Origin of the sequence: Rhodocyclus gracilis, assembly GCF_009617575.1 — a bacterium.
Taxonomy (GTDB): Bacteria; Pseudomonadota; Gammaproteobacteria; order Burkholderiales; family Rhodocyclaceae; genus Rhodocyclus; species Rhodocyclus gracilis.
The window spans coordinates 1-113217 of record NZ_WIXJ01000005.1 but is presented as its reverse complement, the minus strand read 5'-3'; the positions used below and the strand labels follow the sequence as shown (position 1 = coordinate 113217).

Annotated in this window: 104 protein-coding genes, 2 pseudogenes and 2 riboswitches (1 of these 108 only partly in view); of the genes and pseudogenes, 50 read left to right on the top strand and 56 right to left on the bottom strand. The window is 65.4% G+C overall.

Features of this window, described 5'->3' with window-relative positions:
• From recA to GHK24_RS08775, 8 genes are all read left to right on the top strand, one after another.
• Positions 1-682, top strand: the 3' portion of a protein-coding gene (gene recA, locus GHK24_RS08810; RefSeq protein WP_153472206.1) for a recombinase RecA. Its footprint begins 341 nt before the window's first position; only the last 682 of its 1023 coding nucleotides appear in the window; its start codon lies beyond the left edge, outside the window; it ends in the stop codon at positions 680-682.
• A 75-nt stretch (positions 683-757) separates the two neighbouring features.
• Complete coding sequence (locus GHK24_RS08805; RefSeq protein ID WP_153472202.1) at positions 758-1567, top strand: regulatory protein RecX; 810 nt, start codon at positions 758-760, stop codon at positions 1565-1567.
• 248 nt (positions 1568-1815) lie between these two features.
• Positions 1816-2550: an LPS export ABC transporter ATP-binding protein gene (gene lptB, locus GHK24_RS08800; protein WP_153472199.1), complete on the top strand. Its 735-nt coding sequence runs from the start codon at positions 1816-1818 to the stop codon at positions 2548-2550.
• A 75-nt stretch (positions 2551-2625) separates the two neighbouring features.
• A complete protein-coding gene (locus tag GHK24_RS08795; RefSeq protein ID WP_153472196.1) occupies positions 2626-4065 on the top strand; it encodes an RNA polymerase factor sigma-54 in 1440 nt (479 codons plus the stop codon).
• 13 nt (positions 4066-4078) lie between these two features.
• Complete coding sequence (hpf, locus tag GHK24_RS08790; RefSeq protein WP_153472192.1) at positions 4079-4405, top strand: ribosome hibernation-promoting factor, HPF/YfiA family; 327 nt, start codon at positions 4079-4081, stop codon at positions 4403-4405.
• Between the two features lie 114 nt (positions 4406-4519).
• On the top strand, positions 4520-4972 hold the full coding sequence (gene ptsN / locus GHK24_RS08785; protein WP_153472188.1) for a PTS IIA-like nitrogen regulatory protein PtsN: 453 nt from the start codon (positions 4520-4522) through the stop codon (positions 4970-4972).
• Between the two features lie 2 nt (positions 4973-4974).
• Positions 4975-5910, top strand: coding sequence for an HPr(Ser) kinase/phosphatase (hprK, locus tag GHK24_RS08780; protein WP_153472185.1), 936 nt, complete (start codon positions 4975-4977; stop codon positions 5908-5910).
• A 48-nt stretch (positions 5911-5958) separates the two neighbouring features.
• A complete protein-coding gene (locus tag GHK24_RS08775) occupies positions 5959-6300 on the top strand; it encodes a PsiF family protein (protein WP_422917822.1) in 342 nt (113 codons plus the stop codon).
• A gap of 168 nt (positions 6301-6468) precedes the next feature.
• Here GHK24_RS08775 and ptsP read toward each other — a convergent pair whose 3' ends face one another.
• The 15 genes from ptsP to GHK24_RS08700 form a co-directional block, all read right to left on the bottom strand.
• A complete protein-coding gene (ptsP, locus tag GHK24_RS08770; protein ID WP_153472182.1) occupies positions 6469-8211 on the bottom strand; it encodes a phosphoenolpyruvate--protein phosphotransferase in 1743 nt (580 codons plus the stop codon).
• A 13-nt stretch (positions 8212-8224) separates the two neighbouring features.
• Complete coding sequence (locus GHK24_RS08765) at positions 8225-8494, bottom strand: HPr family phosphocarrier protein (protein ID WP_153472179.1); 270 nt, start codon at positions 8492-8494, stop codon at positions 8225-8227.
• A 145-nt stretch (positions 8495-8639) separates the two neighbouring features.
• Positions 8640-9029: a PTS sugar transporter subunit IIA gene (locus tag GHK24_RS08760; protein ID WP_153472177.1), complete on the bottom strand. Its 390-nt coding sequence runs from the start codon at positions 9027-9029 to the stop codon at positions 8640-8642.
• Between the two features lie 167 nt (positions 9030-9196).
• Positions 9197-10303 carry an FAD:protein FMN transferase gene (locus GHK24_RS08755; RefSeq protein ID WP_153472175.1) on the bottom strand — a complete coding sequence of 369 codons (1107 nt, stop codon included), beginning with the start codon at positions 10301-10303 and terminating at the stop codon, positions 9197-9199.
• Entirely contained in the window at positions 10300-11289 is a 990-nt protein-coding gene (gene gshB, locus GHK24_RS08750) for a glutathione synthase (protein WP_153472173.1), read from the bottom strand. Before gshB ends, GHK24_RS08755 begins: the two co-directional genes overlap by 4 nt.
• Positions 11290-11340: 51 nt before the next feature.
• Positions 11341-12630, bottom strand: coding sequence for a glutamate--cysteine ligase (gene gshA, locus GHK24_RS08745; RefSeq protein ID WP_153472171.1), 1290 nt, complete (start codon positions 12628-12630; stop codon positions 11341-11343).
• Between the two features lie 60 nt (positions 12631-12690).
• A complete protein-coding gene (locus GHK24_RS08740) occupies positions 12691-13929 on the bottom strand; it encodes an Eco57I restriction-modification methylase domain-containing protein (RefSeq protein ID WP_228384624.1) in 1239 nt (412 codons plus the stop codon).
• Positions 13930-13931: 2 nt separating this feature from the next.
• Complete coding sequence (locus GHK24_RS08735; RefSeq protein WP_153472169.1) at positions 13932-15131, bottom strand: class I SAM-dependent rRNA methyltransferase; 1200 nt, start codon at positions 15129-15131, stop codon at positions 13932-13934.
• 3 nt (positions 15132-15134) lie between these two features.
• Positions 15135-15617: a bacteriohemerythrin gene (locus GHK24_RS08730; RefSeq protein WP_340666149.1), complete on the bottom strand. Its 483-nt coding sequence runs from the start codon at positions 15615-15617 to the stop codon at positions 15135-15137.
• Between the two features lie 154 nt (positions 15618-15771).
• Positions 15772-16731, bottom strand: a complete 960-nt coding sequence (locus GHK24_RS08725; RefSeq protein ID WP_153472167.1) for a tyrosine-type recombinase/integrase — start codon at positions 16729-16731, stop codon at positions 15772-15774.
• A 9-nt stretch (positions 16732-16740) separates the two neighbouring features.
• Positions 16741-17397 carry a DUF484 family protein gene (locus GHK24_RS08720; RefSeq protein WP_153472165.1) on the bottom strand — a complete coding sequence of 219 codons (657 nt, stop codon included), beginning with the start codon at positions 17395-17397 and terminating at the stop codon, positions 16741-16743.
• A gap of 45 nt (positions 17398-17442) precedes the next feature.
• Positions 17443-18279 carry a diaminopimelate epimerase gene (gene dapF, locus GHK24_RS08715; protein WP_153472162.1) on the bottom strand — a complete coding sequence of 279 codons (837 nt, stop codon included), beginning with the start codon at positions 18277-18279 and terminating at the stop codon, positions 17443-17445.
• A 106-nt stretch (positions 18280-18385) separates the two neighbouring features.
• A complete protein-coding gene (locus GHK24_RS08710) occupies positions 18386-18937 on the bottom strand; it encodes a GNAT family N-acetyltransferase (RefSeq protein WP_153472159.1) in 552 nt (183 codons plus the stop codon).
• An 8-nt stretch (positions 18938-18945) separates the two neighbouring features.
• A complete protein-coding gene (locus tag GHK24_RS08705; RefSeq protein ID WP_153472154.1) occupies positions 18946-19821 on the bottom strand; it encodes a lysophospholipid acyltransferase family protein in 876 nt (291 codons plus the stop codon).
• On the bottom strand, positions 19818-20684 hold the full coding sequence (locus GHK24_RS08700) for a lysophospholipid acyltransferase family protein (RefSeq protein ID WP_153472150.1): 867 nt from the start codon (positions 20682-20684) through the stop codon (positions 19818-19820). The genes GHK24_RS08705 and GHK24_RS08700 overlap by 4 nt, the downstream gene beginning before the upstream one ends.
• Before the next feature lie 225 nt (positions 20685-20909).
• Here GHK24_RS08700 and metK point away from each other — a divergent pair, with 225 nt between their 5' ends.
• Entirely contained in the window at positions 20910-22076 is a 1167-nt protein-coding gene (metK, locus tag GHK24_RS08695) for a methionine adenosyltransferase (RefSeq protein WP_153472147.1), read from the top strand.
• Positions 22077-22174: 98 nt separating this feature from the next.
• Here metK and GHK24_RS08690 read toward each other — a convergent pair whose 3' ends face one another.
• Complete coding sequence (locus GHK24_RS08690) at positions 22175-23098, bottom strand: LysR family transcriptional regulator (protein ID WP_153472143.1); 924 nt, start codon at positions 23096-23098, stop codon at positions 22175-22177.
• Positions 23099-23252: 154 nt separating this feature from the next.
• Between GHK24_RS08690 and GHK24_RS08685 the strand changes: the two genes are divergently transcribed.
• From GHK24_RS08685 to metF, 5 genes are all read left to right on the top strand, one after another.
• On the top strand, positions 23253-23783 hold the full coding sequence (locus GHK24_RS08685) for a YceI family protein (RefSeq protein WP_153472140.1): 531 nt from the start codon (positions 23253-23255) through the stop codon (positions 23781-23783).
• A gap of 8 nt (positions 23784-23791) precedes the next feature.
• Positions 23792-24595 (top strand): dioxygenase family protein, encoded by an 804-nt coding sequence (locus GHK24_RS08680; RefSeq protein ID WP_194286402.1) that lies wholly within the window; start codon positions 23792-23794, stop codon positions 24593-24595.
• Between the two features lie 152 nt (positions 24596-24747).
• Positions 24748-25983 carry an HD-GYP domain-containing protein gene (locus GHK24_RS08675; protein WP_153472137.1) on the top strand — a complete coding sequence of 412 codons (1236 nt, stop codon included), beginning with the start codon at positions 24748-24750 and terminating at the stop codon, positions 25981-25983.
• 56 nt (positions 25984-26039) lie between these two features.
• Positions 26040-26107, top strand: a riboswitch (S-adenosyl-L-homocysteine riboswitch).
• Positions 26108-26203: 96 nt separating this feature from the next.
• Positions 26204-27601, top strand: coding sequence for an adenosylhomocysteinase (gene ahcY / locus GHK24_RS08670; RefSeq protein ID WP_340666148.1), 1398 nt, complete (start codon positions 26204-26206; stop codon positions 27599-27601).
• A gap of 158 nt (positions 27602-27759) precedes the next feature.
• Entirely contained in the window at positions 27760-28650 is an 891-nt protein-coding gene (gene metF, locus GHK24_RS08665) for a methylenetetrahydrofolate reductase [NAD(P)H] (RefSeq protein ID WP_153472133.1), read from the top strand.
• Here the strand turns inward: metF and GHK24_RS08660 are convergent.
• The 5 genes from GHK24_RS08660 to GHK24_RS08640 all read right to left on the bottom strand — a co-directional run bounded on the left by GHK24_RS08660 (position 28639) and on the right by GHK24_RS08640 (position 30967).
• A complete protein-coding gene (locus tag GHK24_RS08660; protein ID WP_194286401.1) occupies positions 28639-28932 on the bottom strand; it encodes a hypothetical protein in 294 nt (97 codons plus the stop codon). The genes metF and GHK24_RS08660 overlap by 12 nt on opposite strands.
• 20 nt (positions 28933-28952) lie before the next feature.
• Positions 28953-29267, bottom strand: a complete 315-nt coding sequence (locus GHK24_RS08655; protein ID WP_153472130.1) for a YqjK family protein — start codon at positions 29265-29267, stop codon at positions 28953-28955.
• Entirely contained in the window at positions 29264-29674 is a 411-nt protein-coding gene (locus GHK24_RS08650; protein WP_194286400.1) for a phage holin family protein, read from the bottom strand. The genes GHK24_RS08655 and GHK24_RS08650 overlap by 4 nt, the downstream gene beginning before the upstream one ends.
• A gap of 17 nt (positions 29675-29691) precedes the next feature.
• Positions 29692-30012, bottom strand: coding sequence for an ElaB/YgaM/YqjD family protein (locus tag GHK24_RS08645; RefSeq protein ID WP_153472126.1), 321 nt, complete (start codon positions 30010-30012; stop codon positions 29692-29694).
• Positions 30013-30184: 172 nt separating this feature from the next.
• Positions 30185-30967: an exodeoxyribonuclease III gene (locus GHK24_RS08640; protein ID WP_153472124.1), complete on the bottom strand. Its 783-nt coding sequence runs from the start codon at positions 30965-30967 to the stop codon at positions 30185-30187.
• Between the two features lie 43 nt (positions 30968-31010).
• On the opposite strand from GHK24_RS08640, the gene pyrE reads away from it, so the two are divergent.
• On the top strand, positions 31011-31652 hold the full coding sequence (gene pyrE, locus GHK24_RS08635) for an orotate phosphoribosyltransferase (protein ID WP_153472122.1): 642 nt from the start codon (positions 31011-31013) through the stop codon (positions 31650-31652).
• 63 nt (positions 31653-31715) lie between these two features.
• On the opposite strand, the gene gatB is transcribed toward pyrE, so the two are convergent.
• The 3 genes from gatB to gatC form a co-directional block, all read right to left on the bottom strand.
• Entirely contained in the window at positions 31716-33182 is a 1467-nt protein-coding gene (gene gatB, locus GHK24_RS08630) for an Asp-tRNA(Asn)/Glu-tRNA(Gln) amidotransferase subunit GatB (RefSeq protein ID WP_153472121.1), read from the bottom strand.
• 165 nt (positions 33183-33347) lie between these two features.
• Positions 33348-34832, bottom strand: a complete 1485-nt coding sequence (gatA, locus tag GHK24_RS08625; protein WP_153472118.1) for an Asp-tRNA(Asn)/Glu-tRNA(Gln) amidotransferase subunit GatA — start codon at positions 34830-34832, stop codon at positions 33348-33350.
• Positions 34829-35116 carry an Asp-tRNA(Asn)/Glu-tRNA(Gln) amidotransferase subunit GatC gene (gene gatC / locus GHK24_RS08620; RefSeq protein WP_153472116.1) on the bottom strand — a complete coding sequence of 96 codons (288 nt, stop codon included), beginning with the start codon at positions 35114-35116 and terminating at the stop codon, positions 34829-34831. Before gatC ends, gatA begins: the two co-directional genes overlap by 4 nt.
• A gap of 224 nt (positions 35117-35340) precedes the next feature.
• Between gatC and GHK24_RS08615 the strand changes: the two genes are divergently transcribed.
• The 7 genes from GHK24_RS08615 to GHK24_RS08585 all read left to right on the top strand — a co-directional run bounded on the left by GHK24_RS08615 (position 35341) and on the right by GHK24_RS08585 (position 45752).
• A complete protein-coding gene (locus GHK24_RS08615) occupies positions 35341-36384 on the top strand; it encodes a rod shape-determining protein (RefSeq protein ID WP_153472112.1) in 1044 nt (347 codons plus the stop codon).
• 182 nt (positions 36385-36566) lie between these two features.
• Positions 36567-37496 (top strand): rod shape-determining protein MreC, encoded by a 930-nt coding sequence (mreC, locus tag GHK24_RS08610; RefSeq protein ID WP_153472109.1) that lies wholly within the window; start codon positions 36567-36569, stop codon positions 37494-37496.
• A gap of 7 nt (positions 37497-37503) precedes the next feature.
• Complete coding sequence (gene mreD, locus GHK24_RS08605; RefSeq protein WP_153472106.1) at positions 37504-38025, top strand: rod shape-determining protein MreD; 522 nt, start codon at positions 37504-37506, stop codon at positions 38023-38025.
• Between the two features lie 10 nt (positions 38026-38035).
• The gene (gene mrdA / locus GHK24_RS08600) at positions 38036-39934 is read left to right on the top strand and encodes a penicillin-binding protein 2 (RefSeq protein WP_153472103.1); all 1899 of its coding nucleotides are present in this window, start codon (positions 38036-38038) and stop codon (positions 39932-39934) included.
• A 3-nt stretch (positions 39935-39937) separates the two neighbouring features.
• Positions 39938-41059, top strand: coding sequence for a rod shape-determining protein RodA (gene rodA, locus GHK24_RS08595; protein WP_153472100.1), 1122 nt, complete (start codon positions 39938-39940; stop codon positions 41057-41059).
• Between the two features lie 14 nt (positions 41060-41073).
• Positions 41074-42156, top strand: coding sequence for a septal ring lytic transglycosylase RlpA family protein (locus GHK24_RS08590; protein ID WP_340642755.1), 1083 nt, complete (start codon positions 41074-41076; stop codon positions 42154-42156).
• Between the two features lie 110 nt (positions 42157-42266).
• Complete coding sequence (locus GHK24_RS08585) at positions 42267-45752, top strand: EAL domain-containing protein (protein WP_153472097.1); 3486 nt, start codon at positions 42267-42269, stop codon at positions 45750-45752.
• Here the strand turns inward: GHK24_RS08585 and GHK24_RS08580 are convergent.
• Complete coding sequence (locus tag GHK24_RS08580; protein ID WP_228384622.1) at positions 45749-46435, bottom strand: 5-formyltetrahydrofolate cyclo-ligase; 687 nt, start codon at positions 46433-46435, stop codon at positions 45749-45751. The genes GHK24_RS08585 and GHK24_RS08580 overlap by 4 nt on opposite strands.
• 250 nt (positions 46436-46685) lie before the next feature.
• Here GHK24_RS08580 and GHK24_RS08575 point away from each other — a divergent pair, with 250 nt between their 5' ends.
• The 4 genes from GHK24_RS08575 (at position 46686) to GHK24_RS08560 (ending at position 51868) form a co-directional block, all read left to right on the top strand.
• Positions 46686-48638, top strand: coding sequence for a lytic transglycosylase domain-containing protein (locus GHK24_RS08575; RefSeq protein ID WP_153472094.1), 1953 nt, complete (start codon positions 46686-46688; stop codon positions 48636-48638).
• A 152-nt stretch (positions 48639-48790) separates the two neighbouring features.
• Positions 48791-49747 carry a complex I NDUFA9 subunit family protein gene (locus GHK24_RS08570; RefSeq protein ID WP_153472091.1) on the top strand — a complete coding sequence of 319 codons (957 nt, stop codon included), beginning with the start codon at positions 48791-48793 and terminating at the stop codon, positions 49745-49747.
• Positions 49748-49796: 49 nt separating this feature from the next.
• Positions 49797-51035, top strand: coding sequence for a multifunctional CCA addition/repair protein (locus GHK24_RS08565; protein ID WP_153472088.1), 1239 nt, complete (start codon positions 49797-49799; stop codon positions 51033-51035).
• On the top strand, positions 51032-51868 hold the full coding sequence (locus GHK24_RS08560) for an alpha/beta hydrolase (protein WP_340642756.1): 837 nt from the start codon (positions 51032-51034) through the stop codon (positions 51866-51868). The genes GHK24_RS08565 and GHK24_RS08560 overlap by 4 nt, the downstream gene beginning before the upstream one ends.
• 62 nt (positions 51869-51930) lie before the next feature.
• Here GHK24_RS08560 and GHK24_RS08555 read toward each other — a convergent pair whose 3' ends face one another.
• On the bottom strand, positions 51931-52122 hold the full coding sequence (locus tag GHK24_RS08555) for a YjfB family protein (protein ID WP_153472085.1): 192 nt from the start codon (positions 52120-52122) through the stop codon (positions 51931-51933).
• A gap of 232 nt (positions 52123-52354) precedes the next feature.
• On the opposite strand from GHK24_RS08555, the gene GHK24_RS08550 reads away from it, so the two are divergent.
• Positions 52355-52579, top strand: coding sequence for a hypothetical protein (locus tag GHK24_RS08550; protein WP_153472082.1), 225 nt, complete (start codon positions 52355-52357; stop codon positions 52577-52579).
• 15 nt (positions 52580-52594) lie between these two features.
• Here GHK24_RS08550 and GHK24_RS08545 read toward each other — a convergent pair whose 3' ends face one another.
• Both GHK24_RS08545 and GHK24_RS08540 read right to left on the bottom strand, forming a co-directional pair.
• Positions 52595-53464, bottom strand: a complete 870-nt coding sequence (locus GHK24_RS08545) for a type IV pili methyl-accepting chemotaxis transducer N-terminal domain-containing protein (RefSeq protein WP_194286399.1) — start codon at positions 53462-53464, stop codon at positions 52595-52597.
• Positions 53465-53568: 104 nt separating this feature from the next.
• A complete protein-coding gene (locus GHK24_RS08540; RefSeq protein WP_153472076.1) occupies positions 53569-54780 on the bottom strand; it encodes a class I SAM-dependent methyltransferase in 1212 nt (403 codons plus the stop codon).
• Positions 54781-54964: 184 nt separating this feature from the next.
• On the opposite strand from GHK24_RS08540, the gene GHK24_RS08535 reads away from it, so the two are divergent.
• From GHK24_RS08535 to GHK24_RS08510, 6 genes are all read left to right on the top strand, one after another.
• Entirely contained in the window at positions 54965-55702 is a 738-nt protein-coding gene (locus tag GHK24_RS08535) for a pteridine reductase (protein WP_340666147.1), read from the top strand.
• Positions 55703-55824: 122 nt separating this feature from the next.
• The gene (gene ttcA, locus GHK24_RS08530; RefSeq protein ID WP_153472073.1) at positions 55825-56706 is read left to right on the top strand and encodes a tRNA 2-thiocytidine(32) synthetase TtcA; all 882 of its coding nucleotides are present in this window, start codon (positions 55825-55827) and stop codon (positions 56704-56706) included.
• Positions 56707-56872: 166 nt separating this feature from the next.
• On the top strand, positions 56873-58081 hold the full coding sequence (locus GHK24_RS08525) for a pyridoxal-phosphate-dependent aminotransferase family protein (protein WP_153472070.1): 1209 nt from the start codon (positions 56873-56875) through the stop codon (positions 58079-58081).
• Positions 58082-58106: 25 nt separating this feature from the next.
• A riboswitch (SAM riboswitch) is annotated at positions 58107-58185 on the top strand.
• Positions 58186-58317: 132 nt separating this feature from the next.
• Complete coding sequence (gene metX / locus GHK24_RS08520) at positions 58318-59445, top strand: homoserine O-succinyltransferase MetX (protein WP_153472066.1); 1128 nt, start codon at positions 58318-58320, stop codon at positions 59443-59445.
• Positions 59442-60056, top strand: a complete 615-nt coding sequence (gene metW, locus GHK24_RS08515; RefSeq protein ID WP_153472063.1) for a methionine biosynthesis protein MetW — start codon at positions 59442-59444, stop codon at positions 60054-60056. Before metX ends, metW begins: the two co-directional genes overlap by 4 nt.
• Positions 60057-60127: 71 nt before the next feature.
• Positions 60128-61360, top strand: coding sequence for an AmpG family muropeptide MFS transporter (locus tag GHK24_RS08510; RefSeq protein WP_153472434.1), 1233 nt, complete (start codon positions 60128-60130; stop codon positions 61358-61360).
• A gap of 30 nt (positions 61361-61390) precedes the next feature.
• On the opposite strand, the gene GHK24_RS08505 is transcribed toward GHK24_RS08510, so the two are convergent.
• Complete coding sequence (locus GHK24_RS08505; RefSeq protein WP_153472060.1) at positions 61391-61861, bottom strand: pyridoxamine 5'-phosphate oxidase family protein; 471 nt, start codon at positions 61859-61861, stop codon at positions 61391-61393.
• A 43-nt stretch (positions 61862-61904) separates the two neighbouring features.
• Complete coding sequence (locus GHK24_RS08500; RefSeq protein WP_153472057.1) at positions 61905-62615, bottom strand: hypothetical protein; 711 nt, start codon at positions 62613-62615, stop codon at positions 61905-61907.
• Between the two features lie 160 nt (positions 62616-62775).
• On the opposite strand from GHK24_RS08500, the gene GHK24_RS08495 reads away from it, so the two are divergent.
• A complete protein-coding gene (locus tag GHK24_RS08495) occupies positions 62776-63540 on the top strand; it encodes a uracil-DNA glycosylase family protein (RefSeq protein WP_153472054.1) in 765 nt (254 codons plus the stop codon).
• A gap of 106 nt (positions 63541-63646) precedes the next feature.
• On the top strand, positions 63647-64135 hold the full coding sequence (locus GHK24_RS08490) for a DUF4405 domain-containing protein (RefSeq protein WP_167680926.1): 489 nt from the start codon (positions 63647-63649) through the stop codon (positions 64133-64135).
• Positions 64136-64310: 175 nt separating this feature from the next.
• Here GHK24_RS08490 and GHK24_RS08485 read toward each other — a convergent pair whose 3' ends face one another.
• From GHK24_RS08485 to GHK24_RS13970, 5 genes and pseudogenes are all read right to left on the bottom strand, one after another.
• Complete coding sequence (locus GHK24_RS08485) at positions 64311-65240, bottom strand: DMT family transporter (RefSeq protein WP_153472048.1); 930 nt, start codon at positions 65238-65240, stop codon at positions 64311-64313.
• Between the two features lie 389 nt (positions 65241-65629).
• Entirely contained in the window at positions 65630-66454 is an 825-nt protein-coding gene (locus GHK24_RS08480) for a dinitrogenase iron-molybdenum cofactor N-terminal domain-containing protein (protein ID WP_153472045.1), read from the bottom strand.
• Positions 66455-66526: 72 nt separating this feature from the next.
• The gene (locus GHK24_RS08475; RefSeq protein WP_153472042.1) at positions 66527-68128 is read right to left on the bottom strand and encodes a sigma-54 interaction domain-containing protein; all 1602 of its coding nucleotides are present in this window, start codon (positions 68126-68128) and stop codon (positions 66527-66529) included.
• A gap of 328 nt (positions 68129-68456) precedes the next feature.
• Positions 68457-68897, bottom strand: a pseudogene (locus GHK24_RS13975) (methyl-accepting chemotaxis protein); the annotation flags it as partial.
• A gap of 108 nt (positions 68898-69005) precedes the next feature.
• Positions 69006-69773: pseudogene (locus tag GHK24_RS13970) on the bottom strand (PAS domain-containing protein); the annotation flags it as partial.
• A gap of 197 nt (positions 69774-69970) precedes the next feature.
• Between GHK24_RS13970 and GHK24_RS08465 the strand changes: the two are divergent.
• A complete protein-coding gene (locus GHK24_RS08465) occupies positions 69971-70954 on the top strand; it encodes a LysR family transcriptional regulator (RefSeq protein ID WP_228384621.1) in 984 nt (327 codons plus the stop codon).
• 61 nt (positions 70955-71015) lie between these two features.
• On the opposite strand, the gene GHK24_RS13805 is transcribed toward GHK24_RS08465, so the two are convergent.
• From GHK24_RS13805 to GHK24_RS08450, 3 genes are read right to left on the bottom strand one after another with little or no spacing between them, the layout of a single operon-like run.
• Complete coding sequence (locus GHK24_RS13805) at positions 71016-72509, bottom strand: methyl-accepting chemotaxis protein (protein WP_153472039.1); 1494 nt, start codon at positions 72507-72509, stop codon at positions 71016-71018.
• Positions 72484-73005: a PAS domain-containing protein gene (locus tag GHK24_RS08455; RefSeq protein ID WP_153472036.1), complete on the bottom strand. Its 522-nt coding sequence runs from the start codon at positions 73003-73005 to the stop codon at positions 72484-72486. The genes GHK24_RS13805 and GHK24_RS08455 overlap by 26 nt, the downstream gene beginning before the upstream one ends.
• 51 nt (positions 73006-73056) lie before the next feature.
• A complete protein-coding gene (locus GHK24_RS08450) occupies positions 73057-74652 on the bottom strand; it encodes a helicase HerA-like domain-containing protein (RefSeq protein ID WP_153472428.1) in 1596 nt (531 codons plus the stop codon).
• A 232-nt stretch (positions 74653-74884) separates the two neighbouring features.
• Here GHK24_RS08450 and GHK24_RS08445 point away from each other — a divergent pair, with 232 nt between their 5' ends.
• From GHK24_RS08445 to GHK24_RS08430, 4 genes are all read left to right on the top strand, one after another.
• Positions 74885-75610, top strand: a complete 726-nt coding sequence (locus GHK24_RS08445; protein WP_153472033.1) for a YebC/PmpR family DNA-binding transcriptional regulator — start codon at positions 74885-74887, stop codon at positions 75608-75610.
• A 248-nt stretch (positions 75611-75858) separates the two neighbouring features.
• Entirely contained in the window at positions 75859-79548 is a 3690-nt protein-coding gene (gene metH, locus GHK24_RS08440) for a methionine synthase (RefSeq protein ID WP_153472030.1), read from the top strand.
• Between the two features lie 46 nt (positions 79549-79594).
• On the top strand, positions 79595-80665 hold the full coding sequence (gene murB, locus GHK24_RS08435) for a UDP-N-acetylmuramate dehydrogenase (protein WP_228384620.1): 1071 nt from the start codon (positions 79595-79597) through the stop codon (positions 80663-80665).
• Between the two features lie 174 nt (positions 80666-80839).
• On the top strand, positions 80840-83281 hold the full coding sequence (locus GHK24_RS08430; protein WP_153472027.1) for a bifunctional diguanylate cyclase/phosphodiesterase: 2442 nt from the start codon (positions 80840-80842) through the stop codon (positions 83279-83281).
• Here GHK24_RS08430 and GHK24_RS08425 read toward each other — a convergent pair.
• Entirely contained in the window at positions 83250-83582 is a 333-nt protein-coding gene (locus tag GHK24_RS08425) for a DUF1840 domain-containing protein (RefSeq protein WP_153472024.1), read from the bottom strand. The genes GHK24_RS08430 and GHK24_RS08425 overlap by 32 nt on opposite strands.
• Positions 83583-83882: 300 nt before the next feature.
• Here GHK24_RS08425 and can point away from each other — a divergent pair, with 300 nt between their 5' ends.
• Positions 83883-84560 carry a carbonate dehydratase gene (gene can / locus GHK24_RS08420; protein WP_153472021.1) on the top strand — a complete coding sequence of 226 codons (678 nt, stop codon included), beginning with the start codon at positions 83883-83885 and terminating at the stop codon, positions 84558-84560.
• A 9-nt stretch (positions 84561-84569) separates the two neighbouring features.
• Positions 84570-85517: an ROK family protein gene (locus tag GHK24_RS08415; protein ID WP_340666145.1), complete on the top strand. Its 948-nt coding sequence runs from the start codon at positions 84570-84572 to the stop codon at positions 85515-85517.
• A 61-nt stretch (positions 85518-85578) separates the two neighbouring features.
• Here GHK24_RS08415 and GHK24_RS08410 read toward each other — a convergent pair whose 3' ends face one another.
• From GHK24_RS08410 to rsmB, 6 genes are all read right to left on the bottom strand, one after another.
• Positions 85579-87612, bottom strand: coding sequence for a primosomal protein N' (locus GHK24_RS08410; protein ID WP_153472018.1), 2034 nt, complete (start codon positions 87610-87612; stop codon positions 85579-85581).
• Positions 87613-87946: 334 nt separating this feature from the next.
• Positions 87947-89023, bottom strand: a complete 1077-nt coding sequence (gene hemE, locus GHK24_RS08405; protein ID WP_153472015.1) for a uroporphyrinogen decarboxylase — start codon at positions 89021-89023, stop codon at positions 87947-87949.
• 125 nt (positions 89024-89148) lie between these two features.
• Positions 89149-90405 (bottom strand): sigma-54-dependent transcriptional regulator, encoded by a 1257-nt coding sequence (locus tag GHK24_RS08400; RefSeq protein ID WP_153472012.1) that lies wholly within the window; start codon positions 90403-90405, stop codon positions 89149-89151.
• 2 nt (positions 90406-90407) lie between these two features.
• Positions 90408-92564, bottom strand: a complete 2157-nt coding sequence (locus GHK24_RS08395) for a sensor histidine kinase (protein WP_153472008.1) — start codon at positions 92562-92564, stop codon at positions 90408-90410.
• A complete protein-coding gene (locus tag GHK24_RS08390) occupies positions 92561-93094 on the bottom strand; it encodes a DUF4390 domain-containing protein (protein WP_228384619.1) in 534 nt (177 codons plus the stop codon). The genes GHK24_RS08395 and GHK24_RS08390 overlap by 4 nt, the downstream gene beginning before the upstream one ends.
• A 22-nt stretch (positions 93095-93116) precedes the next feature.
• Complete coding sequence (rsmB, locus tag GHK24_RS08385; RefSeq protein ID WP_340666144.1) at positions 93117-94448, bottom strand: 16S rRNA (cytosine(967)-C(5))-methyltransferase RsmB; 1332 nt, start codon at positions 94446-94448, stop codon at positions 93117-93119.
• 193 nt (positions 94449-94641) lie between these two features.
• Here rsmB and GHK24_RS08380 point away from each other — a divergent pair, with 193 nt between their 5' ends.
• Both GHK24_RS08380 and GHK24_RS08375 read left to right on the top strand, forming a co-directional pair.
• Positions 94642-95541 carry a cation diffusion facilitator family transporter gene (locus GHK24_RS08380; protein WP_153472001.1) on the top strand — a complete coding sequence of 300 codons (900 nt, stop codon included), beginning with the start codon at positions 94642-94644 and terminating at the stop codon, positions 95539-95541.
• 67 nt (positions 95542-95608) lie between these two features.
• A complete protein-coding gene (locus tag GHK24_RS08375; RefSeq protein ID WP_153471998.1) occupies positions 95609-96529 on the top strand; it encodes a S1/P1 nuclease in 921 nt (306 codons plus the stop codon).
• Between the two features lie 20 nt (positions 96530-96549).
• On the opposite strand, the gene htpX is transcribed toward GHK24_RS08375, so the two are convergent.
• The 3 genes from htpX to def form a co-directional block, all read right to left on the bottom strand.
• Entirely contained in the window at positions 96550-97410 is an 861-nt protein-coding gene (gene htpX, locus GHK24_RS08370; protein WP_153471995.1) for a zinc metalloprotease HtpX, read from the bottom strand.
• 227 nt (positions 97411-97637) lie between these two features.
• Positions 97638-98564: a methionyl-tRNA formyltransferase gene (fmt, locus tag GHK24_RS08365; RefSeq protein ID WP_153471992.1), complete on the bottom strand. Its 927-nt coding sequence runs from the start codon at positions 98562-98564 to the stop codon at positions 97638-97640.
• A 21-nt stretch (positions 98565-98585) separates the two neighbouring features.
• Positions 98586-99098, bottom strand: coding sequence for a peptide deformylase (def, locus tag GHK24_RS08360; RefSeq protein WP_153471989.1), 513 nt, complete (start codon positions 99096-99098; stop codon positions 98586-98588).
• 240 nt (positions 99099-99338) lie between these two features.
• Between def and dprA the strand changes: the two genes are divergently transcribed.
• From dprA to GHK24_RS08345, 3 genes are all read left to right on the top strand, one after another.
• Positions 99339-100478, top strand: a complete 1140-nt coding sequence (gene dprA / locus GHK24_RS08355; protein WP_153471986.1) for a DNA-processing protein DprA — start codon at positions 99339-99341, stop codon at positions 100476-100478.
• A complete protein-coding gene (locus tag GHK24_RS08350) occupies positions 100475-100924 on the top strand; it encodes a Smg family protein (RefSeq protein WP_153471983.1) in 450 nt (149 codons plus the stop codon). The genes dprA and GHK24_RS08350 overlap by 4 nt, the downstream gene beginning before the upstream one ends.
• Positions 100925-101056: 132 nt before the next feature.
• Positions 101057-103585 (top strand): DNA topoisomerase III, encoded by a 2529-nt coding sequence (locus GHK24_RS08345; RefSeq protein WP_153471980.1) that lies wholly within the window; start codon positions 101057-101059, stop codon positions 103583-103585.
• 120 nt (positions 103586-103705) lie between these two features.
• Here the strand turns inward: GHK24_RS08345 and GHK24_RS08340 are convergent, their stop codons facing one another.
• The 6 genes from GHK24_RS08340 to GHK24_RS08315 form a co-directional block, all read right to left on the bottom strand.
• Positions 103706-104176, bottom strand: a complete 471-nt coding sequence (locus GHK24_RS08340; RefSeq protein WP_153471977.1) for a Dps family protein — start codon at positions 104174-104176, stop codon at positions 103706-103708.
• A 103-nt stretch (positions 104177-104279) separates the two neighbouring features.
• On the bottom strand, positions 104280-104453 hold the full coding sequence (locus GHK24_RS08335; protein WP_153471974.1) for a rubredoxin: 174 nt from the start codon (positions 104451-104453) through the stop codon (positions 104280-104282).
• A 128-nt stretch (positions 104454-104581) separates the two neighbouring features.
• Complete coding sequence (locus GHK24_RS08330; protein WP_167680909.1) at positions 104582-105550, bottom strand: LysR substrate-binding domain-containing protein; 969 nt, start codon at positions 105548-105550, stop codon at positions 104582-104584.
• A 39-nt stretch (positions 105551-105589) separates the two neighbouring features.
• Complete coding sequence (locus tag GHK24_RS08325; protein ID WP_153471966.1) at positions 105590-105937, bottom strand: hypothetical protein; 348 nt, start codon at positions 105935-105937, stop codon at positions 105590-105592.
• 95 nt (positions 105938-106032) lie between these two features.
• Positions 106033-106731 carry a pseudouridine synthase gene (locus GHK24_RS08320; protein WP_167680907.1) on the bottom strand — a complete coding sequence of 233 codons (699 nt, stop codon included), beginning with the start codon at positions 106729-106731 and terminating at the stop codon, positions 106033-106035.
• Positions 106732-106865: 134 nt separating this feature from the next.
• Positions 106866-108488 carry a methyl-accepting chemotaxis protein gene (locus GHK24_RS08315; RefSeq protein WP_153471963.1) on the bottom strand — a complete coding sequence of 541 codons (1623 nt, stop codon included), beginning with the start codon at positions 108486-108488 and terminating at the stop codon, positions 106866-106868.
• A 173-nt stretch (positions 108489-108661) separates the two neighbouring features.
• Between GHK24_RS08315 and tpx the strand changes: the two genes are divergently transcribed.
• Both tpx and GHK24_RS08305 read left to right on the top strand, forming a co-directional pair.
• Complete coding sequence (gene tpx / locus GHK24_RS08310) at positions 108662-109165, top strand: thiol peroxidase (protein ID WP_153471960.1); 504 nt, start codon at positions 108662-108664, stop codon at positions 109163-109165.
• A gap of 138 nt (positions 109166-109303) precedes the next feature.
• Positions 109304-110623 (top strand): MFS transporter, encoded by a 1320-nt coding sequence (locus GHK24_RS08305; protein WP_228384618.1) that lies wholly within the window; start codon positions 109304-109306, stop codon positions 110621-110623.
• 718 nt (positions 110624-111341) lie between these two features.
• Here GHK24_RS08305 and GHK24_RS08300 read toward each other — a convergent pair.
• The gene (locus tag GHK24_RS08300) at positions 111342-112205 is read right to left on the bottom strand and encodes a hypothetical protein (protein ID WP_153471957.1); all 864 of its coding nucleotides are present in this window, start codon (positions 112203-112205) and stop codon (positions 111342-111344) included.
• Positions 112206-112258: 53 nt separating this feature from the next.
• Positions 112259-112918, bottom strand: a complete 660-nt coding sequence (gmtX, locus tag GHK24_RS08295) for a gamma-mobile-trio protein GmtX (protein WP_153471954.1) — start codon at positions 112916-112918, stop codon at positions 112259-112261.
• Positions 112919-113064: 146 nt separating this feature from the next.
• On the opposite strand from gmtX, the gene GHK24_RS08290 reads away from it, so the two are divergent.
• Positions 113065-113217 (top strand): transposase (locus tag GHK24_RS08290; RefSeq protein ID WP_153468888.1); only part of this gene is annotated, 153 nt, incomplete at its 3' end.

Sequence of the window (113217 nt, the reverse complement as noted above, 5' to 3'; positions counted from 1 at the left end):
GCTCATCTCGCAGCCAGATACGGGCGAACAGGCGCTGGAAATCGCCGACATGCTCGTACGCTCCGGCGGCGTTGACGTCATCATCATCGACTCGGTCGCCGCGCTGACGCCGCGCGCCGAAATCGAAGGCGAAATGGGCGACCAGATGGTCGGCCTGCACGCCCGCCTGATGAGTCAGGCGCTGCGCAAGCTCACCGCCAACATCAAGAAAACCAACACGCTGGTGATCTTCATCAACCAGATCCGCATGAAGATCGGCGTCATGTTCGGCTCGCCGGAAACGACGACCGGCGGCAATGCACTGAAGTTCTACGCCTCCGTCCGTCTCGATATCCGCCGTATCGGCGCGATCAAGAAGAACGACGAAGTCGTCGGCAGCGAAACCAAGGTCAAGGTCGTCAAGAACAAGGTGGCGCCACCGTTCCGCGAAGCCATTTTCGACATCCTCTACGGCGAGGGCTGCTCGCGCGAAGGCGAAATCATCGAACTTGGCGTCACGCACAAGCTGGTCGAAAAATCCGGCTCCTGGTACGCCTACAAGGGCGAGAAGATCGGCCAGGGCAAGGACAACGCCCGCGAATTCCTCAAGGCCAACCCAGCCATCGCCGAGGAAATCGAAAACAACATCCGCGCCGCGGTCAAGGTTCCCGCCAGCAACCGACCGACCCCTCCCGCCGCCTGAGATGAGATTCGCCCGGTGGCAATCCCCGCTGACTGAGCCGTTCACTCAGCGGGCCACGCACCACCTAGCGCCAAGATGACGCGCCGGCGTGCCACCGACGGCGCCAGCGGCCTGCGCGACTACGCGCTGCGCCTGCTGGCCCGTCGCGATTACACACGCGCCGAACTGCACCGCAAGCTCACCGCCGCCGCGACGGCCGCCAGCGAACCCGCCCGCGCGCGTAGTCGTGGCAGCCATAGTCGCAGCGATGACCGCGACGACGAGCACGACTTTGCGAGCAAAGCGCCCGCCCGCCGTTTCGCTGGCACGGCACACGAGGAGGTGGGCGACGAACGGGGCTGGCCTGACGACGCATTCGACTGCATTGGCGAAGGCGCCCGCAAATACGCGCCGGAGTCCTGTGGCGAATCGGTCTCGGATTTTGCATCCGCCCCCCCTTGCACCGACGTAGCCCCGACGCCTCAGACGAGTGCTTTCGATACGCACGAAGCTACTGATCCTGCCGATCCCGGCGTAACCATCGCCGCGCTGCTCGACGACCTTGTCGAACGCGGGCTCGTTGCCGATACGCGCTACGCCGAGAACCGTGTACGCGCCCGTGCGGCGCGCTACGGCAACGCCCGCCTTGGCAACGAGCTACGGCAAAAAGGCGTCGACGCTGAAGCAGTTGCCGACGCCCTGCGCCTCGCGGCCGGCGACGAGTTCACGCGCGCGCAAACGCTATGGCAACGCAAATTCGGACAGGCCGCCTGCGACGCCAAGGAATACGCCCGCCAGATGCGGCATCTGCTGTCGCGCGGGTTTTCCGGCGATGTCGTGCGACGCGTCCTGCAAGCGGCCGCTAGCAGCGAAGCCATTGCGGACGATTTCGACGCGTCGTACTGAACGGACGCGGACGGAGGACAATACGCTTCGCCGACGTGCAACGCCCGCGACGACGATCAGGCGTGCTAGCATCGCCAGCCTTCGCCCGTTCCGGCACGCTTTTTGTGGCGCAGGCACGAGATCGCCAGATTTGTCCGCCCAGCGCTTGAATGGCGGCGGGCATGGCAAGAAGCGTGACGAAGCGGGACGTACCGCGCGGGTCGCGTGCGGCGTATGACGAGTTGTCCAATTTTCCGGGTTGCCTTCCGATGTCCGAGAATCGCAGCACGCTTGTCGCAAGCAAGCTGAAAAAACGTTACAAAGCGCGAACCGTCGTCAGCGACGTGTCGTTTTCGGTGGAGAGCGGCGAAGTCGTCGGTCTGCTCGGGCCGAACGGCGCGGGCAAGACGACCTGTTTTTACATGGTGGTTGGTCTGGTGGCCTGTAACGGCGGCGATGTCCTGCTTAACGACACGCGTCTGACACACCTGCCGATCCACCAGCGCGCCCGTATGGGGCTTGCCTACCTGCCGCAGGAAGCCTCGGTGTTCCGCAAGCTGTCGGTAAGCGAAAACATCCAGGCCGTACTGGAGCTGCAACAGATTCCGCGCAGCCAGATCAACGGTCGACTGGAAAACCTGCTCGACGAACTGCACATCGGGCACTTGCGCAAAAGCCCAGCGGCGGCGCTTTCCGGCGGCGAACGTCGCCGCGTGGAAATCGCCCGCGCCCTCGCGGCCAACCCGCGCTTCATCCTGCTCGATGAACCCTTCGCCGGCGTCGACCCGATCGCCGTTCTGGAAATCCAGAAGATCATCCGTTTCCTCAAGGAACGCGGCATCGGCGTGCTGATCACCGACCACAACGTGCGCGAGACGCTGGGCATCTGCGACCGCGCCTTCATCATCAACGAGGGCGCAGTGCTGGCCGACGGGCGGCCAGATGAAATCATTTACAATGAAAGCGTCCGTAAAGTCTATCTGGGCGAGAACTTCCGCCTGTAGCTCCCGCGCCGGCCCCCGGCTCCGTCGCCGGTTTCTCGGCGCACGCGAGCTCCGGCAACACCCCCGGCTCCGACCATGAAACCGACCCTCCAGCTCAAGCTGTCCCAACACCTGGCGCTGACGCCGCAGTTGCAACAGTCGATCCGGCTGCTGCAACTGTCGACGGTCGAGCTTGAGCAGGAAATCGAGAAGTACCTCGCCGAAAATCCGCTGCTTGAACGCAGCGAGGCAGACTACCCTGCCGTTCCCGCCGACACGGCGCTACGCCCGGAAGGCGGTGAAAGCGACACCTCGGCGCCCCCCGAGAAAGCCGAGAACGCCGAATCGCCGACCGAGTGCGACGCTTTCGACGACGCCTGGGGCAGCGAAGGCCTCTACCCGGCGAGTGGCAGCGGCAGCAACAACGATGACGACGATGCGGACTTCCGCGAGGTGCAGGCATGCACGACGACGCTACGCGAGCACCTTCTCTGGCAGCTTGGCCTCATGCAGCTGCCGCGACGCGATCTCACCCTCACGCAATGCCTGATCGATGCCCTCGACGAAGACGGCTACCTGACGCAATCGCTCGAAGAACTCGCCGAACTGCTACCTGCCGAGCAGGAAGTCGACGCGGATGAACTGGCCGTCGCCCTGTCGCTCCTGCACAGCCTCGAGCCGACCGGCGTCGGCGCGCGCAGCCCGCAGGAATGTCTCGCGCTGCAATTACTTGAGCTCCCCGCCGAGCCGATTCAGGCGCTGGCGCTCTGTATCGCGCGCGAGCACCTGCCGCTTCTCGCCGCACACGACTTCGCCCGCATCAAGAAGCTGACCGGCTGTGACGACGCGGCACTGCGCGACGCGCAGACGCTGATCCGCAGTCTCAACCCGCGACCGGGCGCGCAATATGCCGCCCTTGAAGCGCGCTACATCACGCCGGACATCGTCGTGCGCAAGCTGCGCGGGCAGTGGACGGTCTCCGTCAATGGCGAGGCCTATCCGCGTCTGCGCATCAACCGGCTGTACGCCGACATACTCTCGCGCCAACGCGGCTCGGGGCTCGCCGGACAGTTGCAGGAGGCACGCTGGCTGATCAAGAACGTGCAGCAGCGCTTTGACACCATCCAGCGCGTCGGCCAGGCCATCGTCGATCGACAGCGTCAGTTCTTCGAACATGGCGAAGTCGCCATGCGACCGCTGGTGCTACGCGAGATCGCCGATATTCTTGGCCTGCACGAATCGACAATCTCGCGCGTCACTACCCAAAAATACATGGCGACGCCGCGCGGCATTTTCGAACTGAAGTATTTCTTTGGCAGCCACGTCGCCACCGATACGGGCGGCGCCTGCTCGGCAACAGCCATTCGCGCCCTGATCAAGCAACTGATCAGCGCCGAAGACCCGAAGAAACCTCTTTCAGACAGCCAGCTCTCCGACGTTCTCGGTCAGCAGGGGATTGTGGTCGCGAGGCGAACGATTGCAAAATACCGCGAAGCGCTCAACATCCCGCCCGTGAATTTACGTAAGTCGTTATAAAAAGGAGCAGCACATGAATCTGCAAATCAGTGGGCGTCATCTGGAAGTTACCCCGGCCATCCGCGAATACCTCTCGGTCAAACTCGAACGCGTTGTGCGCCACTTCGACCACGTCATCGACGTCGCTGCGACGCTGAGCGTCGACAAGCTGAAGAAAAAGGCTGAAGTCACCGTTCACCTGAGCGGCAAGGACATCCATGTCGAGGCCATCGAAGAAGACCTCTACGCCGCCATGGACAGCCTCGTCGACAAGCTCGACCGGCAAGTCCAGAAGTACAAGCAGAAGGTTCAGGACCACCATCGCGGCCAGAGCATCGGCGACGCCATCGTTGGTGAGTAACTGTCCTGTGGCGGTAGCCGATGCGTACTCCCTGCATCGGCGCCGCCGCGCCGCCACGACATTTCCGCTGCTTTCGCGTATGTTTCCTTCACGTCGCCCCGCGAGCCGTGCCGAATGAGCCTGATCGCCAATCTCCTCCCGCTTGAAAACATCCTGCTCGACCTCGACGCCGGTAGCAAAAAGCGCGTTTTCGAGCACGCTGGATTGCTCTTCGAGAACAATCTGGGCATTGCCCGCAGTACCGTCTTCGATAGCCTCTTCGCCCGCGAGCGACTCGGCTCGACCGGTCTGGGGCAGGGTATCGCCATTCCACACGGGCGCATCAAGGGCCTGAAGAACGCCTGTGGTGCCTTTATCCGCCTGCAGGCGCCCGTCCCCTTCGACTCGCCCGACGGCAAGCCGGTATCGCTGCTTTTCGTCTTGCTGGTTCCCGAACAGGCGACCGAACAGCATCTGCAGATCCTCTCGGAGCTTGCCCAGCGCTTCTCCGACCGCCAGTGTCGCGAGGCGCTCGCCAGCGCGCCCGACGCCGAAGCCATCCACGCCCTCTTCAGCGCCGACGCCTGACCATGCGCCGCTTCAACGTTCTGCGCCTGTACGAAGACAATCGCGAAAAGCTGGCGCTGAACTGGGTCGCCGCCATCGGCATCGACCGCCAGATCGAACTTAAGGAGCGAGGCAACTACGGCGCTGACGTCGTCGGCCACCTCAACGTCATCCACCCGGATCGCCTGCAAGTGATCGGCGACGCCGAAGTCAGCTGGGCCCGCCGCGTCGATCCGAAGCGTCTGCTCGGCCAGTTGAACGAGCTGATGGCCGCCGAGCCACCGGCACTCATCGTCGCCGACGGCCACGACATCGACCCCGTCATCAAGCAGGTCTGCGAAGCGACGCGCACGCCACTCTTTTCCAGCCCGAAACCCTGTTCGGCAGTGATCGACCTGCTGCGCATCTACCTGTCCAGCCGACTCGCCGACACCAGCAGCATGCACGGCGTCTTCATGGACGTTTTCGGCATGGGCATCCTGATTACCGGCGACTCAGGCGTTGGCAAGAGCGAACTCGCGCTGGAGCTGATTTCGCGCGGCCACGGCCTCGTTGCCGACGACGTTGTCGAACTGGCGCGCATCGCGCCGACAACGATCGAAGGCCGCTGCCCCGGCATGTTGCGCGACTATCTCGAAGTGCGCGGTCTGGGTCTACTCAACATCCGCACCATCTTCGGCGAAACGGCGTCACGCCGGAAGATGAAGCTCAAGCTGATCGTCCACCTGCAAAAGCCCGTTGCCGCCGCCGATGCGCCACGCCTGCCGCTCGACGCGCAAACACAGGAAGTGCTCGGTGTCCCCATCCGCAAAGTGCTGATCCCGGTGGCTGCTGGCCGCAACCTCGCGGTGCTGCTCGAAGCCGCCGTGCGCAACACCATCCTGCAACTGCGCGGCATAGACAGCATGGGCGAATTCATCAACCGTCAGCAGCAGGCCCTGCTTGACGATGACATGTAAGGCCCGCCTATAATCGGCGCACCTTTTCAACCCCGCGTGGAGATAGCCGTGAATAAAGCACTGATTCTCTGTCTGAGCTTCGCCTGTAGCGTGTTCGCCGGCAACGCACTGGCCGCCGATGACGCCAAGAAAGCCCCGTCGCCCGCCCAGCAGGCGCAGCAGGAACGCATGAAGTCCTGCAACAAGGACGCCAAGGACAAGGCCCTGAAGGGTGACGAGCGCAAAGCCTTCATGAGCAATTGCCTGTCGGGCAAAACCGAGAGCGCCGCGCCAGCCGCCGAACCGGGAACGCAGCAGAACAAGATGAAGACCTGCAATAAGGAAGCCGGCGACAAGGCGCTCAAGGGCGACGAACGCAAGAAATTCATGAGCGACTGCCTGAAAGGCTAGGCAAGGCCAGCAAGCAGCGGGAATAAGTCAGCGCAACGCCCTTGGCCGCGAGGGGCTAGCCGGCGCAGCGACCACATCGAAGCCGCCCCAGCCGCCAGAGACACCGCAGCCACACCCCTCGCAACGCCCGCCCTCGTGCGGGCGTTGTTGTTTCCGCCCTGGTCGCGCCTAAAGACCGTTCAGGCGCTCGATCTGCTCGCGGATCTTCGCCGGCTCTTCGCAACGCAGCAAACGACGCGCCAGAGGCGCGGTGTCAGCGACATTGCTCATCAGCACCCGCTGCTTGACCTCCAGCAGTTGCCCCGGATGCATCGAGAACTGGCGCAGCCCCATGCCGAGCAGGAGGCGCGTCATGCTGACGTCGCCCGCCAGCTCGCCGCAGACAGAGACCGGGCAACCAGCCTTCTCGGCGCTGCTGATCGTATGCGCCAGCAGCATCAGCACGGCTGGATGCAGAGGATCGTAGAGGTGCGAGACTTCCTCGTCGGAACGGTCGATGGCGAGCGTGTACTGGATCAGGTCGTTGGTGCCGATCGACAGGAAGTCGAGCCGGCGCAGGAACAACCCGACCGCTAAGGCGGCGGCGGGAATTTCGATCATCCCTCCGACCGGCATCGACTCGTCGAAGGGAATTTTTTCGCCGCGCAGGCTCGACTTCGCCTGCTCGACAGCCGCCAGGGTCTGATCGATTTCCTGCGCGTGGGCGAGCATCGGCACCAGCAGTTTGACCTTGCCGTAGTGCGACGCCCGCAGAATCGCCCGTAGCTGCGTCTGGAACATCGCTGGCTCGGCAAGCGACAGACGGATGGCGCGCAGGCCAAGTGCCGGATTCGTCTTCACCCGATCGAACTGGTTTTCCTCCGGGCGAGGATCTTTGTCGTTGCCAAGATCGAAGGTGCGGATAGTGACCGGGCGCCCGTCCATGCCGCGCGCCACCTTGCGATACGCCTCGAACTGCTGGTCTTCCGACGGCATGTCGCCACCGCCGATGAAGAGGAATTCCGTACGGAAGAGGCCAATCCCCTCGGCTCCCGCCTCCAGCGCGCCGGCAACGTCGGCCGGCACTTCGATGTTGGCATGCAGATCGACGGAAATGCCGTCCAGCGTGCGCGAGCGCGCCGTTTTCAGGCGCTTGAGCTTGTTGCGTTCGAGCTCGATCTGGCTTTTGCGTAACTCGTACTCTTCGAGCACGTGCGCGTCGGGGCTGACGATCACAACGCCGCGCGTGCCGTCGACGATCAGCGTGTCCTTGTCGCGAATGAGCTGGCGCGCGCTGTGCAACCCGAGCACCGCCGGGATGCGCAGGCCGCGCGCGAGAATCGCCGTGTGCGAGGTCGCGCCGCCGACATCGGTGATGAAGGCAGCGAAGGGGTGCTCCTTGAAAACGATGACGTCCGCCGGCGACAGGTCGTGCGCGACGATGATCTGATTCGCCTCGCGCTGCCCCCGCGCCTTCAGCACACTGCGCCCGTCCTTGCCGGACAGCGCCTTGATCACGCGCTCCACCGCCTGCCGCACATCGTCGGCGCGCTCACGCAGGTACGGGTCTTCGATCTTCTCGAACTGCGCGACGAGATGCTCCATCTGCTGCACCAGCGCCCATTCGGCGTTGCAGGCGCGCTCACGGATGAGCACCTTCGGCATTTCCGACAACTCCGGGTCGGAAAGAATCATCGCATGCAGATCGATGAACGCGCCGAAGTCGCCCGGCGCCGCGCCCATGCCTTTCTTGATCGCCTCGAACTCGCCGCGCACGCTGGCGATGGCGGCTTCGAAGCGGGCAATTTCCTTGTCGATCTGACGCGCTGACAGGGTCAGGTGAGCCACTTCCAGCGTCGCGTGCGAAAGCAGGCACGCCTGACCGATCGCAATGCCGCCAGAAACCCCCAAGCCTTGCAGCGTGTAGCTCATAATTGGCGCCCGCTTATTCGTGTTCGCCGAAACGGTCGGCGATAAGCGCCAGAATCGCTGCCAGCGCCGCGTCGTCGTTATCGCCCTGCGTGTCGATGACGACGGTCGATCCGCGACCGGCGGCGAGCATCATCACGCCCATGATGCTTTTGGCGTTAACGCGTCGCGCGCCTTTTTCCATCCACACCTCGCAAGGGAAGCTCCCGGCGAGCTGCGTGAGTTTGGCTGACGCACGAGCATGCAGCCCAAGTTTGTTGATGATTTCGACTTCCGCGCGTGCCATACCCGGTTTCCCGTCCCCTGTTTGCCTGCATCAATTCTTCGGCGCGACCGCTGCGTCGCTCCCCGGCACTTCCGCCTACCCCTCTACGGGCCGTTGCGCCCCCAAACGGCGTCGTTCACGACGCCGCGCAGCCCCTTCATGCTTCTCACACACCACTCATGTCGCACACGCCATCACGACCGCCGCTGATGGCCTTCTGCAGCATCGTTTCCAGGCCCTTCTCGCGGTAAGTCAGGACGCGCAGGAGCATCGGCAGATTGACTCCCGCCACCCCTTCGACCCGCCCCGGCTCCAGCAGCTTGAGCGCCAGATTGGCGGGCGACGCGCCGAAAATGTCGGTCAGTATCAGCACGCCATCGCCGGCATCGACGCTGGCCAGCATGCGTTGCGCCGTCGGCAGCAAATCCAGCGGATCGTCCTGCGCGGCCAAACCCAGCTGTGCCAGCAACGGCGGGCGGCGATTGAGAACGTGATAGACGTTCTGTAACAGCGCTTCACCGAAACTGCCATGCGTAATCAGAAAGACACCGATCATCGCCGCACCGCCCTATCGTCCTGTCATTCTAAGGGAATTCCCCGGCGCGCACGTCGCCGCGCGAGCACCGAGCGTCGCCATACGCGAGTTACCGCCAAAGCCCGCCGACGCACGCCGAGGCAGGGGGTCGATGACCATGCCCTTGCCACCGTCGCGCGTACTCTCGCTCACGGCAACACCTCAAGATCGGCCGGCGCATCGCCCACCCAGGTGAGGCGGCGATTGAGCGCCGCCGTCACTTGCACATGCCCGGCGCCGTCGACGCGCAGCACCTCGTCGATCCCCATTTTTTTCGCCAGTCGCGGCCAGTCGGCGGTGCCAGCGACGAACAAAGGCTTCGAACTCGCATCCGAACGCGTCCCCGCATCGGCCACGCGCGGAATGACGATGGTCACCGCCTCGGTAGCCGACGCCGGCTCGCCCGTGCGCGGATCAAGCAGGTGGCAGTAGCGCCGGCCGTTCAGTTCGAAATACCGCTGATAGTCGCCGGACGTGCCAATCGCCTCGCCATCGGCAAGAGCCAGCGTTGCCATCGGGCCGGGTTTGCGCGGGTGCTGAATGCCGACACGCCAGGCCCGCCCGTAGCGATCACCCAAAGCCATTACGTTGCCGCCAATATTGATCAGCGCGTTATTCACGCCGTGCGCCCGCAGGATCGCCGCGCCACGGTCGAGCGCCACGCCTTTCAGATAACCGCCGAAATCGAGCGCCACACCTCGCGAACGGCTGCTGACACGTCCTTCCTTCAGCACCACTTCGGCAATGCCGGGGCGCTCCGCCCGCCAGGCAGCGAGGGCCGCCGCGTCCGGCAGGGTGGCGACGAACTCGTCCGCCTGAAAGCCCCAGAGATGGATCAGCCGGCCAATGCCCGGATCGAAGAGCCCCTCACCCACCGCCGAACGCTGCTGTGCGTCGGCGATGAAGCCGGCCATTTCCGGGCTGACCGACACCGACTGGCCAGCGGCCAGCGCGGCGTTCAGCGCCGACAGCTCCGAAGGCTGCCAGGCGTGATAGGTGCGGTGCAAACGGTCGAACTCGCGCAGCACCGCATCGGCCGCCGCCACTGCGACCGCCTCGTCGACGCCGGCGATGATCACTTCTACGCGCGTGCCGAAAACGAAGGATTCCTGCTGATACACCGATTCGCGCGCGCAACCGCTCAACAGCAGCGAGCTCAACCCGAGCAACGCCGCCGCCCGCAGCAGCCATCCACCCAGCCAGCCGCCAAGTTGCGCCAGCGACGGGCACGACCTTACCCCGCCATGCTCACTCATGCGTCCGCCACCCCTGCGCCGCGCGAGGTGAGGGGGGCCGCGCGCACGGCTCGTTCGAGCGCGGTGATGAACATCGCTGCCACATCAAAACCCGTCTGTGCCTGTATCTCGACCATGCAGGTCGGGCTGGTGACGTTGATCTCGGTCAGGCAGTCGCCAATGACGTCGATGCCAACGAGAAAGAGACCGCGCGCCGCCAGCACGGGTGCCAGCGCCGTAGCGATCTCGCGATCGCGCGGGGAGAGGGGGCGCGCCACCCCGCGCCCGCCCGCCGCCAGATTGCCGCGCGTCTCGCCGCTGCGGGGAATGCGCGCGAGGCAATAGGGGACGACCTCACCATCGATGATGAGGATGCGCTTGTCGCCGTCGCTGATCGCTGGCAGATAGCGCTGCGCCATGATCGTGCGCCCCCCCAGATCGGTCAGCGCCTCGATGATCGCATTGCGATTCGGGTCGTCGCGGCGCACCCGGAAAACGCCAGCGCCGCCCATGCCGTCGAGCGGCTTGAGGATCACATCGGCGTGCTCGTCGATGAACGCGTCAATGGCCTCGGCGCGGCGGGCCACGCGCGTCGGCGCGGCAAAGCGGGCGAACTCGGCAATCGAGAGTTTTTCGGAGTGATCGCGCAGGGCACGCGGGCGGTTGAAGACACGCGCGCCATCGTGCTCGGCACGTTCGAGCAGCCAGGTCGCCGTGACGTATTCGAGATCAAAGGGCGGATCCTTGCGCATGACGATCGCGTCGACGTCGCGCAAGGCCAGCGTGCGCCGCTCACCGGGCACGTACCAGGACTCCGCCGACGCCGTCAGGGTGATCGACAGCGCCTCGGCGGCCACCGCGTCCGCCTGCGAATCCCAGAAGAGATCGGGCGCTTCGATGATCGACACGCCATGGCCCGCCGCCTGCGCGGCACGCATCATGGCGATGCTCGAATCCTTCGCCGGCTTGAGCGAGTCCGGCGGATCAACGATGAAGGCGAAATGCATGCGGGCGGACCTTTCAGACCTTGCGAACGAGGCAGTCGGGGCGGCGGCCGCCTAAGCGACGCCGGCGGGCAGGGACGTGCGCTCGAGTTCCAGCGACGCGGCCAGCAAGGCCAGCCGGGCGACGACACCATAGGCGTAAAAGCGATTCGGCGCCGCATCGGGATCGCAGCGCTGATCGGGCAGCGTACAGCAGGTTTCGAAGGCCAGCGGCTCGAAGTGCATGCCCGGCGCGTTAAGGTTCTCGTCACGCCCGCGCGCCGTGTGCACACGGTAGAACCCCCCGACGACGTAGCGGTCGATCATGTACACCACCGGCTCGGCGACACCGCCGGCGACTTCCTCGAAGGTCTGCACGCCTTCCTGGATGATCACCTGCGACACGGCGAGGCCTTCCTTCACCACCGACATCTTGTTGCGCTGGCGGCGGTTGAGACCGCGCACTTCGGCCGCGTCGCGCACGGTCATCACGCCCATGCCATAGGTTCCGGCGTCGGCCTTGACGACGACGTAGGGCGTCTCGTCGATGCCATGCTCGCGATACTTCTCGCGAATCATCGTCAGGAGGCCGTCGACCTTGGCGGCGAGACAGTCTTCGCCTTGCCGGTCGTGAAAGTCGATCTCGTCGCAGCTGGCGAAGTAGGGATTGATGCGCCAGGGATCGATGCCGATCAGCTTGGCAAAATCACTGGCCACATCGTCGTACGCGGCGAAGTGCTGCGACTTGCGCCGCACCGCCCAGCCGGCATGCAACGGCGGCAGGAGATGCTGGCTGTCGAGACCACGCAGGATGTCGGGAATGCCCGCCGACAGATCGTTGTTGAGCAGGATCATGCACGGATCGAAGCCGTCGACGCCGAGCCGGTCACCGCGTCGCACCAGCGGCTCAAGCAGGAGGGACGCGCCGTCGTCGAGTTCGACCGTCGTCGGCGCCGTGATCTCCGGCGACAGCGAACCCAGGCGAACGTCGAGACCGGTGCGCCGCAGGATGGCGGCGATCTGCGCGACGTTTTGCAGGTAGAAGCGGTTGCGTGTGTGGTTCTCGGGGATGAGCAGGAGATTGCGCGCGTCGGGGCAGATTTTCTCTACCGCCGACATCGCTGCCTGCACACAGAGCGGCAGGAAGGCGACGTTGAGGTTGTTGAAGCCGCCGGGAAAAAGATTCATGTCGACCGGCGCCAGCTTGAAGCCGGCATTGCGCAGGTCCACCGAGCCGTAGAACGGCGGCGTGTGTTCCTGCCACTGGCTGCGCAGCCAGCGTTCGATGGTAGCGGCGTTATCGAGAAAACGCCGCTCGAGTTCGAGCAGCGGCCCGCTGAGGGCGGTGGTAAGACGGGGAACCATGGATACCTTTCTCCACCGGCGAGTGCTCGGCGCACGCCGGATTCTGACCATTTCGGTCGTTTAGTTTACACCGGGCGCGGGCAGGAACATGCGAAACGCCGCCGGCAGCGGCGCATGCTCGAGACTGCGCTGCGTAAAGAGGAAGCGGCCATCACAGACGAAGCCCGCCGCCTGCCAATCGACGCCATTCAGTGCGCTCGCCAGTTCTGCGACATCCACCTGCGGATTGTGGGGAAAGATGGCGAGCACCGATCCGTCGTAATGCACGCAGTCGTGAACAAAAAACGGCGACGACTGACGGGTCTTGCTGTTTACGTAGACCCGCGCACGCTCGGACTGAAAGTAGCTGCGGCCCCAATGCCACCAGTTGGCCTCGTGAAAAGGCTGCACGCGTCGCGCCAGCAGGCGCGTCTTGTGCGGCAGCAGCACCGCCGGCGGCGCATCGTTCGCCCCGCCCGGCTCTACCCAGATCATGCGCCGCGTCTTGCCGGTCGCGACCGTGCTGGAACAGACAAACTCCCGGTTGCCGTGTTCCGCGTCGGCAAAAATGGCGTCAGCACCGGAGACAGCGCCCACTCGCACGCTGGCGATATCGCCCAACAACAGCGCCGGTGCCTCGCGAAGAAACCGCAAGTGCCCGCCCGCCTCGACAAAGCAACGCGTCTCCCACGCCGGAGCGGCGAGGGCAGCAACGCCGGCGGCGCTGCCGAGCGCGGCGAAACGCGTGCGCCGCGAAAAATCCCCCCGGACGAAGCGCCAGATAGCGCAGTTGGGCGTCGCGCCGTCGAAAAGATGCAAATCCCCGAGATCAATGAAATGCGTGATGCTGCCGCTCGCGTAGAGCAGCCGATTGAGACGCAGCGCGGAAGTGGCGGCGAGGAAATCGCGCGGCGTGATGAAGATCAGTTCGCCACCTTCATCGAGATGGCGCAGGCACTTCTCGATGAAGAACAGGTAGAGATTGGAGCGCCCGTCGAAGTGTTCGGCCGACAGGCGTGCGCGCGTCGCCGGCGCGATGTCCTGATAGCGCACATACGGCGGGTTGCCAATGATCGTCGCGAAGCGCTCCTCTGCCGGCAGCGCGAAGAAATCCATGACGCGCGCGCCCGCCGGCGCATGCCGCGCGTCAATCTCGATCCCGAGAGTACCGGCGGGCAAATGGCGAAAAAACGCGCCGTCGCCGCACGAGGGTTCGAGGCAGCGACCCGCATTGCGGCGCAGGGCGAGCATGGCCGCGACAACCGCCGGCGGCGTGAACACCTGCCCGAAGGTGGCGACTTCGCGCGGCACGACCATCATGCTCAATCGACCTGGCAAAGCAGTCCCTTCAGATACTCGCCTTCGGGGAAGGCGAGGCCGACCGGATGATCCGGCGCGGCGGCGAGATGCTCGACGATGCGCGCCGAGCGACCGGCGTCGATCGCCGCGTCGGCGACGACCTTGCGAAACAGTTCGGCGCTGATGCCGCCCGAACACGAATAGCTCATCAGCAGCCCCCCCGGCGCCAGCAGCCGGAAGCCCTGCAGATTGATGTCCTTGTAGGCGCGGGCGGCACGTTCGGCATGCGCCGCCGAGGGAGCGAACTTCGGCGGGTCGAGAATGATGAGGTCGAAACGCTCACCCGCCGCCTTGAGCTGCCGCAACTCGCTGAAAACGTCGGCCTCACGCCATTCAGCGCGGGCGGCCTCGAGCTGCGGATTGAGCGCCAGATTGGCCGCGGCAGTCGCCAGCGCCGGCCCGGACGAATCGATGGAAAGCACGCGACTGGCGCCCCCAGCCAGGGCTTGCAGGCTGAAGCCGCCGGTGTAGCAGAAACAGTTGAGCACCGAACGCCCATCCGACAGTGCGCGCACACGCCAGCGGTTGTCGCGCTGATCGAGATAGAAGCCGGTTTTGTGGCCACCGACCACATCGACGTGCATGCGCACACCATTTTCGTTGATGACGAGCGCGGGCGTCTCACCTTCGCCGGGGCCGCCGACACGCCAGCCCACCTCCGGCTGCAAGCCTTCGAGGCGACGCACGTCGGCGTCGGAACGCTCGTAGAGATGCGAACAGCCCGTCGCCGCCAAGAGAGCGCCGACGATGGCGCGCCGCCAGCGGTCGGCGCCAACCGCCGTCAATTGCAAAACAAGGGTATCGCCGTAACGGTCGGCGACGACGCCGGGCAGGCCGTCCGTTTCGCCATGCAGCAAACGCACACCGTCCTGTCCCTGCAACTCCGGCAGCCCGTTGCGGCGGGCGACGGCAGCAGCGACGCGGCGCTTGAAGAAGGCATCGTCGATCGTCTCGTTGGCGTCGAAGCTCCACATGCGGGCGCGAATCTGCGACTGCGGACTCCACGCGGCGCGACCCAGCGGACGCTCATCGGCGGCGAAAACCTCCACCGTATCGCCCGCGCGCGCGCGGCCCACCAGACGCTCGACGGCGCCCGCGAAAATCCACGGGTGGCGACGCAGAAGCGAACGCTCCTTGCCGGGATGCAGAATCAGTTTTGCCATGGTTCAACCAAGAAAACGGGTAAAAAATCGGCTCAGCGCGAAGCCGGGGCGGGGCGTGCCTTGCTCCAGAAAGCGCGCATAGGCGGCGTCGGCGCGCAGGATATGGCTCACCAGCCAGTCGCGCAAAAAATGCAGCATGTCGAGACTGACTACTCCTCGTTCGCCCAGATGTTCCCGCTCAAGCGCCACCCGGTGAATGAACTGCTGGTGTTCGGCCAGATGCGCGGCGATCTCCGGACAGCCTTCGCTGCGCATGAGGGCTTCTTCGGCCGCGAAATGCTCGCGCGTGTAGCGTTCCAGACGACCGATCAGCGCGTCGACCGTCGCCCTGTCGGCCCCTCGGACCTGCGCGTGCCAGATGTCGTTGATCAGCGTGAATAGGGCCTGGTGCTGCGCGTCGATTTCGTCGAAGCCGAGCGCATAGCGCTCGTCCCACGTGACGACATCGGCCACGCCGAGGCGGGCGCCGTCTTGCTCAGTCTTCACTATGGTCTCCTGCGCCGGTTGGCGCTGCGTGCGAAAGTGGAATCTGCGAAGAGTGGATTCGCGAGTGGGGAATCTACGAAGGGGAACTCTGCAAACAGCAAAGGCGCGATTTTAAGCCAGCCCCGCGCCAGCGAATGCGTCACCGACGCTGACGCTACTTGCGCCGGGCGCGCGGGTGCGCCGCGTCGTAGACCTTCGCCAGATGTTGAAAATCCAGATGGGTGTAGACCTGCGTCGAAGCGATGCTGGCGTGGCCGAGCATTTCCTGCACCGCGCGCAGATCGCCCGACGACTGCAAGACATGCGAGGCAAACGAGTGGCGCAGCATGTGCGGATGCACGCGCATCGGCAAGCCCTGTGCGACGGCGCGGCGTTCGAGCTGCTGCTCGATGATACGCACGGCAATACGCGCTCCCCGCACGCCAACGAACAGCGCCTTCTCGCCGCGGGCCGCCAGGGCTTCGCGCTGCGCCGCCCAGGCGGCAATCGCCTCGCGCGCCCGTGTGCCGACCGGCACCTGCCGCGTCTTGCTGCGTTTGCCGAGCACACGCACTTCGCCACTGGCAATGTCGGCCAGACAATCGACATCGAGCGACGCCAGCTCCGACAGGCGCAGCCCCGACGAGTAGAAAAGCTCGAACATCGCCTGATCGCGCAAGGCCACCAGCGCCGCGCGCGACGTCTCTGCATCGGCGTCCTCGGCAGAAGCCCCGGCATCCGGCGATGTGGCGCGGACGGGCGCCCGCAGCGCGTCGCCAAGCAGCCGATTGGCTTCGTCCGGCGACAACACCTTCGGCAGGGGGCGCGGACTTTTCGGGGCGCGCACGCCTTCCACCGGGTTGCGCGCCAGAACGCCGCGCCGGCCAAGCCAGCGGTAGTAGCCACGCCAGGCCGAAAGGGCACGCGCCAGCGTGCGGCCACCGAGACCGCGCGCATGCAGCACGCCGACAAAGCGGCGGATGTGCGTCGCCGTCAAGGACTCCAGCGGAGTCTCGCCGGCCAGTTCCAGCAGGCATTCAAGATCGTGCCGATAGCCGGCGACCGTATGCGGCGACTGCCGTCGCTGATCCGCCAGTTCGGCCAGCCAGACCGGAACCAGAGCCGACGGCGTCATCGCCAGAAACTACCGGAACAGCACGCGGGCGAGGGCGGCCGACGCCATCTCGCCGAGGCGTTCGAGGTATAGCGTGCCCATGCCGGCGTAGAACCGCTGCGCGTCCTCGCTGCCCAGCGCAATCATGCCGATGGTGCCGCCGGCATTGCGCAGCGCGATCAGCGCCTGCGAACGGACGTGCGCGGCACCATCGCTGAACCAGGCCGCCGTGCCGAAGCCGGTCGTCGAGCCGCAATAGGGCTGGCCGAGCGTTTCGGCAAAGACCTGCAACTCTTCGCTGACAGCGGCGAATTCCGGCAGCTCGTCGGCGTCGGCCGGGCGCTCCCAGAGACGCAGGGCGAAGTGGGGAATGGCGAAGTCGTCGCGCAGATGGAAATTGAGCGTATGCAGTACGGCGCCGAAGCTGGCGGCGGCGATGACGGCAACGCCCAGGCGATGCATCTTCTCGCTGATGGCATCGTTGTCTTCGCCAAACTGCAGCAGCTCGCGCATTTTTTCTTCGAGTTGCCGATTCTTGTCGCGCAGGGTCAGCATTTGCCGCTCGGTGATCGAGATGGCACGCCCGCCATGCGGATGCGGGATGACGAGCTGCGACATCAGATCGGCGTGTTGCTCGAAGAACTTCGGGTTTTCCTGGAGAAAGTTCGCGACTTCTTCAGCGTTCATGGGGAATGGTGTCCTGTTGGCAAGGAGTGAGGCGCGCGGGGCGCTTTAGTGATCGAGGGAGATTTCGCCCGTAAACACGGTGGTCGCCGGCCCGCTCATGAGCACCGGGTGCCCCGGACCGTCCCAGGCGATGCGCAGATCCCCGCCGCGCGTCGTCACGCGCACCGGCGAATCGAGCAGGCCGCGCCGCACCCCGGCGACAACCGCTGCGCAGGCGCCAGTGCCGCAGGCGAGCGTTTCCCCCGCACCGCGCTCATAGACGCGCAGGCGAATCGAATGACGGTCGACGCATTGCATGAAGCCCGCGTTCACCCGCTGCGGGAAACGCGGGTGTGCTTCGATCAGCGGCCCCAGCACCTCGACCGGCGCCGTGTCGACGCTGTCGACGCACTGCACCGCATGCGGGTTGCCCATGGAGACGACGGAAATGGCGAGCGCCTGCTCGCCGACGGCGAGCGTATGCAGCACGGTGTCGGCATCGGCCACGAAGGGAATCTCGGCGGGGGCGAAGCGGGGAATGCCCATATCGACGGTGACATTGCCGTCCGCCTCCAGACGCGGGCGAATCAGGCCGCGTTGCGTTTCGACGACGATCTCGCGGGCCGTGCACAGACCGCTGTCGACGACGAAACGCACGAAGCAGCGAGCGCCGTTACCGCATTGCTCGACCTCGCCACCATCGGCGTTGAAGATGCGGTAACGAAAATCGGCATCCGGCCGGGTCGGCCGTTCGACAAGCAGAATCTGGTCGCAGCCGATGCCGAAACGACGATCCGCGAGAAAGCGCAGCTGCGCCGGCGTCAAGGCGAGCGACTGACGAATGCCGTCGAGCACGACAAAGTCGTTACCGAGGCCGTGCATCTTGGTAAAGCGGAGAATCATGGGCGGACGGGCAGCAAAAGATAAAACCGGGAAAACCGGCAGGAGGGCGCCAGCGCCGATGCCGGCAGCAAGAGGCCGCTGGCAGCAAACCGCCGCGCCGCGGCGCTCATACGGATCGGGCCATTATAAAGTCGTCCATGACGAAGCCGTGGCCGATATCGACCCTGACCGATTCACGCACGGCAAAGCCGTGCTTGCCGTAGGCGGCGATAGCGGGGGCATTGCTCTTGTTCACGGCCAGAATGAGCGTATGGCAGCCGAGATCGCGCGTCCGCGCTACCGCCCGGGCGATCAAGGCGCCACCGATGCCGCGGCGTTGCTGTGCAGGATCGACATAGAGCTTGTCGAGCTTCAATTCCCCCGGCTGGCTGCTCCGTTGCGTCGCGGCAAAGGCGAGGAGCGTCCCGCCGGGTGCGCCAGCCGCATCCGGGGTCGCCGCTGCGCCCAGCGCAGGGGAAGCCTCGCGCGCCAGATCCCACCAGTGCGCGTCGCTCGCCAGTTCGGCCAGGAGACGCGGCGCGGCATAGCGTTCATCGAGCATGTAGTCGATCTGCGCTTGCGTGATGATGTCGCGGTAGGTGACCTGCCAGACGACGCGCGCGAGGCGGGCAACTGCCGCGATGTCGTCGGCGCGCATCGGCGATAGGGTGATCGACATGACAATCCTCAGTAGATTTTCGCTTCGCCGGGAGGGCGGGTCTTGAAGCGCTTGTGCAGCCAGAAATACTGTTCGGGCATGCGCAGTACCTGACTCTCGATATACGCATTCATGCGCCGGGTGTCGAGTTCGACGCTTTCGCCGGGGAAGTCTTCCCACGGCGCCTGCAACTCGACGGTATAGCCGGCGTCCGTCATGCGCGTGATGCATGGCACGACGCGCGCGTTGGCCAGACGCGCCAGACGCGACACGCCGGTAATCGTCGCCGCCGGCACACCGAAGAACGGCGTAAACAGGGCATCGCGCGCACCGTAATCCATGTCGGGCAGGTAGTAGAACGGCAGGCCGTCGCGCAAGGCGCGCAAGGCGCGACGCATGCCGTCCTGCCGCGACAGCAGCAGCGGCGCGTTGAAGCGCAGACGCCCGGCGAGCAGGACGGCGTTGAATACCGGATTCTTCTGATTGGCGTAGACGCTGACGACCGGCGTCATCATCGTCACCACCGAACCGCCGGCATCGAGACCGACGAAATGCGGCGCCAGCAGGATCGTTGCCCGCCCATCCGCCGCCAGCAGATGCTCGCTGCCCTCGACCGTGATCAGACGCTCAAGACGCTGGCGGGGCGCCCACCAGAGCAGTGTGCGGTCGAGAAAGGCACGGGCGAAGGCGACAAAGTGCCGCCGCACCAGTTGCCGGCGCGCCGGCGCGTCGAGCGACGGAAAGCAAAGACCGATATTGCGCAGCGCCACCCGCCGCCGCTCCCGGCCAACGAGATAAAGCACCTCACCGAAGAGGGCGCCGAGCGCGCGCAAGGCGGGCAAGGGGAGCCAATGCAGGAGCCACAGCACCCCCACCAGCAGTCGCGACGGTAGTTGCAGACTCATGATGCACGCTCGACGGCGAGAGGCGGCGGCTCGGCGCCCGCCGGACGTTTGTAGCGGTTGTAGCCCCACAGGTATTGCTCGGGGCACAGGCGGATCAGACGCTCGATCTCGTGGTTGATGCATTGGGCGCGTTCGTCGGTCGTCCCCTCGATCGGCGCCGCCGGCGTGTGAATATGAAAATGATAGCCGGCGCCGTGCGGCAGGCGCTCGGCCCAGACGACGAACACCGTCGAATTCGTCTCCGAAAGGCGCGCCGCCAGCGTCATCGTGTACGCCGGCCGGCCGAAGAAATCGAGCCAGCGCCCTTCGCCAACCTTCGGCGCCTGATCGGGCAACATGCCGACCGCCTCGCCACGCCGCAGCCCCTTGATCAGCGAGCGCACGCCGGCGAGGTCGGCCGTCGCCAGCTTGAGCTGCGCCCGCGCCCGGCCGGTCAGGATCATCTCCTGTAACCAGCGCTGCTTCGGCGCACGATAGAGCACCGTGATCGGTGCGAAACACGAAAAATACTGTGCCGTGATCTCGAAGCAGCCGAGATGAGGCGTCATGAAGAGGATGCCGCGCCCCTGCGCCTGCGCGGCTTCGACGAGTTCCCAGCCACTCACGCGCACCACCATCCTGGCGGCGACCGCCAGCGGGTGCAGCCAGATCGCCGGCAGTTCGAGGGCCGTCTTGCCCGCTTCGGCGATGGCCGCGTTGCGCACCCGCCGCGCCTCTGACGCCCCCAGCGCGCCCACCAGGTTTTCCTGAAGGTGGCGACGATAGGTCGGCGACAGACACCAGACCAGCCAGCCCAGAAGCGCCCCCAGGCGGTGCAGCCAGCGCAATGGCAGACGGCTGAGAATACGAAAGAGAAAGGTCAAGCAGCCACCCGCACAAAAGCAATCCACAGGAATATCGCGGCAGGCGCCGATTGACCCCCCCCGCGAAACAAACGACAATTATCCATCCGCCGAGTTACTCAGGACAACTTGCAGGGCGGGGAAGCCGGAAATCGGCTTGGTTGCATACTGCTAAATCGTCGTCTGCTCAAACCCCGGAGCCGGCAACGCAGCCGTCACGGGGTTTTTTGTTTCTGGAGCTTTTGCATGAGCCAAGATTATCTGTTTTCTTCTGAATCGGTCTCCGAAGGGCATCCGGACAAGGTAGCCGACCAGATTTCTGACGCCATTCTCGACGCCATCCTGGCGAGCGATCCGACGGGTCGTGTGGCGTGTGAGACGCTCGTCTCCACCGGCCTCGTCGTCATTTCCGGCGAAATCACGACGACGGCGCACATCAACTATCGCGAAATCGCGCAGGACACCGTTCGTCGCATCGGCTACAACGATTCCGAAATCGGCTTCGACTACAAGAGCTGCGCCATTCTGACCGCCATCAACCGTCAGTCGCCGGACATCGCGCAAGGCGTGAACGAAGGCGAAGGCCTCGATCTCGACCAGGGCGCCGGCGACCAGGGCCTGATGTTCGGCTACGCCTGCAACGAAACCGCCACGCTGATGCCGCTGCCGATCTACTACGCGCACCGCATCATGCAGCGTCAGGCCGAAGTGCGTAAGGACGGCCGTCTGCCGTGGCTGCGCCCCGACGCCAAGAGCCAGCTGACCGTCCGCTACGTCGACGGCAAGCCGGTGGCGATCGACACGGTGGTCGTGTCGACGCAGCACGGTCCGGACATCTCGCACGCCGATCTCTCGGAAGCCGTCATCGAAGAAATCGTCAAGCCGGTGCTGCCGAAAGAGCTGCTCACGGGCAATACGCGCTACCTGATCAACCCGACCGGCCGCTTCGTTGTCGGCGGCCCGCACGGCGACTGCGGCCTGACTGGCCGCAAGATCATCGTCGACACTTACGGCGGTGCTGCGCACCACGGCGGTGGCGCCTTCTCGGGCAAGGATCCGTCCAAGGTCGACCGCTCGGCCGCCTACGCTGGCCGCTATGTGGCGAAGAACATCGTCGCCGCGGGTCTGGCGGATCGCTGCGAAGTGCAAGTCGCCTACGCTATCGGAGTGGCGCGTCCGGTGTCGCTGATGGTCAACACCTTCGGCACGGGCAAGATCGCCGACGCCAAGATCGTTGAGCTGATCGGCCGTCACTTCGACTTGCGTCCGAAGGGCATCATCCAGACGCTCAACCTGCTGCGTCCGATCTACTCGAAGACCGCCGCCTACGGCCACTTCGGCCGCGACGAGCCGGAATTCACGTGGGAAGCGACCGACAAGGCCGCCGCACTGCGCGCCGACGCCGGCCTCTGATCCACCGCCTGCGCCGCCAAAAGGGGAGCGTTCATCGCTCCCCTTTTTTTTCGCCCGGCTTTCGCATCACCCGCCGGCCACCGCGCAACGCGCGGCCGTCACGAAATCCCCGAGGTGCGGGCGATATCGTCCCAGGACGGGGCGGCGGCAAGACGCTCCGCCAGCGTATCGACGAGCACGCGCACCCGCTGCGGCAGGTAGCGATTACCCGGAAACACCGCGTAGATGCCGAATTCCGGACAGGCGAAGTCGTCGAGGATGCGCAACAGCCGCCCGTCGCGCACTGCCGCCTCGGCGATGAAGGTCGGTGCACAGGTAATGCCCAGTCCTTGTATCGCCGCCGCGAGCAAGGCGTCGCCGCTGTTGGCCTCGATGCGCCCGGCGATTGGGAAGGTCTGCATCTGCCCGTCAATGATGAACGACCAGTTCGAGCGCGAGGACAGCACGTAGCCGAAGCAGTCGTGCGCGGCCAGTTCGCGCGGATGCTGCGGACACCCGCGCCGCGCGAGATACGCGGGGGAAGCGACGACGACGCTCTGGCTGTGGCCGATCTTGCGCGCGACGTCGCCCGGATCGAGACGCTCGCCAATGCGAATCGCCAGATCGAAGCCACCCTCGATCAGATTGACGCGCCGGTCGTTGAAATCGAGCTCTAGCGATATGTCGGGGTGCTCTGCACTGAACTCGCCAAAGATCGGCATCAGCCGATGCAGGCCGAACGAGAAGGGCAACGTGACCCGCAGATGCCCGCGGGCCTGCCGATCCTCGTCGTGCAGCCCGCCTTCCGCTAGCTCAAGCAGGGTCAGGATTTCCCGACATTTTTCCAGATAGCTCGCGCCGGCCGAGGTCAGACTGAGACGCCGCGTGCTGCGCGCCAGCAGCTTGACGCCAAGATGCGCCTCCAGCGCCGCCACCTGTCGCGTGACGACGGAGCGTGCCACATTCAGACGCTGCGCAACCCCGGCGAAGCTGCCGGCCTCAGCCACCTGAACGAAGATACGCATGCCATCGAGCCTGTCCATCTCGCCCCCTTAAGTTGCACAATCAGCAACAATCAATTGCGGATTGTCTCCTATTTCTGCACCACGCTTCTCCGTAAAGTGCCCCCATCGACCGCACGACGCAGCCAGCCGAGGCGGACGAAACCCAGCGATCAGCCCACAACGGAGACCTCTCATGAGCACTGCAAGCACCCCGAACGCCGCCACCTTCATCATCGACGAAACGCACACCTCGCCGCGCTTCGAGTACAGCCACTTTGGCTACTCGCGCCAGTCGCACCGTTTCGACCGGACCCAGGGTACGATCACGCTCGACCGCGCCGCCCGAACGGCATCGGTGGACGTCAGCATCGACGCGACCTCGGTCAATACCGGCTACGCGCTGTTCAACGAGCACATTCAAGGCGAGGACTTCCTCGACACCGCGCATCACCCGACGATCACCTTTCACTCGACGCACGCCCGTTTCGACGGCGACACGCCGGTTGCCGTGGCGGGGCTGCTGAGCATCAAGGGAATCACCCACCCGGTTGAGCTGACAATCACCTCGTTCCACGCCATGCCGCACCCGATGCTTGAAAAAGATGCCATCGGCGCCAACGCCCAGACGACGATCAAGCGCTCCGACTTCAAGCTCGACAAATACGCGCCCTTCGTCTCCGACGAACTGACGCTGCACATCAGCGTCGAAGCGATCAAGGAGTAAGCCGGCTCATGAGCGCTCGCATGCCCGTCGTCTTCGTTTCGCATGGCGCGCCGGATGCCCTGATCAAGGCGCCCGACACGGTGGCCTGCTGGAGTGCCATCCGCCAGCAGGTGCCGCCGCCGTCGGCCATTCTGGTCGTCTCGGCGCACTGGGAAGCCGCCCGCCCGACGCTCAGCCTGAGCGCGGCACCGACGACGGTGCACGACTTCGCCGGCTTCGACCCGCGCCTCTACCAATTGCGCTACCCGGCACCAGGAGCGCCGGCGCTCGCCGGGCGCGTGCTGGCACAACTCGCCAAAGCCGGCATCACCGCTGACACCGATCCAGAGCGCGGGCTCGACCACGGGGCCTGGGTTCCTCTGCTGGCGATGTATCCGGGGGCGGACATCCCCGTCACCCAGCTTTCGCTGATCCATGGCGGCAGCGTCGCCACGCACTACGCCCTCGGACAGGCACTGGCGCCGCTGCGTGATGAGGGCGTGCTGATCGTCGCTTCCGGCGCCATCACGCACAACTTCGCCTGGCTCGACTTTCACACCTCGGCCGGCCAGCCGCCGCTGGCGGTGGCACAGCAGTTCAGCGACTGGCTGGGCGAACGCATTCTTGCCGGCGACGACGCCGCCGTGCTGGGCTACCGTGACGCACCATACGGCGCCGACGCGCACCCCAGCGAAGAGCATTTTCATCCACTCGCCGTCGCTCTCGGCGCGAGCGCTGGCGATCGCGCGGTGCGCTTCCGCCCGGAATTCACCTACCGCGGGCTGTCGATGGACGCCTATCTCTGGCCCAGCGCTGACGCCGCAGCCACCTGAGGACGGGCGGGTACGGGCTGGTCACACGCAGTGCGGAGCAGGCGCACGATGTGGCGCGCACAGAGTCATCTGCCGCGCAAAAGATGGCGAGTCGAGTAGACTCGCAGAAACATCTCGTTCACATACGTTCCTGCTCCACTGCGCGGCCCGCCATGCTCAAAAAGATCAGCGTCAACGACCTGCGGGTCGGCATGCACATCAAGGAATTCTGCGGTTCCTGGATGGAGCATCCGTTCTGGCGAAACGCCTTCGTGATGGACGACCCGCGCGATCTGCAGCGAATTCTCGCCAGCAGCATCAAGGAGGTATGGATCGACTGTAGCAAGGGGCTTGATGTCGCCCCGGAAGTCAAAACCGTCTCGTTTGCCGAATCGGAAGCCGAAGTCGAAGCCGAGTTGGCGCGCGCCGCCTCGAGCGCCCGCCAGATCGAGCGCGTCGGCGTCTCCGCAGAGCTGGCGCGGGCTGCGCGCATCTGCGCCAAAGGCAAGCAGGCGGTCGTTTCGATGTTTCAGGAGGCGCGCATGGGCCGCGCCATCGACACAGCGGCCACGCAGCGCCTGGTCGAAGAAATTTCCGATTCCGTCACCCGCAATCCGGGCGCCCTGATCAGTCTGGCGCGCATCAAGACCGCTGACGATTACACCTATCTGCACTCCGTTGCCGTCTGTGCGCTGATGGTTGCTCTCGCCCGCCAGATGGGCCTCAGCGAGGAAGACACCCGTGCCGCAGGCCATGCAGGACTCCTGCACGACCTCGGCAAGGCCCTGATGCCGATGGATGTGCTCAACAAGCCGGGCAAGCTGACCGATGAGGAGTTCGCCATCGTCAAACAGCACCCGGTGGAAGGCCACCGCCTGCTGCTCGAAGCCAAGGGTACGCACGAAGTCACCCTCGACGTCTGCCTGCATCACCACGAGAAGATGGACGGCTCGGGCTATCCGGACCATCTGCCCGCCGAGCAGATTTCCCGCTTTGCGCGCATGGGCGCCGTTTGCGACGTGTACGACGCCATCACCTCGAACCGTCCCTACAAGGCCGGCTGGGACCCGGCCGAGTCGCTGCGCCGCATGGCGGAATGGACACAAGGCCATTTCGACCCGGCGATCTTCCAGTCCTTCGTCAAGAGTCTCGGCATCTATCCGATCGGCTCGCTGGTAAGACTAGCCTCGGGTCGACTCGCTATCGTCGTCGAGCAAAGCGCGCGCTCGCTACTCGCACCACGCGTCAAAGTGTTTTTCTCGACGCGCTCGAACGCGCGCCTGCCCCCCGAGATCGTCGATCTGTCGCGGCCGGGCAGCACAGAAAAAATCGCCGCGCGCGAAGATCCTGCCGCATGGAACTTTCCTGACCTCGACCGTCTCTGGTTAACCGGCGAAAGCGCAAGCTGATCGGGGCGACTGCCGCGTCAGCGCGTCCGGCGGAAAACTGCGTATAATCCGCCCCACTCCGAGGAGCGCTGCAAGGCTGTCGTCCGACAGTCCCAGGCTCGGACCGAAACGGCGCTCATCCGACCCCCCGCGCCGGGCGTGGGTGGCGGGTGAGTCCGGCCTTCCTCAGGTCATTGCTCCCTCGTCGCCACCTCCGGCTGCTGTTCTGAAGGAGCTTGCTGTGGCTGACAAAGACTTCATCGTTGCCGACCTGAATCTGGCCGACTGGGGCCGCAAGGAAATCCGCATCGCCGAGACCGAAATGCCCGGTCTGATGGCGATCCGCGAAGAGTACGCCGCCTCTCAACCGCTCAAGGGCGCCCGCATCACCGGCTCCCTGCACATGACCATCCAGACTGCCGTGCTGATCGAGACGCTGGTCGCGCTCGGCGCCGAAGTCCGCTGGGCCTCGTGCAACATCTTCTCGACGCAGGACCACGCCGCTGCCGCGATCGCCGCGCAAGGCATCCCGGTGTTCGCGGTCAAGGGCGAAACGCTCTCCGACTACTGGGATTACACGCACCGCATCTTTGAGTGGGCCGATGGCGGCTATTCGAACATGATCCTCGACGACGGCGGCGACGCGACGCTGCTGCTGCACCTCGGCGCGCGCGCCGAGAAGGACATTTCGGTCATCGCCAAGCCGGGCTCCGAAGAAGAAACCATCCTCTTCGCCGCCATCCGCGCCAAGCTCGCCATCGATCCGACCTGGTATTCGGTGCGTCTGGCGCAGATCAAGGGCGTCACCGAAGAAACCACCACCGGCGTCCATCGCCTGTACCAGATGCACCAGCGCGGCGAACTCAAGTTCCCGGCGATCAACGTCAATGATTCGGTGACCAAGTCGAAGTTCGATAACCTCTACGGCTGCCGCGAATCGCTGGTCGACGGCATCAAGCGCGCGACCGACGTGATGGTCGCCGGCAAGATCGCCGTCGTCGCTGGTTACGGCGACGTCGGCAAGGGTTCGGCGCAGGCGCTGCGCGCGCTGTCGGCGCAGGTGTGGGTCACCGAAATCGACCCGATCTGTGCGCTGCAGGCGGCGATGGAAGGCTATCGCGTCGTCACCATGGAGTACGCTGCCGACAAGGCCGACATCTTCGTCACCACCACCGGCAACTTCCACGTGATCACGCACGAGCACATGGTGGCGATGAAGAACAACGCCATCGTCTGCAACATCGGTCACTTCGACAACGAGATCGACGTCGCCTCGCTCGAGCAGTACCAGTGGGAAGAGATCAAGCCGCAGGTCGATCACGTCATCTTCCCCTCTGGCCGCCGCATCATCCTGCTCGCCAAGGGCCGCCTGGTGAACCTCGGCTGCGGTACCGGCCATCCGTCCTACGTGATGAGCTCCTCGTTCGCCAACCAGACGATCGCCCAGATCGAACTGTTCACGCGCACCAATGACTACCCGGTCGGCGTGTACACGCTGCCCAAGCACCTCGACGAGAAGGTCGCCCGCCTGCAGCTGAAGACGCTCAACGCGCAACTCTCCGTCCTGCGCCCGGAACAGGCGGCCTATATCGGCGTGCCGGTCGAAGGTCCGTACAAGGCGGAGCACTACCGCTACTAACCGGGAGGTCGTGCCGTCCGGGGCAGTACACCGGGCGGCGCCGCGTCGGCACACGCTGCGACGCAGCGCCGCCTGCCCGACGGCACGGCCACCGCCTTTTGCACCTCCGGTCGACGTCCGTCCGCGACGTCGACCGACCCAACAGGAATCGACACGCGATGACCGCCGATCTCCGCAACGCCAGTCGCTGCTTCAGTCTCGAGCTCTTCCCGCCGCAAACGCCGGAAGGCACGGAGAAGCTGCGCGCGGTACGCCGCCAGCTTGCCGAACTGGGGCCGAAATTCTTTTCCGTCACCTTCGGTGCCGGCGGCTCGACACGCGACCGCACGCTCGACACCGTGCTCGAAATCCAGACCGATGGACAGGAAGCCGCACCGCACCTGTCGTGTGTCGGCTCGACCGAAGAAAACATCCGCGAGATGCTGACGCTCTACCGCGGGCAAGGCATTCGCCACATCGTCGCCCTGCGCGGCGATCTGCCGTCGGGCATGGCCGAGCCGGGCGCCTTCCGCTACGCCAGCGATCTCGTGCGCTTCATCCGCGCCGAAACCGGCGACTGGTTCCACATCGAAGTCGCCGCCTATCCGGAATTCCACCCGCAAGCGGCCAGCCCGCAGGCCGATCTCGCTGCCTTCCGCAGCAAGGTCGACGCCGGTGCCGATTCGGCGATTACGCAGTATTTCTATAACAGCGACGCCTACTTTCGCTTCATCGACGATTGCGCCGCGCTCGGCGTCACGATTCCGGTGGTGCCGGGAATCATGCCGATTTCGAGCTATTCGAAGCTGGCGCGCTTTTCCGATACCTGCGGTGCGGAAATCCCGCGCTGGGTGCGCAAGAAGCTGGAAAGCTACGGCGACGACGCCGCGTCGATCCGTGCCTTCGGCCTTGATGTCGTCAGCCAGCTCTGCGAACGCCTGCTGGCGGGCGGCGCGCCCGGCTTGCACTTCTACACGCTGAATCAGGCGGGGCTGGTCAACGAGTTGTGGGAACGCCTGCACCTGCCCGCACATGCGGCGCGCGGTACCGAGCTCGCTTCAGGACTCTGATCCCGGCGGCGGCGGGAAGGCGCGCGGTTGCCGTCGCCGGTCGAGCCACCAGGCGTAGACCGGCAGCAACAGGGCAGAACCCGGCAGCAGCAGCAAGAGCAGGTAAGGCGACAAACGCGACAGGACGCGCAGCTGCGAAAGCAGCTCCGCGCGTTCGGCGGCCGTCCACGCCTCGCCGTTGCGGTTTTTCATCAACAAGGGGAGCAAGCCGCGCATCTGGACGATGCCGGTGACGACCTCCCGCGCCTGCCGTCGCTGCCCCGCCCAGAGGCGGCTGAACACGCTACTCCGCCCGCGTGCGTTCACCGCACACCGGCAACCAGGGAATCCAGACGGCTGCGCAAGGCCCGCCACGCCCGCCAGGCGAACAACGCACGACGCCCCCAGCGCCAGAGGCGCACAGGCTTGAGTACGACAAACACGGCGACCGCCGCCGCCACGACCGCCGGGTGACGACGCACACCGTCAGCGATCAGGCGCACCCACGTCAGCGCACGATCCGTCGTTCGCAAACCATCGCGAACGGGTGCCAGTTGCGCGCCCAGATCGGCGCGCTGCCGGGCAATGCGCTCCAGCAACCGGCCCCGGCGCACGCCGATATCGATCAGGTCACTCATTCGGCCGGCGGCGCGTCACGCATGGCGGCCTTAAGCTGGCGGATATCTTCCTCCAGCTCATTCAGGCTGCTCGCAAACATCGGCTGCGGCCGCAGCAGCGCGCGCTGCACCGCCGCATAAAAGAGCCCTGCCAATACGAGGAAAAGCAGCGCACCGGCCGTCAACACCAGCAGTCGTTGTTCCCAGTACAGCGTCGCCAGTGCGGCAAAGCCGAGCACCACGGCAATCCCGGCGCACAACATCAGCGCTTGCCCGAGCAGGGCAACGCGGATCAAGCGCAGCTTCTCTTCTTCGAGCTCGTTGCCAAGGAGTTCAAGGCGCGTGCGAACACTCGCCAATGCCGTCGAAGCGAGACGATGCGCCGAACCGAGCAGGCCCGATCCGGCGCTGGCGGGCGCGTCGCTCACGCCTTTACCGAAGAGGTTCAACGGCGACCAATGATGATGCCGAGGAGCAGGCCAACGCCGCCGGCGATGCCCACAGCCTTCCAGGGGTTTTCGTGCACGTAGTCGTCGGTAGCGCGAGCCGCTGCCTTCGTGCCGTCGACCAGTACTGCTTCGGCGTCGGCCAGACGCAGCTTGGCGTCACGCAGACGATCCTGAATGCGCTCACGCAGTTCGCTGACCTTTTCGCCCGCCAGACTGGCGGAGGCGCGCAGGATTTCATCAGCGTCCGACACGACAACGCGCAGGTCGGAAACGAGTTTATCTTTATTCACGGAAGACAGGCCGGTGGTCTCAGACATGGCAAACCTCATGGAAAAGAAGGGGATGGGGTGCGGAATCTATCGGGAGAAATGGCGCTGGCGCCTGCCTTGTTCCGTCGTTGCCGGCGGATAACGCAGGCTCTGCAAGCCTTTCACTGCTCAGAGTATCGATTTTACTGTCGCAGATCAACGCGGCGCGGCGGCGCAGCAATCAAAAAGCATACGCATAGTCGATGGTGAGCGGTGCGTGATCGGAAAAACGCTGCGCGCGATAGACCTGCGCGGTCTGCGCGCAAGCAGCCAGCGACGCCGTTGCCAACTGGTAATCGAGCCGCCAACCGACGTTCTTCGCCCAGGCCTGACCACGATTCGACCACCACGTATAACAGCCTTCCCCTTCATCCGGATACAGGACGCGATAGCTGTCGCGCCAGCGCCCATCGGCGAGCACACCGGCAACCCAGGCTCGCTCTTCGGGCAGGAAGCCGGAGTTTTTCTGGTTGGATTTCCAGTTCTTCAGATCAAGCTCGCGCTGCGCGATGTTCCAGTCGCCGCAGACAACGACGTCCCGCCCGCTGGCGGCCAGCGCGTCGAGCACGGGCATGAAGCGCTCCATGAAGCGGAATTTCGCCTCCTGCCGCTCCGGCGAACTGGAGCCCGATGGCAGGTAAAGCGACACCACCGAAAGATTACCGAAGTCGGCGCGTAGATATCGCCCTTCGGCGTCGAATCCGGCGTCGCCGATGCCTTCGACGACGGCGTCAGGCGCGCGCCGGCTCCAGACGCCGACGCCGCTGTAACCTTTTTTGCTGGCATGTGCGTTGACGGCGTGCAACCCGGCGGGCGCTGCCAGTTCAGCGTCGAGATCGGCCGCCTGCGCCTTGAGTTCCTGCACGCAGACGACGTCGGCCTGCTGTGCCGCCAGCCAGGGCAAAAGCCCCTTGCGGCACGCCGAGCGAACGCCGTTGAGGTTGAGGTTGATGATGCGTAACATACGGCTCCCGTGCCGCGCCGCGGCCCTTTTGGTGTGTGCTTTTATGGACTTTCGTCAGGAATTCATCGAATTCGCCGTCGGCCGCAACGCCTTGCTGTTCGGCGAATTCATTACCAAGGCGGGACGTCGTTCGCCGTACTTCTTCAACGCAGGCTTGTTCAACGACGGCGAATCGCTCGACCGGCTGGCGCAATTCTACGCGAGCACGATCCTCGCCAGCGGGCTTGCCTTCGACGGGCTCTTCGGCCCGGCCTACAAAGGCATTCCGCTTGCCGCGACGACCGCCGTCGCGCTGGCGCGCCAGGGCTGTAACCGGCCGCTGTCGTACAACCGCAAGGAAGCGAAGGACCACGGCGAAGGCGGCACCATCGTTGGCGCCAAGCTCGCCGGGCGCGTGCTGATCATCGACGACGTGATTTCTGCCGGCACCTCGGTGCGCGAATCGGTGGAGATCATCCGCGCCGCCGGCGCCACCCCCTGCGGCGTCGTCATTGCCCTCGACCGCATGGAGCGGGGGCAGGGTGAGCTGTCGGCCGTGCAGGAAGTCGAACGGGATTACGGCATCCCGGTCATGGCCGTCGCCACGCTCAATGACCTGCTGACGTATCTGGGCGACCGCGCCGATCTCGCGGCGCACCAGAGCGCGGTGGATCGTTACCGCCGCGACTACGGCATCGCCCGCTAGTCGGCGACTTGTCGGCAGCACACGGCGCCGGAGGCATCCGGCGCCGTCAATCTCTCCACAAAACTAGCCGAGCTTGCTGCGCAGCAATTGATTGACCTGCTGCGGATTGGCCTTGCCCTTGGTGGCTTTCATCGCCTGGCCGACCAGCGCGTTGAAGGCCTTCTCCTTGCCGGCGCGAAACTCGGCGACCATCGCCGCATTGTTGGCGAGGACTTCGTCGATCAAGGCCTCGATGGCGCCGGTGTCGGTGATCTGCTTCAAGCCCTGCGCCGCGATGATGCGGTCGGCCGCGTCCTCGCCGGTGCCGCCTTCGCCCGCCCAGATCGCATCAAAAATCTTCTTGGCGATGTTGTTGGAGATGGTGTTGTCGGCGACGCGCGCCAGCAGGCGTCCAAGCTGCGCCGCCGACACCGGGGCATCGCCAAAGTCGATGCCTTCGCGGTTCACGCGCGCCGCGAGATCGACCATCACCCAGTTGGCGCACGGCTTGGCGGAGGCGACGCCAGCCGCCTGTACGGCAGCTTCGTAATAGTTGGCAATCTCCAGACTGGCCGTCAGCGCCGTGGCGTCGTAGTCGGAAAGGCCGAACTCGGCAACAAAGCGGGCGCGCTTGGCGACCGGCAGTTCCGGCAGCTGCGCGCGCGTCCGCTCGACCCAGTCACGGGCGATGACCAGCGGCAGCAAGTCGGGATCGGGGAAGTAACGATAGTCGTGGGCATCTTCCTTCGAGCGCATGGAGCGCGTCTCGCCCGAATCGGGATCGAACAGCACCGTCGCCTGCTGGATGCGGCCGCCGTCTTCGAGCGTCTCGATCTGCCAGCGCACTTCGTAGTCGATCGCCTGCTGCATGAAGCGGAAGGAGTTGAGGTTCTTGATCTCGCGCCGCGTGCCGAGCGGGCCGCCGGGACGGCGCACCGAGACGTTGGCGTCGCAGCGGAAGGAGCCTTCCTGCATGTTGCCGTCGCAGATGCCGATCCAGCGCACCAGCGCATGCAGGGCGCGCGCGTAGGCGACGGCTTCCGCCGACGAGCGCAGATCCGGCTCGGACACGATCTCCAGCAACGGCGTGCCGGCACGATTGAGGTCGATCCCCGATTGGCCCTGGAAGTCCTCATGCAGGCTCTTGCCGGCGTCTTCTTCGAGGTGCGCACGCGTCAGGCGGATGATCTTCTCGCTATCGCCGACCTGGATCGCCAACTGCCCACCGATGACCACTGGCGCCTCGAACTGGCTGATCTGGTAGCCCTTCGGCAAATCGGGGTAGAAGTAGTTTTTGCGCGCGAAGACCGATCGCTCGGCGACCTCCGCCCCCACCGCCAGACCAAAGCGGATGGCGCACTCGACGGCGCCACGATTCAGGACCGGCAAAACGCCCGGCAAGGCCAGATCAACGGCGCAGGCCTGCACGTTGGGCGCCGCGCCAAAGGCGGTGGCGGCACCGGAAAAGATTTTCGATTGGGTCGCCAGCTGGGCGTGCGTCTCGATCCCGATGACGACTTCCCAGCCGCTGCTCACTTCGCCGTGCTTCATGGCTATTTCGCCTTCCCGTCAATAACGGCGACCGAGGCCGGAGTCTCCCGGCGCTGATCGCCCGATGCATATCCACAGTCTGCAAACATCCGTCGCATTGCTCGCGCCCTTTGCCGCCATCCGCTTCCGGCGCACACCGAGAACGAAAATCGACCGGCGCGCCGCCTAGTCGGCCAATGCGGTCGGCCGCTGCAGGTGCCAATCCGTCGCCCGCTGGTAGCGGTGCGCGACATCGAGCAGACGCGCCTCGCCGAAGTAGTTGCCGATCAGCTGCAAGCCAGTCGGCAGGCCATTGGCCAGACCGCAGGGAACCGACATGCCCGGCAGGCCGGCCAGATTGACAGCGATGGTGTAGATGTCGGAGAGGTACATCTGCACCGGATCGGCCGCCTTTTCGCCGATGCGGAACGCGGTGCCGGGGCTGGTCGGCCCCATGATCACGTCGCATTCCTTGAAAGCGCGCGCGAAGTCGTCGGCGATCAGGCGGCGGATGCGCTGCGCCTGCCGGTAGTAGGCGTCATAGTAGCCGTGCGAGAGCACGTAGGTGCCGATCAGGATGCGCCGCTTCACTTCAGCGCCGAAACCCTGCGCGCGCGTCTTGGAGTACATGTCGTCGAGGTCGCTGTACTCCGGCGCGCGATGGCCGTAGCGCACGCCGTCGAAGCGCGACAGGTTCGAGCTGGCCTCGGCCGGCGCGATCACGTAGTAGGCGGGCACCGACAGCTGCATCGCCGGCAGGCTGACCTCGACCGTCTCGGCGCCGAGCGCGCGATAGGCGGCGATCGCTTCATCGACGCGCGCCATCACCGCCGCGTCGCAGCCGGCGCGTTCGGCTTCGCCGAAGAATTCGCGCGGCAGACCGATCTTCAGGCCGGCCAGCGGCTTCGCCGGCGCGTCAGCGGCGAGCAGGCGCGTGTAGTCCTCGGCCGGGCGCTCGACGCTGGTCGAATCACGCGTGTCGAAACCGGCCATGGCGTTGAGCAGCAGCGCACAGTCTTCGGCCGAGCGCGCCATCGGCCCGGCTTGGTCGAGCGACGAGGCGAAGGCGATCATGCCCCAGCGCGAAACGACACCGTAGGTCGGTTTCAGTCCGGTGAGGCCGCACAGCGCCGCCGGCTGACGGATCGAGCCGCCGGTGTCAGTGCCGGTCGCCGCCGGCGCCAGTCGCGCCGCCACCGCGGCGGCGGAGCCGCCCGACGAGCCGCCGGGAACTCGCGCCGGGTCCCAGGGGTTCTTCACCGCGCCGAAGTACGAGGTTTCGTTCGACGAGCCCATGGCGAACTCGTCCATATTGGTCTTGCCGAGATTGACCGCACCGGCGGCGTCGAAGCGCTCGATCACCGTCGCGTCGTAGGGGCTGACGAAGTTCTCCAGCATGCGCGAGCCGCAGGTGGTGCGCCAGCCCTGCGCACAGAAAATGTCCTTCTGCGCCAGCGGGATGCCGAGCAGGGGGCCGGCCTCGCCGCGCGCACGCCGCAGGTCGGCGGCTTTTGCCTGCGCCAGACTCTTGTCAGGGTCGACAGTGATGAAAGCGTTGATTTCGGGGTTATGGCGGGCGATGCGCTCAAGGTAGGCCTGCGTCAGTTCGACGCTGGAAAACTCGCCTTTGGCAAGGCCTTGCGCAAGCGACTTGAGACTGCGTTCAATCATTCGATCACCTTCGGTACCAGATAGAGCCCGTCGGCCGTTTCCGGGGCAACCGCCTGGAAGGCGGCGCGCTGATCGGACTCGCTGACACGGTCGTCGCGCAGACGCTGCGCGATATCGAGCGCATGCGCCATCGGCGCAACGCCGGCGGTATCCGCCGCCTGCATGGCCTCAATGAGGCTGAAAATTCCGTTCAGTTCGCCAAGGGCGGTATCCGCCTCGGCATCGCTGATATCGATCCGCGCCAGCTGGGCAACGCGGCGCACTTGTTCAAGAGTTAGCGACATGGCTGAGTAGCGAAAAAGAGGCTGACCGGAAAGGGCGGCCATTCCAATGTGCGGGCAGACGCCGTCAAACGATGGTGCAGCAGACCGCACCCGCAAAAGCAGCGCCAACGCAACCGCGCCAACGCCGGAATGGCGGCAGCAAGGGTTTAATACGATTAGCCTTATAAGGTATCATAAAGTCCCTTCCCGCCGCAGTTGCCGGCGGACACTCAGGATTCCCCCGCATGTTCAGCTTTCTACGCAGCTACTTCTCCAACGATCTGGCCATCGACCTCGGCACCGCCAACACGCTGATTTACGTGCGTTCGAAAGGCATCGTTCTCGACGAACCTTCCGTCGTCGCCATCCGCCTTGAAGGCGGCCCGAACGCCAAGAAGACCATTCAGGCGGTCGGCAAGGAAGCCAAGGAAATGCTCGGCAAGGCACCCGGCGCGATCACCGTGATCCGGCCAATGAAAGACGGCGTGATCGCCGACTTCACCGTCACCGAACAGATGCTGAAGCAGTTCATCAAGAAGGTGCACGACTCGAAACTGCTGTCGCCGAGCCCGCGCATCATCATCTGCGTGCCGTCCGGCTCGACGCAGGTCGAACGCCGCGCCATCCGCGAATCGGCCATCGGCGCCGGCGCAAGCCAGGTGTTCCTGATCGAAGAACCGATGGCCGCTGCCATCGGCGCTGGCCTGCCAGTGGCGGATGCGACCGGCTCGATGGTCGTCGATATCGGCGGCGGCACCACGGAAGTCGGCGTCATCTCGCTCGGCGGCATGGTCTATGCCGGCTCGGTTCGCGTCGGCGGCGACAAGCTCGACGAAGCGATCATCAACTACATCAGCCGCAACTACGGCATGCTGATCGGCGAAAACACCGCCGAGAACATCAAGAAGATGATCGGCTCGGCCTTCCCCGGCGCCGAAGTGCGCGAAATGGAAGTCTCCGGCATCAACAAGGCCGAGGGCATCCCGCGCAAGTTCACGATTTCGTCGAACGAAATCCTCGAAGCACTGACCGAGCCGCTCAACCAGATCGTCTCGGCCGTCAAGTCGGCGCTGGAAAAGACGCCGCCCGAACTCGGCGCCGACATTGCCGACAAGGGCATGGTGCTCACCGGCGGCGGCGCGCTGCTGCGCGACCTCGACCGTCTGCTGATGGAAGAAACCGGCCTGCCGGTGATCGTTGCCGACGACCCGCTCACCTGCGTCGCGCGCGGCTGTGGGCTGGCGCTCGAGAAGATGGACAAGCTCGGCAGCATCTTCGCCTCCGAGTGAGGGCGCACATGAGGTCAGTTCGTCCGGAGCGCCGGGTTGGGCCGTTCCGAACGGTCGGCCTCTGCGCCTTGACGGCGCGGCACGCGCCGTCTCGTTCGCGCCTGCGTGCAGCCGCTGGCCTGCCGCTCCAGTCCGGCGACGACGCCTGTCGCGGCGCTCACTGACGCTGCCAATACGCGCCGATGGATCATCAACCGCCACCGTTTTTCAAGCGAGGACCGGCGCCGCTGGCGCTGCTCTCGTTTTACCTCGCGCTGTCGATCGCGCTGGCGGTTGTGGACGCGCGCTTCCGTACGCTGGAAATCCTGCGCCAGGGCATCGGCGCCGTGACGCAACCGTTGCAACAGATCGCCCAGGCGCCGGCGCGCTTTCTGGCAGACGCCGGGGAGCGCATCAGTACGGCAACGTCGGCGCAGGACGACAATGACCGCCTGCGCCGCGAACGCCTCGAAATGGCGCCGCAGCTCATGCGTACGCAGCAAATGGAAGCCGAGAACGCGCGTTTGCGCCGCCTTCTCGGCGTCAGCGAACGGCAAGCGGGCAACGCCCACGTCGCCGAAGTGATCCGCACCGCACGCGACCCATTCTCGCGCCGCATCGTCATCGACAAGGGCTTGCAGGACAACGTCGTCGCCGGCCAGCCGGTGATCGACGACGCCGGCATCGTCGGGCAGGTGACACGCGTTTTCCCGTTCGTTTCGGAAGTCACGCTAATCACCGACAAGGATCAGGCGGTGCCGGTGCAGATCGTGCGTAACGGACTGCGCTCGGTCGTCTTCGGCCTCGGCGACGGCCGCCTCGAGCTGCGCTTCATCCCCGCCAACGCCGATGTGCAGGAAGGCGACCAGCTCGTCACCTCGGGAATCGACGGCATCTTCCTGCCCGGCTTCCCGGTGGCCACCATTACCCGCATCGAACGCGACAGCGCGTATTCGTTTGCGCGCATCCACTGCGCGCCGACCGCCGGCGTCGAAAATTTCAGCGAAGTCATGCTGCTCGACGAACGCAAGACCAAGCCCCTGCCCGACGAGTTGAGCGAACGTAGCGACGACGACAGCCGTAGCACTGACCGCGGCAGTCGCCTCAAAAAGCGACGCGCGGGTCGCGACTAGGATCGCCATGCAACCGACTTTCTCCTCCTCACGCATCCTCCTGCCGGTCAAGGGCTGGTTCGTCGTTCTGACGCTGATCGGCGCGCTGTTCCTCAACTTCCTGCCGATCTCGGCCTGGCCGGGCATGCCTGACTGGGTGGCGCTGGTGCTCGTCTTCTGGAGCGTGCGCGAAAGCCGGCGCGTCGGCATGGGCTGGGGATTTGTCCTCGGACTGGCGATGGACGTCGCCGACGCCAGCCTACTCGGGCAGCACGCGCTGGCCTACGTACTGGTCGCACATGTCTCGTCGTCGCTGTCGAAACGCATCCTCTGGTTCCCGCTTCTCCAGCAGCAGCTGCACGTCTTGCCGCTTTTGCTGCTGGTGCAGTTCGTGCAAATCGGCGTGCGCCTGATCGCTGGCGCCAGCTTCCCCGGCTTCGCGTACTTCGTCGGCCCGCTCATTGGCGCCATCCTCTGGCTGCCGCTGACCTACGCGCTGCTGCTGCCGCAGTATCAGCCGGTCGAGCGCGACGCCAACCGGCCGATCTGAGCGGAGCCCCATGCGCCTGCGCCGTTCCCTGCAAAATTCGAGCGACAGCGACTACAGCCGCTACCGTTTCCGGCTGGCCGTTTCGATGGCGCTGGTGCTGCTCGCCTTCGGCACGCTGCTGACGCGCTTCGTCTATCTGCAGGTCATTCAGCACGACTACTACACGACACGCGCCGAAGATAACCGCATCTCCCTGGCACCAATCGCGCCGAATCGCGGCGTCATCGTCGACCGCAACGGCGTCGTCATGGCGCACAACTATTCGGCCTTCACGCTCGAAATCACGCCGTCCAAGGTGCCCGACCTCGAAGCGACCATCGAGGCGCTCGGCCAGATCATCGACATCCAGCCGAAGGACCGCAAACGCTTCCGCAAGCTGCTCGACGAGAGCAAGACCTTCGAGAGCCTGCCGATCCGCACGCGTCTCTCCGACGAGGAAGTCGCACGCTTCGCCGCCAACCGCTACCGTTTCCCCGGCGTCGAGGTGCAGGCGCGGCTGTTCCGCCAGTACCCGCTGGGGCCAATTGCATCGCACGCGCTCGGCTACATCGGCCGCATCAACACGCGCGACCTCGAAACCATCGCCGCCAGCGATCAGGAGTCGAACTACAAGGGCGCCGACCATATCGGCAAGACCGGCATCGAGCAGAAATACGAGTTCTACCTGCATGGCACCACTGGCTACGAGCAGGTCGAAGTCGACGCCGGCGGGCGCGCCGTGCGCAGCCTCTCGCGCACCTCGCCGATCCAGGGCAACGACCTGACGCTGACGCTCGACACCAAGCTGCAGGATATCGCCGAGAAGGCCTTTGGCGACCGTCGCGGCGCCCTCGTCGCCATCGACCCGGCGACCGGCGGTGTGCTGGCGCTGGTGTCGATGCCGACCTACGACCCCAACCTTTTCGTTGACGGCATCCGCACCGACGACTGGGATCAACTCAACAACTCGCCCGACAAGCCGATGGTCAACCGGGCGTTGAACGGCGCCTACCCGCCCGGCTCGACCTTCAAGCCCTTCCTCGCCCTGGCCGCGCTCGAAACCGGCAAGCGCACGGCCAGCCAGGCCATCGTCGATCCGGGCTACTTCAACTTCGGCGGCCACCAGTTCCGCGACGACAAGAAGGGCGGGCACGGCGTCGTCGACATGTACCGTTCGATCGTCCAGTCCTGCGACACCTATTACTACATGCTGGCCAACGACATGGGCATCGACTCGATTGCCCGTTTCATGAGCCAGCTCGGTTTCGGCAGCCGCACCGGCATCGACATCGAAGGCGAATCGGAAGGCGTGCTGCCGTCGCCGGAGTGGAAGAAGCGGCGCTTCAAGCGGCCGGAGCAGCAAAAATGGTTTGCCGGCGACACCGTCTCGATTGGCATCGGCCAGGGCTATAACGCGTACACGCCAGTTCAGCTGGCCATGGCGACGGCGGCGCTTGCCAACAACGGCGTGATGTACCGCCCGCACCTCGTCAATTTCATCACCGACAGCCGCTCCGGCGAGAAGACCTACATCGAGCCGCAGCCGATGCGTACCCTCGCGCTGAAGCAGGAAAACATCGACACCATCAAGCGTGCGATGGTCGGCGTGGCACGCGAAGGGACGGGCGCCCGCGCCTTTGCCGGCGCGCCCTACGAATCGGGCGGCAAGACCGGGACGGCGCAGGTCTTCAGCCTGAAGGGCGAAAAATACGAAGGCGGACGCGTCCGCGAGCATCTGCGCGACCACGCGCTCTACATCGCCTTCGCGCCGGCCGACAAGCCGAAGATCGCCCTCGCCGTGCTTGTCGAAAACGGCGGTTTCGGCGCCCAGTCGGCCGCACCGATTGCCCGGCTGGTGCTCGACTACTACCTGCTCGGCAAGGCGCCCAAAGGCCCGGCCAGCGAAGACGCGACGCCGGAAGAGGAATAGCCGATGAGCGATCCGCTACGTCTTCCCGCCGTTTTCTTCCGCCTGCGCGCGCGCCTGCTCGAGCACATCGATCTGCCGCTCTTCTTCATCGTCGCCGCGCTGATGCTGATCGGGCTGGCGACGGTGCACAGCGCCACCTACGACGCCAACAGCCGCGTCCTGTCGCAATTGCTCAACATGCTGGTCGGGCTGGCGCTGATGTGGGGCGTAGCGCAGCTGCCGCCGCAAAAGCTGATGCGCTTCGCCGTGCCGCTCTACGTCATCGGTGTCGTGCTGCTGGTGCTCGTCTTCCTCTTTGGAGTGCGCGTTAATGGCGCACAGCGCTGGCTGTCGCTCGGCTTCACGCGCATCCAGCCATCCGAGATCCTGAAGATCGCCGTGCCACTGATGGTGGCCTGGTATCTGCACAAGCACGAAGCCTCGCTCAAGGCCCGCCACTTCGCCGGCGCCGCGCTGTTGATGCTGGTGCCGTTCGCGCTGATCGCCAAACAGCCTGACCTCGGCACCGCCATCCTCGTCGGCGCGGCCGGTTTCTACGTCATCTTTTTCGCCGGGCTGCCCTGGAAAGTGATCGGTGCGATCATCGCCGCCGCCAGCGCCGCCGCGCCTTTCCTCTGGTCGCACCTGCACGACTACCAGCGCAAGCGCATCCTCACGCTGTTCGATCCCTCGGCCGATCCGCTCGGCGCCGGCTATCACATCATCCAGTCGACCATTGCCATCGGTTCGGGCGGTGTCGTCGGCAAGGGCTGGCTCGCCGGGACGCAGACGCACCTCGAGTTCATTCCCGAACGGCACACCGACTTCATCTTCGCCGTCTTCTCGGAAGAGTGGGGGCTGCTCGGCAACACCGTGCTGCTGGTGCTGTACACGCTGCTCGTCGGGCGCGGCATCCTCATCGCCGCCAACGCGTCGACGCTCTTCTCACGGGCGATGGCCGGCTCCGTCACGCTCAGCTTCTTCACCTACATCTTCGTGAACATGGGCATGGTCAGCGGCATCCTGCCGGTCGTCGGCGTGCCGCTGCCGTTCATCAGCTACGGCGGCACGGCGGTGGTCATGCTCTGCCTGGGTCTCGGCATCCTCATGAGCATCCAGACGCACCGCATGCTGGTCAAGAAATAGGCGAGGGCAGGAAGGTGTCTTGCCGTCACGCCGCAGCCAGAACCGCCGCCCGCCGCAGCCTCGCCCCAAGCACGGGACTCGGTCTCGGAGCGCTCGTCTCGCTGCTGCTCGCCGCCTGCGGCACGCAGCCCCCCGTCGTCGAGCGCAGTCCGAGCGCGACCAGCGAGACGGTCAAGACCACCCCCAAGGCGCCGCGCAAACTCGTCCCGACGCGGCGCGGCGGCGGCTATTACAAGGACGACGGGCCGGCCGACGAGATTCCCGACAACCTCGACGACATCCCCGACGCCACGCCACGCGCCGAGCCGCTGCATCGCTTCGCCAACAAACCCTACGTTGCGCTCGGCCGCAGCTACGTGCCGAACACCCGCGTCCAGCCGCTGCACGAGACCGGTATTGCCAGTTGGTACGGACGCAAATTCCACGGTCAGCGCACCTCGATCGGCGAACCCTACGACATGTTCTCGATGACTGCCGCGCACCCGACGCTGGCGATCCCCTCTTACGTGCGCGTCACCAGCGTGCGCAATGGCCGCAGCGTGATCGTCCGCGTCATTGATCGCGGCCCCTTCCACGTCGGTCGCGTCATTGACCTCTCCTACGCCGCCGCCTGGAAGCTCGGCATCATCGACGATGGCAGCGGGCAAGTTGAAGTCGACGCCATCGTTCCTGACGAGGGTGGCTTCCCGCCGCTGCGGCCGTCGCTGGCCTTGGGGGGCAGCGCGGCCAGCCACACGGACGGCGCCACCGCCAGCAGCGGTACACCGACGCTGCGCAGCGAACCGGATGAGATCGAAGCGCTTTCCCGCCAATTCGCCCTCGGCGACAGCGCCAGCACAGGCGCGGGCAACGCTGGCGTCGAACTGCGCGGCGTCTTCCTGCAACTGGGCGCTTTCAGCAGCGCCGACAACGCCGAGAGCCTGCGCGCCCACCTGACGCGTGAACTCGACTGGGTCGGCGAACCGCTGCGCGTCGTCGCCGCGAACGGCATGTACCGCGTCCACCTCGGCCCTTACGCCAGCCGCGCCGACGCCGAGCGCAACGCGGAGCGCATCCGCCAGACGCTCGGTTTCAAACCAAGTTTTGTCATCCGCTGAAAGAAGCGGCACACTAGCCGCCCTCGGGACGAGGAACGCGCCCCACGAATATCCCCTACGGCACGTCGTTCCCGTCCCCTGCCGGATCACCGGCGTTCTCACGACACCTCATGATTTCCCCGCGCCGCCCCGTCATCTCTCCGCACCAGCGACGCGTCTGGCCGATCCTCCTGCTGGTCGGTCTCGCTGCCGTGCTGATCACGCTACTCGTCGCCAAGCATCAACTGGCGAGCGACGAAGAACTGCTGCGCCAGCATTTCATCGCTGAAGCCGAAGCACGCGCCAGCAGCGTCGCGACGCGCCTGCGCAGCCCCTTGCAAACACTCGATGTCCTGCGCCGACTCTGTGGCGGTGGCGACGCGCAAGGCTTTGCGCGTTGCGTCAAAGCCGCCGGACTCCCCGCCGGCACGCAGGCGGTCGTTCTCGCGCGGCAGGACGGCGCACGTCTGATCGTTCGCCAGGAGGTCGCGGGGCCGGAGAGTGCGCGAGCCAGCGGCAGCAAATCCAGCGCTTTGAACGCCGTCGCGGCCATCGCCGAAGCCCCCCCGCTGCGCAACGCGACGGCGCGTGCGCTGAAGACCGGCACCGCCGTCGCCCTGCACGTCACCCTGCCGGGCGCAGCGGCGACCGATGCTGCGCTGTTGATCGTCGCCCCGGCCAGCGAACACAGCGGCGCTCCCGCCTCGGCCCCGCGCGAACTGATCCTGATGACGCTCGACACGGCCACGCTGTTCGCCGCCGCCAACGACAGCATGCGCCCGCGCGGTCTCGATCTTGAACTGCTTGCCGAGCCTCCGGATGCGCCGCCGATCCGTCTCGCACACTGGCTGTCGCGCCTGCTGGGTGCCGCGCCGGAGGCCGGCGACAACGATCTCGATTTCACCTCCGTCGTCGATTTTGCCGGCCTGCCGCTGCACATCCACGTCCGCCCGACGCAAGCCTGGCTCGACGCCACGCCACGCGCCACGGCGCGCGCGCCGCTCATCGCCGGTGTCATGTTCACGCTGCTGGTGCTCTTCCTCCTCCACCAGGCGCTGACCCGCCGCGCCTACGCCGAAACGCTGGTCGCCGAGCGCACCGCTGCGCTGGCGGAGCGGCAACACGCCTACGCCGCGCTCGTCGAGCAACTGCCCGACGTCGTTCTGCGCATCGATCAGGCCGGGCGTCTACGCCTCGTCAACGGCGCCTTCGAGCAGAGCTTCGGCCTGCTGCGCCAGGACGTGCTCGGTCACGGCCTGCGGCACACGTTCGAGCACTATCCTGGCCTTGATCCTGCCGTCACCGGGCTATGGCAAGGCGCGCTGGCCGGCGTTTTCGCCTCGCAGCAGGAACGCGCGCTCGAATTCGGCTTCCCGACACTCAATGGCCCGCGCTTCTTCGACGGCATGCTGATCTACGAGGAAACGCCGGAAGCGCCCGACGAGACGCCGCTGATCGGCGGCACCGGCTCGGCCCGGCGCCCGACGGTGATCGGCATCTTCCGCGAAGTCACCGAACGGCGTGCAGCGGAATCCTGGGCGCGCAAACTGTCGCTCGCCGTCGAGCAGAATCCGGCAACGATCGTCATCACCGACCCGCAGGGGCGCATCGAGTACGTCAACGACCGTTTTTGCGAAACCACCGGCTACGCCCGCGCCGACGCCATCGGGCAGAACCCGCGCCTGCTGAAATCTGGCGAGACGCCGGCCACCGTCTATCGCGAGTTGTGGCAGACGATCCTTGCCGGGCAGAGCTGGCGCGGCGAATTCATCAACCGCCGCCGCGATGGCAGCATCTACCACGAGCGCGCGCAGATCGCGCCGATCTGCGACAGCACCGGGCGCATCAGCCACTTCGTCGCGATCAAGGAAGACATCAGCGAAATGAAGGCGATGATCGACCGTCTGCACGACAGCGAGGCGCGCTTCCGCAGCGTCGTCGGCGCCATGGCAGAAGGGCTGACGGTCCTCTCGGCCGACGGCTCGGTCATCTTCGCCAACGCGGCCGCCGCCGACATCCTCGGCCAACCGCAAGCCGCGCTGCTCGGCCGCGCCCTCTTCGAGGGCAACTGGCAGATGCTGCGCGAAGATGGCGCCGTTTTCGCCATCGAGGAATTCCCGGCCCTGGTCGCCCTGCGCGAACAGAGGGAAGTACGCGCCATCACCGTCGGCATGAAATCGCCGAACGGTCGCCTGCGCTGGCTGCTGTTCAACGCCGCGCCGCTCAGCAACGCCAGCCGGCCGGCGGCGATTGCCACTTTCAGCGACATCACCGAGAGCAAGGAAGCGCACCAGCGCGTCGAATTCCTCGCCCACCACGATCCACTGACGCGCCTGCCCAACCGCCTGCTGTTGCGCGACCGCGTCGATCAGGCGCGGGCGCTGGCGAGCCGCATGAATTCGCGCTTTGCGCTCTTGTTCCTCGACCTCGACCGCTTCAAGACCATCAACGACTCGCTCGGCCACCCGGTCGGCGACGCGCTGCTGGTGGCGACCGTCGCCCGCCTGCGCAAGTGCTTACGCGAGTCGGACACGCTGGCCCGCCTGGGCGGCGACGAATTCGTCGTCGTCATCAACGACGTGCGCGACACCGAGTGCGTCGCGCGCATTGCCGACAAGATTCACGAACAGTCGAACGAACCGCTGCTCGTCGACGGCCACACCCTGTCGGCCTGTTTCTCCATCGGCATCGCCTTTTACCCCGACGACGCCAAGGATTTCGACGCGCTCATGCAAAAGGCCGACACGGCGATGTACCACGCCAAGCAATCCGGCCGGAATACCTACCGCTTCTTTGCCGAGCAGATGAACGTGCAGGCCATCGAACGGCTCGATCTCGAAACACGGCTGCGCCGGGCGTTGGAAAACAGCGAATTCGTCCTGCATTACCAGCCGCAGATCGATCTCGCCGAGCGCCGCATCATCGGCGCCGAAGCTCTCATCCGCTGGGCCGACGCCTCCGGCAACCTGACGCCGCCGTCCGCCTTCATTCCCGTCGCCGAGGAATGCGGCCTGATCGTGCCGATCGGCGCCTGGGTGCTGCGCGAAGCCTGTCGGCAGGCGAGTGAATGGCAGAGGGCCGGATTGCCGCCCTTCGTCGTCGCCGTCAATCTCTCGGCGGCGCAGTTCCGTCGCCACGATCTCGTCGAAACGGTCATCGAAGCGCTCGTCCTCGCCGATCTCGACGCGCAATGGCTCGAACTGGAACTCACCGAATCCCTGCTGCTGCAAGACGTCGACGCGACGCTGGAGACGCTGCAGCGGCTCAAAGCCATCGGCATCAAGCTGTCGGTGGACGACTTCGGCACCGGCTATTCCAGCCTCGCCTATCTGAAGCGCTTTGACGTCGACAAGCTGAAGATCGACCAATCCTTCGTCCGCGATCTGGTCAGCGACCCGGACGACGCCGCCATCGTCCGCGCCATCATCGAAATGGCGCACAGCCTGAAGCTGAAAACCATCGCCGAGGGCGTCGAGACGCAAGAACTTGCGGATCGCCTCAAGCTCTTCCACTGCGACGAAGGACAGGGCTTCTGGTTTGCGCAGCCACTGCCGGCCGACGCGCTGCAGGACTTCATCCGCGCGCACGCCGTCCCGCCGCGCAGCATCCCCGCCTAAGACGCGAAGTACGTCACGCCGGCCTCGGTGACGAGCGCATCGAGCGGCTCATCGTGCAGCTGCGGTCGCACGCTGTCGACACAGGCAAAGGCGTACGCCACACCAATCGCCAGCGGACGCGGCGAGCGCGCTGCCAGCGTCCGGTCAAAATAGCCACCGCCATAGCCCAGGCGATAACCGGCGGCATCGACTGCCGCACAGGGAATCAGCAGGGCGTCGGGGTGGACGAGGGCGCCGCTCGCCGGATAGGGAATGCCGTGGCAGTCGCGCGCGAACATCGTCTCGCCCGGCTGCCAGGCGCGAAAGAGCAGGGGTTTCGCCACCTCGGCAACGACCGGCAAGGCGGCCAGGAATCCGGGCGCCGGCGACTTTGCCCACTCTGCCAGCGCGGCGCGCACATCCGGCTCATGGTTCATCGGCCAGCAAAAGCCGACACAGCAAACGGCCAGCTGCGGAAAATGCTCGCGCAGATGCGCGCAGATCAGCGCCGAAGCGTGCGCGCAGTCGTCGGCCGACAGCGTACGGCGCTGCGCCAGCAGACTGCGCCGCAACTGGCGACGGAACGCCTCGTCGCCCGTATTTTCCTTCGCCACGTTCAACGCTTCTGCCTTCGCCGTTTCCATCGCCTCGGCCTTGACGGGCGGTTCCGGCGCGGGCGCCGACGGCTTCATGAGGTCTGCCATGTGCTATGCTTTCCGGGAAGTTTCCTTGCTGGCGTCAGGCTTTGCCGGCGTCGGCAGCGTTCTGGCTGACGGAAGACGAGGCGACGCGCCGCGCGCTGAAGGCGAAGTGACGGGCTGTCACAACGCCTAAAAATCGCGCCGACGAAATGCAAGAATGCCGGTCAAACCCCGGTACCGATGCCACGCGCTCTGCACGCTGCCCTCCGCCGACCGACGCCCCCGACCCTACCCAGACACTGCAAAGCTTAACATGAAGCCCTTTTCCGCCATTTCGTTCGCGCTGACCGCCGTGCTGGCTGCCTTGCTGGCACCGCTGCCGGCGGCGGCGGACGTCGGCGACGACCGTTTTCTCGCCGCGCGTGACGCCTACCGCCTCGGCGACCGCGCCAAGCTCGAACGCATTGCCCCCGATCTGCGCGGCTATGAACTTGAACCGTACATCGACTACTGGCTGATCTCGCCGCGCCTGAAAGACATGGACGCCGGAACGATCCGCAGCTTCCTGACGCGGCACGACAAGAGCTTCCTCGCCGAACGTCTGCGCAGCGACTGGCTGAAGCTGCTCGCTTCGCGTCAGCAATGGGCGGAATTCGACGCCGAAGTTGGCAAGCTGGCGCAGCCCGATCAGGACATCGTCTGCTATACGCTGCAAAGCCGGCGTGCCCGCGGTGATGCCACGGCCAGCGACGATGCGTTGCCGCTCTGGCTCAACCTGCTCGAGCCGCCCGACGCCTGCGTGCCGGTGATCGAATCGCTGATCGTCGACAAGCGCGTGCTGGCCGACGACGCCTGGGCGCGCATCCGTCGCCAGTTCGAAGCCAACAAGATGGCGGCGGCGCGTCTGAGCATGAACTATCTACCGCCGACGCAGACGCCCGACAGCAGCGTTGTCGACGCCGTCATCGACAAGCCGATGCCCTGGCTCGTCCGGCTGCCCGCCGATTTCGGCAACAACCGCGCGCTGCGTGAGCTCGCCGCGCTCGCCATCCAGCGCATTGCCCGCAGCGATCCGCGCGTCGCCGCCGACCAGCTGACGCGTATCGAGAGCCGTCTGCAAGCCAGCGAACGCTCCTGGGCCTGGGCGCAGATCGGCTGGCTGGCCGCGCAGCGCCACCTGCCGGAAGCGCTCGACGACTTCCGTCGCGCCGGCAACGCCTCGCTGGGCGACGAGGCCATCCAGTGGAAGGCGCGGGCGGCCCTGCGCGCTCAAGACTGGGCGGCGCTACGGGCGACCATCGAAAAAATGCCGCCGGCACTGGCCGCGCTGCCCGACTGGACCTACTGGCTCGGCCGCGCCTACCGGGCCGGCGGTCGCGTCGAAGAGGCGAACACGCTGTTTGCCCGCATCGCCGGGCAGCCCAATTTTTACGGCAATCTCGCCGACGACGAGCTCAACCGCCCGACGCAAACGCCGCCACGCGCGCGTCCGCCGACACGTGACGAGCTCAATCAGGTGGCCGCCCAGCCGGGCATTCAACGCGCGCTGACCTTCTTCCGCCTCAACCTGCGCTTTGAAGCCGTGCGCGAATGGAACTGGGCCTTGCGTGGCATGAACGACCGCGAATTACTCGCCGCCGCCGAGATCGCCCGGCGCAGCGACATCTTCGACCGCTCCATCGCCACCGCCGACCGCACCAAGAACGAACACGATTTTTCGCTGCGCTATCCCGCTCCCTTTGCCGATCAGGTGCGGCCGGCCGCGCGCAATCAGTCGCTCGACGAAGGCTGGGTCTATGGCCTGATGCGTCAGGAGAGCCGCTTCGTCACCGACGCCCGTTCGAGCGTTGGCGCCTCCGGGTTGATGCAGTTGATGCCGGCGACAGCCAAATGGGTGGCGAAGAAAATCGGCCTCAAGGATTACCAGCACGGCCGCGTCGGCGACGCCGACGTGAACGTCCTCCTTGGCACCAGCTACATGCGCATGGTCCTCGACAGCCTCGACGACCAGCCGGTGCTCGCCTCGGCCGCCTACAATGCCGGCCCGGCACGGGCGCGCAAATGGCGCGCTGACCGCCCGCTCGAAGGCGCCATCTACGCGGAGACGATCCCGTTCAGCGAAACGCGCGACTACGTCAAAAAAGTCATGAGCAACTCCGTCTATTACTCGGCGCAGTTCGACGGCCGCCCGCAATCGCTGAAGGCACGGCTCGGCGTCATCGGCCCACGCACCGGTGCCGACGGCGCTAACAGCGATCTGCCCTGAGACAAGAGACACACGCGCCAGCGGGCGTCGTCATGGCACGAACGCCCGCCGGCGGACGCAGTCGAATGGTGGCGCGCGCGGCATGGCACCGCACGGCAGTTCTGGCGCGCCGATGGCTTCCACGTCTGATTTACTGATTTCGAGAGAACTTCATGGCGAGCAACAACGTACTTCTGATCGGCGGTAGTGGCTTCGTCGGCGGCTGGATTGCCAACCGTCTGACCGAGCAGGGCGTGCGCGTGCGGATTCCCACCCGCCGCCACGAACATGCGCGCCGCCTTACCTTGTTGCCAACCATCGAAACCGTCGTCACCGACGTCTTCAATCCGCTCGCCCTGCGCGAACTGATGCGCGGACAGGATGCCGTGATCAACCTCGTCGGCATCCTGCACGACCGCGATTCACGTTCGCCCTACGGCAGCGGCTTCGCGCGGGCGCATGTCGAACTGCCACAACGCATCGTCACCGCGATGCAGGAATCCGGCGTGCGTCGCCTCGTGCACATGAGCGCCCTCGGCACGGCGAGCGACGCCCCCTCCGAGTACCTGCGTTCGAAAGCAGCCGGCGAGGCCGCCGCCTTTGCCGCCGAAGGCATCGATGTCACCGCCTTCCGGCCATCGGTGATTTTTGGTGGGGGCGACGCCTTCCTCACGCTCTTCGCCAGGTTCCTGCGCCTCGCGCCGGTGTTTCCGCTGGCCGGGGCGCGAGCGCGCTTTCAGCCGGTTTACGCGGGCGACGTCGCCTGGGCGTTCTGCGACTGCCTCGACCGCAACGACACCATCGGTCAGCGCTACGACCTTGCCGGTCCCGGTATTTATACGCTGCGCCAGCTGGTCGAATACACCGGCGAGATCAGCGGTCATCCGCGCCCCGTCATCGAACTGCCGGACGCCATCGCTGCGCTGCAAGCCAACCTCCTCAAGTGGCTGCCCAACCCGCCCATGACGCCGGATAACCTGCGCTCCATGCAGGTCGACAACGTTAGCGACGGAACGCATGACTACCCCGACTGGCGGCCGACGCCGCTGGAAGCTGTCGCGCCGGGCTACCTCTCCGCGCAAACGCCAAAAGGCCGTCTCGACGATCTGCGCCTGCGCGCAGGCCGCTAGGCGACGCCATGCCAGCATCGCGCCCTGCACATCCCAGCAGACTCCGCCGATGAGTGACTGGCAGATTTACATCGTTGGCGGCGCCGTCCGCGACGAATTGCTCGGTCTGCCCGTCGTCGACCGCGACTACGTGGTGGTCGGCGCGACGCCCGAACAATTGCTGGCACGTGGCTTTCGCCCGGTCGGGCGCGACTTCCCGGTGTTTCTGCACCCGCAGACGCATGACGAATACGCGCTTGCCCGCACCGAGCGCAAGAGTGGGCACGGCTACGCCGGCTTCACCTTCTATGCCGCCCCCGATGTCACCCTCGACGAAGACCTGGCGCGCCGCGATCTCACCATCAACGCGATGGCCCGCGCCGCCGACGGAGAGCTGATCGACCCCTTCGATGGCCGCGCCGATCTGGCGGCCCGGCGTCTGCGCCACGTTGGCCCGGCGTTCAGCGAAGACCCGGTGCGCATTCTGCGCATTGCCCGCTTTGCCGCGCGTTTCTCGCGCCCGCCCGCCGACTTCACTATCGCGCCCGAAACGCTGCAAGTGATGCGCGAAATGACGCAGGCGGGCGAAGTCGATCACCTCGTCGCCGAACGGGTCTGGCAGGAGCTGGCGCGCGCGCTCATGGAAGCAACGCCCTCGCGCTTCTTTCGCGTCCTGCGCGAATGCGGCGCGCTGGTGCGTCTCCTGCCGGAAATGGATCACCTGTTTGGCGTGCCACAGCGCGCCGACGTTCATCCGGAAATCGATACCGGCGAACACAGCCTGCTCGTCCTCGACCAGGCGGCGCGCGACAACCTGCCGCTCGCCGGGCGCTTTGCCGCCTTGCTGCACGATCTCGGCAAAGGACTGACGGCGAGCGCAGATCTGCCCAATCATCCGGAACACGAGCAGCGCGGCGAGGCGCCGCTGACCACGCTGTGCGAACGCCTCAAGCCGCCCGCCGAGTGCCGCGAACTCGCGCTGCTGGCGACGCGCCACCACGGTGAAATTCACCGTGCGGGTGAGCTATCGCCGGCGGCCCTGACCTCCTTGCTGGAACGCTGCGACGCTCTGCGCCGCCCGCAACGCTTCGCCCTGCTGCTCGATGTCTGCGCCTGCGACCATCGCGGCCGCACGGGTTTTGCCGACGCGCCCTATGCGCCCCGCGCACTGCTGCAGCGAGCGCTGAGCGCCGTCGGCGCGGTCGATGCTGCGGCTGTGGTGCGCGCTTGCGCCGATCCAGCCACCATTCGCCAGCATCTGCACGAGGCGCGCGCGCAGGCCGTGCGCCTGGCGCTGGATAGCGCGTGATTCACCGCCGCGTCGGCGCACTGGAGCTCATCTCCGCCAGCCCGACGGGCGCTGCGCCGGCAGGGCCGCCTCTCCTCTTTGTCCACGGCGCCTTTTGCGGCGCCTGGATCTGGGCCGAGCATTTCCTGCCCTGGTTCGCCGCGCGTGGTTACGCCGTGCACGCCGTATCGTTGCGCGGACATGGTGAAAGCGACGGGCATGCGCAGCTCGACCAACTGGGGATCGACGATTTCGTCAGCGATCTCGAAACTGTCGTCGCTGATCTCGGCAGCATGCCTGTGCTGGTCGGCCACTCGATGGGCGGCTTCGTCGCGCAAAAATACCTCGAGCGTCATCCGCTGGCGGCTCTTGTGCTGATGGCGTCCGTCCCTCCGCAAGGACTGGCCGCCGCGCAGATGTCCTTGCTCTTCCGTCAGCCGGGTCTGATGTCCGAACTCAACCGGCTCATCGGCGGCGCACACGTGGCGCCGGAGGCACTGCGGCAGGCGTTGTTCGCGCAGGAGATCGCGCCCGAAACGCTGACGCGTTATTACCGCCGGATGCAGAGTGAGTCAGTGCGCGCCATGTGGGATATGTCGTTCTTCAACCTGCCGCAACGCTGGCGGATGAAGGACGCACCGACCCTGGTAATGGGCGCTGGCGCCGACGCCCTGATTCCGGAATTTCTCGTCCGCCAGACGGCCGAACACTACGCGGCGCCGCTGACGATATTTAGCGCCTTGGGCCACGGCCTGATGCTGGAGCGCGACTGGGAAGAAGTAGCGCGCAGCCTGTGCGATTGGCTCATCGCCACCCGCGTGCTGCCCGCGCAGGAAAACCCGCTCCCCGCCTGACCCGCATACGCCACCACACCGTACGGCGCGATGGCGCCCGCGGCGATGCAATGCTCAGGTGCTCAGGCGAAAGCGTCGACCTTGTTGCCGAGATTGGGGGGATTGTTTGTCGGCTGGGGCAGGGCGGAGATCAGCTGTGCTGCCGTCTGCGCCTGCACATCCATCGACTTGCGCAACACCGAAAGCGCCACGGCATCGCCGGTTGACGCTTGCGCCGCCGCAGCGGGAACGCTGCCGATGCTCGAGATGTCCATAAAATACTCCTTGGGTGTTCGTCGCATTATCGGCTAACGGCGCCATGGTGCAAGAGCCAGTGAGCGGCAAGCGACGACGCTTCGCAACAACGCGCGGAGCCGGTGTTGGAACACGGCGGCGCGCAAAGATTCACGGCGTATCAACCTGACGGCGTTTCGGTCGTTAGTGGGGGAACACGCCGCCGCGAGGAGCCGGCGTTCGCTTCGTCAACGTGCTTTCGAAGGATTCACCATGGCGCTCATCATCGACTTGAACGGCAACTGTACGCAGGATACCGACGAGCAACTCCGCGATGCCCTGGGCGTCCATTACAGCGACGAGATTCTCGACGCCGGCTGGACGTCCGTGCCGCGCGAAGAGCCGGCGTTGCACGCCATCCCTGCGCCCGAAACCCCGCACGAGCCAGCGTTCGACGCCGACGGTTTTCTCGAACGCGTCTATTCCAGTCAGGAGTAGGCGAGGCGACGGCCGCTACTCGCGCCGCGCCGGCGCGCGGGCGGAGGCGGCGAACTGCGTCGCCACCTCGTTCAGCGACTCGAGAATGCGTTCGCTGGTCGTCGCCACGTGAACGGGGTTCGAGCGCTCGCCACGCGCCATGTCGCTGACCGCCTGATCGAAGAACACCCACTGCACCTTGACGAGATCGAGCGCCTCGCGCGTCGGCTCGGTGTTTTCGTGCGCGCTCGTCAATTCCTCGAAGGCCGCCGTGAATTCCTTGCGCGTCTGCTCCGCATCGACGCGCCGGCCGCGCGAGTTATCGCCGGTCAGGGCAAAGAGATAAATCCGCGCCAGACGTTGCGCCAGCATGCTCTGCCGCAGCGTCAGGTCGAGCAGGCGCGCGACGGGAGCGTCGACGCCTTCCTCGATCTCCAGCGCCAGACGGCCTGCCGTGATCGACTGCGTTTCAGCGAGCGCGTTGATCCGCTGAATGGCCGCCGGACTCCACGGCAGCGCCAGCGCCGCCTTCAGTTCCGACCACTGGCTGTCGACACGCGTCAGCGTCTTCTGCGCCACTGGATCGCGCAGGCGGCGCAGCAGTTCGGCAAGGTCGGTATCGCTTTGCCGGATCGCCTGCGCCAGCTGCCGGCGCGCGGGTTCGGCGTTAATACCGAGGCCGATCTGCAAATAGAGCTTGGCAACGCGTTGTGCCTGCAAACGCAAGCGTCCGGCGCAAAAAAGATCGATTCCTCCTTCGCTCTCGGCACGCAGGCTCGCCGAGACAGCCGCCGGCGAGCCCGCCCCGTAGGCAGCAGACGCCGGCGCGAGCTGCGCCGCTGCGGCTGAATGCACGCCAAGGGTCGCCGTTCCGAGCGCCAACATCGTCAGGACGACGCGGCCCATGCAGCGCCTGCGCCGGTCCGGCAAGGGTTCCTGGCAAGCATCCTTCGCGCGACGCCCTTTAATACGACGGCGGACGCCCGCTGTTGAGGTACAGCGATGATCGCTCATAGCCTTGCCGCCCGGTCATTCTGCCGGAAGCCGCGTAAAGGCCCGGCCAAGCCGCGCCCCAGAGCGATCACCTTGAACAACTCGCCCATTTCCGCCGGCGAGAGCAGTTGCTGGGCAGCGCCCGCCAGCTTCGGCCACGCGGCCGGATCGCTGGCTTGCGCCTGCGCCAGCCACTCGGTCAGCCCGCAATTGAGCAGGAACGACGCCTGCGTCGTGTAGCCGAGCAGCGACAAGCCAGCGGCCGAAGCAGATTCGGCAATCGCCGTGAAATCGACGTGCGCCGTGATGTCCTGCCGGCCCGGCACCTCCAACGGCGTATCGCTGGCGCGATGGCGGCGATGGCACATCAGCGTGCCGCCGTTGCGCTGGGGGTGGTAGAACTCGCCCTGCGCAAAGCCGTAGTCGATGAGAAGCAGTGCACCTCGCCCCAGGATGTCGCCCCAGGTCGCCACCCAGGCCGGCGCGGCGAGGGCGATTTCCGAGGTATAGGGTGCCGCGATGGCGCATTCCGCCTGCAACGCCTCGGCGCGTTCGCGCAGCGGCGAACTCGCCGGACGCGCCTCGAAGGCAAGGCAATCACCCGCACGCACGACGCCGCGCTCGTAGATTCCGTCCTCGCACCAATCGACGAGCGATACCGGCATCGCATCGAGCACCTCATTGCCAAGCACGACGCCGTCAAACGTCGCCGGCAGATGGTCGAGCCAGCACACTCGATCAAGCAGATGCGGCACTGTAGCGGCGAGGGTGGCGCGCTGCCGCGCACGCAAGCTCGCCGAGAGGTCGAGAATCGCGTAACGCGTCGGCAAGGCGCCAAGGCGCTCCAGTTCGCGCAGCATATCGGCGGCAAGGCGTCCGGAGCCGGCCCCTGCCTCGATGACACTCGACGCGCTGTGCGCCATCAATTCGGCGACCTGCACAGCCAAGGCCGCCGCGAAGCCACCGCCCAGTTCAGGCGCAGTGACGAAGTCGCCGGCCGCGCCAAACTGCCGGTCGTCCGCCGCGTAGTAACCCATCCCTGGCGCATAGAGCGCCAGTTCCATGTAACGCGAGAAGCTGATCCAGCCTCCCGCCTTGTCGATCTCGGCGGCGATATGCGCCGCCAGACGCGCCTCCCCGTGCGGGCTCTGCGCGTCAGTATCGCCGGCAGGCGGCGCGACGTCGTTCGGGCGCGGCGCTTCGCTGCCGGCGCGTGAGACTGGCTTCATGATTCCCCTCAACGGCAAACACACGGCGCGACGGCTGCCCCGCCACGCCGCCGGCAAGTCTACTCGCACGCAAGGCGTGTGGACGATGCCATTGACGACGCCGGGACGCGACGCTGCCGCAAGGCGGCGGCACTGGCGAAAATCCGTTAAAATCCAGTTCCTTGGGCGCAGCGGGAGAGTACAGGTGAACGACAAGGTCGTGTTGGTGACCGGCGCAGCGAAGCGGGTTGGCCGTGCCATTGCGCGCGAGCTGCACGCCAGTGGCGCGCGCATCGTTGTGCACTACCGCAGCGCCAGTGCAGACGCGGCAGCGCTCGTCGCCGCCCTCAACGCGCAGCGCCCGGCCTCGGCCAGCGCCATCCACGCCGACCTGCTCGACATGGCCCAGCTGCCGAAGCTCGCCCACGACGCCCATGCCTGCTTCGGACGCCTCGACGCTCTGGTCAACAACGCCTCCAGCTTCTTCCCGACGCCTGTCGGCCAGATCGACGAAGCGGCGTGGTCGGACCTCATCGGCAGCAACCTGAAAGCGCCGCTCTTCCTGACGCAGGCGGCGGCGCCTTATCTGCGCGCAGCGGGCGGCGCGATCGTCAATATCACCGATATTCACGCTGAACGGCCGCTCGCCGGCTATCCGCTTTATTGTGCCGCCAAGGCTGGCCTCCTCGGGCTGACGCGCGCGCTGGCCATCGAACTCGCGCCGCAGGTCCGCGTAAATGCCGTCGCGCCCGGGCCGATTATGTGGCCGGGCGACGACGCTTTCAGCGACGACGAACGGCAGCGCATCGTCGCCCACACGCTCCTGAAACGCGAAGGCGGCCCGGTCGATATTGCCCGCGCCGTCCGCTTCCTGCTGTGCGACGCGCCCTACGTCACCGGGCAGGTCATCAACGTCGATGGTGGCCGCACGGCGCATCTCTGAATCCCCCGCACGACGCCCGCCGCCTTCCCGCCACGGCGCGCCCTTTCCAGCACGCCGGCCCGGTTGCTTCTCGCCAGTCGTGCGTTCCTGAACCTTCCGTCTTTTACCCACGACTCATCACCATGCCTCTTTCCCGTAACGTCCAACGCCTGCAAAAGCGCCTGCTCGGCGACGTCGGCCGCGCCATCGCCGACTACTCGATGATCGAAGACGGTGACACCGTCCTCGTCTGCGTCTCCGGCGGCAAGGATTCGTACACACTGCTGTCTTTGCTGATGCACCTGCAACAGCGCGCGCCGGTGAAATTCCGTCTGATCGCGATGAATCTCGACCAGAAGCAGCCCGGCTTTCCCGCCGACATCCTGCCGGCTTACTTCAAATCGATCGGCGTCGACTTCCGCATCGAGGAGCAGGACACCTACTCGATCGTCAAAGAGAAGATTCCCGAAGGCAAGACGACCTGCTCGCTGTGTTCGCGCCTGCGTCGTGGCGTCATCTACCGCGTCGCCAAGGAACTCGGCTGCAACAAGATCGCCCTCGGCCATCACCGCGACGACATCGTGCACACGCTCTTCCTCAACCTGCTCTTCGCCGCCAAGCTGAAAGCGATGCCGCCCAAGCTCGTCACCGACGACGGCGCGCACATCGTCATCCGACCGCTCGCCTATGCCTCGGAAGCCGACATCGCCGCTTTCGCGCGCGGCATGGAATTCCCGATCATCCCGTGCAACCTCTGCGGCTCGCAGAGCAACCTGCAACGACAGAAAATCCGCGAGATGATGGCCGACTGGGATCGCCGTTATCCGGGCCGTACCGAAGCGGTATTCACCGCATTGCAGAATGTTGTTCCCTCGCACCTCGCCGACACCTCGCTCTACGATTTCGCCGGGCTGGTAGCGGGCACCGTTCCCGCCGCCGGCGACGGGGACGAGGCCTTCGACCCACCCGAGCTGCTGCCGCTGAACGAGACCCGCGTTGAATTCCGGCTCCGCGAGGACGACTGAGCAAGAGCGCGGCTTGGCGACTCTTCGACTCGACAGCTGACGCCACGGGCAATATCGAGCACCTCGGCAACACGGCGGCCCCGACGCACGCGCGGCGGGATCGGTTTATGATTTCCGCTTTTTTCACGCCCCTTCCACTCAATCCCACTGTCAAGGTCACGACCCGATGAGCGCTCTCGAAAACATCTCCGCCCGCCCGTCCTTCGCCTCCTTTGCCCCGCCGTCGCGCACGCTGATGGGCCCCGGCCCCTCCGATCTGGCGCCGCGCACACTGGCGGCGCTGGCACGACCGACCATCGGCCACCTCGACCCGGCCTTCGTCAGCATGATGGACGAGCTGAAGGAGCTGCTGCGCTACGCCTTCCAGACCACCAACGCGCTCACCTTCCCGGTCTCCGGCCCCGGCTCGGTCGGCATGGAAACCTGCTTCGACAACCTCGTCGAGCCGGGCGATACGGTCATCGTCTGTCGCAACGGCGTGTTCGGCGGGCGCATGATCGAAAACGTGCAACGTGCCGGCGGTATCGCCGTCATCGTCGACGACACCTGGGGCGAACCGGTCGACCCGCAGAAGGTGGAAGACGCCTTCAAGGCCAATCCGCAGGCCAAGCTGCTCGCCTTCGTGCATGCCGAAACCTCGACCGGTGCGCGTTCCGACGCACAGGCGCTGGCAGCCATCGCGCGACGCTTCGGTGCGCTCACCATCGTCGACGCCGTCACCTCACTGGCTGGCTGCGAACTGCGCGTGGACGACTGGGGTCTCGACGCGGTCTATTCCGGCAGCCAGAAGTGCCTCTCCTGCACGCCGGGCCTGTCGCCCGTCACCTTCTCGCCGGCGGCGCTGGCGCGCATCCAGGCGCGCAAGAGCAAGGTGCAGAGCTGGTTCATGGACCTCAATCTGGTCCTCGACTACTGGAACTCGGCCAAGCGCACCTATCACCACACGGCGCCGATCAACAGCCTTTACGGCCTGCACGAATCGCTGGTGCAACTCGCCGAAGAGGGGATCGAGAACGCCTGGGCCCGACACGCCCGCCTGCACCGCATGCTGCGCGCCGGCTTCGAAGCGATGGACCTCGCCTTTGTCGTTGCCGAACCCTGGCGGCTGCCGCAGCTGAACACGGTGCACATTCCGGCTGGCGTCAACGACGCCGATCTGCGCCGCCAGCTGCTTACCGACTTCAACCTCGAAATCGGCGCCGGCCTCGGCCCGCTGGCTGGCAAGGTGTGGCGTTTCGGTCTGATGGGGCATTCCTGCCGCGAAGGAAACATCCTGCTGTGCCTCGAAGCGCTGGCCACGGCGCTGACCCGACAAGGTCGGCCGACCGATGCGGATGCCGCCTTCGCCGCGGCCCGCCGAGCCCTCGCCGATTGACTTTTACGGCGCTGGGGCGTAGTTTTCCCGCCACAGCGCCGATTTGACCGAACAGCTTGCGGGCGCTTTATAAATACGGCTAAAGAGGGGCTGCCCAGTCCGCTTGATTGCCGACTGGGCTTTTGTTTTTTGGCGTGACGCCGCAGATATGGCCTGATTTACGCGCACGGTCCGTGTGAATTGGCGCTGCATGTTGGCGTTTTCGCGTTTTTAGCGTCTTTTTCACGGCTTACGTCATGTCCAACAGCCATTCCGTCGGCGTCGTGACGCCGCAGCGAGTCCGCTTCGATACGCCGCTCGCGCTCAAGAGCGGCGCCTCGCTACCGTCCTTTGAACTCGTCTACGAGACTTACGGCACGCTGAACGCCACGGCCAGCAACGCCGTACTCGTCTGTCACGCCCTCTCCGGCAGCCACCACGTCGCCGGCACCTACGGCGACGACCCGAAATCGGCCGGCTGGTGGGACAACCTCGTCGGCCCCGGCAAACCGCTCGATACCAACAAGTTCTTCGTCGTTGGCGTCAACAACCTCGGCGGCTGCTACGGCTCGACCGGCCCGCTGTCGATCAACCCGGAAAACGGCCGCCGCTACGGCGCCGACTTCCCGCTCGTCACTGTCGAAGACTGGGTGGCGGCGCAGGCACGGCTTGCCGATCACCTCGGCATCGACGCCTGGGCCGGCGTCCTCGGCGGCAGCCTCGGCGGCATGCAGGCGCTGGAGTGGTCGCTGCAGTTCCCCGAGCGCATCCGGCACGCGCTGGTGATTGCGTCGGCACCCAAGCTCTCGGCGCAGAACATTGCCTTCAACGAGGTGGCGCGACAGGCGATCCTCTCCGATCCCGATTTCCATCAGGGGCACTACGTCGAGCGCGGCGTCGTGCCGGTGACCGGCCTGCGCCTGGCGCGCATGATCGGCCACATCACCTATCTGTCGGACGACCAGATGGGTGAGAAATTCGGCCGCCAGCTGCGCCACGGCGAGCGCCGCTTCAATTACGACGTCGAGTTCGAGGTCGAATCCTACCTGCGTTATCAGGGCGACAAGTTCGCCGGCTTCTTCGACGCCAACACCTACCTGATGATGACCAAGGCGCTCGATTACTTCGACCCCGCCTATGACTTCGGCGGCGATCTCGACGCGGCGCTGGCGCGGGCGAAGGCCGATTTCTTCGTCGCCAGCTTTTCCACCGACTGGCGCTTCTCGCCGGCGCGCTCGCGCGAGATCGTCTCGGCGCTGCTGCACAACCGGCGACGCGTCGCCTACGCCGAAATCGACTGTCCGGCCGGTCACGACTCCTTCCTGCTGGACGACCGGCACTATCACGCCCTGTTGCGCGCCTATCTGGAGAACATCGCGGTATGAACCAGACTCCCCACAGTGAAGCCCGCGAACGCTTCGACTATGCCGTTATCGCCGACTGGATTCCGCCCGGCGAGCGGGTGCTCGACCTTGGCTGTGGCGACGGCACGCTGCTCGCCTACCTGCGCGAAACCAAGAACGTCACCGGCTACGGCGTCGAGATCGACGCCGACCGCGTGCTCGGCTGCATCCGCAATGGAGTCGACGTCATCCAGATCGACATCGAGCGGGGACTGTCGGGATTCGAGGACGCCTCCTTCGACCACGTGATCATTTCGCAAGCCTTGCAGGCGATGCACGCTACCGAGCATGTGCTCGAAGAAATGCTGCGCGTCGGCCGCGAGGCGGTCATCAGCTTCCCGAACTTCGCTTTCCGCGCCAACCGCGAGGCCATCCGCGCCGGCCACATGCCGGTCTCGGCCAATCTGCCGTACGACTGGTTCCAGACACCGAACGTGCGCTTTTTCACGCTGATCGACTTTGAAGGCCTGTGCGAGCGCCTGGGCATCGAAGTGCGCGAGCGGCTCGCCTTCGACGATCAGGGCAACGCCGTGACCGACGACCCCAATCTGAACGGCAGTCTCGTCTTCTACCGGCTCGGCCGCGCCCGCTGATGGCGGGCGACACGCCCCCCGCAGAGCCACCGCACGGCAGCGACTGGCGACGCGCGCTCTTCTCGCGGAAGATGCTGATCTGCATCTTCACGGGGTTTTCGTCCGGCCTGCCGCTCTACCTGCTGCTCAACCTGCTGCCGGCGTGGTTGCGCAGCGAAGGCGTCGACCTGAAGACGATCGGCTTCTTCGCGCTGATCCAGTTCCCCTACACCTGGAAGTTCCTCTGGGCGCCGCTGCTCGACCGCTTCGCGCTGCCGAAACTCGGCCGTCGGCGCGGCTGGATGCTGGCGACGCAGATTGGCTTGCTGCTTACCATCGGCAGCCTTGGCGGCCTCTCGCCGCACGAGGGAATCGGCCCGGTGCTGTGGCTGGCGGCGGTCCTCGCGCTGCTTTCGGCGACGCAGGACATCGCGCTCGACGCCTACCGCCGCGAGCTCCTTTCGGAGGAAGAACTCGGCCTCGGCAACTCGGTGCATGTGAACGCCTACCGCGTCGCCGGGCTGGTGCCGGGATCGCTGTCGCTGATCCTCGCCGACCGCCTGCCCTGGGGCGAGGTGTTCTGGATCACCGCCGCTTTCATGCTGCCCGGCATGCTGATGGCGCTCACAATCCGCGAACCGGCGCTGACCGCCGCTGCGCCGAAGACGCTGCGCGAGGCGGTGGTCGAGCCTTTCCGCGAATTCATCGGCCGCGCCGGCGTGCGCGGCGCGCTGCTGACGCTCGGCTTCATCTTCCTCTACAAGCTTGGCGACTCCCTGTGCACGGCACTGGCGACGCCGTTCTATCTGGATATGGGTTTCACCAAGACCGACATCGGGCTGATCGCCAAGAACGCCGGGCTGTGGCCGGCGGTGATCGGCGCTCTCGCGGGTGGTCTGTGGATGGTCAAGCTCGGCATCAACCGTGCGCTGTGGCTGTTTGGTGTGGTGCAGGTGCTGTCGATCACAGGCTTTGCCTGGCTGGCGTGGCTCGGCCCGCAGGGCGAGATCGACCTCGCGGCACGTCTGTCGCTGGCGCTGGTGATCGGGCTGGAAGCACTCGGCGTCGGGCTGGGAACGGCCGCCTTCGTCGCCTTCATCGCGCGCAGCACGCACCCGGCCTACACGGCGACGCAGTTCGCGCTGTTCACCAGTCTCGCCGCGGTGCCGCGCACGCTGGTCAACGCCTCGGCCGGCTGGCTGGTCGACGGCCTCGGCTGGTTCGCCTTCTTCCTGCTCTGCGCGCTTCTGGCGCTGCCGGGCATGGCGCTACTCGCCAAAGTGGCGCCGTGGAATGCGGCGGAGCCGGTAAGGTTGGGGCGATAGGGGTTTCCGCTCTTTTAGCTCTCGCGTCCCTCAGCGCCGCGCTTTCCCGCTGACGTGCTCGACGTCAATACGCAAGACGGCGACCCGCTCGATCTTGCCGGCGATGTATTTGTGGCCTTGCGCCATGAACTCCGGCGAGTATTTTTCCAGAAGGGCGACGAGGGCGCGTTCTTTCTCGTCGCCGTCGACGAGGCGGGCCGTACCGGCGGCGATGGCGCTTTCGTATTCCGTGGAGAAGTGTCGCGGCAGCGTCTGCGTGTGGCCGACGACGCAGAACGACACGGCCGGATTGGCGGCGAGGTTGTCGAGCTTGCGGCCTTCGGGCGCGCAGTGCACGTAGATGACGCGCTCGCGGTAGGTGTAGCTGACGGGAATGGCGTAAGGCAGGCCGTCGCTGCCGACCGTCGACAGAACACCGTAGGTACCGGCGGTAAGCAGGGCTTCTGCCTCGGCTGTGGGGATTTCGCGGTCGGCGCGACGTGGGGGGCGGGCGGGGATCATGAGCGGAGAGAAGGTGCGGGCCGGGAGGGCGTTCGCCTCGCGGTCAGGCGGTTTGCGCCTTGCCGTCGATGGTGATGCTGACCTGGCCCTTGGCATCAAAGTGGAGGGCGACTTGCGGGGCCGGGCCGCTGCCGGAGAGCAGGGCGGCGTACTTGTTGAAGATAGCCGTCTGCGCCTGAGTTGTCGTGGCGTTTTGCAGTTCTTCCTGGAACGGCGCGTAGCGGTCGAGATCGGCCTTCGTCGATGACAAGCCGGAGGTCCAGTTGATCGCCCGCGCCAGCGACGGCGTGTCGTTCAGCGCCTGCTTGAAGGCGTCGGCGTACGGGTAGTCGGCAGGAAACTGCATTTGCCCCGACGAATCGTAGGTGATCTGCGCCGGGGCGCTGGGAATGCCGTGTGCGGCCAGCACGCCGGGCAGCTGGCTGGAGATGTACTGGTTCAGCGCATCGATGTTGCGCTGCGAAGGCATCAGCAGGGGCGGTAATTCGCCTGTGCCGCTGTCCAGCTTGCTGGAGAGGTAATCGTCGACATTGAGGCTGACGACGCCCTTGTCGGTATCGAAGGTCGCCTGGGTGGCGCTCCTGCTACTGCCCGACGCGCTTTGCTCGCTCGCAAGCTGCTGCCGCGCGGCAGCAGAGAGGGTGACGGTATCGGCAGATATTGCCGCTGTCGTGGCAATGGTTTGCCGCGTGGAGGGGCTGACGGTGCTGGCGTTGTAGCGATAGGCAACACTGGGGGGGCTTTGAACGATCATGAGTGCGCTCTCCGGGTGTGGATGGCGCGAATCTGCACGATGTATGCCAGTTGTCGTGCGAGCCGGCTTGCCGCCTGCACGGCGCCGCCACACGGCGGCGTGTGCCGGGGTAGCATTCGCTCCTTCGCCCCTTGCTGGCTTTTTTCTGCCCTGCCCTGCCATGACACGACACGCCGCTCCTGACGCTGCTCCGACCAATGCCACCGCCGCCGCGCTGATAGCTGCCGCGCGCGAGCTTTCCGTGGCCGTCGACGCGCTTGATTTCTCGCCTGCCGCGAGCCACGTGTACAACCCGCTCCGCTACGCCTGGGCGGCGCATGAGGCGTACCTGCGTCGCTACGGCGCCGGGCGCAAGCGCGTCGTCTTTCTCGGCATGAACCCCGGCCCCTTCGGCATGGCGCAGTGCGGCGTGCCCTTCGGTGAGGTGGCGGCCGTGCGCGACTGGCTGGGCATCGTCACGCCCATCGGCAAGCCGGCGCACGAGAACCCGAAAAAGCCCGTCGAGGGCTTCGCCTGCACACGCTCGGAGGTAAGCGGTCGGCGCCTGTGGGGGCTTTTCCGCGAGCGATTCGGCACGGCGGAGGCTTTCTTTGCCGAGCATTTCGTCGCCAACTGGTGCCCGCTCGCCTTCTTCGACGACGGGCGAAATCTCACGCCGGACAAGCTGCCAGCGGCCCTCACGGCGCCCCTCACTGCGGCCTGCGACGCGCACCTGCGGTACGTCGTCGCGGCGCTGCGCCCGGAGTGGGTGGTCGGCATCGGCGGCTTTGCCGAGGCGCGCGCGCAGGAGGCGCTCGCCGGCATGGACGTACGCATCGGCCGCATTCTCCATCCCAGCCCGGCGAGTCCGGCGGCCAACCGCGACTGGGCGGGTACGGCGACGCGCCAGCTCGCCGCGCTCGGGCTGTGGGGTGAAGCTGCCTGAAGCCCTCGCGGCAAAGTGTTTCTGCGGCTTTACAGCTTGTTACGGCGATGCAATAGAGTTTCGCGGGGTGGCGATGACAATGCGCTCATTTTCCGGGGAGCAGGCAATGAACATCGACCGCCGCTGGCTGACGCCGATTACCGCTGGCGCTTTTTTACTGTCGGCAGTTACCGGCGTACTGATTTTCTTTCATCTCGACATCGGGCTGAACAAGCTGGCGCACGAGTGGCTGAGCTGGCTGCTGGTCGGCGCCGTCGTGCTGCATGTCACGCTGAATTTCGGTGCCCTCCGTCGGCATCTGTCGTCGCGACTGGGTGCGGGGCTCCTTGGCCTCTGCATGCTCGTCCTCGCCTTGAGCTTCCTCTCGCTCGGCGAAAAGCAGGAGCCGCCGTTCATGGCATCGATTCACGCGCTGGCCGACACGCCGATCACGACGCTCGCCCAGGTGGCCCGACGCGAGCCAGAGGACGTACGCGAAATCCTGCGCGGGGAAGGACTGCATCCGGAATCTGACGCACAAACGCTCGGCGAACTCGCCGGCCCCAACCCGCACCGCCAGATGCTCCTGCTGAACAAGCTGCTCGGCCAGCACTGAGCACCGTCGGGATCGGAAGGCGCTGAGGCGTGCTCCGTCGCACCGGGCGCATCGAAGTGGCGCAGGACGCCTGCCGCATGAGAGCAGTCCCCGCGCGTGACACGCGTTACGCACTTCAACTCGCGGCGACTGGCGACAACGCACCACACGCCGCAGCAAGCCGCAGCAAGCCGCCTCAAGCCACCTTATCCGGGCGGCGTCGCACCGAGACCAGCAGCACGCCGATCAGCACCAGCCCGGCGCCGGCCACCTGCGGCAACGATACCGGCTCGCCAAGAATCGGCCAGCTGAAGAGAATCGTCAGCACCGGACCAAGCGTGCCGATGAGGACCGAGCGCGATGCGCCAATGCGACGAATGGCGGCCGATTGCATGAATACCGGCAAGACGGTCGAGAAAATCGCCATGCCGATGCCGCAGGCGTACACCGGCCACGGCTGAATCAGCGCGGAGACGGGCTGCGTGGCGAAGAAATGCAGCTGCGTCGCGGCGACCGAGACGAGCATGGCCATGGCGGTAAAGCGCGCCGAGCCAAGCCGCTGGATCGCCGACGCCGCGCCGGCGTTGTAGAAGGCGTAACTCAGCGACGAGGCAAAGACGAAGGCGCCGCCGATCAGCACGGCGTGCGTATCGCCGCCGAGATTGAGGTCGTGCACAACGGCGAGCGCGATGCCGACGTAAGAGAGCGCGATGGCGCCGATCTCCCGCCGCGTCAGCGGTCGGCCCATGAACAGCACGCCGATGAGGATCGTCAGCGTCGGGTAGGTGAAGAGAATGAGCCGCTCGAGGCCCGCCGAAATGTAGCGCAGGCCGATGAAGTCGAAGAGGCTGGACGCGTAGTAGCCGAGGATGCCGAGCACGGCGATGATCGCCCAGTCGCGGCGCGACAGCGGCGGCGCGCCGCGACTTTCGCGCAGGCCGACCCAGACGAAAAACGGCAGCGAAAACACCATGCGCAAGGAGAGCAGGGCGACGGCGTCGACCGGCACCGCCTGCGGTACGGCGTACGCCAGCTTGACGAAAATCGCCTTGAACGAGAAGCCGAAAGCGGCGGCAATCGCCAACGCCACGCCGAGTCGCTCGGGGGACCAGTGTTTCCAGGGCATTGAAGTGGCTTCGTGAATCGGGGAGAGGAGATGCCGCGCAGCTGCCGGCGGCGGCAACCTGGCGAAGGGCCGGGGTGGAGCAGGGCGCCCACGCGCCCGAGCATTCTTGCGACGCAATTCTCCGCGCTGACGGCGCGGGCGACAATTGCTATGTCCGCAAGGAAGCGTTCGACTTAGACGAACGCAAAATAGGGCAACGTCCTATCTGTGGGCAGCAGGGCTTCGAGCATTCGTCCGCATCGCATGGTGAGGTCATGCAACGGTGGATAACCGTCACGTTTGCTCACAGAAGGCGGGGGCAAGTCTGTGGATAAACCATGGATAACTAGCGCATCTCGCTCTGCGCAAACGGAAAATCCGCGCCGCTTAATTTTCGGGCAGCGAGGCGTTTACGCGAGGGCAGGTTGCCGGGCGGGGGCGGAGGAGGTGGCAGACTCGGCCGACGCCGCGCACGCCGGCGCTGCGGGTGACGATCCGGCGACGGCTGCGTTCGGGCGCGTCGGCTGCTCCGGCGCGGCTCGCGGACCTTCGCCCATGGCACGAAGCAGCCAGGGCGCGGGCTGGCCACGCAGGATTTCCTGAAATTCGGCGAGCCGCGCACGCGCCTCTCCGCCTTCCGGCGTAGCGACGGGATGAATGCCAGCGCGCATCAGGCTGGCGCTGGAGCGATTGGAGAGCGTACGCGCGTAGAGCAACTGGCAGTCGCCGAGTACGGCCAGCCGGGCCGCATCGCGGGCGGTATCGCGGGGCGTATCGCCTGCCGTGCCACCGTTGGCCGCTACCGGGCGATGGTCGATGAGGCGAACTTCCTGGCGCGACACTTGGTAGATGAGTAGCGATCTGGCGGTGCTGAAGCTGCCGTCGATCCTTTCGCCGGAGCGGCAGACGACCGCCACGCGCAGCGAGCCGGGCATGTCGCCATGACGATAAGGCTGCGGCATCGGCGGCGGCGCGTCGACGATGCGCGGCTCGATTTCGCCGCGCAGGTAGCCGAGGGCGCGCAGCAGGATCGCGCGCGGCGTGCTGGCGAATTCGCCGTTGCCGGCGCTGCGCAGACGGGCAAAACTCAGCTCCTTGAGCTTGCGCTCGGTCAAGGGCAAGCCGAGGACTTCGACCAGCACCGGCATCAGGCGGCGCAGGCCGTCGCCCGGCAGGGCGCGGGCGGCGAGGCCGATGCGCAGGGCCAGCGCCGGGGGAAGGAGAGGGCGGTTCATGATCGGTTCACCAAGGCGAGTGATGAAGGTCGCCGGCAGACGCTGCGCCCGCCGGCAAAGGAGCTGCCGCGCTCAGGCGCCGACGGCACAGCGGAAGTCCTTGTAGTTGAGGTGATATTTGCCCATGCGCAGGCCGAGGATGCGCCGTGTCAGGCCGAGCTGTTCGGCGGCCAGCGTGGCGTTGCCGTGGTGGGCTTTCAGCGCGTCGACGATCATTTCGTATTCGACGGCGGCGAGTTTGCTGTCGAGGCTGCCGCTCTCACCGGACTCGGCGACCACCGGTAGTTGCAGGGACGCCGGCAGGTTGTAGCCGTGGATGACGCCGTTCTCGGCGAGCAGCATGGCGCGTTCAATGACGTTTTCCAGCTCGCGCACGTTTCCTGGCCAGTGGTAGCAGAGCAGCATGTTGATCGCCGGCGTCGAGATGCGCTCGACGGGAATCGCCATTTCGCGGGAGAACCTGGCGACGAAATGGTCGGCGAGGGCGATGATGTCCTGCCCGCGCTCGCGCAGCGGCGGGATGGTGATCGGAAAGACGTTGAGCCGGTAGTAGAGATCCTCGCGGAAGGTGCCTTGCCGCACCATCTCGGCCAGATCGCGGTTGGTCGCGGCGAGGATGCGCAGTTCGACCTTGATCGTCGTGTTGCCGCCAACGCGCTCGAAGCTCCTCTCCTGCAGGACGCGTAGAAGTTTGGCCTGCATCGGCAGAGACATCTCGCCGACTTCGTCGAGGAAGATCGTGCCGCCGTCGGCATCTTCGAAGCGGCCGCGCCGCAAAGCGGTGGCGCCGGTGAAGGAGCCTTTTTCGTGGCCGAAAAGCTCGCTTTCGATGACGCTTTCGGGCAGGGACGCGCAGTTGAATTTGACGAAAGGCCCGCCCGTGTTGGCGCTGTTGTAGTGGATGGCGCTCGCCACCAGCTCCTTGCCGACGCCGCTCTCGCCCAACAGCAGGACGGTCGTGCGCGATTTGGTGACGCGCTCGACGAGCTGGTAGACGTCCTGCATCGGCTTCGAGTTGCCGATCAGGTTGGTCGGGCGGAAGCGCTGCTTCAAGGCCGAACGCAGGCGTTGATTTTCGTCGGCCAGGCGCGCAGTGGTGAGATGCTCGACGAGATAAAGCTCGACCGCCTGCGCCGTGACGGTCGCCAGCACGGAGAGAATCTCGACGTCGAGATTGAGCAGGCGCCGGTCGTCGTACAGGCGCTCGGCGCTGATCGTGCCCATTACCTTGCGGCCACGCAGGATCGGCACGCAGAGGAAGGAAAGCCCGGAGGTATCGGCGTGCTCGCGGCTGCCGGTGCGGTTGAGGAAGTTCGGCTCCTCGCCGATGCGCGGCACGACGATGCTTTTGCCCGTCTCGACCACCTTGCCGGTGATCCCCTCTCCCAGCCGGTAGACGCCCTTGGCGGCCTCCTCCTCACTCAGGCCGACGCTCTCGTGCACAAAGATCTTGCCGGTGCCGGGGTCGTACAGGCTGACCATGGCGCGGACGACCTTCATGTGCCGCTGCATCAGGCGCAGCAGGACGTTGAGAATGTGTGACAGGTCGCCACTCTCGCTGGTGATCCGGCTCATCTCGTAGAGCAGCGGCAGCAGGGCGGTGCGGCACTCGCCGAGGTTGATCTCGCACAGTCGTTTCGCCGTCCGGACGTGCGGCGTGATGATCGCTGACATGGTGCACGGCTCCAAAGTCGGGCGACACAGGCGCCCGCCCTCGTTCAGCAGAAAGGATGCCAAGCGGCTGAAAATTCCGCGCTGACGGCATCAATCCCTTTACTGGCAAGGCATGCGCGGCACGCGAAGGGTGCCGCCGGGCCGCTGTCAGGCGGCATGCGATGTGAGCTTCGCGACGACGCTGTGTTGTTCACTACATAACGCCAGGCGGGAGGGAATAGCGCCGAAGCGCCGGCGAATGCCCTTCTTGCGAGGAAATGCGCCGTGGCGCGTCGCCACTGGGGACGTCGCTCGGCAGTGTGCGCTATCGCGCGGCGAGTGGCGGACGCTAGCCGGCGACGGTTTCCGAGAGTTGCTGGATGACTTCGACGACGCGTGCGGCGCCGTTGTGCATGCGCTGGATCGACTCGCCGGCGCTGTTGACCAGATCGACGCCCTCGGCCACCTCGGCCAGGCCACTGCCCATGCTGCTGCTAACGGAGCGGGTTTCCTGCTGGATGCCCTGGATCATGCTGCCGACATCACCCGTCGACTGGGCGGTGCGCTCGGCCAGCTTGCGCACTTCGTCGGCGACGACGGCGAAGCCGCGCCCGCTCTCGCCGGCACGTGCTGCCTCGATGGCGGCGTTAAGCGCCAGCAGATTGGTCTGGTCGGCGATTTCCTTGATGGTGTTGACGATCGAGGTGATCTGCGTCGTCTGCGTGCCGAGCGCTTCGACCAGCCCGGCCGAACGCTCCACGGTCGCCGCAATCGACCGCATCTTGGCAATCGTCTCGTGAATGATCTGCTCGCCGCCACGCGAGATTTCCTGCGTTTCCAGCGCCACCTCGTAGGCGGTCGCCGTGCCTTCCTTTTCGGCGGCGTTGCGCTTGATCTGGGCGCTGATGTCGCTGGCGAACTTGACGATCTTGCTGACCTGGCCGTCCGGCCCGAAGACCGGGTTATAGGTCGCTTCCAGCCAGACCTCCCCGCCGTGGCGATTGAGGCGGCAGAACTGCCCGGAGAAGTACTCGCCGCGCGCCAGCGACTCCCAGAAGCGCGCATACGCCGGGCTGGCCGCATCGGCGGGCTGACAAAAGATGCGGTGATGCTGGCCGACGACGTCCTTCCCGGCATAGCCCATGGTCGACAGGAAATTGTCGTTGGCGCGCAGGATGGTGCCGTCGGGGGTGAATTCGACGACGGCCATTGAGCGCTCGATCGCTTTCACCATGGCCTGCGCCCGCGCGGCGTCTTCGACCTGCTTCGTCACGTCGGTGGCGAATTTGACGATCTTGCACGGCTGCCCGCTATCGTCGAGCACGGGGTTGTAGGTCGCCTCCAGCCAGATGTCGCTGCCGTCCTTGCGCCGCCGCTTGATCGTGCCGCGAAAGAACTCGCCACGCCGCAGGTTCGCCCAATGGCGCTCGTAATACTGGCTGTTCGCCAGTTGCGGGTCGCACAGTTCTTTGTGTTCGTGGCCGATGAGTTCATCGGCGGCGTAGCCCATCGCCGCGCAGAAGTTGGCGTTCACACGCAGGATCCTGCCGTCGAGCCCTAATTCGATGACCGCGTTGGAGCGCTCCAGCGCATTTGTCAGCGCCCGCGCCTCGCGCAATTCGCCTTCCAGCACCGCGATTTTCTCGTGGTTCTTGTTGCCGAACATGCCGACCTCCGATGGCTGAGTGGGCGTCGCCTCGACCGACGACGGGCTTCGTGGTGCCACTTCGACAGCCCGCGCCGGGGCGCGTTGCACCGGCATGACGCTGATATGAAAAAGTTTTTCGGCATAGCGAGAAAGGCTGCCAGGCCTAAGGACGACCGTTACCGGCCTGTTCCGTCGGCGGCCACGCGCGCGGCCGCATGGCGAACGCACTTGCTACACTTGCCGACGAGTCTTCGCCGCACACGAAAGCGCCACGCTTCGCCGCCACGCACAGGACCACCATGCGCTACGACCTTGTTGATCTGCGACTTTTTGTCGCCATTGCCGAAGAGAAGAACCTGACGCGCGGCGCCGCCCGCGTGCAGCTGGCAACCTCCTCGGCCAGCCACCGGCTGCATCTGCTCGAGGAGGCGCTCGGTGCGCCGCTCTTCGAACGGCGCGCACGCGGCGTTATCCTCACCCGCGCCGGCGAGGCGCTGCTGCGCCACGCCCGCCAGGTGTTCGCCCAGATCGAACAGATGCACGCCGATCTCGCCCCCTACGCCGAAGGGGTGCGCGGACACGTCGCGCTGTGGGCGAACACGCACGCGACGCATACTTTCCTGCCCGACGACCTCGCCGGATTCCTGCGGCAGCATCCGCAGGTGAGCGTCGCGCTCGAAGAGCACACCAGTCCGGAGATCGTCCTTGCCGTGGCGCGCGGCGAGATTGATCTCGGTGTCGTTGCCGAGCGCATCGAGGGCGCCGACGTCGAGCTGATTCCCTATCGCGCCGACCGGCTGGTGCTCGTCACGCCGGCCGCCCATCCCCTCTCGACGCGCACCGTCACGCGCTTTGCCGACGTGCTCGATTTCCCCTTCGTGATGCTGCACGCCGGCTCCGCCATCCACACCTTCACCACCAATGCCGCCGCTGCGCTCGGGCGGCATCTCGACGTGCGCATCCAGGTCCGTAGCTTCGAGGCGGTCTGCCGCATGGTCGGCGCTGGTGTCGGTGTCGGGCTCGTGCCGCAGAGCGCGGTCCCAAGCAACGGGCTGCGCGAGCCGCCGGCCATCGTCGCGCTCGATGAGCCCTGGGCGCAGCGCGATCTGCAAGTCTGCGTGCGCAAGCGTTCGGCCCTGTCAGGCTTCCCGGCGGCGCTGGTCGATTCGCTACTGCACGCGCCGCGCGACGAGAGCTGAAAAAAGCCTCTCCGCGAACGGAGAGGCTTTTACAAAACGGGGAAGCGAACGAGCTGCGGGATCAGCTGGAGAAAGCCTTGATTTCGGTGTTTTTCTCTTCGATCAGCTGCGTCAGCAGCAGCAACACCTGATCGGCGGCGTCTTCGGTCGATTGATAACGGCCAATGAGCGTTTTTTGCAGCTGCGCGTCGTTGGCCCAGTTTTCCTTCGCCAGGGCGAGCGCTTCGTCGATGAGCTGGTGCAGCTGGCGGTGCGGCATGTCGAGGGCGATGAAACTCGGCAGATGCGCGAACGCCTGCCGGCCACGCCCTTCGCGCATCCAGCGCCCGAGGCGGCACTTGTCGATGCTGAAACTGAAGTTCGCCGCCACGTCCGACTCGGGGCCCATGGTGACGGCGATGTAGGCCTTCTGCTTGAGGATCATCACGTCGGTCTTGGCCAGCGCGGCGAAGGAGATATCCTGCGCCAGCTCTGCCGCCAGCACGGTATGTTTGGCCGTCTCGGCGAGGCTGCTGAAACGGGCTTCGAAGATGTCGACGGTGGCTTTCACCTGCGTCGCCGCCACCATCAGTTCGCTCGAATTGCCCTGCATGGCGGTGAGCTCGGTCTGGAAGCTCTGGATCACGTCGCGGATGCGCGTCGTCGCGTCCTTGGTCTTCTCCGCGAGCTTGCGCACTTCGTCGGCCACGACGGCAAAGCCGCGCCCCGCCTCCCCGGCGCGCGCCGCTTCGATGGCAGCGTTGAGGGCGAGCAGGTTGGTCTGATCGGCGATTTCGGTAATGACCTGCAAGGCCTGCGAGACGTCCTTGCCGCTGTCGGCCAGGCGCTCGATGGTGCCGGAATTGGCGGCGATGAGCTCGTTGCTGCGCGACAGCGCCGTCGTGATCTCGGCGACGGATTCGCGGCTGGCGTTGGCGTCGGCGTTGGCGGTGCGCGAAATCTCGGTGACTTCGCCCATGCGCTGGCTGGTGTGGCGCAGGTCTTTCTGGCTGCTGACGAGGTTGTCGAGATTGCGCGTCGAGTTGAGCTGGCTGAGGGTGGAGAGCAGCTCGTTGCGCATCTGGAACTGGCCGTTCGCTTCGATGGCGTCGAAAGATTCGCGCACGCTATCCATCGATTGCGCGAGGATGCCGTGCAGCCCGCAGGAAATCGGCTTGCGGTAGAACTTGCGCTCGCTGGCGCAACGGGCCGAGGTGGCGATCTCGCGGAAATAGGCCTCGCACTGGTCGAGGAGGCTATTGACGTGCCAGGCGAGATTGCCGAGGTCGTCGTTGCTGTGGATATTGATGATGCGCGGGTCGAAATTGCCGTCCGCCGCCGACTGCACCGCGCGCTCGATCTGTTTCACAAAGGCTTTCTGCCGCGCCATTCCCCAATGCAGGAAGACGATCAGGGGCAAGGCGAGAAGGACGAGCGCGAGCAGCAGCGGATCGAAGCCGCGCCGCCAGAAATCGAGCGCGCCCGCCGCCAGCAGGAGCGCGACGACACCATAAAACGGCAGCAACAGGGCCGCCCCTGCCGATAGCCGCTTAAATGGCGAGAACGAGTTCTTCATAGCTCAGACCTTTTTCGGTGAGGACATCGACGAGCACCTGCGTACCCGCAGCGATTGCATCCTTGGCGCCCGCGCGTTGCTCGGCGGCCAGCATGGCCTGATAGAGCGGCGTCACGATGGCGATCGCCGACTCGCGCGGCTTTCGCCGCACCGAGTAGTAGCCGAGGATGTTGCCGCGCGCGTCGAGCGAGGCGGTGATGTTGGCGAAGACCCAGTAGAAGCTGCCGTCCTTCGCCATGTTCTTCACGTAGGCGAAGACTTCCTGCTTCTTGGCGATGTTGTCCCAGAGCAGCTTGAACACCGAGCGCGGCATATCCGGGTGACGGATGATGTTGTGCTGCTGCCCGAGCAACTGCGCTTCGGTATAGCCGGAGTATTCGATGAAGACGCGGTTGCCGTAGGTGATGCGGCCAGTCAGGTCGGTCTTGCTGACGATGAAATCATCCTCACGCATGACGCGCTCTTTGCTGGTCGGAACGATCAGCTTGTTTTTCATGCTCTCCCTTTCGTACGTCCTGGCGTCTGGCGATGCCTCTCGCGGCCGCGCCTAGCGCCGTCCGCCGAGGATGGAACCGAGTACACCGCGAACAATTTCCCGCCCGATCTGCGAACCTACCGCCCGTGCCGCACTTTTTGCCGCCGCTTCCAGCACCGAATCGGCGTTCCGGCCGCGCGCACGAGCACCGCCACGCCCGACCGACGCGTCTTCGCCGGAAGCAAAAATCTCGCCGAGACTATCAAGCCAGCTGCCGGACGACGCGGCACCCTGCGCCGTTGCCCTGTCTGCCGTACCCTGGCCCGTTTGGGTGCTCATCCGCTCGGCCGACGCGGCGGAAGCCGATGCCCCGTGCGAGGGCGCATCCGCAGCGGCGGGAGCCCCTTTCAGGGCTTCGTAGGCCGACGCACGATCAATCAGCGCCTCGTAATGACCGTAGAGATCCGATCCGCGAATCAGTGCCTGACGCTCGTCAGCGCTGAGCGGCCCGATGCGCGAGGCAGGGGGCAGGACCAGTGCACGCTCGACCACCGCCGGGCGGCCCTGACCGTCGAGCAAGGACACCAAGGCCTCGCCGACGCCCAGTTCGGTGATGACCGTCTCGGCGTCAAACGCGGGGTTGGCGCGCAAGGTCTGCGCCGCCGCCCGGACGGCCTTCTGGTCGCGAGGTGTAAACGCCCGTAGCGCATGCTGCACACGATTGCCCAGCTGGCCGAGGACGGTATCGGGAATATCGAGCGGGTTCTGCGTGACGAAGTAGACGCCAACGCCTTTGGAGCGAATGAGGCGCACCACCTGCTCGACTTTTTCGAGCAGGGCCGGTGGCGCATCGTTGAAGAGCAGGTGCGCTTCGTCAAAGAAAAAGACGAGCTTCGGCCGCTCGAGATCGCCTACTTCCGGCAAGCGCTCGAAGAGTTCGGCCAACAGCCAGAGGAGGAAGGTCGCGTAAAGCCGTGGCGCGCCCATCAGCTTTTCGGCCGCGAGGATATTGACGACGCCCCGTCCGTCGTTCGTCTGCATGAGGTCGGCGATGTCGAGCATCGGCTCGCCGAAGAAATGCTCGCCGCCTTGCTCGCCAAGGCCCAGCAAACCGCGCTGGATGGCACCGATCGACGCTGCCGAGATGTTGCCGTAGTCGGTGGTGAAACGGCGGGCGTTCTCGCCGACGTACTGCACCATCGCCCGCAGATCCTTCAGGTCCAGAAGCAACAAGCCGGCGTCGTCGGCAATCTTGAAGACGAGCTGCAAGACGCCTGCCTGCGTTTCGTTGAGATTGAGCAGGCGGGCGAGCAGCAGCGGCCCCAGATCGGAGACGGTGGCCCGCACCGGGTGCCCGCGCTCGCCAAATACATCCCAGAAGACGGTCGGGCACGCTGCCGGCGTGAAATTCTCCACACCCAGCGCCTGCACCCGCGCAGCCAGCGCGGGGCTGATCGCCGCTGGCGCCGCCAGGCCGGAAAGATCGCCTTTGACGTCAGCCAGAAAGACGGGCACGCCGATGGCCGAGAAGCGCTCGGCGAGAACCTGCAAGGTGATGGTTTTACCGGTGCCCGTGGCGCCGGCGATCAAACCATGGCGATTAGCCAACGCCGGCAGCAAGGCCAGCGTCACGTCGCCGGCACGGGCGATATCGAGGGGAGACGTCATCTGAAAAGCATCGGCCATGAAACAATTGTCGTTCGTGATTCTAGCAGCGACGCGTGACTGTTTTTCGTGTCCTTACGCGCAGATACAACATCGACGCCCCGTTTGCGCCAGCCCGGCGTTTCTGGCGAATCGGTATAATGCGCGCCTGTTTGACGCACCGCGCTCTCGGCGCCGGTAGCGTCGTCTGCGCGACCGGGGGCGGTCGGCGTTTCGGAGAGTTCGGAGAGCGACGATGGCAGGACACAGCAAATGGGCAAATATCCAGCACCGCAAAGGGCGCCAGGATGAAAAGCGCGGCGCCGCCTTTTCGCGCGTCGCCAAGGAAATCACCGTCGCTGCCCGCATGGGTGGCGGCGATCCGACCTTCAACCCGCGCCTGCGCATGGCCGTCGACAAAGCCAAGGGTGTCAATATGCCCAAGGACAAGATCGACAACGCGATCAAGAAGGGCACGGGCGAACTCGAAGGCGTCGATTACGTGGAAATCCGCTACGAAGGCTACGGCATCGCCGGCGCGGCGATCATGGTCGACTGCCTCACCGACAACAAGACGCGTACCGTCGCCGAAGTCCGCCACGCGTTCACCAAGTACGGCGGCAACATGGGCACCGACGGCTGTGTCGCCTTCCAGTTCAAGCATTGCGGGCAATTGCTCTTCGCGCCGGGCACCGACGAAGCGGCGCTCATGGATGCCGCCATCGAAGCTGGCGCCGACGACGTGATGACGCACGACGATGGCTCGATCGAAGTGCTGACGCCGCCGAACGACTTCCTGACCGTGAAGGACGCGCTCGCCGCCGCGCAATTCACTGCCGAATTCGGCGACGTGACGATGCGCCCGGAAGCGGAAATCGATCTGGCAGGCGACGACGCCGCACGCATGCAGCGCCTGCTCGACGTTCTGGAAAGCCTCGACGACGTCCAGGCGGTCTACACCAACGCCGCACTCGACGCTTAAAGCGTCTGATCCGCACCACGGTGGCAGCCGGTCGCACGCGCTGCCACCTTTGCTTTTCTGTTGTTCGCTGCCGTCAGGGAAGCATCGCCATGGCCGCCACGACCGCTCTGGCGGCTCCTCGACCGGGGCGCTGTCAGGCGGGCTGGCAGCCGCAACGTGGCGGGGACGCCGCCTTGTAGACGCACCGTTGTCTTCAGGCTCCGCCACCATCCTCTTTCCGCTCTTCATTTCACGCCGCAAGGACTCTCATGCAAGCCGACCGTAGCGAAGAACTCAGGGCGCTGCTCGAACGCCGCATCCTCATCCTCGACGGCGCCATGGGGACGATGATCCAGCGGCACGGACTGACGGAAGCGGACTACCGGGGCGAACGCTTCGCCGCCCACCCGCACGATCTCAAGGGCGACAACGACCTCCTGCTGCTGACCCAACCGGCCCTGATTCGCGGCATCCATGCCGATTATCTGGCGGCCGGTGCCGACATCATCGAGACCAATACCTTCAACGCAACGGTGGTGTCGCAGGCGGATTACCACCTGGAAGAGGTGGTCTACGAACTCAACGTCGCCGGTGCGCGCATTGCGCGCGAGGTCTGCGACGAATTCACGGCACAGAATCCGGAGAAGCCGCGCTTCGTCGCCGGCGTGCTCGGCCCGACCTCACGCACGGCGTCGATCTCGCCCGACGTGAACGATCCGGGCTACCGCAACGTCAGCTTCGATGAACTCGTCGCCAACTACGGCGTCGCCGTCCGCGGGCTCGCTACGGGTGGTGCCGACATCATCCTGATCGAAACGGTCTTCGACACGCTCAACGCGAAAGCGGCGCTGTTCGCCGTCGAGGCCTTCTTCGACGAGATCGGCCAACGTCTGCCGATCATGATCTCCGGCACCATCACCGACGCCTCCGGGCGCACGCTGTCGGGGCAGACCGCCGAAGCCTTCTGGAATTCGCTGGCGCACGCCAAGCCGCTCTCGTTCGGTCTTAACTGCGCGCTCGGCGCGCGCGAACTGCGACAATACGTCGACGAGCTATCGCGCCGTTGCGACTGCTTCGTTTCGGCACACCCGAATGCCGGCCTGCCGAACGCCTTCGGCGGCTACGACGAGACGCCCGCCATGCTGGCGGCCGCCATCCGCGAGTGGGGTGAAGCCGGCATCATCAACATCGCCGGCGGCTGCTGCGGCACTTCGCCCGACCACATCCGCGCCATCGCCGAAGCCCTCGCCGACCTGCCGCCGCGCCGCCCGCCGCGCGTCCAGCCGCAGTTGCGCCTGTCGGGGCTGGAACCGCTGAACGTCGGCAGCGAGTCGCTGTTCGTCAATGTCGGCGAGCGCACCAACGTCACCGGCTCGAAAGCCTTCGCCCGCCTCATTCTGAACGGCGACTTCGAGCAGGCGGTCGCCGTCGCCCGTAATCAGGTCGACGCCGGCGCACAGATCATCGACGTCAACATGGACGAAGCGATGCTCGACGCGAAGGCGTCGATGATCCGCTTCCTCAACCTGATCGCCTCGGAACCGGACATCGCACGCGTGCCGGTGATGATCGACTCATCGAAGTGGGAAGTGCTCGAAGCCGGTCTGAAATGCCTGCAGGGCAAGGGCATCGTCAATTCGATCTCGCTCAAGGAAGGCGAGGAGAAGTTCCTCGCTCAGGCGCGGCTGATCCGGCGCTACGGCGCCGCCACCGTCGTCATGGCCTTTGACGAACAAGGGCAGGCCGATACCTTCGCGCGCAAGACGCAGATTTGCCGTCGCGCCTACGAACTGCTCGTCGGCATCGGTTTTGCCGCCGAAGACATCGTTTTCGACCCCAACATCTTCGCCGTCGCCACGGGCATTCCCGAACACGACAACTACGCTGTCGACTTCATTGAAGCGACGCGCTGGATTCGCAGCCATCTGCCCGGCGCGCAGATTTCCGGCGGCGTCTCCAACGTCAGCTTCAGCTTCCGCGGCAACGACCCGGTGCGCGAGGCGATCCACACCGTTTTCCTCTACCACGCCATTCGCGCCGGCATGTCGATGGGCATCGTCAACGCCGCGCAGTTGGGCGTTTACGAAGAAATTCCCGCCGAGCTGCGCCGCCGCGTCGAGGATGTCGTCCTCAACCGCTCGCCGGAGGCCGGCGAAGCGCTCGTCGACTTCGCGCAGACGGTGAAGGGAACGGCCAAGACGAGCGTCGAGGACCTCGCATGGCGCGAGAAGCCCGTCGCCGAGCGGCTTTCGCACGCGCTGGTCAAGGGCATCACGGAATACATCGTTACCGATACCGAGGAGGCGCGCGCCGAAGCGGCCGCCGCCGGACTGCCGCCTTTGACCGTGATCGAAGGTCCGCTGATGGCGGGCATGAACGCGGTCGGCGACCTCTTTGGCGCCGGCAAGATGTTCCTGCCGCAGGTGGTCAAGTCGGCGCGCGTGATGAAACAGGCCGTCGCCCACCTCTTGCCGTGGATCGAGGAAGAGAAGCGTCGCACCGGCGCCTCGCAGGCGAAGGGCCGCATCGTCATCGCCACCGTCAAGGGCGACGTTCACGACATCGGCAAGAACATCGTCTCGGTGGTGCTTGGCTGCAACGGCTACGAGGTGATCGACCTCGGCGTCATGGTGCCGTGCGAAAAGATTCTCGCCGCCGCGCGTGAGTCGCGCGCCAACATCATCGGTCTGTCCGGGCTGATCACGCCCTCGCTCGAAGAGATGAGTCAGGTCGCCGCCGAAATGCAGCGTCAGGGTTTCGACCAGCCCTTGCTGATCGGCGGCGCGACAACCAGTCGCGCGCACACCGCCATCAAGATCGCACCGAACTACCAGCAGCCGGTGGTCTACGTGCCAGACGCCTCGCGTGCGGTCGGCGTCGTTTCGCGTCTGCTGTCGGACGAGCAGGGCGAAGCCTATCGCGCCGAAATCGTCGCCGAGCACGAACGCGTGCGCAGCCAGCACGCCAAGAAGCTCGGCACGACGCTGGTGCCTCTCGCCGACGCCCGCGCCAATGCCTATCGGCCGGAGCCAACGGAGGGCGCCGTCGCCTGGCTGCCGGTGGCGCCGCGTTGCCCCGGTCGCCACGTCATCGACGATATCGATCTGGCGACGCTCGCCGGGTATTTTGACTGGGGTCCGTTCTTCCAGGCGTGGGATCTCGCCGGGCCTTTCCCGCGCATTCTCGACGACGAGATCGTCGGCGAGTCGGCGCGCTCGGTGTATCGCGACGGGCAGGCGATGTTGCAGGAGCTGATCGCCGGCCGCTGGCTGCGTGCGCGCGCCGTGTTCGGGCTGTATCCAGCGAACGCGGTCGGCGACGATATCGAAGTCTATGCGGACGAGACGCGCAGCGCCCCTGTCCTCGTCTGGCGTAACCTGCGGCAACAGCACGAACGGCCGGATGGCAAGCCGCATGGCTGCCTCGCCGATTTCGTCGCGCCGCGTGGCACGCCCGACTGGGTCGGCGCCTTCGCTGTCACGGCGGGCATCGGCATCGAGACGAAGCTGGCCGAATTCGAGGCGGCGCACGACGACTACCGCGCCATCATGCTCAAGGCGCTCGCCGACCGCTTCGCAGAAGCCGCCGCCGAATGGCTGCACGCCGAGGTGCGCCGCCATTACTGGGGATATGCGCCCGACGAAGCACTCAGCACGGAAGCGCTGATCAAGGAACGCTACCAGGGGATTCGGCCGGCGCCCGGCTATCCGGCCTGCCCGGATCACACGGTCAAGGGGCCGCTCTTTGACCTGCTCGAGGCGACGGCGCAGGTCGGCATGACGCTGACCGAGAACTTCGCCATGCAGCCAGCCTCGTCGGTATCGGGCTTCTACCTCGCCCACCCGCAGGCGCGCTATTTCGCGATCAGCAAGATCGGTCGCGATCAACTCGAGGATTGGGCAAAGCGCAGCGGCATTTCGCTGGCGGAGGCCTCGCGGTGGTTGGCGCCGGTACTCTGAGGAGTGCGCGGTAGCGCACACGGAAGGGGCGGTTTTAGAGGTTAGAATGCCCGCTCCTTATTCGTCCTCTGCCATGCTTCCTGCCCGACTTCGTACCGACGCCGATCTGGGCGCCCTCAACTCGCTGGCACTGCCGGCGCGTGCTGCTTTGTTCGCCCGTCTCGACAGCATCGACGATATCGCCGAAGTAGGCGCTTACGCGAGGCGCACGGCTTGCCGCCTTTTCGTTCTCGGCGGCGGCAGCAATGTCGTTCTTGACGATGCTTTCGATGGCCTCGTGCTGCACATGGCGCTGCGCGGTCGCGCGCTGATCGGCGAGGATGGCGAAGCTGTATACGTGCGCGCCAGTGGCGGCGAACCATGGCCGGAGTTCGTCGAGTGGACGCTGGCGCAAGGCTGGGGCGGCCTGGAAAATCTGACCGCCATTCCCGGCAGCGTCGGCGCGGCGCCGATTCAGAACATCGGCGCTTACGGGCGCGAGGTCGGCGAACTCATCGCCTCGGTCGAATACGTCGATCTGGCAGAGGGCACCTCGCACGTGGTGAGCCGCGACGATTGCCAGTTCGCGTATCGCGACAGCGTATTCAAGCAGCGCGGCTGGCACCGCGACGGCCGCGTGCTGGTAACCGCAGTTGTGTTTCGCCTGCCGAAGCGTTGGCAGGCCCAACTTGGCTACGCCGGCATCGCCGACACCCTCGCTGAACACGGCGTGGCGTCGCCGGCTACAGCCGATGCCCGGCAGATCGCCAAAGCGGTCGCCGCCTTGCGGCAACGCAAGCTGCCCGACCCGGCACGACTGCCCAATGCCGGCAGTTTCTTCCACAACCCGATCGTCGAAGCCGGGCACGCCGCACGTCTGGCCGCCGAATTCCCCGCCATGCCGCAGCATCGGCAAGGCGATGGTCGCGTGAAATTGGCAGCCGGCTGGCTCATCGAACAGACCGGCTGGAAGGGGCGAACCCTCGGCCCGGTCGGTATGTATGCCGGGCAAGCGCTGGTGCTCGTCAATCACGGCGGCGCCCGCAGCGCCGACGTACGCGCGCTGGCCAGCGCCGTTGCTCACGACGTACGTGAGCGTTTCAGCGTGGAGTTGCACGTTGAGCCGATTACTCCCTGAGCCGCGCTCGCTGACCCCCACGCCGGCGGCGATTGCTTCCGGCGGCTGCCTGCCATGGCGATACGACTGCGCCGCCTTGCTGACTAGCGTCGCGTGCAGCGGTCGCACCGGGGCCATATCGGCCCCCATGACGGCCCATCCCCTTGCTTTCCTTCACCCCGCCGGACTTCCTGCATGACCATCACGACCGCGCCGTTCGCCTCGATCAACGCCCGCCCGGACCCGGCTCGACAGAGCGCGCCTGCGCCCTGGCGAATTCTCGTGATCGACGATCGGTTAGCGAGTGACGGTGAAGCGAATGCGCCGAGTGGTTTGATCGCCGCTATCTGCGCGCTGCGCGAGGGCACGTTTTTCGGTCGTCCCGTCGCGCTACGCTCCTCCACCTTTGCGCAATCGCGCACGGCGCTGGGCGTCGATGCCGACCTGGCGCTCGTCCTGCTGGGCGAAGCCATAGCAGACCGGGCGTCGTCGCCAGCGGACGCCGCATGGCGGGATCTCGTCGGCGAGATGCGGCAAGCGCCCGCGCTGGAGGCAATAGGCATCATGCACCTCGTCGAGTCGCCAGACGGCGACGGCGCCGAACCTGCGGCTTCCGACGCCACCGCTGAGGCCGTGCCGGTGGTGGACGAATTCTTCGGCGCCGTCGATTGCCTTGCGTTCGCGCCTGTCGGTGAGCCTTTGTCCACGTGCTTTCTCCCGAGCGTCGCCGCCGCGCTGAGCGCGTACCAACTGCGGCGAGAACTGGCCGAAGTGCGAAGAGGGCAGAACGAGATCGGGCGTGCCACGGAGTCGCTGATGGGCCAGAAAGGTATTCGTGCCTTCGGTGCGAGCCTGTTGGCGGAGATTGGGGTACTGCTGGGGCGACCGGTGGAAGGTTTTTTCTGCGTGCTGCGATCCGGCACGAGCAAGGCTGACGACAGTAACGGTGCCGCCGCGTGCGAGTTCTTCGCGCCCGTGGCGGGAACGGCGGGGCGGCCGCTTGCCGATTGCGGGCTGTCCCTTACCGCCCACACGCAGCAGACACACCGCTCCTGCGTGACGGCGCCGGGCGGCGGTGAGATGCCCCCCAGCGAGTTGGTGGCGCAGTCGCGTGCGCAACGCGGCGTCGCCTTTAGCGGACACGCCACCGCGCTCTATCTGCACAACAGCGAACAACCGGGCGTCGTCTATTTCACGAGCGAACCGGCGCCCGACACGATTGAGCGCGAATTACTGACGCTCTTCGCGACGACGGTCTCTGCGGCGTTCGGCAAGGTGCGGCTGGTCGAGTTGATTTGCAGCGCGACGCACGTCGACGGTCTGACGCAGCTCTCCAACCGGACGCGTTTCATCCTCGACCTTGACACGCTCGCCGCCTCCGAGGAGCCCAATAGCGTCGTCGTTCTCCTCGACCTTGAACACTTCGCCGATATCAACGACGGGCTGGGGCACGACACGGGCAATGCGCTGCTGATGGCGATCGCCCAGCGCCTGCGTTTGCAACTCGGCGATACCTGCAAGCTCGCCCGCATCGGCGCTGACGTCTTTGGCCTGATCGGCCCGGAAGATCGTCTCAATCCCGTTTTCCTGCAAAAGCTCTTCGCGACGCCGTTCGAAGTGAGCGGGCACTCGTTGGCGGTCAGTGTCTCGATTGGACTTTCGCGCGTGCTGGAAGGCGGGCTGTCGGGAATTTCGCTACTGAAGCGTGCCAGCATTGCCCTGAACCGCGCCAAGAGCAGTCTGCACGGGCACCACGAGTACTTCATCCCGGAGATGGAAGACAGCCCGCGCCGGCGCATCGAGATCATCCGCCAGTTGCGCGAGGACTTCGCGGCACGCCGCCTGACGCTCTGGTATCAGCCGCAAGTCTCGCTGCTGACGGGCAAGGTGGTCGGTCTGGAAGCGCTGGCGCGCTGGCCGGCGGCGGACGGCAATGGCTTCGTGCAGCCGCCGTCGGTGTTCATCCCGCTGGCCGAGTACTCCGGCCTGATCATCGATATCGGCGAGTGGGTGGTAGGTGAAGCGTGCGCCGCCTTCTGCCGCTTGCGGAAGGCGGGCATCGCGCCTGAGCACATCGCCGTGAACGTCAGCATGCCGCAGTTCCGCTCCGCGAAGTTCGCGCGTCTGATCGGCGAGATGACCGCGCGCTATGCGCTGCCGCCGGGCGCGCTAGAGCTCGAGATCACAGAAAGTCTGGCGATGGACGAGCCCAAGATCGTCGCCTCCAATCTGCGCGCCCTGCGCGACGCGGGAGCCCGTCTGGCGATCGACGATTTTGGCACGGGCTATTCGTCCCTCAGCCACCTGCGCGAACTGCCCATCGATTGCCTGAAGATCGATCAGGCCTTCGTCAAGGAAATCGGCAAGGAAGTCGTCAGGGAGGGCAGCACGGCCGAGTCTGCTGATGCGCCGGCATCGGCCTCCATCGGCCCCGGACTGTTCGCCGAAATGATCATCGCGCTCGGCCACAAGCTCGACATCGATATCGTCGCCGAGGGCGTCGAAACGGCAGCGCAGGCGGCGTTCCTCAAGGCACAGGGCTGCACGCTGGGGCAGGGCTACTATTTTGCCAAGCCGATGCCGCTCGACGCGTTGATCGACTGGCTCAGAAATCCTGTGGCGCTTGCCAGAGAATAAAGCCGTCTTCGCGCAGCGTCCGCTGCATGAGGTCGATCAGCGGAAACGCGCGCTGCGCGAGACTGACACTCGGCGCGGGAGCGTCGTCCGGAGTACGGGTGGCGCCGTCGCCGGCCGGCAACGGACGTTCGCCCCCCGCCGCAACGGCTTGTTGTAAGCGTTCGATTGCCGGCCGCAGTTGCTCAGCCGTGATGACGCCACGCGCGTCGGCGCGCTTGCCAAGAATATCCAGCAGCGCACGCGCCACCGGCGCGAACATGAAGAGTTCGCCGGCGACGTTCGAGTGAAATTTGACGAGCATGGTCTCTCCGTAATCGTGGGTATGTCGTGAGGTGGGCGAGGGCGGGGGGCGGAGTGGCAGGAAGCCTCTGCGCTGGCGCCCTCGGCGCCCGTTTTACCGGCCGTTTTACGCGCGGCGAGAGACACCGCTTCTGCGTTACTTCTGCGTCTCCGCTACGCTCCTGATGTGCCCCTCTTCGCGTTCATTGTCGCCCCCTCGCGCCCGCCCGCCAAGCGCGACTGCGCCGGACTGCCGGGCGCGAGGACAGAGGAGTAAAATGGCGGCATTCCGGCGTTTCGCCGGGTTCCCCGAAAGCGAGCGATGCCAGATCTGGAACGTCTTTTCGCCAATAACCGTGAATGGTCCGAGCGCATGCGCGCCGGCGACGCGGAGTTCTTCGAACGACTCTCGGGGATTCAAAGCCCCGAGTATTTGTGGATCGGCTGTTCGGATTCACGCGTGCCGGCCAACGAGATTCTCGGCATGCTTCCCGGCGAGGTGTTTGTTCACCGCAATATCGCCAATGTCGTGGTGCACAGCGACCTCAACCTGCTTTCCGTTCTGCAATACGCGGTCGATGTATTGCGCGTGCGGCGCATTCTCATTGTCGGTCACTACGGCTGTGGCGGCGTGCGTGCGGTGCATGACAACCTGCGTTTGGGCCTCGTCGACAACTGGCTGCGCCACATTCAGGACGTACGCCAGAAGCATCGTGAGATGCTGCGCGCCTGTCCGGAGAAGGTTCGCGTTGACCGCCTGTGCGAGTTGAACGTCATCGAGCAGGTGTTAAGTGTCGGCCAGACGACGATTCTCCAGGACGCTTGGGCGAGAGGGCAGGAGGTCTTCGTGCATGGCTGGATTTTCGGCCTGAACGATGGTCTCGTTCGCGATCTGGGCATGACGATCGATGGCGCAGCGGACGTCCTCGCCAAATACACGGCGGCGATCGAGCAGTTGTCGCACGCCACTGGCGTTCCGCCGGCTTTGCCGCTCGACTAGGAATCGCCTGTGACAGGCGGTGCCGCCCCGGAGATACGCCTAGGCATCGATCTGGGCGGCACCAAGATCGAGGTCGCCGCCGTGGATGCCGCGGGGCGCCCGGTCCTGAGGCGCCGCCTGCCCACGCCGCAGGGCGACTACAGGGCTACGCTTGACCTTGTCCGCCAGCTCGTAGTCGAGGCAGAGCAATCCCCTTGTCTCCCGTCAGGCCGTCCCCCCCTACGCGTTGGCGTTGCCACCCCCGGCGCCGAAACGGACGAAGGGCTCCTGCAGAACTCCAATTCCGTCTGCCTGAATGGCCAGCCCCTGCGTGCTGACCTTGAGACGATGCTGCAACGCGAGATCCGGCTTGCCAATGACGCGAACTGCTTTGCCCTCGCCGAGGCGATCTCCGGCGCAGCGCAAGGCGCTGCGTGTGTCTTCGGCGTCATTCTCGGCACCGGTGTCGGCGGCGGTATCGTTGTCCGTGGCCAGGTTCTCGACGGCGCCAACCGCATCGCCGGCGAGTGGGGCCACAATCCGCTGGCCGACCCCAGCCCGCTCGTGCCCACGCGCTGCTACTGCGGACGACAGGGCTGCGTTGAGTCGTGGCTCTCCGGCCCGGCGCTCGCCGCCGACCATTTCCGCCATACCGGCCGCCATGGCAGCCCCGAGGCGATCGTTGCCGAGGCGCTGGCCAGTTCGGGCGAACCCGCGACGGCGGCCGCGCAGGCAACGCTGACGCGCTATATCGACCGACTGGGGCGCGCGCTCGCCACGGTGGTCAATATCCTCGATCCGCAAGTGATCGTGCTGGGCGGCGGGCTCTCCAACATTCCGGCACTGCCTGAGCGAACCTTTGCGGCGATGCTCCCGCATGTATTCTCGGCCAAGGTGCGCACGCGGCTGATCAGGCACGCGCTCGGCGATTCGGCTGGCGTCCTCGGCGCGGCGGCGCTGTGGGCACCCGGCGAATAGGTGCCATTGCGCGGCGTTCCCTGACGCATCGCGCCGTTCCACGTGAAACGGCGCTGGGCGGCTAGAACTCGATCGGATCGACTTCGAGGTGCCAGCGCAGACGCTTGCCGGGACGTTCGTTCCGAATGGCGTCGTGCCAAGGCGCAAGGAAGCTCTGCAAGGCGCGCCGCGACGGCGATTCGACGAGGAGTTGCGCACGCTCGAAGTTTGCCCGCCGCGCCAGCCGCATCGGCACCGGATCGTAGAGCATCACCGCCGCGTGCGCGGCGGCCTCGGGCCAGGCGCGTGCTTTGGCGAGGAAGGCGAGCGCTTCGTCCATATTGGGCGCTTCGGCACGCAGCATCGCTTGATAGGCGTAGGGAGGAAAGCCCGCCTGCGCGCGCTCGGCGAGTTGCATGGCCGCAAACGCCGGGTAATCGTGGCGGGCCAGCGTCTGGTACAGCGGGTGCTGCGGCTGTTCAGTCTGAATCAGCACCTCTCCGGGCAGGACGGCACGCCCCGCACGCCCGGCGACCTGCATCAACTGTGCAAAGAGGCGCTCCGGCGCGCGCCAGTCAGCGGCCATCAGCGCGGCGTCGGCACTAATGGCACCAACCAGCGTCAGCTTGGGAAAATCGTGCCCCTTGGCGAGCATCTGCGTGCCGACGAGGATATCCGCCTCGCCCGCATGGATGCGCGCCGCCAGCACCTCCCACTGCTTGCGGCTACGGGCAGAGTCGCGGTCAACGCGCAGAATGCGCGCCGCCGGGAAGTGCTCGCCCAACACCTCCTCGATACGCTGCGTGCCCCGTCCGAAAGGCAGGATGTCCTGATTGCCGCAACTCGGGCAGGCGCGCGGCACATGCCCTTCAAAGCCGCAGTGGTGGCAGCGCACGCGGCGGTCGCTCTGGTGCAGGACGAGGTTGGCCGTACACCGTGTGCAGCGCGCCACCCATCCGCAGGACGCGCAGCACAATACCGGCGCATAGCCGCGTCGATTGATGAAGACGAGGCTCTGCTCGCCGCGCGCAAGACGCGCTTCAATGGCAGAGAGCAGGGCGCTGGAAAGGCCGTCCTTGAGCTTCTCGCGACGGGTATCGATGCAGCGTACGGGTGGCAGGGCTGCACCGCTGACGGCGCGCTCCGCCAGCGTGAGCAAGGTGTAACGTGCGCCGGCGTGCGGTTCGACGGCATTCGCCCAGCTTTCCAGCGACGGCGTCGCCGAACCCAGCACAATCGGCACTCCGCGCTCGCGCGCGCGAAACACGGCGACATCGCGCGCCGAGTAGCGCAACCCATCCTGCTGCTTGAACGAGGCGTCGTGCTCTTCGTCGACGACGATCAGCCCGAGATCCGGCAGGGGCGTGAATACTGCAAGGCGCGTGCCGAGAACGATACGTGCCTCGCCCGCCAGGGCAGCGCGGAAATTGCGCGTGCGCGCGGCCTCGCCCAACTCGCTGTGCAAGCTGACCAGCCCCGCCTCGGGAAAGCGCCGCGCAACGCGCGCTTCGAGTTGCGGCGTCAGGTTGATTTCCGGCACCAGCAGCAGCGCCTGACGCCCAGCGGCCAATGCGCGTTCGATCAGGCGAAGATAGACCTCGGTCTTGCCACTACCGGTAATGCCGTGCAGCAGATACGCGGCGAAGCCCGCACCGCTCGCCTTGCCTGCCGCACCGGCAGGATCGACGATGGCGGCGAGAACGGCTTCCTGGCCGGCGGTAAGCGGTGGCGGCGTTTCTGCTGCTGGCGGTTTCTTGACCGCGCGGGGCGCGCGCGCCTTGGCTGGGTCGAGGCGGCGCAAGCCGGCGGGCAGAGTAGAGAGCATTACCTCGCCGACGGAAGTCTGGTAGTAGCTCGCGCAGAACTCGCACAGGCGGAACCAGTCCGCAGGCAGGGGCGGCAGGTCGCGCAGGATGGCCTCGGCAGCGCGAAGCTGCGCCAGCGGCAGTTCGCTGTACTCGCTGATGCCAGCAATGACGCCAATACGCGAGCGACGCCCGAACGGAACCCGAACGCGACGACCGACCTCACTTTCGCTGACCGTCTCGCCATCGGCGACGAGATAGTCGAAATAGCGATTGAGGGGTACGTCGAGCGCGACGCGCAGGATGGTCATAACGACATGCGAGCGCTAAACGTCGAACGCCGGGCCAGTCCCGAGTTAGCACAGAAAGCTCGCGCCGCTTCTCGAAACAGTGTGTAACTCGCTCTGTTCACGAGGGTTTCAAAGTTGTTCACAATTTCTGTGGATAACTCTGTGGATGAAGCGGAAATTACGTCGTCGGAATACGGCATGACAAGGCTTCTCCTTGCTGCGCCGAAAAAATAAGCAGGGCATTAATCCTTAATAATCAGCCGCTTAAATGTAAGCGGCTGATTTTCAAGGCAGTTGCAACAGTTTTGTTGCGCGCGCACTAGTTCTGTGCATAAGTAAGCGCGCAAAACCCGCATCAGGCCGCGCTGGCGCGCAGTTGGCGGCTGTATTCATGCACGGTCTTGACCAGCGCTGTCACATGCTCAGGCGGCGTGAACTGCGAGATGCCATGACCGAGGTTGAAGACGTGGCCGGTGTTCGAGGGGCCGTAGCTGTCGAGCACCTTCTTCGCTTCGGCGACGATCTTGTCGGGCGAGGCGAAGAGAACGTTCGGGTCGAGGTTGCCCTGCAGCGCGACCTTGTCGCCGACGCGACGACGCGCTTCGCCGATGTCGATCGTCCAGTCGAGGCCGACGGCATCGCAGCCGATGGCGGCGATCGATTCGAGCCACAGGCCGCCACCCTTGGTGAACACGATCGACGGAATGCGCTGGCCGTCCTTTTCCTTGATCAGGCCGTCGACGATGCGCTGCATGTACTGCAGCGAGAATTCCTGGTAGGCCGCTGCCGACAGGCCGCCACCCCAGGAGTCGAAGATCATCACGGCTTGCGCGCCGGATTCGATCTGCGCGTTGAGGTAAGCCGTCACCGAATCGGCGGTCACCGACAGGATGTGGTGCATCAGGTCAGGACGGTCGTAGATCATCGTCTTGACGTTGCGGTAGTCGTCGGACGAACCGCCTTCGACCATGTAGCACGACAGCGTGTACGGGCTACCGGAGAAGCCGATCAGCGGCACCGAGTTGTTCAGCGCGCGACGGATTTCCGAAACGCCGTCCATCACGTACTTGAGGTGCGTGTAGGGATCGGGCACGGCCAGATCGCGGATCGCCCATTCTTCACGCAGCGGCCGTTCGAACTTCGGACCTTCGCCTTCGGCGAAGTAGAGGCCGAGGCCCATCGCGTCGGGAACGGTGAGGATGTCGGAGAAGAGGATCGCCGCGTCGAGGTCGTAGCGCGCGAGCGGTTGCAGCGTGACTTCGCACGCGAGGCTGGGGCTCTTGCACAGGTTGAGGAAGCTGCCGGCGCGCTTGCGGGTTTCGCAATACTCGGGCAGGTAACGGCCAGCCTGACGCATCAGCCAGAGAGGCGTATGGTCGGTCGGCTCTTTGAGCAATGCGCGCAGGAAATTGTCGTTGCGGGGTCGAGTCATGGAAAGCTCCGCGAAAAGGGCGAAAAAGCGCGATTATCCGCTGTAATGCCCTGTTTACGCCAGAACGCCGGAAAGCCGCGCCCCGCTGCCCGACGGCGCAGCCCGCCAGACCTTGCCACTCCTCGCTAGTCGTCGTTGCGCCGCGACAGATTGAGGCCGAGCTGCTTGAGTTTACGGTAGAGGTGCGTCCGCTCAAGGCCCGTGCGTTCAGCGACACGTGTCATGTTGCCGCCTTCGCCGCGCAGGTGGTGCTCGAAGTAAAGGCGCTCGAAGGCCTCGCGCGCTTCACGCAGCGGCTGGTCGAACAAGGGCAGGGCAGGCGGCGCCGGCCCGACGGCCGGTGGGCCGTCGGGCTGCAGGACGCGCATCACGTCATCGACGCTGATTTCGTCGTCAAGCGCCGACAGCGCGAGGTTCTTCACCGTCGACGCGAGTTCTGGCCAGTCGCCGGGCCAACTGTGCATGCGCAAGGCGTTAAGCGCGGCACTGGAAAAACTGCGCAGCGGCGCCTCACCGCGCTCGGAGAGATGTGCCAGCAGCAGCGACGCAATCTCGGGCACTTCGTCGGCGTGCCCCGAAAGATGCGGCAGCGCCACCCAGACCTCGCCCAGGCGTGAGAGCAGGGCCGCATCCCACCCAGCCTCGGCGAGCGCCGTCAGCGGCCGCGTTGTCGCGGCGATGAGCTGTAGCTTGTGCGACTCCAGACGGTCGAGGGCAAACGCCAGATTCATCTGCTGCAGGCGTCCGAGCTGCGACAGGTCGGAAACAAACAGGATGCCGCCGCTGGCGTTCTGCAGCATTTCGACGGAGAGGGGCGTACTGGCCGTGGAGAGATCGAGCCAGGGCATGTTGCGCGCCTGCAGCGTGCGGGCACAGACCTCGGCCATGCCCGTCGAACTGCCGCGCAGGAGCAATACCGGCGCGCGCGCCGCGGCCTGTTCGAGACGACGCTTCAGATCCTTGAGCAAGGGCGAGCGGGCGAAGACGTCGAGCGTCAGCGGCCGCTTCTGTGGCGACACCGGGCCTTTGAGCGCCTTTTTGACCGTCGCCAGCAGTTTTTGCAGGGCAATCGGTTTTTCCAGAAAGTCGGTCGCACCAATGCGCGTCGCTTCGACGGCGGTATCGATGGTGCCGTGTCCAGACATCATCACCACCGGCATCGTCAACAAGCCGGAAGCGGACCATTCCTTGAGCAGCGAGACGCCGTCGGTATCAGGCATCCAGATGTCGAGCAGCACCAGATCCGGCCGCTTTTCGGCGCGAATGCGGCGGGCCGCGCTGGCGTTTTCGGCGTGCCAGACGGAATGACCTTCGTCCGCCAGAATCTCGGAGAGAAGTTCGCGAATGCCGACTTCGTCGTCGACAATCAGGATTTGCGCCATGGTTAGCTCTCGCTCGAAGAGGAGTTCAGATGGGTTGCGGTGGCGACGGCGGGCCGCGCCAAGGGCAGGGTGATGCGTAGCTCGGCGCCGCCCTCGGGTCGGTTGCTGATGTCGATGCGGCCCTGATGCTCATCGACGATCTTTTTGACAATGGCGAGTCCCAGCCCCGTGCCACGCGCCTTCGTCGTCACGTAGGGCTCAAAGGCGCGTGCCAGCACCTCGGCCGGGAAGCCCGGACCGGCGTCGGCGACCCGCAATTCAGCCTGTCCGTCGATGAAGCGCGTACTGACGCTGATCGCCGGCTCGTCGTCGGCATCCTGCGCGTCTTCGGCATTGCGCAGGAGGTTGTGGATGATCTGCCGCAGCTGCGTGGCATCGCCGCTGACCGGAGGCAGGGCCGGGTCCAGGGCAATGTCGATCTCGGCGCGCGAGGTTTCGTACAGGCCGAGCACTTCGGTGACCAACTCATTGAGATCGACGGACGCCAGCTCGGGCGCCGGCATGCGCGCGTAGTCGCGGAAATCGTCGACCATCCGCTTCATCGCCTGCACCTGCCGGACGATGGTCTGCGTCGAACGTTCCAAGGCCTCGGCATCGGCGCCGGTCAGGCGATCCGCGAGCTTCATGTGCAAACGCTCGGCAGAAAGCTGGATCGGCGTCAGCGGATTCTTGATCTCGTGCGCCAGCCGCCGCGCCACTTCGCCCCATGCGGCACTGCGCTGCGCCGCCAGCAGGCGCGTGATGTCGTCGAAGACCGCGACATAGCCGCCGCCGCTACCGTCAGGCAGACCGGTACCGCGCAGCAGCAACACCTGCGTCGGGCCGCCGGGGTGATCGAGCTCGATCTGCATCTGCCATTCTTCGTCGCCGTGTTCGCCGAAGGCATCGCGCACGGCCCGCCCGAGAACTTTCTGCCGCGGCCAGGCATCGACCGGCTCGCCGAGAATGTTGGTGAAATCGTCCGCCAGCATGGCGCGGGCGCCCTGATTCGCCGTACGCAGGATGAAGCGGCGGTCAAAAACCAGCACGCCTGCCGACAAGTGGGCCAGAATCGATTCGAGATAGGCGCGCGCCGATTCGACTTCCGAGCGATGGCGTTCGGTCTCCCGCCGGGCCTCGTCGAGCTGGCGCGTCATGCGATTGAACGACTGCGTCAGAACGCCGAGTTCGTCGCGGCTATAGATCGCCTGGCGCGGCGTAAAGTCGCCGGCCGCCACCGCCTGCGTGCCCTCGGCAAGAATCGACAGCGGCGCCGACAGACGGCGCGCCAGCACGAAAGCCAGCGCAAACGCGCCAAACAGCGCCAACAGCACGGTCAGCGTCAGCGTCATCGCGTAGATGCGGGTCAACCCTTCGCGGCCGAGCGACAGCTCCTGATAGTCGCGATAGACCGCCTGCACGCTCTCGGCGTTAAGCGCCAGGGCCGCCGGCGCTTCCTGCGCCACCTGGAGGATGCGCGGCTCCTCGCCGAGTCCGCGCCCGACCACCGGCACCAGCGCCCGCAACAACAGCTCGCTGCCACCTTCGCCCTCGATGGCCGAATAGCCGGGCATTGTCCGCGCCTGCCGCAACTGCGCCGCCGTCGGTGAAGGCGGGCGCACCGACGCCAGTTCGCTGCTTGAGCTCGCCAGCAGTTGCCCGGAACCCGAATAGAGCGCCACCGATTGAACGCCGGCCTGCTCGCGCAAGCGATTAAGCATCGCCGGGCGCTTCCCCTCCGGCTGGTCGCCAAGCTCGAGCGCCATCGAGCGTCCCTTGCCGCTCAGATCGACGAGCAGGTAATCGAGTGCGCTGCGGCCAAGATCGAGCCCCGATTCGAGCGCCTTCTCGACACGCACGTCGAACCAGGTCTCGATGCTCTTCGTCAGAAACTGCACCGACACGGCGTACACCAACGCGCCCGGCACCACCGCCATGACCCCGAACAGCAGCATCAGCCGCAGCTTCAGACGCGAACCGAAGACTTTGGCGCGGTGTTCGCGCCAAAGTACGCGCAACTGCCAGCCGACGAGGCTCAACAGAGCCAGCGCGACGATCGCGTTAAGCCCGATCAGCCACGGATAGTGGCGCGCAAACAAGGCGGTATTGGCGCTGGCCGAGGCCAGCAGGAAGAGCAGGATGCCGCCGAGTGCTGCGGCGACGATCACCAGATACTTCATCGCGTATCGGCTGGCGAGAAGCTCCAGCGCACCCAGTCGGAGGCGAGGCTCCAGTCACGGTTCGCCAGCGCGCTCACCTGGAAGGTCTTCGGCATCTGCGAAAGGTCGAGGCGGATACGCAGGCTGGCGAGGTAGGTCTCGTCGCTGCGCACCGAATTGCGGTCGATCACCTGCCAGTTGCGCAGACGGGACAGCATGCGCAACGCTTCGTCCAGCGTGGCGAAATTCTGATGCAGGGCGCCCGTCGACAGCCAGTACTGGCGGGTCAGGGCGTGGTACGAGAGGCGGAACGTCTGGCTGCGGCTGACCACGCGCTCGTCGAGCCAGTACCAGCGGGCGCGACTCAGCTCGAAATCGGCGACGAAGTAGAGGACGACGCCCCGCGTCACGGCTTCTTCGAGGCGTGGGTTGAAATCGAAGACGCAGTCGGCCGAGGCGCTCCAGCCTTCGTCGGTCGCCGACAGTTGCGGGTTACGCAGTTCGATCTCGCCGGGAGCGACGGCCTGCGCCGCCGCCGTAAAAAAGAACAAGGCGCTGCCGGCAAGCAGCGACCTAAGCAGTCTTCCGCAACAAGGCATAGTAAAACCCATCGTGTTCAGCCTGCGGTAACAGCCGTTCCTCGGCAACGCGCTCGGCGTCGCCATGACGGCAGACAAATGCATCGATCTGCGCCCCGTTTTCTTCCGGGAAAATCGAGCAGGTCGCGTAAAGCAGTTTACCGCCCACCGCCAGCAAGGGCCAGACGACATCGAGAATAGCCGCCTGCGTATGCACGAAGCCACGCAGATCGCCAGCCCGACGCAACCACTTCGCGTCGGGATGGCGGCGCACCACGCCGGAAGCGGAGCAGGGCGCGTCGACAAGAATCGCATCGAAGGGCACGCCATCCCACCAGCCAGCCGGAGCAGGCGTCCCGGACTGGTCGACAACCGCCTGCGAGGCATCGGCCAGATGGGTCTTCGCCGTCAGGCCAAGGCGTGCCAGCGTTTCACCGACGCGGCGCAGGCGCGCCGGCTGCACGTCGAGGGCCAGCAGGTCGAGCGATTGGCGTTCGAGCAAATGCGCCGTCTTGCCGCCGGGCGCTGAGCAGACGTCGAGCACGCGCGCACCGGCCGCCGGTGCCAGCAACTCCGCCGCGCGTTGCGCGCCCGCATCCTGTACCGACACCAAGCCCTCGGCAAAGCCGGGCACGGCGTCGACCGGCATTGGCCGCTCCAGCAGCAGCCCATCCTCAGCCACCGGCCGCGCCGCAATCCCGGCCTCCGCGAGCCTCTGCTCATACTCCGCACGCGTCGTGCGCCGCCGATTGACGCGCAGACACATGGGCGGCGCCGAATTGCCGGCCGCAATGATCTGCGGCCACGCTTCGGGATAGGCCCGCTGCAAGCGCGCCAGCCACCAGTCCGGATGCCAGTGCGTCGCCACTGGATCGGCGGCGGCGGCGCGGAGCAAGTCCTCGCGTTGCCGCAGATAGTTGCGCAATACGCCGTTGACCAGCCCACGGAAAGCCCCGCCAGCAAAGGCGCCGGCCGCGCTGACCGCCTGATCGACGACGGTATGCGGCGCCTCCGGCCAGGTTTCCAGCCGGTACAGCGACACGAGAAGCAAGGCGCGAACCTCAGCCTGCGAGAGCGGCGTCTGCAACAAGCGGCCAAGAATGAAATCGCCTGCACCATAACGCCGCAGAGCGCCGTAGGCCGCATCCTGCGCCGCCGCCCGCGCGGTCGCCGGGCCGTTGGCAAAGAGGGCAAGTCCGGCATCAAGGCTACGCCCGCCAAGCACCGCCGCCACCGCCTGCGCGCCGAGCCACAGACTGCACGCCAGCGAATCCGGCGCCAACGCCGGTGGCGTTGCCGGGGCAGCCGGATCGGCCGGCCGCGCCACCCGGACGCGCCGAGCCCCGGAGGAAGGTCGCGAAGAAGAGGCGGCGGCAGCCGTCGCCGTGGGCGAAGGGGAACGATGCGAGGAGTGCGCCAAGGCTGAAAATCCGGCAAAAATCGGGTTCCGAGTTTAGCATGCGGGCCGTGCCGCTTAGCCGCCGCCCCACGCGCGGCGGTGCATCGGCGATAATGCCGACATGACCACTGTCTCTCTGAAACGCTTTGCCTGGCTGTCGATTGCCGCAGCGCTGGCGACCATTGGCCTGAAAGGCTGGGCTTGGCTCTTGACCGGCTCGGTCGGTCTTCTCTCCGACGCGCTTGAATCGCTGGTAAACCTCGCCGGCGCCAGCATGGCGTTGGCGATGCTCTCGCTCGCCGCACAACCTGAAGACCGCAATCACACCTTTGGCCACAGCAAGGCCGAGTATTTCTCCAGCGCCTTTGAAGGATTGCTGATCATTGTCGCGGCGGGGGCCATCGCCTACGCGGCGATTCCTCGTCTGCTCTCACCACAAGCGCTGGAGGCCGTCGACATTGGTCTGGCTGTGTCGGGTGTCGCCACGGTAATCAATTTCGTTGTCGCGCGGATCTTGCTGACGACTGGCAAACGCTACGCCTCGATCACCCTGGAAGCCGACGGTCACCACCTGATGACCGATGTCTGGACCTCGGTCGGCGTCATCGTCGGCGTGGGCGCCGTCGCTCTGACGGGCTGGCTCTGGCTCGACCCGCTGCTGGCGCTCGTGGTCGCGGGCAACATTGTGTGGACCGGCGTGCAGCTGCTACGCCGCTCTGCCGACGGGCTGATGGACGTCGCCCTGCCGCCCGATGAACGCGCCGCGCTTGCTGCGGTGCTGGAGCGCTACCGCCAGCAAGGTATTGATTTTCATGCCTTGCGCACGCGCCAGTCCGGCGCCCGCAGCTTCGTCGAACTGCACGTCCTCGTCCCCGGCCTCTGGACGGTCCAGCGTGGGCACGACCTGCTGGAGCAGATCGAGGGCGATATTCGCGCCGTCCTGCCACGCACCAGCGTACTGACCCACCTCGAACCGCTCGACGACCCGGCAGCACATGACGACCACGGGCTCGATGCATGAGGCGCCAGACTGTCGCACAGAGTAGCGCGGGCGGGGGCAGGAGCGCTTTCGCACTGGCACGCTATAAGTGCAAGCCTTGGGTCTCGTCTTGCTCCTTGGCGGATTGGCAAGTGCTGCACCCGCGCAGGCGTGGAATGCAACTGGTCACCGCCTGATTGCCGAGATCGCCTGGCAGGGCCTCGATCCGGCAACCCGCAGCAAAATCGACCACCTGCTGCAAGCACATCCCGACTACGCCCGCTGGCAAGGGCGCGGCGAGCAGGAAACACGGGACGAATCCGCCTTCGTCGAAGCCTCGACCTGGGCAGACGAAATCCGCCACGACCCACGCTTTGCGGGTAGCGAAGGCGGCACGACGGGCGACACGCCCGTGTTACCCGGCTTTCCCGACATGGCGGCGCACCGCGATTGGCACTTCATCGATCGTCCGACCAACCTTCTCGCCGACCAGGAGAGCCAGCACGGACAACTCGACGAACAACTGCCCCGCCTGAGCGCGACTCTCGGCAACAACGCCGAAGGAGAGGCCAGCCGCGCCTGGGCGCTCGTCTGGCTACTACATCTGGTCGGCGACGCGCACCAACCGCTGCATGTCGGCTGCCGCATCGACCAGGACGGCAACAGTGACGAGGGAGGCAACGCGGTGAAAGTCAGCCTCGCCTATGCCAACCGCCCACGCGTGACGTCTCTGCACGCCTACTGGGACGACCTCCCCGGCACGAATGCCCTGCGTGGCGACGCACTGGTGCGCGAGGCCTCCCGCCTGCGCGTCGCGAACCCACCGCCAGCGCCGGCAGGCAACTTCAAGACCTGGCTAAACGAGAGCTACCGGCTGGCGCGCGACGCCGGCTATCCGCAAGGCGAAGGTAGCCCGCTCCTCATCGACAGCGACTTCAACCGCCGCGCGCAGGGCATCGCCCAGCAGCGCCTGAGTTGGGCCGGCTATCGACTGGCGAGCATGCTCAGACAACTGCTGCGCCGCGACTGATTGACGCCGGAGCGCATGTTTCACGTGAAACGGCGCTCCATCGCCATCGCGCGCAAACGCCCCGTGCGCTCGGCGGTTGGCGGGTGCGTACTGAACAGCCGCCCGAGGCCACCGCCCGAAAGCGGGTTGAGGATCATCATCTGCGCGGTCTCCGGATGCGCCTCGGCAGCGGGCAGGATTCGACCGTGCGCATACGCCTCGATCTTCTCCAGCGCGTCGGCGAGCGCCTGCGGATCACCGCTGATCTCGGCTCCGCCACGATCCGCCTCAAACTCACGGCCACGCGAAATCGCCATCTGAATCAGCATCGCCGCCAGCGGCGCGAGCAAGGAGATAGCCAATCCGGCGACGGCATTGGTCGGCCGACCCTCTTCGTCGCGGCCGCCGAACAGCATCGCAACGTTCGCCAAAGCGGAGATCGCCCCGGCCATCGTCGCAGAAATCGTCGAAATCAGGATGTCGCGGTGGGCGACATGCGCCAATTCGTGCGCCATGACGCCGCGCAGCTCGCGCGCCGACAACATCTGCAAAATGCCCGTCGTTGCTGCGACGGCAGCGTGCTCCGGATCACGGCCCGTGGCGAACGCGTTGGGCTGCGCCTCGTCGATCACGAAGACGCGCGGCATCGGTAAGGCGGCCCGCTCGGCCAGCTCGCGCACCAACGCGTAGAACTGCGGCGCCGACACCGCATCGACCTCGCGCGCGTTGTACATGCGCAAGACCATCGCGTCGGAATTCCAGTAGGCGTAGACATTCATCGCCCCGCCAACCAGCAGCGCGAGCAACATGCCATTGACGCCACCCACGAAGGCGCCGATGGCGCCGAACAAGGCAACAATCGCCGCCATCAGCAACGATGTCTTCAGTAGATTCCCGAACATAGCGAACGCGCTCCAAGCGATAAAGGGGAGGGCACCGAGATCGGGGCGAGGGCAGGAAAATCAAGTCCGGCGCGCCTGGCCACGCGTCTCTGTCGCTATCACTCGGCCGCAGCGGAAGTCGCGGAACCCGCCAGAAAGAAGAAGGGGAGGCGTCCCCACGCCAGGTCTGTAGCGAGGCTATAGCACACCAAGGAAACGCGCAGCGCAACGGCGCGGGAAGAAACTGCTCAAGCGCCAGCGCCGAGCTCTTTCCCCACCGCGAGTGGCGTCCCCGCCAGAAACTGCGCAACTGGCAGACGCTTTCCGCCCGCCCGCTGCAGCTCGCGCAAACACAAGGAACCACGGCCGCAGGCGACCTGCACCGCGTCGCGGCCGACTGCGAGAATCGTCCCCGGCTCACCTGAAGCCGAACTATCGAGCTCTGCCCGCCATACTTTGACCAGGACGCCATCGAGCACGAAAGCCGCACCCGGTGCCGGCGAAAAGGCGCGCACTTTCCGATCGAGTTCCTCCGCCGGTAGCGACCAGTCGATCAGCGCCTCCGACTTCTCGATCTTCGCAGCGTAGGTCACGCCATCGACCGGCTGCGCCACGGCGTTCATCGGCAAGGCGCCCAGCGTCGCCACCAAGAGGCGACCGCCCAAGTCGGCAAGGCGATCGTGCAGACTGCCCGTCGTGTCGTCCGCCGTAATGGGGATCGCCTCGCTGCGTAGAACCGGCCCGGTATCGAGGCCGGCTTCCATCTGCATGATCGCCACGCCGGTCTGCGTATCGCCCGCCAAGAGCGCGCGCTGGATCGGCGCGGCACCACGCCAGCGCGGCAGCAGGGAAGCGTGGATATTGATACAGCCGTAAGCAGGAAGCCCCAGGACGGCCGATGGCAGGATCAGACCATACGCCGCCACGACCATGACGTCCGCCCCCAGCGCGCGCAAGCGCTCTTGCGCCACCAGATCTTTCAGCGTCGTCGGCTGAAACACCTCGATGCCATGGGCCAGCGCCAGTGCCTTGACGGGCGAGGGCTTGAGACTCATGCCACGCCCCGCCGGCCGATCCGGCTGCGTCAGCACCAGCACCACCTCATGACCGGCATTGAGCAGCGCTTCCAGCGCAGTCGCCGCAAAAACCGGCGTACCGGCGAATATCACTCGCATCTGACGTTTCTCCGAACGTGCCTAGGCCGAGGCCTTGGCACGGCGAACGTACTTGGCCAGACGAGCGCGCGCACGCGTTTGCTTGAGGATCGACAAATTGTCGATGAAAACGTGTCCGTCGAGATGTTCCAGCTCGTGCTGCACGCACACCGACAGCAACTCGTCGGCCTCGAACTGGCACTCCTTGCCGTCGAGGTCGAGGTGGCGCACAACGACGCGCTCGGCACGCTCGACGCGGTCATACACGCCCGGCAAGGAGAGACAGCCTTCCTCGCACAGCTGCGAACCCGTGCGCTCGATGATCTCGGGATTGATGAGGACCAACAGCTGATCCTTCGTCTCCGAGGTATCGATAATGACCAGACGGACATGCACATCGACCTGCGTCGCGGCAAGACCAATGCCCGGCGCGTCGTACATCGTCTCGGCCATATCGCTGACCAGGCGACGAATCGCGTCATCGACCACCGCAACGGGCTTGGCGATGGTTTTCAGGCGCGGATCGGGGTAACAAAGAATGGGTAGGAGAGCCATAGAAAAAAACTTGATGGAATAAATGGGCTTCTGCAAAATCGGGCACAACCCTAAGGCAGCGCCGCGGCGAGAGCGTTCAGCACCGACAGCTGCAAGGATAACACGCGGCCATGGCCGACCCTTGACGCCACCAGCTCTGCGCCAGCGAGCCACGGCAGCTTGACGGCCTCGCGCCGACCCAGCAACACCGACAGAGCACTCCTCGCCTTCCAACCTTGCGCACAACGCGCCCGCCGTCCCATGACCGAGACTGACACCCTGGCCGCCTGGCTTCGCCTGACCCTCGCCAATGGCGTCGGCAGCGTGACGCAGCGCCGGCTGCTCACCGCCTTCGGCCCCGCCCCGGAGATCTTCGACAACGAACGCAGCGCCATCGCCGCCGTCATCGGCAGCCGCGCCAGCGAAAAGCTCTTTGACCCCGAACTCGACCGCCGCATCGACGCCACCCTTGAGTGGCACGCCAAAGACAAGGACCGTCACCTCGTCGTCCTCGGCGATGACGACTACCCTACCTCGCTACTCGACATCGCCGACCCGCCGACGCTCCTTTACGTCCGCGGCGAGCGCAGCGCACTGACGCACGCGGCCCTCGCCATCGTCGGCAGCCGCAACGCCACACCAGCCGGCATCAGCAACGCCGAAAGCTTCGCCGGCGCGCTTGCCCGTGCCGGGCTCAGTATCGTCAGCGGTCTGGCTCTCGGTATCGACGGCGCCGCGCATCGCGGCGCACTGAGCGCTGGCGGCCACACCGTCGCGCTCATTGGCACCGGCATCGACCGCATATACCCGGCACGGCACCACCAACTCGCGCTCGATATTGCTGCGCACGGCGCCGTCGTCTCCGAATACCCGCTCGGCACGCCGCCGCTCGCCGCCAACTTCCCGCGCCGCAATCGGCTCATCGCCGGCATGTCGCGCGGCGTGCTCGTCGTCGAAGCGGCGGTCGAGAGCGGCTCACTGATTACCGCCCGCCTAGCCGCCGAGCAGGGGCGCGACGTGTTCGCGATTCCCGGCTCGATCCATTCGCCACAGGCGCGTGGCTGTCATCGCCTGCTGCGCGAAGGCGCCAAGCTCATCGAAACCGCCGAGGACGTCTTGGAAGAGCTGCGCTGGAGCGGCCTGCCATCGATCAATCGATCCGCCGCGCCAGACACCACCGACAGCACCGCCGGCCAAACCTGCGCCGACAGCGAGACACCAGATAAAGCCCAGAGACTGCTCGCCGCCCTCGGCCACGACCCCTGCGCGCTCGACGAACTCGCGCTACGCAGCGGCTTGACGGCAGGACCGCTTTCCCTGATCCTGCTGCAACTCGAACTCGATGGTCGCGTTGCCAGCCTTCCCGGCGGCCGCTACCAGCGCCTGCCAGAAACCCCATGATCGATATCCTCGTCTACCTCTTCGAAAACTATCAGGACTTTGCCGCTCATCCGGCACCCGATGCGCTAGCGCTCAAGCTCAACGCACTCGGCTTCGAGGAAAACGAGATCAGCGCTGCGCTCGCCTGGCTCGACGAATTGAAAACAGCGCACGCTGAGGATTTCACCTGCGACCCGCGTTCGCTGCGCGTCTTCTCTCTGCGCGAGCGGCAGCGCATCAGTGCAGAAAGTCTCGATTTCCTCATTTTCATTGAGGCGGCCGGCGTCATTACGCCGGTCATGCGCGAACTCATCCTCGACCGCTGCCTTGCCCTCCCTGACGATCCGGTGTCGCTCGGCCGTTTCAAGATCATCGTCCTGATGGTTTTGTGGAGCCGCGAACAAGACCTCGAACCCTTGATCGTCGAGGAATTGCTCTCCGCCTCGGAAGGCGCCCTCGCGCACTAAGCCGCGTGCTGGCCTGCGCTTGCCAAGCGCGGCGCCGTACTCTTATCATGCCCCGCACCCGAACGCCGGTACCTTGCCGACGTCCGCCACCTGACGCCCTTGCGGCGCGTCGCCTTCCGGGCAGAGTACTCCATGAGCAAGAAGCTGATCATTGCCGAAAAACCTTCCGTTGCCGCCGACATCGCGCGTGCGCTCGGCGGTTTTACCCGGCATGACGACTATTTCGAGCGCGACGACTACGTCCTCTCATCGGCCATCGGCCACCTGCTGGAACTCGCCTGCCCTGAGGAGTACGAAGTCAAGCGAGGCAAGTGGTCATTCGCACACCTGCCCGTGATCCCGCCGCACTTCGCGCTCAAGCCGATCGAAAAAAGCGAGGCGCGGCTCAAACTGCTCACCCGCCTCATCAAGCGCAAGGACGTCGATGGCCTCGTCAATGCCTGCGACGCGGGACGCGAAGGCGAGTTGATCTTCAACTACATCGCCGAACACGCGAAGACCGCCAAAGCGGTCGAACGCCTGTGGTTGCAATCGATGACGCCGCAAGCCATTCGCGATGGCTTCGCCCGCCTGCGCTCGGCGAGCGAAATGCGCGGGCTCGCCGACGCTGCGGTCAGCCGCTCGGAATCGGACTGGCTCGTCGGCATCAACGGCACGCGGGCGATGACCGCCTTCAACTCAAAAACCGGCGGCTTCCACCTGACGACCGTCGGCCGCGTACAAACGCCGACGCTGGCCCTCATGGTGCAGCGTGAAGCCAAAATCCGCCGCTTCCAGACGCGCCCGTACTGGGAAGTCGAAGCGACCTTCACCTGCGCCGCTGGCGACTATCGCGGCAAATGGTTCGACGAGAAGTTCTCGCGCGGCAAGGGCGACGACGACGAACACCTGCGGGCCGACCGCCTCTGGGACGAGAGCCGCGCCAGCGCCATTGCGGCGCAGTGCAAGGGAAAACCCGGCGCCGTCGTCGAAGAAGCCAAGCCGACGTCGCAACTGTCGCCGCTTCTCTACGACCTGACCAGCCTGCAGCGCGAAGCGAACTCACGCTTTGGCTTCTCGGCGAAAGCGACCCTGGGCCTTGCCCAGGCGCTGTACGAAAAACACAAGGTGCTGACCTACCCCCGGACTGACGCCCGCGCGCTGCCGGAAGACTATCTGCGCACCGTCGACGCGACCCTCGCCATGATCGAGGACGACGCTGCGCTGAACCAGCGCTACGGCACCTTCGCGCACACCATCCGCGGCAAGAAATGGGTTGTGCCGAACAAGCGCATCTTCAATAACGCGAAGATTTCCGACCACTTCGCCATCATCCCGACGCAGCAGGCGCCGAAATCGCTCTCCGAACCCGAGCAGAAGCTTTACGACATGGTCGTCAAGCGCTTCCTCGCTGTTTTTTTCCCCGCCGCTGAGCATCTGGTGACGACGCGCATCACGCGCGTCGAGGGCGAGCCGTTCAAGACCGAAGGCAAGGTGCTGATCAACCCCGGCTGGCTGGCGGTCTACGGACGCGAAGGGCAGGAGGGCGAGGAGGGCAATCTCGTTCCCGTTGCGCCGAACGAGACCGTACACACCGAGGACGTTGTCCTCAACGCGCACACCACCCGCCCGCCGGCACGCTATTCGGAAGCAACCTTGCTCTCCGCCATGGAAGGCGCCGGCAAAACCGTCGACGATGAAGACCTGCGTGCCGCCATGGCCGGACGCGGGCTTGGCACGCCAGCGACCCGTGCGCAGATCATCGAAAACCTGATCGCCGAGCAATACGTCCTGCGCGAAGGGCGCGAGCTACAGCCGACCGCCAAGGCCTTCTCGCTGATGACCTTGCTCGACGGCCTCGGCATCCCCGAACTTACCGCCGCCGAACTCACCGGCGAATGGGAATGGAAGCTCGCCCGCATGGAGCGCGGCGAAATGTCGCGCGACGCCTTCATGCAGGAGATCGCCGAGATGACGCGGCGCATAGTCGAGCGCGCCAAGACCTACGACAGCGACACGATTCCCGGCGACTTTGGCCAACTCGAAACGCCGTGCCCGAAATGCGGCGGGCTGATCAAGGAAACCTACAAGAAATTCCAGTGCCAGGCCTGCGACTACTCGCTGTGGAAGATCGTCGCCGGCCGCCAGTTCGAGCCGGCCGAAATCGAGACGCTGATCCGCGAAGGCAGGGTAGGGCCGCTGCTCGGCTTCCGTAACAAGATGGGGCGCCCCTTTGCCGCCACGGTAAAACTTGGCGCCAACCACGCGCCCGAATTCGACTTCGGCCAAGGCGCCGAGGGCGAAGACGGCAATGCCGAACCGGTCGATTTCTCCGGCCAGCAGTCCCTCGGCAGCTGCCCGAAGTGCAAGGCGCAGGTCTTCGACCATGGCATGGCCTACGTCTGCGAAAAGTCCGTCGGCGTCGAGAAAACCTGCGACTTCCGCTCCGGCAAGGTCATCCTGCAACAAGCCGTCGAACGCGAGCAGATGGAAAAGCTGCTCGCCACCGGCCGCACGGATTTGCTGAAGGACTTCGTCTCGGCGCGCACGCGGCGGAAGTTCTCGGCCTACCTGGTACGCGGCAGCGACGGCAAGGTCGGCTTCGAGTTCGAGAAAAAGGCTCCCAAGCCCGCCGCCGCGAAACGCACGGCCAAGCCGAAGGTCGACGCCGACGCGGGCTAAGCCGCCGCTCTCGCGCAGGGAAGCCTGCACGCTAGCCCCTAGCGTGCGCTGCCAACAAAAAAGGCGTCGGTTGCCCGACGCCTTTTTAGCTCATGGCCTAAGCGACCGCTCTCGCCGTCGTTACGCCTCCAGCAGGCTGCGCAGCATCCACGCATTCTTTTCATGCACCTGCATACGCTGGGTAAGGAGATCGGCCGTCGGCTCGTCGTGTGCCGCGTCGACCGCGGCGAAAAGGCCGCGCGCGGTGCGGACCACCGCTTCCTGCCCGGCAACCAGATCGGCAATCATGTCGCGCGCGCTCGGCACACCATCCAGCTCGCCGATGACCGTCAGGCGCTGGAAATCGCGATAACTCGCCGGCGCCGGGAAACCCAGCGCGCGAATGCGTTCAGCGACGAGATCGACGGCCAGCGCAAGCTCCGTGTACTGCGTCTCGAAAAGCAGATGCAGCGTCTGAAACATCGGGCCGGTGACGTTCCAATGGTAGTTGTGCGTCTTGAGGTACAGCGTATAGCTGTCCGCCAGAACGCGCGACAGACCTTCAACGATCTCGCGACGGACGCCTTCTTCGATACCGATATCAATTTTCATCGTCGTTCTCCTTGAAGCAGCAGGGTTAAAGTGGCGCCGTCTGCACGGCACCGCATAAGAAATCGATCATTCCAACACGCCTGAAAGGGCCGCGCCGCAGCGATCACAGCTCGACCATCTCGAAGCCAGACTTGCCAACGCCGCAATCCGGACAAACCCAGTCGGCCGGCACCTCTGCCCAACGCGTTCCCGGCGCCAGTCCATGCGCCAGATCGCCCGCCGCCTCGTCGTACACGTAGCCACACACCGTACATTGCCACACACGCATTGCACTCATCTGCGCCTCCTGACTGAACTAAGCGTCGAAATGCCTACCTACCGAACCCCTTTACCGAAAGCAGCGCGGCCATGAACACACTATAAGAGCCGCGCCTGAATAACTCCAATCAATCCTGAGAATACCAACTATAGCCGTGCACTATCGAAAACTCCGGGAGGCGAGGCCATCACCTGAACCCCCGGAGGTGGCGAGGCGACAATCGCCGCGTGCAGCGCATCGATCGCCGGCGGACGTGGAAAACTCGAGCGCCACGCCAGCACCACGCGCCGGCTCGGCGCCGGCTCAGTGAAGGGCCGGACCACCAGCAGCGTCTCATCGCGCAGCCAGGCCTCGGCCGCCGAGGCGGGCGCCACCGACATACCCGCACCGCTCGCCACCATGTGCCGAACAGTCTCCAGTGACCCGCCTTCCAGCGCACTACCGTCGCCCGCCGCGTCGCCACGCTCGGCTACACCACGCGTCAGTTGCGGGCACGCCTGCACGACCTGATCACGGAAACAGTTACCCTGTCCGAGCAGGAGCAATTGCTCGGCGGCGATCTGCTCGCGATCGACCGTGCTCTGCACCGCCAACGGATGCTCGGGCGGCAGAACGACGCGAAACGGCTCGTCATAGACCGCGCGCGAAACGATCCCCGGCTCGTCGAAAGGCGCCGCGACGACGATCACGTCCAACTCGCCACGGCGCAACTCCAGCGCCAGATTGGCCGTGAAATTCTCCTGAAGATACAGCGGCATGCGCGGGGCACGGCGATGGAGCGAGGGAATCAGACGCGGCAGCAGATAGGGCGCGATGGTGTAGATCACCCCGACGCGCAGTGGCCCGTTCAGCGGATCGCGGCCCTGTTCGGTGATCTCGCGCAACTTGCCGGATTCCTCCAGCACGCGCTCCGCCTGCGCCGCCACGCGCTCACCGACCGGCGTTGGCCGCACCTCCGCCGCCGAGCGTTCAAAAAGAATCACGCCATAGCGCTGCTCGACCTTCTTGAGCGCCACCGACAGCGTCGGCTGGCTGACGTGACACTTCTCCGCCGCCCGGCCAAAGTGCCGCTCCCGCGCGAGCATCGCGATATATCGAAGTTCAGTCAGCGTCACGCCAAAACCACCCCGGAAAACGTCAAAAAAGCCCGAGCCTCAGAAACACACCACTTTGTCTGCGGCCAGTGTCCACTCGGCAAGACTCGCCAGACTCCCCACGCCGGCGCCGTGTACGCGCGCCGCGCTGAGCGTTGCCTGCGCATGGGTCGAACAGAACACCAGCTGCGCCCCCTGACGCACCAGATCTTGCAGGGAGACTTGCGCCGACGCCCGCATGTTGCCCTGCGCATCGCAACAGCCCGCCAGCGAACCGGACATGAAATACAGCCGAAGATTCACCGTCTCGCGTTGCTGATGCAGGATCGCCGTCGCCAGTTGCAGGGCATTGGCGATGCCTTCCCCGGCACAGGCGGGCGCATTCACGATGATCAACACACTCTGCATGTCCGCCTCCTCTGACGAAAGTAGCGATCATGCGCCAGCGGCGGCGCCGCGAAAAGTGGCACGAGTAGCGCGAACGACGCGCTGTTAGCCGATCCCTACGCCAGCGAGGTAGGGGGCAAGGGTGGCACCATCCGCCACTGCCCCGGCGGAAGATCCTCCGGCAGTGAGTACGCGCCCACCGCGCTGCGCTGCAAGGCTTCCACCCGGTTGCCTGCGGCGGCGATCATCCGTCGCACGAGGTGGTAACGCCCCTCGGTGACGGTCAGTCGCAGTTGCCGCTCGCCCAACACCTCGCACGCCCGCGCCACGACCGGCGCCGGATCGTCGCGCAAGACCACGCCGCCGAGCAAACTCGCCGCCAGCGCCGCAGTGATGGGGTGACGCGTCGTTACCTCATAGACCTTCGGCACCTGACGCTTGCCGGAGCTATAGGCATGCACGAACTGCCCGTCGTCAGAGAAGAGCAGAAGACCGCTGGTGTCTTCATCGAGCCGTCCGACCGCCTGCACACCGCGCAGGCGCAGCGGCGCCGGCAACAACGAAAACACCGACGGGTGGCACTGCGGCTGATGCGAGCATTCAAAGCCCACGGGCTTGTGCAGCATGAGATAGACGCGTTCGCAGAAGGACCACGCCTCGCCATCGACCTTGAAGGTACAGCCCTCCGTCAGGATCTCCGCCTCGGGATCGTCGGCGACGGTGCCGCCGAGACCCACGCGCCCACACAGCACCAGCGCCCGACACTCACGCCGGCTGCCAAAGCCCTGCGATTGCAACATTTTTTCCAGTTTCACGACGACTCCTGCGACAAGCCTCCCGGCAACACCCCGCGCCGGCTGACCTGCCACGCGAAATCGTAGGGCAGGGGAACGGGGAGCGACGCGGGAGAAAAGCCGGAGTCTACGCGGAAAGCCGATGCCGCCGCATCTCAGGTACGAAACGCCGACGCTGCCTGGCGCAGCTCCGCCGAGAGTGCCTGCAAGCGACGCGCAGAACCAGCCGTCTCGAGCACGGCCGAACTGTTCTCTTCACTCATCCGGGCAATCGTCTCGACGTTACGGGCAATGCCCGTCGCCGTCGCGCTTTGCTCCATGATCGCCGCCGAAATATCGCCCACCACTTGCAACACCTGAGACGCCGCCTGCTTGATCTGCACTATCGCCGCATCGCTTTCCTGCACGAGAGCGACGCCGCCCTGAACCACCTGCGACTGCCCCTCGATATCGGCAGCCATGCGCTGCGAATCGCTCTGAATGCGCGCGACCAGCACGCTGATTTCCTCGGTCGAGCGCATCGTCCGTTCGGCGAGCTTGCGCACCTCGTCGGCCACCACGGCAAAGCCGCGCCCCTGCTCGCCAGCGCGCGCCGCCTCGATCGCCGCGTTCAAGGCCAGCAGATTCGTCTGATCCGCCACCTCCTTGATCACGTCGACGATACCGGAGATCGCCGCCGAGCTTTCCGCCAGCGTCGTGTTGGTCGCCGCCGCGTGCTCCGCCGAGCGGGCGATCAACTCCATCTCGCGCTTGACCCCGGCAATCGTCTCCGAGCCCGCCTCGGAAAATTTCCCAGACTGCTGCGACACCGCCTCCGCATCCCGCGCATGATCGGCCACCTGCCCAATGCTCACTGTCATCTCTTCGACAGCCGCCGCCATCGAGGAGGCCGAATCGGCCTGCGCCTGCGTCGCTTGCGAAACCTCATCGGTAGTCGCCGACAACTGATCGGCCGCCTCGGACAACTCGCTGGCCTTGTCCTGCAGGGTACGCACCACGCCGGCCAGACGTTCCTGCATGCGTGCCAGCGCAGTCAGCAAATGGGCGACCTCATCCGAGCCCCGGCCCTCGATACGCCCACCCAGGTTGCCCTCGGCAATCTGCTCGGCAAACCCCACCGCCTGCAGGATCGGCTGCACCACCGACCGCGTCATCAGCCAGGCCACCAACGCCGCCAGCACAAAAGCAACGACCGCCAGCGCGCCGACGACCTGCTGCGTCGTACTCGCCGATGCCAGCGTTCGCGCGCCTGCCGCGTCGATCTCTTCTTTCTGGTGAGCGATCACCGCCTCCAGCGCCTTGATGAAACGAGCCTGACGTGGGCGGATGTCGTCGATCAGGGAGCGCACAGCCTCGTCGTGACGCCCTGCATCAAGCAGGGAGAGAAAGCGCTCCTGCACCTCGAAGTAGGGCGTCTGCGCCTCGCCCAGCGCACGCAACAAGTCACGCCCGGTGTCGTCTTGCGTCACTGTCCGCAAACGCGTCAGACGCTCATCGATGAGCTTGCGCGATTTAACGATCCGCTCCCGCTCGCTGCGTAGTTCGTCCGGGCGCGACAGGAGCACCAGGTTACGCAAGCTACGCGCGATGACGTTTACGTTGTCGATGACATCGTGCGCCAGCTCGCTTTTGACGTATTTATCGCTCACGAGATCATCGACCTCGCGTCCGATCTCGGCGACGCGCAAGAGAGCCACTGTCGTGATCACCGCCAGCAAGGCCAGCACCAGGGCAAAACCGCCAGCCAGACGGACACCAATACGCAGATGAGCAAACATCGCAATCTCCTCCGAGAGGCGCGGACGAATGACCGAGCCGGGGCATTCTAAATCGCTATGCAATAAAAATACTCGTCATTACTACCGGTTAACGCGTAGCACGCCGCCCCTTCACTTGCCAGCCGTCCGCGGCTTCGGCAAGCTGCACGCTTTACCCACCTCAGGAGCGGCACATGTCCAGTACGGTTACCCTTGGCGGCACGCCTTTCTCGGTCGGCGGCACCTTCATCAAAGCGGGCGCACCGGCGCCGGCGTTCAGCCTTGTCAGCAAGGACCTCGCCGACGCCGGCCTCGCACAATTCGCCGGCAAGCGCAAGATCCTCAACATCTTCCCGAGCGTCGATACGCCGACCTGCGCCACCTCCGTGCGCCGCTTCAACCAGCAAGCCAGCGATCTGCCGAATACCGTCGTGCTCTGTATCTCCGCTGACCTGCCGTTCGCGCAGAGCCGTTTCTGCGGCGCCGAAGGCCTCAATAACGTCGTCACGCTGTCGACCATGCGCGGCGCCCGCTTCCTCAGCGATTACGGCGTTGCCCTCGAAAACGGCCCGCTTGCCGGTATCGCCGCCCGCGCCGTCGTCGTCCTCGACGAAAACAACACCGTGATCTACAGCGAACTGGTGCCCGAAATCGCCAACGAGCCGGACTACGCCAAAGCGCTTGCCGCACTCGCCTGAGCCTGCGCGTGATGCTGTCGTCCTGCTGACAGCACCTCGGGCCTGAAATATCCACCGACGGTCTTTCAGGCCCGACAAAAACGCCCCGCGTCGTCACCGTGTTTCAGCCGATAATCCGGCGTTTTGTTCCCCCGCACGATGATGAGTTCTGCCGAAAACCCGCGCGCCATCCAGCGAAAAGTCGTCGTCGCCGCCTGTTTCGGCACCTTTCTCGAGTGGTACGACTTTCTCACCTTCGCCTCCCTGGCGACTTACTTCAGCGTCCTCTTCTTTCCCGGCGACGACCCCGTCGCGGCGTTGCTGGCAAGTCTTGGCACTTTCGGCGTCGGCATGATCGTGCGACCGCTCGGCGCCGCGTTTTTTGGCTCGCTCGGCGACCGCCATGGGCGGCGCACCATCTTCATGGCGACCATCGTCCTGATGGGCCTGTCGACCTTCTGTGTTGGCCTCCTGCCGAGCTACGCGCAAGTCGGCCTGCTCGCCCCGGCGCTCCTGCTGCTGCTGCGCATCCTGCAAGGGTTCTCGGTCGGCGGCGAGATCGGCGGCGCAGCGGTCTACCTCACCGAGCACGCGCCCGAGGGCAAACGCGGCCTCTACACCAGCGTTCTGCAGCTCATGGGGCCGCTTGGCATGATGGCCTCGACGCTGCAGATCGTCGCCCTCCAGTACGCGTTGAGCGACGCCGACTTCAAGAGCTGGGGCTGGCGCATTCCCTTCCTGCTCTCCGCCTTGCTGCTCGCCATCTCAATCAAGAGCCGCCTCAACCTCTACGAATCGCCGGTCTTTAAGCAATTGCGCGAGAAGAACGCACTTGCCAAGACGCCGCTGCGCGAGTGCTTTCATGACCGCCACACGCTGGGGAGAATGGCGCTGCTCTTCTTTTGCGTCTCGGCGGGCGGCTCGCTGCTCTTCTTCTCGGCGCAGGTCTATACCGGCGTTTTCCTGAAAACCGTCGTCAAGCTACCGGCCACCTACGCCAGCAGCCTTGTCACCGTCGCCACCGTCGCGCTCTTTCCGGCGACGCTCTTCTGCGGCTGGCTCTCCGACCGCATCGGTCGCCGGCCCGTACTGCTCGCCGGCCTGATTGGCGGCGCCGTGAGCATCGTTCCCGTCTTCCGCGGCTTGCTGCATTACGGCAGCCTGCCAACGCCCGACACGGCGATGATCGTCGTCCTGCTGCTGGTGCTCGTCGTGCCGCTGGCGTGCATCACCGGCCCGCAGACGGCGACACTGCCGGAGCTCTTTCCCGCACGCACGCGCTACTCGGCCGTCGCGCTGCCGCACAACCTTTCGGCGGGCTGGATCGGCGGCATGTCCCCGCTCATGGTCACCTGGCTTGGCGTCACCTTCAGCGATCCGCTAGCCGGCCTGTGGTACCCCACCGGCTTGCTGATCCTGGCGTCGATCATCGGCGTGATCTTCTTGCCAGAGGTGCGTAACCGCTCCCTGGAAGAGTAGGGCGCCGCCGGCGGGCAAAGACGAACGCTGGCAGGCCTCCGCACAGCACGAGGGCTGCCTCGGGGAGTGCGCGACCACCGAGCGATGGCGTCCTTCTTCCTTCGCCTAACTTCGCCAACAGGCGCATTCCTCCCGCTGGCGCTCCCCGGCCAATTGCACACGCCGTGCCAACAGGGCCAGCAGCGACGGCAAGACATAGGCCGCAGCAGACTTGTAGGATCTCCTCCAGCCTTAGATTTCACCCCAAACGAATCAACGCGCTAAAGCTTATGAATGGGACGCAACCCAATGATTCGTCGCGCCGGACGCGATGATCCTCCGCATCGTTCCCGATCTGCACGCGCAAAGGGGGCAACAGGGCACAGGGCTTGCTCGAACAGCGCCCGGATAACCTTCGCCGGGCCGGGCTGTTCCCGCCCAAAATACGGCTAAGCAACGGCCCTTCAAACCGACGCCAAAAAACAAAAAAGCCACTCTATGCGGACTTATACCGTAACGATACATAGTTCGTGAGTGAGTGGCGGTTCAGCTCAGCATTAAATGGGTTCACGTGGTCAAAGATTTACGATGTAGAAATACATCGCAATACATCGTAACTTCAAGCGTCGACGGTAACGTCGGCGCTTTTTCTTTGGGCGCATCTTGTCTCCCACACCTCAGTGCGACGGCACAAGTCCTCCATTGCGCTGCTTACAGCGCTACGGCTGACTTCCCGCGGTTACCGTCGAGTTGGTATGGCGCTCGTGACATCAGCGTAAATCGGTTGTACTCGCGTCTCATCCAGAAGCGAGGGATTCCACATCAGATACTGCTCTAGCTGGTAAGCAAGAATGCCCGTGTTGGGCCTCTTGAATAGGAACAGCACGCCATGAAGCGTATTCCGAATGTGCAAATACCGGGCAGCAAGCTCGCGAATGTGCTGTGGGTACTCTGGCTTGTCGGCTTGGAAAAAACCGAAGACTTGTCTGCGATAGACCTCTTCAACGCCTGGGTCACCGTAGGCTGCAAGTTTGCAGTCATGCACATCAATTGTTCCTAAGATGCTGTCCGTGGCATCTATGACAACGACGTTAATCGCCTTGGCAGCGGTCGAGAAGAACTTAATCGGGTTTCCGCGTTTGTCCTGAACTTTGCTCAGCACCGTACTCTGGATGCGGGCAACTTCCTCTTGCTCGGCCTCCCAGTCCATAAATACACGGAACATCGTACACTTCTGCAACTGAGTCTTGATTGAATCTAGGATTGATTGTCTTTGCTGCAGAAGCCGAAGCTCGAAATAGATAAGGTCACCGCTCGGTGCCTTACGCAGAAAATCGATAGAGCTTTCGTGACGTACGTCCTGCTTGACCTCGTATGTGAGCTCCAACCCACTGGCCTCGAACTGATAAGCGAAATTGGCTTCAAGAACCAGCGCAAGGAAGTTGCTTTTGTCGTTCGCTTTGGAAAGCTGTTTCAACAGGAAGTCGTAGCGCCCTGTTTGACGTAAGCAATCAAGCCTTACCCATAGGTCATTGGCTTCGTCCACAGCATTTTGCTTTCCGCCTGACCTGCGTATCGCGTTGATGAGCTTTTGTTTGTCCAACTAACCCTCCGTTGTTGCCTATCAAACAGCATTAGCTGAGCAAGCGCCCAAAGCTAACTCCCCAACACTTTTCGAATCGCCCGAGCAAAGCCCACTTCGAACATCGTTCGGCCTCGCTCGTTAACGATTTCGCCGTGACTGCCTTCCTTCAAACCGCGCTCATCAAGGTAGTCAGCTGACACCGCCTTCTGTAGCGCTTCGCGCTCGGTCGGGGTCAGTTGCGCAACCAATTCGACCACGGCTACCGGTACCCGAGCAGCGGACGAGACGGTGGCCCCCAATGGGCGCCGGTCCACGGTCACGTGTGTGTGAGCCTTGAGTGTATTGAGTTGGGCTTTGAGCTTGTCACGCTCGGCGACGATGGCTTGCATGATGGAGCGAATGGCTGGGTCCTCTATGCGCATCAGATAGTCGTGGCTGGCCTGCGTCTTGATGGGCTTGGGCGCAGCAGGCCCCGCGTAAGCTGCCCAAGCTTCGATGAGCGCTCTGTAGTCGGCGGACTGCGCGTTGTAGAGCGCACGACCTTTCATGATGCCCTCTGCTTCGGCCAGGCGGCCGATGGAGGGCACTGAGAAGTCGCGCGACCCCGCCTCATGCTGCTTGCGGCAAAGCTCGTGCATCTTTGTGAGGTTGGCCCGTCGGTTCGAGCGCTCGGCCTTGGCCAGCAGCGACTCCAGCACAGCGTTAGGATGAATATCCGTTGTACTACTCATGCTCACACCCTCTCAAGGTCCGGCGTCCGGGCTGGAGCACCTGAGTGTGATGGGACGTCGGAAGCAGCGCAGCGAGGTCTGACCTGCCCGGAGATTTTCGGACCATCTAAAACTTGAGAGGATGGCTTCCTTGAAGAGAGGAAGTCATGAGGAAGAGTCGATTCAGCGAAGCCCAAATGGTGACGATCCTGCGCGAAGCGGACAAGGCGCCGGTCGCGGAGATTGCGAAGAAGCACGGCATCAGCGAGCAGACGATCTACAGCTGGCGCAAGCAGTACGGCGTCCTGGATGCCGACGAG

Bases quoted from the DNA above. Each gene is read 5' to 3' on its own strand.
- GHK24_RS08565 (WP_153472088.1), top strand. From the start codon at position 49,797: ATGAGTGACTGGCAGATTTACATCGTTGGCGGCGCCGTCCGCGACGAA.
- gatC (WP_153472116.1), bottom strand. From the start codon at position 35,116: ATGTCGCTAACTCTTGAACAAGTGCGCCGCGTTGCCCAGCTGGCGCGG.
- fmt (WP_153471992.1), bottom strand. From the start codon at position 98,564: ATGCGAGTGATATTCGCCGGTACGCCGGTTTTTGCGGCGACTGCGCTG.
- htpX (WP_153471995.1), bottom strand. From the start codon at position 97,410: ATGTTCGGGAATCTACTGAAGACATCGTTGCTGATGGCGGCGATTGTT.
- gatB (WP_153472121.1), bottom strand. From the start codon at position 33,182: ATGAAGCACGGCGAAGTGAGCAGCGGCTGGGAAGTCGTCATCGGGATC.
- GHK24_RS08575 (WP_153472094.1), top strand. From the start codon at position 46,686: ATGAAGCCCTTTTCCGCCATTTCGTTCGCGCTGACCGCCGTGCTGGCT.
- ptsN (WP_153472188.1), top strand. From the start codon at position 4,520: ATGAGCCTGATCGCCAATCTCCTCCCGCTTGAAAACATCCTGCTCGAC.
- hprK (WP_153472185.1), top strand. From the start codon at position 4,975: ATGCGCCGCTTCAACGTTCTGCGCCTGTACGAAGACAATCGCGAAAAG.
- dapF (WP_153472162.1), bottom strand. From the start codon at position 18,279: ATGATTCTCCGCTTTACCAAGATGCACGGCCTCGGTAACGACTTTGTC.
- GHK24_RS08550 (WP_153472082.1), top strand. From the start codon at position 52,355: ATGGCGCTCATCATCGACTTGAACGGCAACTGTACGCAGGATACCGAC.
- gshB (WP_153472173.1), bottom strand. From the start codon at position 11,289: ATGCATTTCGCCTTCATCGTTGATCCGCCGGACTCGCTCAAGCCGGCG.
- mreD (WP_153472106.1), top strand. From the start codon at position 37,504: ATGCAACCGACTTTCTCCTCCTCACGCATCCTCCTGCCGGTCAAGGGC.
- rodA (WP_153472100.1), top strand. From the start codon at position 39,938: ATGAGCGATCCGCTACGTCTTCCCGCCGTTTTCTTCCGCCTGCGCGCG.
- metK (WP_153472147.1), top strand. From the start codon at position 20,910: ATGAGCCAAGATTATCTGTTTTCTTCTGAATCGGTCTCCGAAGGGCAT.
- pyrE (WP_153472122.1), top strand. From the start codon at position 31,011: ATGGACTTTCGTCAGGAATTCATCGAATTCGCCGTCGGCCGCAACGCC.
- GHK24_RS08340 (WP_153471977.1), bottom strand. From the start codon at position 104,176: ATGAAAATTGATATCGGTATCGAAGAAGGCGTCCGTCGCGAGATCGTT.
- GHK24_RS08465 (WP_228384621.1), top strand. From the start codon at position 69,971: ATGGCGAACGCACTTGCTACACTTGCCGACGAGTCTTCGCCGCACACG.
- GHK24_RS08755 (WP_153472175.1), bottom strand. From the start codon at position 10,303: ATGAGTGAGCATGGCGGGGTAAGGTCGTGCCCGTCGCTGGCGCAACTT.
- GHK24_RS08345 (WP_153471980.1), top strand. From the start codon at position 101,057: ATGAGCAAGAAGCTGATCATTGCCGAAAAACCTTCCGTTGCCGCCGAC.
- GHK24_RS08380 (WP_153472001.1), top strand. From the start codon at position 94,642: ATGACCACTGTCTCTCTGAAACGCTTTGCCTGGCTGTCGATTGCCGCA.
- GHK24_RS08545 (WP_194286399.1), bottom strand. From the start codon at position 53,464: ATGGGCCGCGTCGTCCTGACGATGTTGGCGCTCGGAACGGCGACCCTT.
- GHK24_RS08760 (WP_153472177.1), bottom strand. From the start codon at position 9,029: ATGATCGGTGTCTTTCTGATTACGCATGGCAGTTTCGGTGAAGCGCTG.
- GHK24_RS08735 (WP_153472169.1), bottom strand. From the start codon at position 15,131: ATGGCAAAACTGATTCTGCATCCCGGCAAGGAGCGTTCGCTTCTGCGT.
- GHK24_RS08430 (WP_153472027.1), top strand. From the start codon at position 80,840: ATGACCATCACGACCGCGCCGTTCGCCTCGATCAACGCCCGCCCGGAC.
- GHK24_RS08485 (WP_153472048.1), bottom strand. From the start codon at position 65,240: ATGCCCTGGAAACACTGGTCCCCCGAGCGACTCGGCGTGGCGTTGGCG.
- mreC (WP_153472109.1), top strand. From the start codon at position 36,567: ATGGATCATCAACCGCCACCGTTTTTCAAGCGAGGACCGGCGCCGCTG.
- GHK24_RS08710 (WP_153472159.1), bottom strand. From the start codon at position 18,937: ATGTCGATCACCCTATCGCCGATGCGCGCCGACGACATCGCGGCAGTT.
- mrdA (WP_153472103.1), top strand. From the start codon at position 38,036: ATGCGCCTGCGCCGTTCCCTGCAAAATTCGAGCGACAGCGACTACAGC.
- GHK24_RS08725 (WP_153472167.1), bottom strand. From the start codon at position 16,731: ATGACGCCGTCGGCTCTGGTTCCGGTCTGGCTGGCCGAACTGGCGGAT.
- GHK24_RS08655 (WP_153472130.1), bottom strand. From the start codon at position 29,267: ATGAGTGACCTGATCGATATCGGCGTGCGCCGGGGCCGGTTGCTGGAG.
- GHK24_RS08490 (WP_167680926.1), top strand. From the start codon at position 63,647: ATGAACATCGACCGCCGCTGGCTGACGCCGATTACCGCTGGCGCTTTT.
- lptB (WP_153472199.1), top strand. From the start codon at position 1,816: ATGTCCGAGAATCGCAGCACGCTTGTCGCAAGCAAGCTGAAAAAACGT.
- GHK24_RS08450 (WP_153472428.1), bottom strand. From the start codon at position 74,652: ATGACGTCTCCCCTCGATATCGCCCGTGCCGGCGACGTGACGCTGGCC.
- GHK24_RS08495 (WP_153472054.1), top strand. From the start codon at position 62,776: ATGACACGACACGCCGCTCCTGACGCTGCTCCGACCAATGCCACCGCC.
- GHK24_RS08410 (WP_153472018.1), bottom strand. From the start codon at position 87,612: ATGACCATCCTGCGCGTCGCGCTCGACGTACCCCTCAATCGCTATTTC.
- GHK24_RS08305 (WP_228384618.1), top strand. From the start codon at position 109,304: ATGATGAGTTCTGCCGAAAACCCGCGCGCCATCCAGCGAAAAGTCGTC.
- GHK24_RS08720 (WP_153472165.1), bottom strand. From the start codon at position 17,397: ATGAACGCTGAAGAAGTCGCGAACTTTCTCCAGGAAAACCCGAAGTTC.
- GHK24_RS08615 (WP_153472112.1), top strand. From the start codon at position 35,341: ATGTTCAGCTTTCTACGCAGCTACTTCTCCAACGATCTGGCCATCGAC.
- GHK24_RS08315 (WP_153471963.1), bottom strand. From the start codon at position 108,488: ATGTTTGCTCATCTGCGTATTGGTGTCCGTCTGGCTGGCGGTTTTGCC.
- def (WP_153471989.1), bottom strand. From the start codon at position 99,098: ATGGCTCTCCTACCCATTCTTTGTTACCCCGATCCGCGCCTGAAAACC.
- gshA (WP_153472171.1), bottom strand. From the start codon at position 12,630: ATGGTTCCCCGTCTTACCACCGCCCTCAGCGGGCCGCTGCTCGAACTC.
- GHK24_RS08510 (WP_153472434.1), top strand. From the start codon at position 60,128: ATGCTGATCTGCATCTTCACGGGGTTTTCGTCCGGCCTGCCGCTCTAC.
- GHK24_RS08555 (WP_153472085.1), bottom strand. From the start codon at position 52,122: ATGGACATCTCGAGCATCGGCAGCGTTCCCGCTGCGGCGGCGCAAGCG.
- GHK24_RS08740 (WP_228384624.1), bottom strand. From the start codon at position 13,929: ATGATGGTCGTGCCGCGCGAAGTCGCCACCTTCGGGCAGGTGTTCACG.
- GHK24_RS08805 (WP_153472202.1), top strand. From the start codon at position 758: ATGACGCGCCGGCGTGCCACCGACGGCGCCAGCGGCCTGCGCGACTAC.
- GHK24_RS08400 (WP_153472012.1), bottom strand. From the start codon at position 90,405: ATGGCGCAAATCCTGATTGTCGACGACGAAGTCGGCATTCGCGAACTT.
- GHK24_RS08680 (WP_194286402.1), top strand. From the start codon at position 23,792: ATGAGCGCTCGCATGCCCGTCGTCTTCGTTTCGCATGGCGCGCCGGAT.
- dprA (WP_153471986.1), top strand. From the start codon at position 99,339: ATGACCGAGACTGACACCCTGGCCGCCTGGCTTCGCCTGACCCTCGCC.
- GHK24_RS08645 (WP_153472126.1), bottom strand. From the start codon at position 30,012: ATGTCTGAGACCACCGGCCTGTCTTCCGTGAATAAAGATAAACTCGTT.
- metF (WP_153472133.1), top strand. From the start codon at position 27,760: ATGACCGCCGATCTCCGCAACGCCAGTCGCTGCTTCAGTCTCGAGCTC.
- gmtX (WP_153471954.1), bottom strand. From the start codon at position 112,918: ATGAGTAGTACAACGGATATTCATCCTAACGCTGTGCTGGAGTCGCTG.
- GHK24_RS08795 (WP_153472196.1), top strand. From the start codon at position 2,626: ATGAAACCGACCCTCCAGCTCAAGCTGTCCCAACACCTGGCGCTGACG.
- GHK24_RS08540 (WP_153472076.1), bottom strand. From the start codon at position 54,780: ATGAAGCCAGTCTCACGCGCCGGCAGCGAAGCGCCGCGCCCGAACGAC.
- gatA (WP_153472118.1), bottom strand. From the start codon at position 34,832: ATGATTGAACGCAGTCTCAAGTCGCTTGCGCAAGGCCTTGCCAAAGGC.
- GHK24_RS08570 (WP_153472091.1), top strand. From the start codon at position 48,791: ATGGCGAGCAACAACGTACTTCTGATCGGCGGTAGTGGCTTCGTCGGC.
- metX (WP_153472066.1), top strand. From the start codon at position 58,318: ATGTCCAACAGCCATTCCGTCGGCGTCGTGACGCCGCAGCGAGTCCGC.
- murB (WP_228384620.1), top strand. From the start codon at position 79,595: ATGCCCGCTCCTTATTCGTCCTCTGCCATGCTTCCTGCCCGACTTCGT.
- GHK24_RS08505 (WP_153472060.1), bottom strand. From the start codon at position 61,861: ATGATCCCCGCCCGCCCCCCACGTCGCGCCGACCGCGAAATCCCCACA.
- GHK24_RS08480 (WP_153472045.1), bottom strand. From the start codon at position 66,454: ATGAACCGCCCTCTCCTTCCCCCGGCGCTGGCCCTGCGCATCGGCCTC.
- GHK24_RS08690 (WP_153472143.1), bottom strand. From the start codon at position 23,098: ATGGACAGGCTCGATGGCATGCGTATCTTCGTTCAGGTGGCTGAGGCC.
- GHK24_RS08585 (WP_153472097.1), top strand. From the start codon at position 42,267: ATGATTTCCCCGCGCCGCCCCGTCATCTCTCCGCACCAGCGACGCGTC.
- GHK24_RS08675 (WP_153472137.1), top strand. From the start codon at position 24,748: ATGCTCAAAAAGATCAGCGTCAACGACCTGCGGGTCGGCATGCACATC.
- ttcA (WP_153472073.1), top strand. From the start codon at position 55,825: ATGCCTCTTTCCCGTAACGTCCAACGCCTGCAAAAGCGCCTGCTCGGC.
- GHK24_RS08445 (WP_153472033.1), top strand. From the start codon at position 74,885: ATGGCAGGACACAGCAAATGGGCAAATATCCAGCACCGCAAAGGGCGC.
- GHK24_RS08640 (WP_153472124.1), bottom strand. From the start codon at position 30,967: ATGTTACGCATCATCAACCTCAACCTCAACGGCGTTCGCTCGGCGTGC.
- GHK24_RS08500 (WP_153472057.1), bottom strand. From the start codon at position 62,615: ATGATCGTTCAAAGCCCCCCCAGTGTTGCCTATCGCTACAACGCCAGC.
- GHK24_RS13805 (WP_153472039.1), bottom strand. From the start codon at position 72,509: ATGAAGAACTCGTTCTCGCCATTTAAGCGGCTATCGGCAGGGGCGGCC.
- metH (WP_153472030.1), top strand. From the start codon at position 75,859: ATGCAAGCCGACCGTAGCGAAGAACTCAGGGCGCTGCTCGAACGCCGC.
- GHK24_RS08425 (WP_153472024.1), bottom strand. From the start codon at position 83,582: ATGCTCGTCAAATTTCACTCGAACGTCGCCGGCGAACTCTTCATGTTC.
- metW (WP_153472063.1), top strand. From the start codon at position 59,442: ATGAACCAGACTCCCCACAGTGAAGCCCGCGAACGCTTCGACTATGCC.
- hemE (WP_153472015.1), bottom strand. From the start codon at position 89,023: ATGACTCGACCCCGCAACGACAATTTCCTGCGCGCATTGCTCAAAGAG.
- can (WP_153472021.1), top strand. From the start codon at position 83,883: ATGCCAGATCTGGAACGTCTTTTCGCCAATAACCGTGAATGGTCCGAG.
- GHK24_RS08685 (WP_153472140.1), top strand. From the start codon at position 23,253: ATGAGCACTGCAAGCACCCCGAACGCCGCCACCTTCATCATCGACGAA.
- tpx (WP_153471960.1), top strand. From the start codon at position 108,662: ATGTCCAGTACGGTTACCCTTGGCGGCACGCCTTTCTCGGTCGGCGGC.
- GHK24_RS08475 (WP_153472042.1), bottom strand. From the start codon at position 68,128: ATGTCAGCGATCATCACGCCGCACGTCCGGACGGCGAAACGACTGTGC.
- hpf (WP_153472192.1), top strand. From the start codon at position 4,079: ATGAATCTGCAAATCAGTGGGCGTCATCTGGAAGTTACCCCGGCCATC.
- GHK24_RS08705 (WP_153472154.1), bottom strand. From the start codon at position 19,821: ATGAGTCTGCAACTACCGTCGCGACTGCTGGTGGGGGTGCTGTGGCTC.
- GHK24_RS08580 (WP_228384622.1), bottom strand. From the start codon at position 46,435: ATGGCAGACCTCATGAAGCCGTCGGCGCCCGCGCCGGAACCGCCCGTC.
- GHK24_RS08395 (WP_153472008.1), bottom strand. From the start codon at position 92,564: ATGAAGTATCTGGTGATCGTCGCCGCAGCACTCGGCGGCATCCTGCTC.
- GHK24_RS08525 (WP_153472070.1), top strand. From the start codon at position 56,873: ATGAGCGCTCTCGAAAACATCTCCGCCCGCCCGTCCTTCGCCTCCTTT.
- GHK24_RS08335 (WP_153471974.1), bottom strand. From the start codon at position 104,453: ATGAGTGCAATGCGTGTGTGGCAATGTACGGTGTGTGGCTACGTGTAC.
- ptsP (WP_153472182.1), bottom strand. From the start codon at position 8,211: ATGAGCTACACGCTGCAAGGCTTGGGGGTTTCTGGCGGCATTGCGATC.
- GHK24_RS08325 (WP_153471966.1), bottom strand. From the start codon at position 105,937: ATGCAGAGTGTGTTGATCATCGTGAATGCGCCCGCCTGTGCCGGGGAA.
- GHK24_RS08350 (WP_153471983.1), top strand. From the start codon at position 100,475: ATGATCGATATCCTCGTCTACCTCTTCGAAAACTATCAGGACTTTGCC.
- GHK24_RS08455 (WP_153472036.1), bottom strand. From the start codon at position 73,005: ATGAAAAACAAGCTGATCGTTCCGACCAGCAAAGAGCGCGTCATGCGT.
- GHK24_RS08765 (WP_153472179.1), bottom strand. From the start codon at position 8,494: ATGGCACGCGCGGAAGTCGAAATCATCAACAAACTTGGGCTGCATGCT.